Annotated in this window: 106 protein-coding genes (2 of these 106 running past the window's edge); 67 read left to right on the forward strand and 39 right to left on the reverse strand. The window is 72.2% G+C overall.

The window, feature by feature from the left end; translation table 11 throughout:
* On the reverse strand, positions 1-333 hold the 5' end (the start) of the coding sequence (locus tag ACZ7LK_RS07810; RefSeq protein ID WP_392272343.1) for a hypothetical protein. The gene continues 777 nt to the left of window position 1, outside the view; the window shows 333 of its 1,110 coding nt (coding positions 1-333); its start codon is at positions 331-333; its stop codon lies off the left edge, out of view.
* A 60-nt stretch (positions 334-393) separates the two neighbouring features.
* On the opposite strand from ACZ7LK_RS07810, the gene ACZ7LK_RS07815 reads away from it, so the two are divergent.
* On the forward strand, positions 394-1,548 hold the full coding sequence (locus ACZ7LK_RS07815; protein WP_392272342.1) for a cystathionine gamma-synthase: 1,155 nt from the start codon (positions 394-396) through the stop codon (positions 1,546-1,548).
* An 83-nt stretch (positions 1,549-1,631) separates the two neighbouring features.
* Here ACZ7LK_RS07815 and ACZ7LK_RS07820 read toward each other — a convergent pair whose 3' ends face one another.
* The 3 genes from ACZ7LK_RS07820 to ACZ7LK_RS07830 all read right to left on the reverse strand — a co-directional run bounded on the left by ACZ7LK_RS07820 (position 1,632) and on the right by ACZ7LK_RS07830 (position 3,060).
* Complete coding sequence (locus ACZ7LK_RS07820; protein WP_392272341.1) at positions 1,632-1,886, reverse strand: hypothetical protein; 255 nt, start codon at positions 1,884-1,886, stop codon at positions 1,632-1,634.
* Complete coding sequence (locus tag ACZ7LK_RS07825) at positions 1,883-2,386, reverse strand: sigma factor-like helix-turn-helix DNA-binding protein (RefSeq protein ID WP_471139565.1); 504 nt, start codon at positions 2,384-2,386, stop codon at positions 1,883-1,885. The genes ACZ7LK_RS07820 and ACZ7LK_RS07825 overlap by 4 nt, the downstream gene beginning before the upstream one ends.
* A gap of 113 nt (positions 2,387-2,499) precedes the next feature.
* The gene (locus ACZ7LK_RS07830) at positions 2,500-3,060 is read right to left on the reverse strand and encodes a MarR family winged helix-turn-helix transcriptional regulator (RefSeq protein WP_392272340.1); all 561 of its coding nucleotides are present in this window, start codon (positions 3,058-3,060) and stop codon (positions 2,500-2,502) included.
* A 132-nt stretch (positions 3,061-3,192) separates the two neighbouring features.
* Between ACZ7LK_RS07830 and ilvA the strand changes: the two genes are divergently transcribed.
* From ilvA to ACZ7LK_RS07845, 3 genes are all read left to right on the forward strand, one after another.
* Positions 3,193-4,422: a threonine ammonia-lyase gene (gene ilvA, locus ACZ7LK_RS07835; protein ID WP_471138974.1), complete on the forward strand. Its 1,230-nt coding sequence runs from the start codon at positions 3,193-3,195 to the stop codon at positions 4,420-4,422.
* Positions 4,423-4,585: 163 nt separating this feature from the next.
* Positions 4,586-5,566 carry an ATP-binding cassette domain-containing protein gene (locus ACZ7LK_RS07840; protein WP_392272338.1) on the forward strand — a complete coding sequence of 327 codons (981 nt, stop codon included), beginning with the start codon at positions 4,586-4,588 and terminating at the stop codon, positions 5,564-5,566.
* Entirely contained in the window at positions 5,563-6,414 is an 852-nt protein-coding gene (locus tag ACZ7LK_RS07845; protein WP_392272337.1) for an ABC transporter permease, read from the forward strand. Before ACZ7LK_RS07840 ends, ACZ7LK_RS07845 begins: the two co-directional genes overlap by 4 nt.
* 99 nt (positions 6,415-6,513) lie before the next feature.
* Here the strand turns inward: ACZ7LK_RS07845 and greA are convergent, their stop codons facing one another.
* Together greA and ACZ7LK_RS07855 are read right to left on the reverse strand one after the other, a co-directional pair.
* A complete protein-coding gene (gene greA / locus ACZ7LK_RS07850; RefSeq protein ID WP_392272336.1) occupies positions 6,514-7,011 on the reverse strand; it encodes a transcription elongation factor GreA in 498 nt (165 codons plus the stop codon).
* 178 nt (positions 7,012-7,189) lie between these two features.
* Positions 7,190-7,591 (reverse strand): DUF4307 domain-containing protein, encoded by a 402-nt coding sequence (locus ACZ7LK_RS07855; protein ID WP_392272335.1) that lies wholly within the window; start codon positions 7,589-7,591, stop codon positions 7,190-7,192.
* A gap of 97 nt (positions 7,592-7,688) precedes the next feature.
* Between ACZ7LK_RS07855 and mca the strand changes: the two genes are divergently transcribed.
* From mca to ACZ7LK_RS07890, 7 genes are all read left to right on the forward strand, one after another.
* Positions 7,689-8,570 carry a mycothiol conjugate amidase Mca gene (mca, locus tag ACZ7LK_RS07860; RefSeq protein ID WP_392272334.1) on the forward strand — a complete coding sequence of 294 codons (882 nt, stop codon included), beginning with the start codon at positions 7,689-7,691 and terminating at the stop codon, positions 8,568-8,570.
* Positions 8,563-8,808, forward strand: coding sequence for a hypothetical protein (locus tag ACZ7LK_RS07865; RefSeq protein WP_392272333.1), 246 nt, complete (start codon positions 8,563-8,565; stop codon positions 8,806-8,808). The genes mca and ACZ7LK_RS07865 overlap by 8 nt, the downstream gene beginning before the upstream one ends.
* Before the next feature lie 202 nt (positions 8,809-9,010).
* The gene (locus ACZ7LK_RS07870; protein ID WP_471138979.1) at positions 9,011-11,044 is read left to right on the forward strand and encodes a thioredoxin domain-containing protein; all 2,034 of its coding nucleotides are present in this window, start codon (positions 9,011-9,013) and stop codon (positions 11,042-11,044) included.
* Positions 11,045-11,316: 272 nt separating this feature from the next.
* Positions 11,317-12,573, forward strand: coding sequence for a glycosyltransferase (locus ACZ7LK_RS07875; RefSeq protein WP_471138982.1), 1,257 nt, complete (start codon positions 11,317-11,319; stop codon positions 12,571-12,573).
* Positions 12,570-14,201 (forward strand): ArnT family glycosyltransferase, encoded by a 1,632-nt coding sequence (locus ACZ7LK_RS07880; RefSeq protein WP_469464703.1) that lies wholly within the window; start codon positions 12,570-12,572, stop codon positions 14,199-14,201. The genes ACZ7LK_RS07875 and ACZ7LK_RS07880 overlap by 4 nt, the downstream gene beginning before the upstream one ends.
* Positions 14,198-15,391: a glycosyltransferase family 2 protein gene (locus ACZ7LK_RS07885; RefSeq protein ID WP_392272329.1), complete on the forward strand. Its 1,194-nt coding sequence runs from the start codon at positions 14,198-14,200 to the stop codon at positions 15,389-15,391. The genes ACZ7LK_RS07880 and ACZ7LK_RS07885 overlap by 4 nt, the downstream gene beginning before the upstream one ends.
* Positions 15,388-17,847, forward strand: a complete 2,460-nt coding sequence (locus tag ACZ7LK_RS07890) for a galactose oxidase-like domain-containing protein (protein ID WP_392272328.1) — start codon at positions 15,388-15,390, stop codon at positions 17,845-17,847. The genes ACZ7LK_RS07885 and ACZ7LK_RS07890 overlap by 4 nt, the downstream gene beginning before the upstream one ends.
* 81 nt (positions 17,848-17,928) lie before the next feature.
* Here ACZ7LK_RS07890 and trhA read toward each other — a convergent pair whose 3' ends face one another.
* Positions 17,929-18,606 (reverse strand): PAQR family membrane homeostasis protein TrhA, encoded by a 678-nt coding sequence (gene trhA, locus ACZ7LK_RS07895; protein ID WP_392272327.1) that lies wholly within the window; start codon positions 18,604-18,606, stop codon positions 17,929-17,931.
* Positions 18,607-18,811: 205 nt separating this feature from the next.
* Between trhA and ACZ7LK_RS07900 the strand changes: the two genes are divergently transcribed.
* Positions 18,812-20,638 (forward strand): phosphoenolpyruvate carboxykinase (GTP), encoded by a 1,827-nt coding sequence (locus tag ACZ7LK_RS07900; RefSeq protein ID WP_392272326.1) that lies wholly within the window; start codon positions 18,812-18,814, stop codon positions 20,636-20,638.
* Positions 20,639-20,820: 182 nt separating this feature from the next.
* On the opposite strand, the gene ACZ7LK_RS07905 is transcribed toward ACZ7LK_RS07900, so the two are convergent.
* Both ACZ7LK_RS07905 and ACZ7LK_RS07910 read right to left on the reverse strand, forming a co-directional pair.
* On the reverse strand, positions 20,821-21,213 hold the full coding sequence (locus tag ACZ7LK_RS07905; RefSeq protein WP_469464699.1) for an SCO4983 family protein: 393 nt from the start codon (positions 21,211-21,213) through the stop codon (positions 20,821-20,823).
* 68 nt (positions 21,214-21,281) lie between these two features.
* Positions 21,282-22,493 carry a pyridoxal phosphate-dependent aminotransferase gene (locus ACZ7LK_RS07910; RefSeq protein WP_392272324.1) on the reverse strand — a complete coding sequence of 404 codons (1,212 nt, stop codon included), beginning with the start codon at positions 22,491-22,493 and terminating at the stop codon, positions 21,282-21,284.
* A gap of 108 nt (positions 22,494-22,601) precedes the next feature.
* Here ACZ7LK_RS07910 and ACZ7LK_RS07915 point away from each other — a divergent pair, with 108 nt between their 5' ends.
* From ACZ7LK_RS07915 to mptB, 3 genes are all read left to right on the forward strand, one after another.
* Positions 22,602-23,381, forward strand: coding sequence for an SDR family NAD(P)-dependent oxidoreductase (locus tag ACZ7LK_RS07915; protein WP_471138989.1), 780 nt, complete (start codon positions 22,602-22,604; stop codon positions 23,379-23,381).
* Between the two features lie 151 nt (positions 23,382-23,532).
* Positions 23,533-24,387, forward strand: coding sequence for a trypsin-like serine peptidase (locus tag ACZ7LK_RS07920; RefSeq protein WP_392272322.1), 855 nt, complete (start codon positions 23,533-23,535; stop codon positions 24,385-24,387).
* A 37-nt stretch (positions 24,388-24,424) separates the two neighbouring features.
* Positions 24,425-25,912 (forward strand): polyprenol phosphomannose-dependent alpha 1,6 mannosyltransferase MptB, encoded by a 1,488-nt coding sequence (mptB, locus tag ACZ7LK_RS07925; protein ID WP_392272321.1) that lies wholly within the window; start codon positions 24,425-24,427, stop codon positions 25,910-25,912.
* A 23-nt stretch (positions 25,913-25,935) separates the two neighbouring features.
* Here mptB and ACZ7LK_RS07930 read toward each other — a convergent pair whose 3' ends face one another.
* The 5 genes from ACZ7LK_RS07930 to ACZ7LK_RS07950 form a co-directional block, all read right to left on the reverse strand.
* Positions 25,936-26,178 carry a hypothetical protein gene (locus ACZ7LK_RS07930; RefSeq protein WP_392272320.1) on the reverse strand — a complete coding sequence of 81 codons (243 nt, stop codon included), beginning with the start codon at positions 26,176-26,178 and terminating at the stop codon, positions 25,936-25,938.
* A gap of 100 nt (positions 26,179-26,278) precedes the next feature.
* The gene (locus tag ACZ7LK_RS07935; protein WP_392272319.1) at positions 26,279-27,088 is read right to left on the reverse strand and encodes a DUF2637 domain-containing protein; all 810 of its coding nucleotides are present in this window, start codon (positions 27,086-27,088) and stop codon (positions 26,279-26,281) included.
* Positions 27,081-27,305 (reverse strand): hypothetical protein, encoded by a 225-nt coding sequence (locus ACZ7LK_RS07940; protein ID WP_392272318.1) that lies wholly within the window; start codon positions 27,303-27,305, stop codon positions 27,081-27,083. Before ACZ7LK_RS07940 ends, ACZ7LK_RS07935 begins: the two co-directional genes overlap by 8 nt.
* A gap of 307 nt (positions 27,306-27,612) precedes the next feature.
* Positions 27,613-29,202 (reverse strand): N-acyl-D-amino-acid deacylase family protein, encoded by a 1,590-nt coding sequence (locus tag ACZ7LK_RS07945; RefSeq protein WP_471138994.1) that lies wholly within the window; start codon positions 29,200-29,202, stop codon positions 27,613-27,615.
* 11 nt (positions 29,203-29,213) lie between these two features.
* Positions 29,214-30,494, reverse strand: a complete 1,281-nt coding sequence (locus ACZ7LK_RS07950; protein ID WP_471138996.1) for an alanine racemase — start codon at positions 30,492-30,494, stop codon at positions 29,214-29,216.
* Between the two features lie 159 nt (positions 30,495-30,653).
* Here ACZ7LK_RS07950 and ACZ7LK_RS07955 point away from each other — a divergent pair, with 159 nt between their 5' ends.
* From ACZ7LK_RS07955 to ACZ7LK_RS07965, 3 genes are read left to right on the forward strand one after another with little or no spacing between them, the layout of a single operon-like run.
* Positions 30,654-31,625 (forward strand): sugar kinase, encoded by a 972-nt coding sequence (locus ACZ7LK_RS07955; RefSeq protein ID WP_471139567.1) that lies wholly within the window; start codon positions 30,654-30,656, stop codon positions 31,623-31,625.
* Positions 31,622-32,386 carry an IclR family transcriptional regulator gene (locus ACZ7LK_RS07960; RefSeq protein ID WP_392272314.1) on the forward strand — a complete coding sequence of 255 codons (765 nt, stop codon included), beginning with the start codon at positions 31,622-31,624 and terminating at the stop codon, positions 32,384-32,386. Before ACZ7LK_RS07955 ends, ACZ7LK_RS07960 begins: the two co-directional genes overlap by 4 nt.
* Positions 32,383-32,787, forward strand: a complete 405-nt coding sequence (locus ACZ7LK_RS07965) for a RidA family protein (protein ID WP_392272313.1) — start codon at positions 32,383-32,385, stop codon at positions 32,785-32,787. Before ACZ7LK_RS07960 ends, ACZ7LK_RS07965 begins: the two co-directional genes overlap by 4 nt.
* Positions 32,788-32,876: 89 nt before the next feature.
* Here ACZ7LK_RS07965 and ACZ7LK_RS07970 read toward each other — a convergent pair whose 3' ends face one another.
* Positions 32,877-34,214, reverse strand: a complete 1,338-nt coding sequence (locus ACZ7LK_RS07970; protein WP_392272312.1) for a M14 family metallopeptidase — start codon at positions 34,212-34,214, stop codon at positions 32,877-32,879.
* A 177-nt stretch (positions 34,215-34,391) separates the two neighbouring features.
* Here ACZ7LK_RS07970 and ACZ7LK_RS07975 point away from each other — a divergent pair, with 177 nt between their 5' ends.
* Entirely contained in the window at positions 34,392-35,684 is a 1,293-nt protein-coding gene (locus tag ACZ7LK_RS07975; protein WP_471138999.1) for an Nramp family divalent metal transporter, read from the forward strand.
* 45 nt (positions 35,685-35,729) lie between these two features.
* Positions 35,730-36,260, forward strand: coding sequence for a hypothetical protein (locus tag ACZ7LK_RS07980; RefSeq protein WP_392272310.1), 531 nt, complete (start codon positions 35,730-35,732; stop codon positions 36,258-36,260).
* Positions 36,261-36,263: 3 nt separating this feature from the next.
* Here the strand turns inward: ACZ7LK_RS07980 and ACZ7LK_RS07985 are convergent, their stop codons facing one another.
* Positions 36,264-37,982, reverse strand: a complete 1,719-nt coding sequence (locus ACZ7LK_RS07985; protein ID WP_471139003.1) for a chitinase — start codon at positions 37,980-37,982, stop codon at positions 36,264-36,266.
* Positions 37,983-38,299: 317 nt separating this feature from the next.
* Here ACZ7LK_RS07985 and ACZ7LK_RS07990 point away from each other — a divergent pair, with 317 nt between their 5' ends.
* The 14 genes from ACZ7LK_RS07990 (at position 38,300) to ACZ7LK_RS08055 (ending at position 49,730) form a co-directional block, all read left to right on the forward strand.
* The gene (locus tag ACZ7LK_RS07990; RefSeq protein WP_471139005.1) at positions 38,300-39,142 is read left to right on the forward strand and encodes a hypothetical protein; all 843 of its coding nucleotides are present in this window, start codon (positions 38,300-38,302) and stop codon (positions 39,140-39,142) included.
* A gap of 211 nt (positions 39,143-39,353) precedes the next feature.
* Positions 39,354-40,076, forward strand: coding sequence for a Flp pilus assembly protein CpaB (gene cpaB / locus ACZ7LK_RS07995; protein WP_392272307.1), 723 nt, complete (start codon positions 39,354-39,356; stop codon positions 40,074-40,076).
* 7 nt (positions 40,077-40,083) lie between these two features.
* Positions 40,084-41,337 carry a CpaE/TadZ family protein gene (locus ACZ7LK_RS08000; RefSeq protein ID WP_392272306.1) on the forward strand — a complete coding sequence of 418 codons (1,254 nt, stop codon included), beginning with the start codon at positions 40,084-40,086 and terminating at the stop codon, positions 41,335-41,337.
* Between the two features lie 28 nt (positions 41,338-41,365).
* Positions 41,366-41,728, forward strand: coding sequence for a TadE family protein (locus ACZ7LK_RS08005; RefSeq protein WP_392272305.1), 363 nt, complete (start codon positions 41,366-41,368; stop codon positions 41,726-41,728).
* Entirely contained in the window at positions 41,725-42,105 is a 381-nt protein-coding gene (locus ACZ7LK_RS08010; RefSeq protein ID WP_392272304.1) for a TadE family protein, read from the forward strand. Before ACZ7LK_RS08005 ends, ACZ7LK_RS08010 begins: the two co-directional genes overlap by 4 nt.
* Positions 42,106-42,120: 15 nt before the next feature.
* Positions 42,121-43,464, forward strand: a complete 1,344-nt coding sequence (locus ACZ7LK_RS08015; RefSeq protein ID WP_392272303.1) for a CpaF family protein — start codon at positions 42,121-42,123, stop codon at positions 43,462-43,464.
* 125 nt (positions 43,465-43,589) lie between these two features.
* The gene (locus tag ACZ7LK_RS08020; protein ID WP_469464689.1) at positions 43,590-44,528 is read left to right on the forward strand and encodes a type II secretion system F family protein; all 939 of its coding nucleotides are present in this window, start codon (positions 43,590-43,592) and stop codon (positions 44,526-44,528) included.
* A 21-nt stretch (positions 44,529-44,549) separates the two neighbouring features.
* Positions 44,550-45,437 (forward strand): DUF5936 domain-containing protein, encoded by an 888-nt coding sequence (locus ACZ7LK_RS08025; protein WP_392272301.1) that lies wholly within the window; start codon positions 44,550-44,552, stop codon positions 45,435-45,437.
* Between the two features lie 14 nt (positions 45,438-45,451).
* Positions 45,452-46,813: a sensor histidine kinase gene (locus tag ACZ7LK_RS08030; RefSeq protein WP_471139010.1), complete on the forward strand. Its 1,362-nt coding sequence runs from the start codon at positions 45,452-45,454 to the stop codon at positions 46,811-46,813.
* Complete coding sequence (locus ACZ7LK_RS08035; protein ID WP_471139013.1) at positions 46,792-47,520, forward strand: response regulator; 729 nt, start codon at positions 46,792-46,794, stop codon at positions 47,518-47,520. The genes ACZ7LK_RS08030 and ACZ7LK_RS08035 overlap by 22 nt, the downstream gene beginning before the upstream one ends.
* A gap of 113 nt (positions 47,521-47,633) precedes the next feature.
* Positions 47,634-47,870 (forward strand): hypothetical protein, encoded by a 237-nt coding sequence (locus tag ACZ7LK_RS08040; RefSeq protein ID WP_471139015.1) that lies wholly within the window; start codon positions 47,634-47,636, stop codon positions 47,868-47,870.
* Between the two features lie 8 nt (positions 47,871-47,878).
* Positions 47,879-48,445, forward strand: coding sequence for a pilus assembly protein TadG-related protein (locus ACZ7LK_RS08045; protein WP_471139018.1), 567 nt, complete (start codon positions 47,879-47,881; stop codon positions 48,443-48,445).
* 29 nt (positions 48,446-48,474) lie between these two features.
* Entirely contained in the window at positions 48,475-49,077 is a 603-nt protein-coding gene (locus tag ACZ7LK_RS08050; protein ID WP_471139020.1) for a hypothetical protein, read from the forward strand.
* The gene (locus tag ACZ7LK_RS08055; RefSeq protein ID WP_392272296.1) at positions 49,077-49,730 is read left to right on the forward strand and encodes an OmpA family protein; all 654 of its coding nucleotides are present in this window, start codon (positions 49,077-49,079) and stop codon (positions 49,728-49,730) included. Before ACZ7LK_RS08050 ends, ACZ7LK_RS08055 begins: the two co-directional genes overlap by 1 nt.
* Before the next feature lie 90 nt (positions 49,731-49,820).
* On the opposite strand, the gene ACZ7LK_RS08060 is transcribed toward ACZ7LK_RS08055, so the two are convergent.
* On the reverse strand, positions 49,821-50,435 hold the full coding sequence (locus ACZ7LK_RS08060) for a hypothetical protein (RefSeq protein WP_392272295.1): 615 nt from the start codon (positions 50,433-50,435) through the stop codon (positions 49,821-49,823).
* A gap of 109 nt (positions 50,436-50,544) precedes the next feature.
* On the opposite strand from ACZ7LK_RS08060, the gene ACZ7LK_RS08065 reads away from it, so the two are divergent.
* The 4 genes from ACZ7LK_RS08065 to ACZ7LK_RS08080 all read left to right on the forward strand — a co-directional run bounded on the left by ACZ7LK_RS08065 (position 50,545) and on the right by ACZ7LK_RS08080 (position 55,392).
* Positions 50,545-52,797: a Tox-REase-5 domain-containing protein gene (locus tag ACZ7LK_RS08065; protein ID WP_471139022.1), complete on the forward strand. Its 2,253-nt coding sequence runs from the start codon at positions 50,545-50,547 to the stop codon at positions 52,795-52,797.
* A 103-nt stretch (positions 52,798-52,900) separates the two neighbouring features.
* Complete coding sequence (locus ACZ7LK_RS08070; protein WP_469464683.1) at positions 52,901-53,587, forward strand: hypothetical protein; 687 nt, start codon at positions 52,901-52,903, stop codon at positions 53,585-53,587.
* A 23-nt stretch (positions 53,588-53,610) separates the two neighbouring features.
* Complete coding sequence (locus ACZ7LK_RS08075; protein WP_469464682.1) at positions 53,611-54,099, forward strand: hypothetical protein; 489 nt, start codon at positions 53,611-53,613, stop codon at positions 54,097-54,099.
* Between the two features lie 177 nt (positions 54,100-54,276).
* Positions 54,277-55,392 carry a hypothetical protein gene (locus tag ACZ7LK_RS08080; RefSeq protein WP_471139026.1) on the forward strand — a complete coding sequence of 372 codons (1,116 nt, stop codon included), beginning with the start codon at positions 54,277-54,279 and terminating at the stop codon, positions 55,390-55,392.
* Here ACZ7LK_RS08080 and ACZ7LK_RS08085 read toward each other — a convergent pair.
* A complete protein-coding gene (locus ACZ7LK_RS08085; RefSeq protein WP_392272290.1) occupies positions 55,364-55,750 on the reverse strand; it encodes a DUF192 domain-containing protein in 387 nt (128 codons plus the stop codon). The two genes, ACZ7LK_RS08080 and ACZ7LK_RS08085, sit on opposite strands and share 29 nt — an antisense overlap.
* Positions 55,751-55,839: 89 nt before the next feature.
* Here ACZ7LK_RS08085 and ACZ7LK_RS08090 point away from each other — a divergent pair, with 89 nt between their 5' ends.
* The 3 genes from ACZ7LK_RS08090 to ACZ7LK_RS08100 all read left to right on the forward strand — a co-directional run bounded on the left by ACZ7LK_RS08090 (position 55,840) and on the right by ACZ7LK_RS08100 (position 59,052).
* Positions 55,840-56,832 (forward strand): prepilin peptidase, encoded by a 993-nt coding sequence (locus ACZ7LK_RS08090; protein WP_471139029.1) that lies wholly within the window; start codon positions 55,840-55,842, stop codon positions 56,830-56,832.
* A gap of 77 nt (positions 56,833-56,909) precedes the next feature.
* Entirely contained in the window at positions 56,910-57,308 is a 399-nt protein-coding gene (locus tag ACZ7LK_RS08095) for a cupin domain-containing protein (RefSeq protein ID WP_469464679.1), read from the forward strand.
* A gap of 31 nt (positions 57,309-57,339) precedes the next feature.
* Complete coding sequence (locus ACZ7LK_RS08100; RefSeq protein ID WP_471139033.1) at positions 57,340-59,052, forward strand: DUF2079 domain-containing protein; 1,713 nt, start codon at positions 57,340-57,342, stop codon at positions 59,050-59,052.
* A 382-nt stretch (positions 59,053-59,434) separates the two neighbouring features.
* On the opposite strand, the gene mgrA is transcribed toward ACZ7LK_RS08100, so the two are convergent.
* Entirely contained in the window at positions 59,435-60,472 is a 1,038-nt protein-coding gene (gene mgrA / locus ACZ7LK_RS08105) for an L-glyceraldehyde 3-phosphate reductase (RefSeq protein ID WP_392272286.1), read from the reverse strand.
* Between the two features lie 176 nt (positions 60,473-60,648).
* Between mgrA and ACZ7LK_RS08110 the strand changes: the two genes are divergently transcribed.
* The 5 genes from ACZ7LK_RS08110 to ACZ7LK_RS08130 all read left to right on the forward strand — a co-directional run bounded on the left by ACZ7LK_RS08110 (position 60,649) and on the right by ACZ7LK_RS08130 (position 66,338).
* The gene (locus ACZ7LK_RS08110) at positions 60,649-61,410 is read left to right on the forward strand and encodes an isoprenyl transferase (protein ID WP_126883717.1); all 762 of its coding nucleotides are present in this window, start codon (positions 60,649-60,651) and stop codon (positions 61,408-61,410) included.
* Between the two features lie 335 nt (positions 61,411-61,745).
* Positions 61,746-63,068, forward strand: coding sequence for a PhoH family protein (locus ACZ7LK_RS08115; protein ID WP_392272285.1), 1,323 nt, complete (start codon positions 61,746-61,748; stop codon positions 63,066-63,068).
* Positions 63,069-63,451: 383 nt separating this feature from the next.
* Positions 63,452-64,168 carry an aggregation-promoting factor C-terminal-like domain-containing protein gene (locus tag ACZ7LK_RS08120; RefSeq protein ID WP_392272284.1) on the forward strand — a complete coding sequence of 239 codons (717 nt, stop codon included), beginning with the start codon at positions 63,452-63,454 and terminating at the stop codon, positions 64,166-64,168.
* Between the two features lie 122 nt (positions 64,169-64,290).
* Complete coding sequence (locus ACZ7LK_RS08125; protein ID WP_392272283.1) at positions 64,291-65,613, forward strand: AI-2E family transporter; 1,323 nt, start codon at positions 64,291-64,293, stop codon at positions 65,611-65,613.
* Positions 65,610-66,338 (forward strand): hypothetical protein, encoded by a 729-nt coding sequence (locus ACZ7LK_RS08130; RefSeq protein WP_469462407.1) that lies wholly within the window; start codon positions 65,610-65,612, stop codon positions 66,336-66,338. Before ACZ7LK_RS08125 ends, ACZ7LK_RS08130 begins: the two co-directional genes overlap by 4 nt.
* Positions 66,339-66,448: 110 nt before the next feature.
* Here ACZ7LK_RS08130 and ACZ7LK_RS08135 read toward each other — a convergent pair whose 3' ends face one another.
* Both ACZ7LK_RS08135 and ACZ7LK_RS08140 read right to left on the reverse strand, forming a co-directional pair.
* Positions 66,449-66,982, reverse strand: coding sequence for an alkyl hydroperoxide reductase (locus ACZ7LK_RS08135; protein WP_126883712.1), 534 nt, complete (start codon positions 66,980-66,982; stop codon positions 66,449-66,451).
* Positions 66,983-66,999: 17 nt separating this feature from the next.
* A complete protein-coding gene (locus tag ACZ7LK_RS08140; RefSeq protein ID WP_392272281.1) occupies positions 67,000-67,554 on the reverse strand; it encodes a peroxiredoxin in 555 nt (184 codons plus the stop codon).
* Positions 67,555-67,688: 134 nt separating this feature from the next.
* Between ACZ7LK_RS08140 and ACZ7LK_RS08145 the strand changes: the two genes are divergently transcribed.
* A complete protein-coding gene (locus ACZ7LK_RS08145; protein WP_392272280.1) occupies positions 67,689-68,639 on the forward strand; it encodes a hydrogen peroxide-inducible genes activator in 951 nt (316 codons plus the stop codon).
* A 43-nt stretch (positions 68,640-68,682) separates the two neighbouring features.
* Here ACZ7LK_RS08145 and ACZ7LK_RS08150 read toward each other — a convergent pair whose 3' ends face one another.
* From ACZ7LK_RS08150 to ACZ7LK_RS08170, 5 genes are all read right to left on the reverse strand, one after another.
* Entirely contained in the window at positions 68,683-71,004 is a 2,322-nt protein-coding gene (locus ACZ7LK_RS08150) for an FtsX-like permease family protein (protein WP_392272279.1), read from the reverse strand.
* Positions 71,001-71,678, reverse strand: a complete 678-nt coding sequence (locus tag ACZ7LK_RS08155; protein WP_392272278.1) for an ABC transporter ATP-binding protein — start codon at positions 71,676-71,678, stop codon at positions 71,001-71,003. Before ACZ7LK_RS08155 ends, ACZ7LK_RS08150 begins: the two co-directional genes overlap by 4 nt.
* Complete coding sequence (locus ACZ7LK_RS08160; RefSeq protein WP_392272277.1) at positions 71,675-72,208, reverse strand: PadR family transcriptional regulator; 534 nt, start codon at positions 72,206-72,208, stop codon at positions 71,675-71,677. The genes ACZ7LK_RS08155 and ACZ7LK_RS08160 overlap by 4 nt, the downstream gene beginning before the upstream one ends.
* Positions 72,209-72,288: 80 nt before the next feature.
* Positions 72,289-72,534, reverse strand: coding sequence for a type II toxin-antitoxin system antitoxin (locus ACZ7LK_RS08165; protein ID WP_469462414.1), 246 nt, complete (start codon positions 72,532-72,534; stop codon positions 72,289-72,291).
* Positions 72,531-73,463, reverse strand: coding sequence for an SPFH domain-containing protein (locus ACZ7LK_RS08170; RefSeq protein ID WP_392272678.1), 933 nt, complete (start codon positions 73,461-73,463; stop codon positions 72,531-72,533). The genes ACZ7LK_RS08165 and ACZ7LK_RS08170 overlap by 4 nt, the downstream gene beginning before the upstream one ends.
* 217 nt (positions 73,464-73,680) lie before the next feature.
* Between ACZ7LK_RS08170 and ACZ7LK_RS08175 the strand changes: the two genes are divergently transcribed.
* Positions 73,681-75,954: a transglycosylase domain-containing protein gene (locus ACZ7LK_RS08175; protein WP_471139043.1), complete on the forward strand. Its 2,274-nt coding sequence runs from the start codon at positions 73,681-73,683 to the stop codon at positions 75,952-75,954.
* 82 nt (positions 75,955-76,036) lie between these two features.
* On the opposite strand, the gene ACZ7LK_RS08180 is transcribed toward ACZ7LK_RS08175, so the two are convergent.
* The 3 genes from ACZ7LK_RS08180 to ACZ7LK_RS08190 all read right to left on the reverse strand — a co-directional run bounded on the left by ACZ7LK_RS08180 (position 76,037) and on the right by ACZ7LK_RS08190 (position 80,678).
* The gene (locus ACZ7LK_RS08180; protein ID WP_471139045.1) at positions 76,037-78,256 is read right to left on the reverse strand and encodes a SpoIIE family protein phosphatase; all 2,220 of its coding nucleotides are present in this window, start codon (positions 78,254-78,256) and stop codon (positions 76,037-76,039) included.
* A gap of 235 nt (positions 78,257-78,491) precedes the next feature.
* A complete protein-coding gene (gene fomD, locus ACZ7LK_RS08185) occupies positions 78,492-79,181 on the reverse strand; it encodes a cytidylyl-2-hydroxypropylphosphonate hydrolase (protein WP_392272274.1) in 690 nt (229 codons plus the stop codon).
* A gap of 93 nt (positions 79,182-79,274) precedes the next feature.
* Positions 79,275-80,678, reverse strand: coding sequence for a class II fumarate hydratase (locus ACZ7LK_RS08190; protein ID WP_392272273.1), 1,404 nt, complete (start codon positions 80,676-80,678; stop codon positions 79,275-79,277).
* Between the two features lie 105 nt (positions 80,679-80,783).
* Here ACZ7LK_RS08190 and ACZ7LK_RS08195 point away from each other — a divergent pair, with 105 nt between their 5' ends.
* Positions 80,784-82,337, forward strand: coding sequence for a ricin-type beta-trefoil lectin domain protein (locus ACZ7LK_RS08195; RefSeq protein ID WP_392272272.1), 1,554 nt, complete (start codon positions 80,784-80,786; stop codon positions 82,335-82,337).
* Positions 82,338-82,443: 106 nt separating this feature from the next.
* Here the strand turns inward: ACZ7LK_RS08195 and ACZ7LK_RS08200 are convergent, their stop codons facing one another.
* Positions 82,444-84,111 carry a fumarate hydratase gene (locus ACZ7LK_RS08200; protein ID WP_471139049.1) on the reverse strand — a complete coding sequence of 556 codons (1,668 nt, stop codon included), beginning with the start codon at positions 84,109-84,111 and terminating at the stop codon, positions 82,444-82,446.
* 157 nt (positions 84,112-84,268) lie between these two features.
* Here ACZ7LK_RS08200 and ACZ7LK_RS08205 point away from each other — a divergent pair, with 157 nt between their 5' ends.
* Both ACZ7LK_RS08205 and ACZ7LK_RS08210 read left to right on the forward strand, forming a co-directional pair.
* Positions 84,269-84,961 carry a DUF1707 SHOCT-like domain-containing protein gene (locus ACZ7LK_RS08205; protein WP_471139052.1) on the forward strand — a complete coding sequence of 231 codons (693 nt, stop codon included), beginning with the start codon at positions 84,269-84,271 and terminating at the stop codon, positions 84,959-84,961.
* Between the two features lie 134 nt (positions 84,962-85,095).
* On the forward strand, positions 85,096-85,476 hold the full coding sequence (locus ACZ7LK_RS08210) for a WhiB family transcriptional regulator (RefSeq protein WP_469462425.1): 381 nt from the start codon (positions 85,096-85,098) through the stop codon (positions 85,474-85,476).
* A 160-nt stretch (positions 85,477-85,636) separates the two neighbouring features.
* Here ACZ7LK_RS08210 and glpX read toward each other — a convergent pair whose 3' ends face one another.
* Positions 85,637-86,668 (reverse strand): class II fructose-bisphosphatase, encoded by a 1,032-nt coding sequence (gene glpX, locus ACZ7LK_RS08215; RefSeq protein ID WP_064068324.1) that lies wholly within the window; start codon positions 86,666-86,668, stop codon positions 85,637-85,639.
* Between the two features lie 129 nt (positions 86,669-86,797).
* On the opposite strand from glpX, the gene ACZ7LK_RS08220 reads away from it, so the two are divergent.
* Positions 86,798-87,355 carry a DUF4245 domain-containing protein gene (locus ACZ7LK_RS08220; RefSeq protein WP_469462427.1) on the forward strand — a complete coding sequence of 186 codons (558 nt, stop codon included), beginning with the start codon at positions 86,798-86,800 and terminating at the stop codon, positions 87,353-87,355.
* Positions 87,356-87,486: 131 nt separating this feature from the next.
* Here ACZ7LK_RS08220 and ACZ7LK_RS08225 read toward each other — a convergent pair whose 3' ends face one another.
* The 3 genes from ACZ7LK_RS08225 to xseA all read right to left on the reverse strand — a co-directional run bounded on the left by ACZ7LK_RS08225 (position 87,487) and on the right by xseA (position 89,684).
* On the reverse strand, positions 87,487-88,077 hold the full coding sequence (locus tag ACZ7LK_RS08225; RefSeq protein WP_392272267.1) for a malonic semialdehyde reductase: 591 nt from the start codon (positions 88,075-88,077) through the stop codon (positions 87,487-87,489).
* A 127-nt stretch (positions 88,078-88,204) separates the two neighbouring features.
* Positions 88,205-88,444: an exodeoxyribonuclease VII small subunit gene (locus tag ACZ7LK_RS08230; RefSeq protein ID WP_392272266.1), complete on the reverse strand. Its 240-nt coding sequence runs from the start codon at positions 88,442-88,444 to the stop codon at positions 88,205-88,207.
* A 10-nt stretch (positions 88,445-88,454) separates the two neighbouring features.
* Positions 88,455-89,684 carry an exodeoxyribonuclease VII large subunit gene (gene xseA / locus ACZ7LK_RS08235; protein WP_392272265.1) on the reverse strand — a complete coding sequence of 410 codons (1,230 nt, stop codon included), beginning with the start codon at positions 89,682-89,684 and terminating at the stop codon, positions 88,455-88,457.
* Between the two features lie 220 nt (positions 89,685-89,904).
* Between xseA and ACZ7LK_RS08240 the strand changes: the two genes are divergently transcribed.
* Both ACZ7LK_RS08240 and ppgK read left to right on the forward strand, forming a co-directional pair.
* Positions 89,905-90,903, forward strand: a complete 999-nt coding sequence (locus ACZ7LK_RS08240; protein WP_392272264.1) for a 4-hydroxy-3-methylbut-2-enyl diphosphate reductase — start codon at positions 89,905-89,907, stop codon at positions 90,901-90,903.
* A 44-nt stretch (positions 90,904-90,947) separates the two neighbouring features.
* Positions 90,948-91,688, forward strand: coding sequence for a polyphosphate--glucose phosphotransferase (gene ppgK / locus ACZ7LK_RS08245; RefSeq protein WP_392272263.1), 741 nt, complete (start codon positions 90,948-90,950; stop codon positions 91,686-91,688).
* Between the two features lie 15 nt (positions 91,689-91,703).
* Here ppgK and ACZ7LK_RS08250 read toward each other — a convergent pair whose 3' ends face one another.
* Positions 91,704-92,138, reverse strand: coding sequence for a DUF6542 domain-containing protein (locus ACZ7LK_RS08250; RefSeq protein WP_392272262.1), 435 nt, complete (start codon positions 92,136-92,138; stop codon positions 91,704-91,706).
* 502 nt (positions 92,139-92,640) lie between these two features.
* On the opposite strand from ACZ7LK_RS08250, the gene ychF reads away from it, so the two are divergent.
* The 4 genes from ychF to ACZ7LK_RS08270 all read left to right on the forward strand — a co-directional run bounded on the left by ychF (position 92,641) and on the right by ACZ7LK_RS08270 (position 100,241).
* Positions 92,641-93,729, forward strand: a complete 1,089-nt coding sequence (gene ychF, locus ACZ7LK_RS08255; RefSeq protein ID WP_392272261.1) for a redox-regulated ATPase YchF — start codon at positions 92,641-92,643, stop codon at positions 93,727-93,729.
* A 379-nt stretch (positions 93,730-94,108) separates the two neighbouring features.
* A complete protein-coding gene (locus ACZ7LK_RS08260; RefSeq protein WP_471139060.1) occupies positions 94,109-95,854 on the forward strand; it encodes a type I restriction-modification system subunit M in 1,746 nt (581 codons plus the stop codon).
* Between the two features lie 80 nt (positions 95,855-95,934).
* Positions 95,935-97,095 (forward strand): restriction endonuclease subunit S, encoded by a 1,161-nt coding sequence (locus ACZ7LK_RS08265; RefSeq protein WP_471139063.1) that lies wholly within the window; start codon positions 95,935-95,937, stop codon positions 97,093-97,095.
* Positions 97,095-100,241, forward strand: coding sequence for a type I restriction endonuclease subunit R (locus ACZ7LK_RS08270; RefSeq protein ID WP_471139065.1), 3,147 nt, complete (start codon positions 97,095-97,097; stop codon positions 100,239-100,241). The genes ACZ7LK_RS08265 and ACZ7LK_RS08270 overlap by 1 nt, the downstream gene beginning before the upstream one ends.
* Positions 100,242-100,254: 13 nt before the next feature.
* Here ACZ7LK_RS08270 and ACZ7LK_RS08275 read toward each other — a convergent pair whose 3' ends face one another.
* Both ACZ7LK_RS08275 and ACZ7LK_RS08280 read right to left on the reverse strand, forming a co-directional pair.
* Entirely contained in the window at positions 100,255-100,662 is a 408-nt protein-coding gene (locus tag ACZ7LK_RS08275; protein ID WP_121787123.1) for a PIN domain-containing protein, read from the reverse strand.
* A complete protein-coding gene (locus ACZ7LK_RS08280; protein ID WP_014048106.1) occupies positions 100,659-100,934 on the reverse strand; it encodes a hypothetical protein in 276 nt (91 codons plus the stop codon). The genes ACZ7LK_RS08275 and ACZ7LK_RS08280 overlap by 4 nt, the downstream gene beginning before the upstream one ends.
* Before the next feature lie 400 nt (positions 100,935-101,334).
* Between ACZ7LK_RS08280 and ACZ7LK_RS08285 the strand changes: the two genes are divergently transcribed.
* Both ACZ7LK_RS08285 and ACZ7LK_RS08290 read left to right on the forward strand, forming a co-directional pair.
* The gene (locus ACZ7LK_RS08285) at positions 101,335-104,013 is read left to right on the forward strand and encodes an AfsR/SARP family transcriptional regulator (RefSeq protein WP_471139068.1); all 2,679 of its coding nucleotides are present in this window, start codon (positions 101,335-101,337) and stop codon (positions 104,011-104,013) included.
* Positions 104,014-104,103: 90 nt separating this feature from the next.
* The gene (locus ACZ7LK_RS08290) at positions 104,104-104,862 is read left to right on the forward strand and encodes a DUF4232 domain-containing protein (protein ID WP_471139071.1); all 759 of its coding nucleotides are present in this window, start codon (positions 104,104-104,106) and stop codon (positions 104,860-104,862) included.
* Between the two features lie 63 nt (positions 104,863-104,925).
* On the opposite strand, the gene ACZ7LK_RS08295 is transcribed toward ACZ7LK_RS08290, so the two are convergent.
* Positions 104,926-105,174: an SCO4226 family nickel-binding protein gene (locus ACZ7LK_RS08295; RefSeq protein WP_392272256.1), complete on the reverse strand. Its 249-nt coding sequence runs from the start codon at positions 105,172-105,174 to the stop codon at positions 104,926-104,928.
* 106 nt (positions 105,175-105,280) lie between these two features.
* Complete coding sequence (locus ACZ7LK_RS08300; protein WP_471139074.1) at positions 105,281-106,384, reverse strand: threonine synthase; 1,104 nt, start codon at positions 106,382-106,384, stop codon at positions 105,281-105,283.
* A 192-nt stretch (positions 106,385-106,576) separates the two neighbouring features.
* Between ACZ7LK_RS08300 and ACZ7LK_RS08305 the strand changes: the two genes are divergently transcribed.
* The 7 genes from ACZ7LK_RS08305 to ACZ7LK_RS08335 all read left to right on the forward strand — a co-directional run.
* Complete coding sequence (locus tag ACZ7LK_RS08305) at positions 106,577-108,151, forward strand: S8 family peptidase (protein ID WP_392272254.1); 1,575 nt, start codon at positions 106,577-106,579, stop codon at positions 108,149-108,151.
* Between the two features lie 353 nt (positions 108,152-108,504).
* Positions 108,505-109,548 (forward strand): DUF4190 domain-containing protein, encoded by a 1,044-nt coding sequence (locus ACZ7LK_RS08310; protein ID WP_471139076.1) that lies wholly within the window; start codon positions 108,505-108,507, stop codon positions 109,546-109,548.
* A gap of 182 nt (positions 109,549-109,730) precedes the next feature.
* Positions 109,731-110,483 (forward strand): GntR family transcriptional regulator, encoded by a 753-nt coding sequence (locus ACZ7LK_RS08315; RefSeq protein WP_392272252.1) that lies wholly within the window; start codon positions 109,731-109,733, stop codon positions 110,481-110,483.
* 221 nt (positions 110,484-110,704) lie between these two features.
* A complete protein-coding gene (locus ACZ7LK_RS08320; protein ID WP_392272251.1) occupies positions 110,705-110,884 on the forward strand; it encodes an SPOR domain-containing protein in 180 nt (59 codons plus the stop codon).
* A gap of 43 nt (positions 110,885-110,927) precedes the next feature.
* Entirely contained in the window at positions 110,928-111,410 is a 483-nt protein-coding gene (locus ACZ7LK_RS08325) for a (deoxy)nucleoside triphosphate pyrophosphohydrolase (RefSeq protein ID WP_471139080.1), read from the forward strand.
* A 192-nt stretch (positions 111,411-111,602) separates the two neighbouring features.
* Positions 111,603-112,031, forward strand: a complete 429-nt coding sequence (locus ACZ7LK_RS08330; RefSeq protein WP_392272249.1) for an ATP-binding protein — start codon at positions 111,603-111,605, stop codon at positions 112,029-112,031.
* A gap of 148 nt (positions 112,032-112,179) precedes the next feature.
* Positions 112,180-112,516, forward strand: partial view of a SpoIIE family protein phosphatase gene (locus ACZ7LK_RS08335; protein WP_471139083.1) — the 5' end (the start) only. The gene runs 2,201 nt beyond the window's last position; 337 of the gene's 2,538 nt are visible here — the first part of the coding sequence; it begins with the start codon at positions 112,180-112,182; the stop codon falls past the right edge of the window.

Consider the following 112,516-nt stretch of genomic DNA (forward strand, 5'->3'; position numbering starts at 1 on the left):
CGCCAGCTCCAGCGCCGCGGCGCCCGCGAACGCCTGCACCCGCTGCCACCGCTCCTCGTCGTCCTTGTCGGTACCGGCCAGAAGCTGGGACGCCGCACGCCAGTCCTGGGTGCGCTGCACCACGTCCAGCACGGCCAGGAGGTCCTCGTCCGGTCCCGGCATGCGTACGTCGAGGTGCTCCTGGCGCACGAAGCCGTACGCACCGGGATCGGCGGCGTCCGGCGCACCGGGCTCCACCAGGCGGATGCCGCCGCCGGCGCGACGGCGCATCAGCCACGGCACGAGCACGACGCCGATGATGCCCACCGTGAACAGGAACCAGAGAATCTCCATACGCACATTGTCCCGGACGCGTCCGGTGCGAACGGCCGCCCGCGACTACGCTCGGACCTCATGAGCGACGAGCACACCCACCAGAACTTCGAGACCCGCGCCATCCATGCGGGCAACACCGCCGACCCGCTGACCGGCGCGGTCGTCCCGCCCATCTACCAGGTGTCCACCTACAAGCAGGACGGTGTGGGCGGCCTGCGCGGCGGCTACGAGTACAGCCGCAGCGCCAACCCGACGCGTACGGCGCTGGAGGAGAACCTCGCGGCGCTGGAGGGCGGCCGGCGCGGCCTGGCCTTCGCCTCCGGCCTCGCGGCCGAGGACTGCCTGCTGCGGACGCTCCTGGCCCCCGGCGACCACGTGGTCATCCCGAACGACGCCTACGGCGGCACGTTCCGGCTGTTCGCGAAGGTCGTCGCCCGGTGGGGCGTGGAGTGGTCGGTCGCCGACACCTCCGACCCGGCGGCGGTACGGGACGCGATCACCGACCGTACGAAGGCGATCTGGGTCGAGACGCCGTCGAACCCGCTGCTCGGCATCACCGACATCGCGGCGCTCGCGGACGTGGCCCGCTCGGCGGGCGTCAAGCTCGTCGTGGACAACACCTTCGCCAGCCCCTACCTCCAGCAGCCGCTGGCGCTCGGCGCGGACGTCGTCGTGCACTCGCTGACCAAGTACATGGGCGGCCACTCCGACGTCGTGGGCGGCGCGCTGGTGACGGCCGACGAGACGCTCGGCGAGGAACTGGCGTACCACCAGAACGCGATGGGCGCGGTCGCCGGCCCGTTCGACTCCTGGATCGTGCTGCGCGGCATCAAGACGCTGGCCGTCCGCATGGACCGGCACAGCGAGAACGCCACCCGGGTCGCCGAGATGCTGACCCGCCACCCCAAGGTCACCAGCGTCCTCTACCCGGGCCTGCCCGAGCACCCCGGCCACGAGGTCGCCGCCAAGCAGATGCGCGCCTTCGGCGGCATGATCTCCTTCCGTGTCCAGGGCGGCGAAGAGGCGGCGGTCGAGGTCTGCAACCGCGCCAGGCTCTTCACGCTGGGCGAGTCGCTGGGCGGCGTCGAGTCGCTGATCGAGCACCCGGGCCGGATGACGCACGCGAGCGTCGCGGGCTCGCTGCTGGAGGTCCCGGGCGACCTGGTGCGCCTGTCGGTCGGCATCGAGAACGCCGACGACCTGCTGGCGGACCTCCGCCAGGCGCTGGGCTAGCCGGCACGGAACGGCACGGATCCGCACGGAACGGCCCGGGAAGGGCCGGTGGCGGCCGGGTCGCCGGGACGGTGGCGGCCGCGTCACCAGCCCTCGAAGGGCGGGGTGACCCGCGACGGGGGTACGTGCCACGGCTCGGCGACCGAGGCCCACACCGCGAACGCCACCGCCGCCGCGGTCAGCAGCACCCACAGGACGCGGCGCAGCACCCGTGCCCGGCGCCGCACGCGGGTGCCGCGGCCGATCGCGCGGGGCAGCAGGTCCGGCGGGACGGGGACGTGGGCCGGGGCGTCGAGCAGCCGCCGGACCTCGTCCTCCTTGCGGTCGTAGCCGCTCACGGGGCACCCCGCGGCGGACCGGGCGCGCCTGCGCCCGGCGCGCCCGGCGCGGAGGCGCCCGCCCCGTGCGGTGTGCCGGATCCGCGCGGTGCGTGCCGCAGGACGGCCACCGAACGGGCGCAGGTCGCCCGGACCCGTTCCTCCGGGAGCCCGAGCAGCGCCGCCGTCTGCTCCTCGGCGACGCCCTCGTACAGGCGCAGCACCACGACGAGCCGCTCCAGCGGGGTGAGCCGCGACAGGAGCCCGCCGTACGGGCGGTGGAAGCGCCAGGCGGCACGGGCGAAACGGGTGGCCAGTTCGCGGCGGGTGAGGTCGTACGGGTCCTCGCCGCGCAGCCGGTCCCAGCGGGCGTAGGTGGCCGCGAGGGCGGCGGTCAGCAGGGCCCCGGCGCGCGGGGCGCGGCCGGGCGGCTCGGCGGTCAGCAGTGTGGCGGCGTGCAGCAGCCGGCCCGCCGCGCCCGCCACGAACGCCTCGAAGTCCCGGTCCCGGGTGTCGGGCACCGGGGCGTCCCGGAGCCGGGCGTCCCGGCCGCGGGCGCGGTGGAGCTGCGCCGTGGCCTGATGACGCCGCTGCTCTCGCACGTCCTCATATCAGGCCAGGCGCCCGGCCCGGGTCAAGAGGCGGGAGGGTTCTCCGTGTCCCGCTCCGGCTCCCGCTCCGCCTCGCGCTCGGCCGGGGGCAGCCCGGCCTGCCGGGCGGAGAGCGCGGAGTTGAAGCGGGTGAGCAGGGTGCAGAACGACGCGCGTTCCGTCTCGGTCCAGCCGTCGGTCACCTGCGCCATCAGCTCGCGCCGGGAGGAGCGGACCTCCTCCAGGCGGGCCTGCCCGCGCGGCGAGAGCTGGAGCACGACGGCACGGCCGTCCTCCGGGTGCGAGGTCCGCTTGACCAGGCCGGTGTCGACCAGCGGCGCGACCTGGCGGGTCACCGTGGACGAGTCGATGCCCATCCCGGCCGCCAGCGCCTTCACGCCCATCGGGCCCTCCTGGTCCAGGCGGTTCAGGAGGAGGTAGGCGGCGCGGTCCATCGAGTTGCGGAGCTGGCCGGTGCCGCCGAGCCGGGTCTGCTCGGCCCGGCGGGCGAAGACGGCCACCTGGTGCTGGAGGGCATCGAGGAGACCGTGGTCACCCGGGGCTTCGGGGGCGGTCCCCCGGGAGACAGGCGCAGGAGTCGTCATGTCCTGAGATGTGGGCATGGCTGCGGGGCTCTCTCGTGCGGTGGTGGTCGGTTGGTGGGGGACAGAGTACGCGGCTCCGTGCGCCTTTATACCGGCGCTGCACGAACGTGATGAGCTGCGAGACTGGGCGTCATGAGCTTCGGTAGGCCACGCCCCTCACACCCGGTCATCCTCGACGACGTCCGCGGGGCGCAGAAGATGCTGTCCGGGGTGGCCAGGACCACCCCGATGGAGGGCAGCCGCCATCTGTCGCGGCTGGTCGGCTCGCCGGTCCACTTCAAGTGCGAGAACCTCCAGCGCACCGGTTCGTTCAAGCTGCGGGGCGCGTACGTGCGGATCTCGGGGCTGCGTCCGGAGGAGCGGGCGGCCGGGGTGGTCGCGGCGTCGGCCGGCAACCACGCGCAGGGCGTCGCGCTGGCGTCGTCCCTGCTGGGTGTGCGGTCCACGGTGTTCATGCCGGTGGGTGCCCCGCTGCCGAAGGTGGCGGCGACGCGGGAGTACGGGGCGGAGGTGCGGCTGCACGGCCACGTGGTCGACGAGACGCTGGCGGCGGCGCAGGAGTACGCGCACGACACGGGCGCCGTGTTCATCCACCCCTTCGACCACCGGGACGTCATCGCGGGGCAGGGCACGGTGGGGCTGGAGGTCCTCGAACAGTGCCCCGAGGTGCGGACCGTGGTCGTCGGGATCGGCGGCGGCGGGCTGGCGGCGGGCATCGCGGTGGCGGTGAAGGCCCTGCGGCCGGACGTCAAGGTGATCGGCGTACAGGCGGAGGCGGCGGCCGCGTACCCGCCCTCGCTGGCGGCGGGTCACCCGCTGGTGATCGACACCGCCCCCACGATGGCGGACGGCATCCATGTCGGGCGGCCCGGGGACGTGCCGTTCGGGATCGTCGAGGAGTTCGTCGACGAGGTGCGCACGGTGTCGGAGGACCAGCTCTCGTCGGCGCTGCTGCTCTGCCTGGAGCGGGCCAAGCTGGTGGTGGAACCGGCCGGGGCGAGTCCGGTGGCGGCCCTGCTGGCCGCGCCCGACACGTTCACCGGGCCGGTGGTGGCGGTGCTGTCGGGCGGGAACGTGGACCCGCTGCTGATGCAGCGGATCCTCCGCCACGGCATGGCGGCGGCGGGCCGGTACCTGAGCCTCCGCCTGCGTCTGACGGACCGCCCGGGCGCCCTGGCGACGCTACTGGGCGTGCTGTCGGTCGCCGACGCCAACGTCCTGGACGTGGGCCATGTCCGCACCGACCCGCGGCTGGGCCTGACGGAGGTCGAGGTGGAGCTGCACCTGGAGACCAAGGGGCCCGAGCACTGCCGGGAGGTGGCCTCGGCCCTGCGGGACGCGGGCTACACCGTGATGCCCTGAGGCTCCCGGAACCGGCACGAGGCTCCCGCATACCGGGGCCGGACCCGTTGTGGGACGCGAGTATCGCGTTAGGGTGTGGCGTCAGTCACACAATTGCCGGGCGGTGGGCGTCCGGCGTCCCTACGCTTTGGGTAGCGACTCACCCCATCAACGGGAGACCCACATGCCAGGCGCAATCCACGCCGAGGGTCTGGTCAAGACCTTCGGCGACGTACGGGCTCTGGACGGAGTGGACCTCGACGTCCCGGAAGGGACCGTCCTGGGGCTGCTCGGCCCCAACGGGGCCGGCAAGACCACCGCGGTGCGCGTACTGACCACGCTGCTCCGGCCCGACAGCGGCAGGGCGGTCGTCGCGGGCATCGACGTCCTCAAGCACCCCAACGAGGTCCGGCGGGCCATCGGCCTCTCCGGGCAGTTCGCCGCCGTGGACGAGTACCTCACCGGCCGCGAGAACCTCCACATGGTCGGCCAGCTCTACCAGATGCGGAGCAAGGCCGCGAAGGCGCGCGCGGGCGAGCTGCTGGAGCGGTTCCACCTCGCCGACGCCGCGGACCGGCCCGCCAAGACGTACTCCGGCGGCATGCGCCGCCGCCTCGACCTCGCCGCCGCGCTGGTGGTGTCGCCACCCGTGATGTTCATGGACGAGCCGACCACCGGGCTCGACCCCCGCAACCGGCAGCAGCTCTGGGACGTCATCCAGGAACTGGTCGCCGGCGGTACGACCCTGCTGCTGACCACCCAGTACCTGGAGGAGGCCGACCACCTGGCCGACGACATCTGCGTCGTCGACCACGGCAAGGTCATCGCCCGCGGCACCTCCGACCAGCTCAAGCTCCGCACCGGCGGCGAGCGCGTCGAGGTCGTCGTGCACCAGCCCGACCAGATCGACCCCGCCCGCGCCGTCCTCACCGGCTTCGGCAAGGGCGAGGTCGCCGTCGAGGCCCACACCCGCAAGCTCACCGTCCCGGTCACCGGCGGCGCCAAGCTGCTCGCCGAGGTCATTCGCGAGCTGGACACCCGGGGCGTCGAGATCGACGACATCGGCCTGCGCCGTCCCACCCTCGACGACGTGTTCATCTCACTGACCGGCCACGTCGCCGAGCGGACGGACGAGGACGGCGACCGCAAGGAGGCCGCGAAGTGAGCGCCGTGTCCGACACCACCCCCCGGCTCGCCGCGCCCAGGCCGCGCGGCGGCATCGCGCAGTCGGTCGCCGACTCCCTCGTCGTCGCCCGCCGCAATCTGATCCGCATGTCCCGGATCCCCGAGATGATCATCTTCGGGCTGATCCAGCCGATCATGTTCGTGGTGCTGTTCAGCTACGTCTTCGGCGGCTCCATGAACATCGGCGGCACCACCGACCCCAGCGTCTACCGCAACTTCCTGATGGCCGGCATCTTCGCGCAGACCGTCACCTTCGCCACCGCCGGAGCCGGCGCGGGCATCGCCGACGACATGCACAAGGGCCTGATCGACCGGTTCCGGTCCCTGCCCATGGCCCGCGGGGCCGTCCTCACCGGGCGGACGCTCGCCGATCTCGTCCAGACCGCGCTCACCGTCGTCGTCCTCGCGATCGTCGCGCTGCTCGTCGGCTGGCGCATCCACGAGGGCGTGCCGAAGGCGCTCGGCGCGTTCGCGCTGCTGCTGTTCCTCGGGTACGCGTTCTCCTGGATCGGCGCGCTGATCGGCCTGTCCGTGCGTACGCCCGAGGCCGCCACGTCCGGCGGGCTGATCTGGCTCTTCCCGGTGACGTTCGTGTCCAACGCGTTCGTGGACTCGTCCCAGATGACGCCCTGGCTCCGGCACGTCGCCGAGTGGAACCCCTTCAGCGCGACGGTGCAGGCCTGCCGGGAGCTGTTCGGCAACCCCGGCGTCTCCACCTCCAGCGCCTGGCCCATGCAGCACCCGGTGTGGGCCTCGGTCATCTGGTCGGTGGTGATCATCGCGCTGTTCCGCACGCTCGCGGTGCGCAAGTACCGCTCGGCCGCCTGAGGCCGGTCAGCGGGAAGGGCCGGGCCGCGCGTGGTGCGCGGCCCGGCCCTTCTCCGTCGGTCCCGCCGGCCGTACCGGTGGGACCGCGTGCCGGTCGTGTCAGCCCGAGTACGGCTTCGCGTCGAGGATCGTCACCGACGCCTTCTTGCCGTTCGGCAGCTCGTACTCCGCGTCCTCGCCGACCTTCTTGCCGTTGACGCCCGAGCCGAGCGGCGACTGCGGGGAGTACGTCTCGATGTCGGAGCTCGCGTACTCGCGCGAGGCGAGCAGGAAGGTCAGGGTGTCGTCCTCGTCGCCGTCGAAGGCGATCGTGACCACCATGCCGGGCGCGACGACCCCGCTCTCCGTGGGAGCCTCGCCCACCTTCGCGTGCTCCAGGAGCTGGGTGAGCTGGCGCACGCGCAGCTCCTGCTTGCCCTGCTCCTCCTTGGCCGCGTGGTACCCGCCGTTCTCGCGCAGGTCGCCCTCCTCGCGCGCCGCCGCGATCTTGGCGGCGATCTCGGTTCGCGCGGGACCAGACAGGTACTCCAGCTCGGCCCTGAGCTGGTTGTACGCCTCCTGGGTGAGCCAGGTGACGTTTTCGCTGGTCTGGGTCACAGGTGCTCCTCGTCGGTACTGGGAATACAAAGCATCGCCCTACCCAGAAGGATTGTGCCTTCCTGGATGGGCGAAACCACGAGCCTAACAATTTCGCGGGGCGAGGGGGAGGACGAATGCCACGGAATCTGTGTCCGCGCTGGTCACGACGGGGACACGGAACGGGCGTGGGGCGCGTCTACCCCTCGGTGCAGCCGAGCAGCTCGGCGCTGGTCGCCCGGGCCGTCGTCCGCACGGTGACGACCTCGTCGATCCGGTCGTCGGCCCGGTCGAAGCGGGCGTCCTTGTGGCCGACCTCGGCACCGTCCCGGGAGAGGGCGCGCAGGGTGCAGGAGCCCTTGGCGTCCCTGTCCTTGCGCACCTCCAGGTGCACCAGGACCCGGTCGTCGTCCGGGACGTCGAACTTGATCAGCTCCGCGCTGATCCTCTGGCCGGCGACGTAGTCGTACCCGAACCAGCCGACCACGGCCAGCAGCACCACGCCGAGCACGGAGCCGACGACCTTGAGCTTGCGGTCGGCACGCTCGTCCGCCGAGCGGCCGTACCGGCCCTCGGGCAGTCCTTCCCGTACCGCGCTCATGATCGTTCCTCTCCTCGGCCGAACGGCGGAATTTTCCGCCTGCCGATTCCGTCACTATAGAAGCCGGCCGATGTGACAAATCATTGAGGATCGAGTCTTGACTGAGCAGCTGCGACTGATGGCCGTTCACGCCCACCCCGACGACGAGTCGAGCAAGGGCGCGGCGACGATGGCCAAGTATGTGTCCGAGGGGGTGGACGTGCTGGTCGTGACCTGCACCGGTGGCGAGCGCGGCTCCATCCTCAACCCGAAGCTCCAGGGTGACGCGTACATCGAGGAGAACATCCACGAGGTACGCCGCAAGGAGATGGACGAGGCCCGCGAGATCCTCGGCGTACGGCAGGAGTGGCTCGGTTTCGTCGACTCCGGCCTGCCCGAGGGCGACCCGCTGCCGCCGCTGCCGCAGGGCTGCTTCGCCCTGGAGGACGTCGACAAGGCCGCCGGCCGACTGGTGCGGTCGATCCGCGCCTTCCGGCCGCAGGTCATCACCACGTACGACGAGAACGGCGGCTACCCGCACCCCGACCACATCATGACCCACAAGATCACGATGGTGGCCTTCGAGGGGGCGACGGACGCCGAGAAGTACCCGGAGTCGGAGTTCGGACCCGTCTGGCAGCCGTCCAAGGTCTACTACAACCAGGGCTTCAACCGGCCGCGCACCGTCGCCCTGCACGAGGCGCTGCTGGCCCGTGGCCTGGAGTCCCCGTACGGCGAGTGGCTGGAGCGCTGGAAGGAGTTCCAGCGCGCCGAGCGGACGCTGACCACGCACGTGCCGTGCGCCGACTTCTTCGAGATCCGCGACAAGGCGCTGATCGCCCACGCCACGCAGATCGACCCGGACGGCGGCTGGTTCCACGTGCCGATGGAGATCCAGAAGGAGGTCTGGCCGACGGAGGACTACGAGCTGGCCAAGTCCGTGGTGGACACCTCCCTCCCCGAGGACGACCTCTTCGCGGGCATCCGCGACAATGCCTGACATGAGCGCACACCAGGCACTGACCCAGCTCGTCCCGCTCGCGGCCCAGGAGCTCGACGAGAACAAGGTGACCCCCGGCGTCCTCGGTTTCCTCGTCTTCGCGGTCATGGCCGCGGGCGTATGGCTGCTGATGAAGTCGATGAACCGCCACATGGGCAAGGTCGACTTCGAGGAAGCCCCCGAGGCCCCGGCCCCCGCCGCGGGCGCCGACCCGGCCCCGGGCCAGGCCGCCCGCTAGGCGCGCCGGCCGCCGCGGGCCGGCCCCGCCAGCCCCGGCTCCCTGACCGCCCCAGGCGCTCGGGGAGCCGCGGCGCGCCCGGCAGGTGCCGTTACCGTGCGGGCGCCGGGGCCCGCCCGCCCCGGCGGCCCGCCGGCGGCCCCGGCGCCCCGGCCCCGGACGCCCGAGGCGCCGGGTACGCGCATCCGGCAGGATGGGTGGTATGGCGAACCGACTGGCCCATGAGACGTCCCCCTACCTCCTCCAGCACGCCGACAACCCGGTCGACTGGTGGCCCTGGTCGGGCGAGGCGTTCGAGGAGGCCCGGCGCCGCGACGTGCCGGTGCTGCTGAGCGTCGGGTACAGCTCCTGCCACTGGTGCCACGTCATGGCCCACGAGTCGTTCGAGGACGCCACCACCGCCGAGTACGTCAACGAGCACTTCGTCCCGGTCAAGGTCGACCGCGAGGAGCGGCCCGACGTCGACGCCGTCTACATGGAGGCCGTCCAGGCGGCCACCGGCCACGGCGGCTGGCCCATGACGGTGTTCCTGACGCCCGACGCCGAGCCGTTCTACTTCGGTACGTACTTCCCGCCCGCGCCCCGCCACGGCATGCCGTCCTTCCCCCAGGTCCTCCAGGGCGTCGCGGTCGCCTGGGCCGACCGGCGCGAGGAGGTCGACGAGGTCGCGGGGAACATCGTGCGGGAGCTCGCGGGACGCTCCCTGGCCCTCGGCGGGTCCGGCGCGCCCGGCGAGCAGGAGCTCGCGCAGGCCCTCCTCGGACTCACCCGCGACTACGACGACCGGCACGGGGGATTCGGCGGCGCGCCGAAGTTCCCGCCGTCCATGGTCATCGAGTTCCTGCTGCGCCACTACGCCCGCACCGGCGCCGAGGGCGCCCTCCAGATGGCCGCCGACACGTGCGAGGCGATGGCCAGGGGCGGCATCTACGACCAGCTCGGCGGCGGCTTCGCCCGCTACTCGGTGGACCGCGAGTGGGTCGTGCCGCACTTCGAGAAGATGCTGTACGACAACGCCCTGCTGTGCCGGGTGTACGCCCACCTGTGGCGGGTCACCGGCAGCGACCTGGCCCGCCGGGTGGCCCTGGAGACCGCCGACTTCATGGTGCGGGAGCTGCGCACCGCCGAGGGCGGTTTCGCCTCCGCGCTCGACGCCGACTCGGACGACGGCACCGGCCGGCATGTGGAGGGCGCCTTCTACGTGTGGACGCCCGGGCAGCTCCGCGCCGTGCTCGGCGAGGAGGACGCCGCGTACGCCGCCCGGCACTACGGGGTCACCCAGGAGGGCAAATTCGAGGAGGGGGCCTCGGTGCTGCGACTGCCGCAGGACGCCGGGGTGGCCGACGCCGAACGGCTGGAGGGGATCCGGCGGCGGCTGCTCGCCGCCCGCGAGGAGCGCCCCCGCCCCGGCCGGGACGACAAGATCGTCGCCGCCTGGAACGGGCTGGCGATCGCCGCGCTCGCCGAGACCGGCGCCTACTTCGACCGCCCCGACCTGGTCGACCGGGCCACGGAGGCCGCCGACCTGCTGGTCCGGCTGCACATGGACCCCGGGGCGCGGCTCACCCGCACGTCCCGGGAGGGGCGGGCCGGGGCCAACGCCGGGGTGCTGGAGGACTACGCGGACGTCGCCGAGGGGTTCCTGGCGCTGGCGTCCGTCACCGGCGAGGGCGTGTGGCTGGAGTTCGCCGGATTCCTCCTGGACCTGGTGCTCGACCGGTTCACCGGCGAGGACGGGGCGCTGTACGACACCGCGCACGACGCCGAACAGCTCATCCGCCGCCCCCAGGACCCCACCGACAACGCCGCCCCCTCCGGGTGGACCGCCGCCGCCGGGGCCCTGCTGTCGTACGCCGCCCACACCGGCTCCGAGGCCCACCGCACCGCGGCCGAGGCGGCCCTGGGCGTGGTCAAGGCCCTCGGGCCGCGCGCGCCCCGCTTCATCGGGTGGGGCCTCGCCGTCGCCGAGGCGCTCCTCGACGGGCCGCGCGAGGTCGCCGTGACCGGCCGCCCGGACGACGCGGCCGCCCGCGCCCTGCACCGGGCGGCCCTGCTGGGCACCGCGCCCGGTGCCGTCGTCGCCTTCGGCGGACCGGACGTCGAGGACGGGGAGTTCCCGCTGCTCAGGGACCGCCCCCTGGTCGACGGGCGGCCCGCCGCGTACGTCTGCCGCCACTTCACCTGCGACGCGCCTACCACGGACCCCGCCGATTTGACCCGCAAGCTCACCAACTGAGCCTGGAAACACAGTTTTTCGCCGGACGGCTCCTGACTGTCACCCTCTGCCTCTATCCTCGTCGGACATAAGGAGTGGAGACGGCGCACACGTTCTGGGGAGGACGCGTGCGGACGTCGTACGAGGGCGTCGACGGCCAGGGGGGTCCTGCCGCGACTCGCCCCTGACATGTCTCTTGGGGAACGACCGTACTGCGGCGGCGCACGACCGGTGGGGTCACCGGAGCGCGCACCTGCGGCCGTCGCGGCGTGGTCGGAGGGGGGAACCTTTCCGTGCTCATTTCCGTGTCCGTCGCCGCCATATCGATGGCGCTCTTCTGGATGGCCGCCTTCACGCTGTGGTGGCAGATGCACGCCTGGCGCACGCCCGAGACGCTCGCGGCCACCCGCTTCGAGCGTCCGGACGGGCTGCAGGGCCTGTCGTTCTCGCTGCTGCTGCCGGCCCGCCACGAACAGCTCGTCCTGGAACACACCATCGACCGGCTGCTGGAGTCCGGCCACCGGGACTTCGAGATCATCGTGATCGTCGGCCACGACGACCCGGAGACCACCGAGGTCGCCGAGCGGGCCGCGGCCCGCGACCCCGGCCGCGTACGCGTCGTCGTCGACACGCACGAGGCGAAGAACAAGCCCAAGGCGCTCAACACCGCGCTGCCGCACTGCCGGGGCGACGTCGTCGGGGTCTTCGACGCCGAGGACCAGGTCCACCCCGAGCTGCTGGCCCACGTGGACCACGCCTTCACCGCCACCGGCGCCGACGTCGTCCAGGGCGGCGTCCAGCTCATCAACTTCCATTCGAGCTGGTACTCCCTGCGCAACTGCCTGGAGTACTTCTTCTGGTTCCGCTCCCGCCTCCACCTGCACGCCGCCAAGGGCTTCATCCCGCTGGGCGGCAACACCGTCTTCGTCCGTACGGACGTCCTGCGCGAAGCCGGCGGCTGGGACCCCGACTGCCTTGCCGAGGACTGCGACCTGGGGGTCCGGCTGTCCAGCACGGGCAAGAAGGTCGTCGTCGCGTACGACGCCGACATGGTCACCCGCGAGGAGACCCCCGGCACCCTGATGAGCCTGCTCAAGCAGCGCACCCGCTGGAACCAGGGCTTCCTCCAGGTCTACCGCAAGAAGGACTGGCGGCAACTGCCCACGCTCGGACAGCGGATGCTCGCCCGGTACACCCTCATGACCCCGTTCATGCAGGCCTTCACCGGCGTCGTCATCCCGCTCAACGTGGCCGTCGCGCTCTTCCTCGACGTCCCCATCGGCGTCGCCGTCATCACCTTCCTCCCCCTGCTGACGGCCATGGTGACCTTCGTCTTCGAGATCGTCGGGCTGCACGACTTCGGCCGGCAGTACGGGCTGCGGGTCGGGTTCGTCCACTACCTGAAGCTCATCGTCGGCGGGCCCTTCTACCAGGTGCTGCTCGCGGGCGCGGCGGTCCGCGCGGTCTGGCGCGAGCAGCGCGGGCGCACCGAGTGGGAGCTCACCAGCCACGTGGGCGCCCACCTCGTCCGCGAGGGGGCCGCCCGATGACCGCCACCCTGCCCGCGGCACCCGCGGTCCCCGAGCCGGCCACCACGGCGGCCCCGCACGACAAGAGACGGCTCGTCACCCGGCCCGTCGTCCGCTTCCGCGGCTCCCGCCCCGACCTGGTCCTGTGCGGTGCGCTGCTCGTGGTGATCCTGCTCGTCCAGGGCTGGAACATCCAGCAGTACCCCACCCTCAGCGACGACGAGGGCACCTACCTCGCCCAGGCCTGGGCCGTGCAGAACGGCCGGGGCCTCGCCCACTACACGTACTGGTACGACCATCCGCCGCTCGGCTGGATGCAGCTCGCCGCCCTCACCTGGATCCCGTCGCTGATCGCGCCCGAGTCGATGACCGTCGCCTCCATGCGGCTTGCGATGCTGCTGATCGGCGCCGCCTCCGCGGTCATGCTGTACGTCCTCGCCCGCCGGCTGTGGCTGCCGCGCTGGGCCGCCGGCCTGGCCATGGCGCTGTTCGGGCTCTCCCCGCTGTCCGTGGTCCTCCAGCGGGAGATCTTCCTCGACAACCTGGCCGTGATGTGGACGCTGCTGGCGTTCTGCCTCGCCGCCTCGCCCAGCAGACACCTGTGGCACCACTTCGGGGCCGGCGTCGCCGCCGCCACCGCTGTCCTGACCAAGGAGACGATGCTCGTCGTCCTGCCGGCGCTGCTGATGACCATGTGGCGCCACAGCCACCGCGACACCCGCAAGTTCGCCGTCACCGGCGCCGTCACCGCCTGCGCCCTGATCGGCCTCTCCTACCCGCTGTTCGCGCTCCTCAAGGGCGAACTGCTGCCGGGCGACGGACACGTCTCCCTGTGGGACGGCATCACCTACCAGATGAGCCGCCCCGGCTCCGGCTTCATCCTGACCGACGGCACCGGCTCCAACGGGGTCCTCGACTCCTGGCTCTACTACGACCGCGTCCTGCCGCTCGGCGGCCTCGCCGGCGCCGCCCTGCTGCTGCTCACCCTCCGGTGGTCGGTCACCGCCCGGGCACTCGCCGGACCCGCGCTGGCCGTCGCCGTCCTCGCACTCGTCGCGATGCGCCCCTCCGGATACCTGCCGGCCATGTACGTCATCCAGGCGCTGCCCTTCCTGGCCCTGGTCCTGGCCGGCGGCGCCGCCAGTGTCGCCCACGCCGTACTGCGCAAGGGCCGCCGCACCCCCGCGCTGCTGCCGGCCCGCCGGGCGGCCGCCGTCCTCCTGGCGGCCGCCGCCGCCGCGGTCGTCCTCCCGCGCTGGTACGACGGCGACCGCACCGCCATGACCGCCGACGCCAACGCCCCCTACCGGGCCGCCGCCGCCTGGCTGGGCCGCGAGGTCCCCGACCCCGCGCACGCGCGCGTGCTGGCCGACGACGCGCTCTGGCTCGACCTGGTCCACGCCGGGTACCGGCCGGGGCTCGGGGCCATCTGGTTCTACAAGGCGGACCTCGACCCGGCGGTGACGAAGACCCTGCCCCGCGGCTGGCGGGACCTGGACTACGTCGTCGCCTCCCCGACCGTACGGCGCGACGCGCGCGACCTGCCCACCGTCAGGGCCGCGCTGGAGCACTCGGCCCCCGTCGCCACCTTCGGCGAGGGCGAGGAACGGATCGAGATCCGGAAGATCACCACAGCGGAGGCCCCGTGACCGTCCAGCCCACCGGCGCCGAGCACGTCGCCCCGGTCACCGGTGACATCCCCGAACCGGGAGCCGTCACCGTCGTCGTCCCCACCTTCAACGAGTCGGCGAACGTCCGCGAGCTGCTGCGCCGCATCGCCGCGTCCGTACCCGGCCGGCTGCCCTGCGAGGTGGTCTTCGTGGACGACTCCACCGACGACACCCCCGCCGTGATCGCCGACGCCGCCCGCGACTGCCCCTTCCCCGTCTCCGTCATCCACCGCGACACCCCCGACGGCGGCCTCGGCGGTGCCGTCGTCGCCGGACTGAAGGCCGCCGGCTCCGACTGGATCGTCGTCATGGACGCCGACCTCCAACACCCGCCCGCCCTCGTCCCCGACCTCGTCGCCACCGGCGAGAAGGAGGACGCCGACCTCGTCGTCGCCAGCCGCTACCTGCCCGGCGGGAGCCGCGCCGGACTCGCCGGCGGGTACCGCGTCGCCGTCTCGCGCGGGGCGACCCTGCTCACCAAGGGGCTCTTCCCGCGCGCTCTGCGCGGCATCAGCGACCCCATGAGCGGGTTCTTCGCCGTCCGGCGCGGCGCGGTGACCGCCCGGACGCTGCGCCCGCTCGGCTACAAGATCCTGCTGGAGCTGGCCGTGCGGTGCCGCCCGGCCCGTGTCGCCGAGGTGCCGTTCGTCTTCGAGGAGCGGTTCGCCGGCGTCTCCAAGTCCACCGCCCGGGAGGGGCTGCGGTTCCTGCGCCACCTCGTCGGACTGCGCACCGCGTCCCCGCTCGCCCGCATGGCCGCCTTCGGACTGATCGGCCTGAGCGGCTTCGTCCCCAACCTGGCCGCCCTGCACGTCCTCACCGGTGCCGGGACGCACTACCTGACCGCCGAGGTCCTCGCCAACCAGCTCGGCGTCGCCTGGAACTTCCTCCTCATCGAGGCGCTGCTGTTCCGCGGCCGCCGCCACCACCGGCACTGGGCCGACCGCCTCGGGCGCTTCGCGCTCCTCGCCAACGCCGACCTCGTGCTGCGCCTGCCCCTGATCGCCCTGTTCGTCGGGCAGCTCCACATGGCCGCCCTGCCCGCCACCGCCCTCGCGCTGCTGACCACCTTCGTTCTGCGGTTCGCCGGCACCGAGGCCCTGGTCTACCTGCCCCGCGGGGCGCGTACGGCCGCCCGTACCGCCCGTACAGGAAGGAAACCCCGGTGAAACGGACCCCGCGCCGGCGCCGCCCGGCGGCCCTGCCGGCCATCGGCGCCCTCACCGCAGGGCTGCTCCTGGCCGCCCAGCCCCCGGCCGCCGCCGGGACCAACCTCATCAGGAATCCCGGCTTCGAGACCCCCGGCACCGGCCACGACGGCATGCCCGACTGCTGGTCCCGGTCCGGGTGGGGCGACAACGACTTCACGTTCACCACCACCGGCGACGCCCACTCCGGCACCGCCGCCATGAAGGTCGAGCTGACCCGCCGGGTCGACGGCGACCGCAAGGCGCTCATCACCGAGTCGGCCGCCTGCGCCCCCACCGTCGCCGCGGAGCGGCAGTACGACCTGTCCCTCTGGTACCGGTCGACCACGCCCGACGCGGCGATCACGCTGTTCCGGCACGACACGGCCGCCGGCTGGCAGTACTGGACCGACCTCAAGACCCTGCCGCTCGCCGCCGCCTACACCCGCGCCGAGGTGCGCACCCCCGCCGTACCGCCCGGCACCGACCGGATCGCCTGGGGCGTGTCCGTCTTCGGCACCGGCAGCGTCACCACCGACGACTACGTGATGGAGGAGGTCGCCGCGCCCGCGCCCGACCCGGTGTGCACCGGCACCGCCGAGGAGTGCGCCAAGGGCCGGTGGGACGTGCTGCCGACCAGGAACCCGGTCCGGTCCATGCACTCCGTCGTGCTGCACAACGGCAAGGTGCTGCTGATCGCCGGCTCCGGCAACGACCCGGAGCTGTTCAAGGCCGGCACGTTCACCTCCGCCGTGTACGACCCGGCGAACGGCTCCTTCCGCACCGTCCCCACGCCCGCCGACATGTTCTGCGCCGGCCACGTCCAGCTCTCCGACGGCCGGGTGCTGGTCATGAGCGGCAACAAGGGCTACCCGTCCGCCGACGGGAGGATCGGCTACCAGGGCCTGAAGGACTCGTACGTCTTCGACCCGGCGACCGAGACGTACACCAGGACCAACGACATGCACGACGGGCACTGGTACCCGTCGGCGACGATCCTCGGCAACGGTGACGTGATCTCCTTCGGCGGTCTGAAGGAGGACTCCACCGGCAATGTGACGGCGGAGAAGTTCTCCGCCGCGCAGCACAAGTGGCTGCCGATGAACGAGGTCAACCAGACCTGGTCCTACTGGGGCCTGTACCCGTCGATGATCCTGATGCAGGACGGGCGGCTGTTCTACTCCGGCAGTCACACCTTCGGCAACGGCACCCCGGGCACGGGCGCCTCGATCTACGACTACGACGCCAACACCGTCACCGACGTACCGGGCCTGCGGAACAAGGACGAGCGGGACGAGTCGGCGAGCGTCCTGCTGCCGCCCGCCCAGGACCAGCGGGTGCTGACCATCGGCGGCGGCAACAACGAGCGCAACCCCGCCGCCAACCGCCTCACCGACATCATCGACCTCAAGCAGCCGAACCCGGGGTACGTGGCGGGCCCGCCGCTCCCGCAGGGCCTGGTCGACCAGGGGCAGGGCAAGCGGCCGCAGACCGGCGACGAGGGCAAGATGTTCGTCTCGGCGGTGCTGCTGCCGGACGGCAAGGTCCTGGAGACCGGCGGCGGCCTGCACGACCGGGCCGACCCGGTGTACGAGGCGTCGTTCTTCGACCCGGTCACCAACACCTACGAGCCGGGTCTGGCCGCCGACCCGGTGCCGCGCACCTACCACTCCTCCGCGTTCCTGCTGCCCGACGGCCGGGTCATGGCGGTCGGCGACAACCCGGGCAACGGCACCTACAACCACGACGTGTCGGTCTACACGCCCCCGTACCTGCTCAAGGGCCCCCGCCCGAGGATCACTTCCGTGATCGACGGGAGGTGGAACTACGGCGACACCCAGCGCGTCACCGTCGACCGGCCGATCGCCAGGGCCGAGCTGATCCGCCCGGCCGCCGTCACCCACTCCTCCGACCCCAACCAGCGGTTCGTGGACCTGCCGCTGTCGGTGGTCGACGACCGGACGGTCGACCTGAACGTCACCGCCAACCCCAACCTGGCCCCGCCCGGCTGGTACATGCTGTTCGCGGTGGACGCCCACGGCATCCCGTCCGTCGCCGCATGGGTGCACCTGGGCGGGCCGGCCGCGATGGCGGCCGAGGCGGAGCGCTCGGCGCACGTGCACGACTTCGCCGGCAGCCTCGCCGCCGCCCCGCGGAAGCCGCTGAAGAAGCGGGACTCCGTCCCGGTCAGCCCGCGGATCGCCGGGTGCGACCGGCACTACGGCGCGGCCGGGGTGTGCGTGCCGACGGTGTTCCCGAAGGAGGTGAAGGCGACGACCGGGGCCCGCTGCGCCTGGCTGGCGGACCACGACTACGGACGGCTGCGGCTCAACGGCGCGGACGATCCGCTGCGGCTCGACCCCGACCGGGACGGCACCGCCTGCGGGCCGGGGGACACGCGCGCCGGGGCCGCGCCCAGGGACCGGAGCCGTCCCTGACGGTGCCTCACGTGCGGTGCGCACGGAGCACGACCGACGGCCGTGGCGCGGGGCGTCACGGCCGTTTTGGTGCCGGGCGGGTCAGGCGTGCCGGTAGGCGACCAGGGAGATGCCCACGTAGTGGGCGATGAACGCCGCGAGGGTGAGGGAGTGGAAGACCTCGTGGAAGCCGAACCAGCGCGGCGACGGGTCCGGGCGCTTGAGCCCGTACACCACGCCGCCCAGGCTGTAGAGGACTCCGCCGACGACCACCAGGACCAGCACGGCGACGCCGCCCGCCCGCATGAAGTCGGGCAGGAAGAACACGGCCGCCCAGCCCATCGCGATGTAGCACGGGGTGTAGAGCCAGCGCGGGGCGCCGACCCAGAACACCCGGAAGGCGATCCCCGCCACCGCGGCGGCCCAGACCGCCCACAGGAGCACCCGCCCGGTGGAGTCGGGGAGCAGGAGCAGGGTCAGCGGGGTATAGGTGCCCGCGATGATGAGGAAGATATTGGCGTGGTCGAGCCGGCGCAGCACCGCCGTGGCGCGCGGACCCCAGTCGCCGCGGTGGTAGAGGGCGCTCACCCCGAAGAGCAGGCAGGCGGTGAAGGCGTAGACGCCGCAGGCGACGCGGGCCCGGGTGGAATCGGCGAGCGCGGTGAGAACGATGCCGGCGACGAGGGCCGGGGGGAACATGCCCGCGTGCAGCCAGCCGCGCAGCCTCGGTTTCACCGGCGGAGGTTCGATCTCGGTCACTTCGGGGGGGCCTGCAGTCATGTCCGGAATGCTACCGACGCGTTCGCGGGTTCCGGCGGTGAGTGGCCATGCTCACGTGAGAGACCCTCTGGACATATGCGCACAAGGCACGGATGATCAGATGAGTGCGGTCGGCACCGGATGAGCGCCAAGAGATCCATGTGAAGCATCCGGGTCGCAGCCCCCACGGGGCAGACAACCCAAAACCCCTCGACAAGGAGCAATCGTGGCGCGCGGTAATGCGGCTCCCACCACCGTCCCCACCAACCACCAGGAGCTGATCTCCTGGGTCGACGAGATCGCAGCCATCACGCAGCCGGACGCCGTGGTCTGGTGCGACGGTTCAGAGGCGGAGTACGAGCGCCTGTGCGAGGAGCTCGTCGCCAAGGGCACGTTCCGCAAGCTCGACCCGGTCAAGCGTCCGAACTCGTACTACGCCGCCTCCGACCCGACCGACGTCGCGCGCGTCGAGGACCGCACCTTCATCTGCTCCGAGAAGGAGGAGGACGCCGGGCCGACCAACCACTGGAAGGCCCCGGCGGAGATGAAGGAGATCTTCGCCGGTGAGAAGGGCATCTTCCGCGGCTCCATGAAGGGCCGCACGATGTACGTCGTGCCCTTCTGCATGGGCCCCGTCGGGTCGCCGCTCTCCGCCATCGGCGTCGAGATCACCGACTCCGCGTACGTCGCCGTCTCCATGCGCACCATGACCCGCATGGGCCAGGCCGTCCTGGACGAGCTGGGCACCGACGGGTTCTTCGTCAAGGCCGTGCACACCCTCGGCGCTCCGCTCGCCGAGGGCGAGCAGGACGTCCCGTGGCCCTGCAACTCCACCAAGTACATCTCGCACTTCCCCGAGACCCGCGAGATCTGGTCCTACGGCTCCGGGTACGGCGGCAACGCCCTTCTCGGCAAGAAGTGCTACGCCCTGCGCATCGCGTCCGTCATGGCCCGCGACGAGGGCTGGCTCGCCGAGCACATGCTGATCCTCAAGCTCACCCCGCCGCAGGGCGAGTCGACGTACGTGGCCGCCGCCTTCCCGTCCGCGTGCGGCAAGACCAACCTCGCGATGCTGGAGCCCACGATCTCCGGCTGGACCGTCGAGACGATCGGCGACGACATCGCCTGGATGCGGTTCGGCGAGGACGGCCGGCTGTACGCGATCAACCCCGAGGCGGGCTTCTTCGGCGTCGCGCCCGGCACCGGTGAGCACACCAACGCCAACGCGATGAAGACGCTGTGGGGCAACTCGGTCTTCACCAACGTCGCCCTCACCGACGACAACGACGTCTGGTGGGAGGGCATGACGGAGGAGACCCCGGCCCACCTCACCGACTGGAAGGGCAACGACTGGACGCCGGAGTCCGGGACCCCGGCCGCCCACCCCAACGCCCGCTTCACCGTGCCCGCCTCGCAGTGCCCGATCATCGCGCCCGAGTGGGAGGACCCCAAGGGCGTGCCGATCTCCGCGATCCTCTTCGGTGGCCGCCGCGCCAGCGCCGTCCCGCTGGTCACCGAGTCCTTCGACTGGCAGCACGGCGTCTTCCTCGGCGCCAACGTCGCCTCCGAGAAGACCGCCGCCGCCGAGGGCAAGGTCGGCGAGCTGCGCCGCGACCCGTTCGCCATGCTGCCGTTCTGCGGCTACAACATGGGCGACTACATGGCTCACTGGATCAAGGTCGGCAAGAACGCGCCGGACCAGTCCAAGCTGCCGAAGATCTACTACGTCAACTGGTTCCGCAAGAACGACGAGGGCGCGTTCGTCTGGCCCGGCTTCGGCGAGAACAGCCGTGTCCTGAAGTGGATCGTGGAGCGCCTGGAGGGCAAGGCCGAGGGCGTCGAGACCCCCATCGGCATCCTGCCGACGCGCGAGGCGCTGGACACCGAGGGCCTGGACCTGCCCGACGAGGACCTGGACTTCCTGCTGAAGGTCGACACGGAGATCTGGCGCGAGGAGGCCGCCCTGGTCCCCGAGCACCTCAACACCTTCGGTGACCACACGCCCAAGGAGCTGTGGGACGAGCACCGCGCGCTGGTCGAGCGCCTGGGCTGACCCCGATGGACGTCGTGGCGGGTCAGCCCGACATCCGCCCTGACCTGTGGGTTCACGAATGACCCGGCACGATGCGATCGGCCCCCGAAGTCCCCTCAGGCTTCGGGGGCCGACCCATGTGGACCCTCGCGGTGGTGGGTGGCACCCGGTCCGCTCCCTCCCCGGGCGCGGACCGGGGCCGTTCAGGGGGCGCCGACCGGGCGGAACCGCGCCAGTGCGGCGGTGTGGGCGTCCATGCGCTCGGCGGCCAGGATCGCGGCGGCCGTGTCGGCCCGGGAGGCGGCGACGACCAGGGCGCGGCCCGCGAGGGCGTGGGCGCGGCGGTGCAGGTCCGCCGGGGCGGAGCCGGTGAGGCCCGCGTGCCGGGCGGGCGGCGCGCCGCGCAGCCGGGCGACCTGCTGGGCGATGCGGTCCGCCGCCACGTCGTCGCCGATCTCGTCGGTGACGGCGAGCAGCGCGGCGAGGTGCCCGGCGAGCTGGATGTCCAGCTCCTCCTCGCGGGAGCGGTGCGGGATGCGGTCCGGGGCGTCGTCGGCCATCCGGTGGACCGACTTGGCGCGGATCGGTTCGTACATGGTGGACGGCCTCCTGCTCTCGGACAGGAGACCATCCTACCTTGGATCCAGTCTAAAGTTGAGCTGGGTCAGTGCTGGCCGTACCCGTCCAGGAAATTCCCGATCCGCGTCACCGCGTCCGCCAGATCGGCGGCGTTGGGCAGCGTGACGATCCGGAAGTGGTCCGGCTCGTGCCAGTTGAAGCCCGTCCCGTGCACCACCATGATCTTCTCGGCCCGCAGCAGGTCCAGCACCATCTGCCGGTCGTCCTTGATCTTGTAGACGTCCGGGTCGAGCCGCGGGAACAGGTACAGGGCGCCCTTCGGCTTCACGCACGTCACGCCGGGGATCTGCACCAGCAGCTCGTACGCCACGTCCCGCTGCTCCAGCAGCCGGCCGCCCGGCTGCACCAGCGCCTCTATCGACTGGCGCCCCTGGAGCGCGGCGGCGATCGCGTGCTGGGCCGGCATGTTGGCGCACAGCCGCATGTTGGCGAGGATCGTCAGCCCCTCGATGTACGACGAGGCGTGCGCCTTCGGACCGCACACCGCCAGCCAGCCGCTGCGGTACCCGGCGACCCGGTAGTTCTTCGACATGCCGTTGAAGGTCAGCACCAGCAGGTCGGGGGCGATCGCGGCGGTCGGGGTGTGCGTGGCGCCGTCGTAGAGGATCTTGTCGTAGATCTCGTCGGAGCAGACCACCAGGTCGTGCCGCCGGGCGATCTCGGTCAGCCCGCGCAGCATCTCGTCGTCGTACACCGCACCCGTCGGATTGTTCGGGTTGATGATGACGATGGCCTTGGTGCGGTCGGTGATCTTCCGCTCGATGTCGGCGAGGTCCGGCATCCAGTCGGCCTGCTCGTCGCAGCGGTAGTGCACCGCCGTACCGCCCGCCAGGGACACCGACGCCGTCCACAGCGGGTAGTCCGGCGCCGGTACGAGGACCTCGTCGCCGTCGTCGAGCAGCGCCTGCATCGCCATCTGGATCAGCTCGGAGACGCCGTTGCCCAGATAGATGTCCTCGACCGAGAGCGGAATGCCCCGGGTCTCGTAGTGGCTCATCACCGCCCGCCGCGCGGACAGCAGCCCCTTCGCGTCGCCGTAGCCGTGCGACTCGCCGAGGTTGCGGAGCATGTCCTCCAGGATCGCGGGCGGGCACTCGAAGCCGAAGGCGGCGGGGTTGCCGGTGTTCAGCTTCAGGATCCGGTGACCCGCAGCCTCCAGCCGCATCGCCTCCTCGAGCACCGGGCCCCGGATTTCGTAACAGACGTTGGCGAGCTTCGTGGACTGGATCACCTGCATGTCGCGAGCTTACGGCGGTGGCGGGTGGGGCGCCTCGTGTTTTGTGCCACTTCGCCCCCGGCGGAGGGCGTCCTTGATCGCCCCCCGCCCGGGCGGGATCATCGCCGGATGGACGTGCGGGGACGTTTCGACGGGTACGGCGTACTGATCACCGGGGCGGCGCGCGGGATCGGCGCGGCCACCGCGCGCCGGTTCGGCGCCGAGGGCGCCCGGGTGCTGGTCGTGGACCTCGACGAGGAACCCGCCCGCGAGGTGGCCGGGACGATCCCCGGGGCGGTGGCGCACGGGTGCGACGTGGCCGACCGCGCGGCCGTCGAGGCGGCGGTGGCGCACGCCGTCGAGGCGTTCGGCCGGCTGGACGTGCTGGTCAACAACGCCTTCGCCCGCACCCCGGACGCGCCCCGCTTCGAGGACGAGGCCGACGAGACCTGGCGGCGGTCCCTGGACGTCACCCTCGTCGGCGCGCTCCGGTGCGCCCGGGCGGCGCTGGGGCCGCTGGCGGCGTCCGGGCGCGGCGCGATCGTGAACATCGGCTCGGTCAACGCCGAGCAGGCCTTCGGCGGCCACGCGTACAGCGCCGCGAAGGCCGCCCTGACCTCGCTCACCCGTACGCTCGCCGCCGACGCCGCGCCGCGGGGCGTCCGCGTCAACCAGGTCAACCCCGGCACGATCCGCACCCGCGCCTGGGAAGGCCGCGAGCGCGAGCTGGCCGCGCTGGCGGACCGGGTCTACCCGTTGGGCCGGGTGGGTGAGCCGGAGGACGTCGCGGCGGCGGTCGCCTTCCTGGCCTCGACCGACGCGGCGTGGATCACGGGGACGACGCTGCGGGTGGACGGGGGGCTGATGGCGGTCAACAGCGCGTTCCTGGACACCCTCGCGGACGACTGACCGCGCCCCGCGCACCGGTGCGGCGCACCGCCCCGGCGGAACGATCGCCCGCGACGGGCTGGGGGCGCGGCTGGAAAGGGTCTCCTGCCGGCGGCGGACCGGGGCTCAGAATGCGCATGACAAACGTCATCCCCGGAGAGGAACCCCCCACATGCGCAAGCCTCTCGTCGGTGCGCTGCTCGCGCTCGCGCTCCTCGGAGCCGGCGCCACCTCCGCCGCCGCAGCCCCGACAGCCCCGGCGCCTACGGCGGTCCCGGCGCCCGTCAAGGCCGCCGCCGTCGACTTCGCCGGCACCGTCGCGCTCAGCAACTGTTCCGGATCCCTGGTCCGCGTGCCGGGCTCGCAGGCCACCGACCCCGCGCTCGTGCTGTCGAACGGGCACTGCCTGGAGAGCGGGATGCCCGGACCCGGCACGGTCGTCGTCGACAAGCCCTCCACCCGGTCGTTCGGCCTGCTCAACTCCGCCGGCACCCGCGTCGCCACCCTGCGCGCCACCAGGATCGCGTACGCGACCATGACCGACACCGACGTCTCGCTGTACGAGCTGAGCAGCACGTACGCCCAGATCCAGGGCCGCTACGGCATCAGGGCGCTGGAGCTGAACGCGACCAGGCCCGCGCAGGGCACGGCCATCAAGGTCGTCTCGGGCTACTGGAAGCGGATCTACAGCTGCTCCATCGACGGCTTCGCGTACCGGCTGAAGGAGGCCGGCTGGACGATGAAGGACTCCGTCCGGTACACCGCCGCCTGCGACACGATCGGCGGCACCTCCGGGTCGCCCGTGATCGACTCCGCCACCGGCAAGGTCGTCGCGGTGAACAACACCGGGAACGAGGACGGGCAGCGCTGCACCATGAACAACCCGTGCGAGGTGGACGAGAACGGCACCGTCACCGTCCGCCCGGGCATCAACTACGCCCAGCAGACGTACGGGATCGTGGCCTGCGTCGGCATCGGCAACAAGATCGACCTCGGCCGGCCGGGGTGCGTCCTGCCGAAGCCGTAGCGGGGCGCCCCGGACCCGCCCGATAGGTTGACGGGTCATGTGGGCAATGAGCGCTGACGGGTACCGCCGGCTGGGCGCGGCCGGGTCGGCCGCGGTGGCCGCGGGCGGCTGGGCCGCCGGAACGCTGCCGACCCGCGACCCGTGGGGGATCTGGGTCCCCCACGGGCCCGGGGTCACGGTGGCGGCCTCCGTCCTGGCCTACCTCGGCCTGACGCTGCTCGTCGCCGCCTGGTGGGGCTACGGCAGGGCCGGGGCGTCCGTACGCCACACCCTGGTGACGCTCGGCTGGTGGACCGCCCCGATGCTCCTCGCCCCGCCCCTGTACAGCGCCGACGTGTACAGCTACGTCGCGCAGGGCGCCATGGTGCTGGAGGGCCACGACGTGTACGGCGCCGGGCCCTCCGTCCTGGATCCGCACGGTCCCGGCGGGGACGCGGCCGCGAGCGTCGGCCGGCACTGGACGGACACGCCGGCTCCGTACGGGCCGGTCTTCCTGGTGCTGGCGCAGGCGGTGACCCGGCTGACGGGCGGCGGGACGATCGTGCCGGCCGTGCTCGGGATGCGGCTGATCGCCGTGGTCGCGCTGGTCCTGATCGTCCGGGCGCTGCGCCGTCTCGGACGGGAGCGCGGGGAGGGCGCCGGGAGCGCGGCGGACGGCGAGCGCGGGGCCCTGTGGCTGGGGGCGCTCAACCCGCTGCTGCTGATGCACGTGGTCGGCGGCATGCACAACGACGGGCTGATGATCGCCCTCATGCTGACGGGCGTGGTCCTGGCCCGGCGCGGACGGTGGATCGCGGGCAGCGCGGTCGTCGGGCTCGCGGTGATGGTCAAGTCCCCGGCCGCCGTGGCGCTGCTGTTCATCGGTGTCATGGCGGGCCGTGCGGCGACCCGCCACCGGATCGTCACGGGCCTGCTGGGGCCGGGGCTGGTCGCCGGGGCGGTGGCCGTGGGGGCGACGCTGGCCGCGGGCACCGGCTTCGGCTGGCTGCGGACGCAGAGCGTCGCCGGGACGATCCACACCGCGCTGTCGGTCACCAGCGACCTCGGGCTCGGTCTCGGCGAGCTGCTGCGCCCGCTGCTGGGCGGCGATCCCGACCCGGTCAAGGCGGCCGTCCAGCGCCTCGGCCTGGCGGTGGCCCTGGCGCTCATCGTCCACCTGGCGTGGCGGGCCGTCCGCGGCCGCGTCGACCCGGTGCACGCGCTGGGTCTGTCCCTCGTCGCCCTGGTGGCGCTGTCGCCGATGGTCCAGCCCTGGTACCTGCTGTGGGGCACCACCGTGGTGGCGGCGAGCGCCTGGGAGGGACGGGCGGGCCGGATCCTGGCGGTGCTGTCCGCCGCGCTGGTGTACGAGACGGCGCCCTCGGGCCGCACGCCGGCGTACGGCTTCGCCCTGGCGGCCGTCGCCTGCCTGGTCACCGCCCTGGCGCTCCGCCGGGAGGCGGCCGCCGCGCCGGGCGGGAGCCGGACGCCGGTGTCCCGCGCGGCGGAGCCGGACCGGGCGGGCGCCCAGGGAGGCACCCCCTAGGACGAGCGCCCACGGAGGCACGCCTAGGGCGTACGCCGGACCGCGCCGCCCGCCGCCGGCACGCCGGGCTCGCCCGGGGCTCCGAAGGCGTCCGTACCGGCGGCCCCGGCGCGCTGCCGGGTCTGGAGGACGCGGATGAGGAGCTGACGGCGGCGCAGTTCCCGGGCGTCGAGCCGGGACATCCCGGTCCGCATCGACACGGCGAACGCCGGAGCGGTGGAACAGACCGAGGCACAGGCCAGGACCAGCCAGAAGACCGCGTTCATGGGGCATGCGCCCTTTCAGGTGATGAGATGACTTTCCGGGTGGTGTTCATCCGCAAGGGTGAGGAATCTTGCACAGTGGATCTTGTCGCTGGAAAAGTGATCACCGGGGAGCGGGACGTGTCCGGTCGAGGATCCGGTGCCGCGGCTTCGTCTTGCGGGGTGGGCGGGTGAGGGTGATGAAACGCACCAGTTGGTGGAAGCACGCCAGGGACGCCACGGTCGGCAGCGCCGCCGCGGCCATGCCCGTGTAGTTCCCGGGGGCCTGGGCCACGCACAGCAGCATCCCCATGAAGGAGAAGAGCAGGACGACCGACCAGGAATGCGCGGCGCGGCGCCGGTGCAGGGCGGCGCGCAGCACGGACAGGGACGCCACCGCCCACGGGCCGTAGACGAGGAGGGGCCACCAGTTGACCGTCCTGGCGGGCGAGTGGGCTTCGGCGATGTGCCGCAGCGGGTCGTAGGCGATGATGCCGCTGAACACGCTGACCATGGACACCAGCCCCACCGACAGCACGGCGAGCAGGAAACTGCCGACGCGGGCCCAGGTGAGGGACGGCGGCCGGGTCCTGCGCCGCCCGTGGTGGCCGGGGGAGCGCACCGGCGGCAGGTCGGCGGTCATGTTCGCGAGGGTCGTCAGGCCGTCGTGGTCGAGGGGGAAGTCCGTCGCGTCCGGCGGGAGCTGTTGCTCCGGTACCGGGCCCCGGTCCGCCTCCATGGCCTCCTGGAGGAGGAAGGCGAGCTCCTCGGCCGGGTCCCACGCCCCGTGCTGCACGTCCGCCGAGGGGTCCAGCCCGAGCGGATCGTGCCCGAGCGGATGCAGCCCGAGCGGATCGTGCCCGAGCGGGTCGTGCGCGGGGACGTAGGCGGGCGGGCGGGGGCCGAGCATGTCCTCGATGCCGTATTCACGCATGTTCGTGGAACCCCGCTCGTCCTTTGCCCGCTCCGGTGGGCAGTCCCGCTCGTCTCCACGCCGCCCGGAACGCCGTCTCCAGGTCGTTGATCGTGGTGGCGAGTTCCTGGAGCACGGGCGCGGACCAGGTGAGGGCGATCACCGCGCCGCGTCCGCGCAGCGTCCCGTTGATGCCCTCGACGGGGGACGACGCCGGGATGAACAGGAAGTCGCCCATGGCGACGGAACTGTTCGCCCATGACGGGACATCGGTATGCCGGGACGAGTGACCATCGGTGAGTGTCGCTGTCATAACCCAGCTAACGGGAGCGTGAAACGTCCCGGGTCTGAGCCATCCGAGTGGCCGGGATTCCCGTACGGGCGACCTCTTGACCGCTCATCGTTTCTGCAAGTGGATCCATAGACGACATAAGCAGACCAACGGAGCGACAACCCCCGGCAAATCGACCACGCGGAAGCAACTGAAAGGATTGTCGGGAAGATTGCGGAGAAAGGGTCCTCCCGGGGCCGGCTGTGGACGCCCCCTAAGCCGTGCGCCGGACGGCGCGGCCCGCCAGGACGTCCGTGCGGCGGCCGTCCTCGATCACGAAACGCCCGTCGACCAGGACGTGCGGGATGCCGTGGGGGAGGGTGCGCGGGGCGTCGAAGGTGGAGCCCGCCGCCACCGTGTCCGGGTCGAAGAGGACCAGGTCGGCGCGGTAGCCCTCGCGGACCAGGCCCCGGTCGGGGAGGCGGAGCCGGGCGGCGGGGCGGGAGGTGAGGTGGGCGACCGCCTCCTCCAGCGACAGGACGCCCAGCTCGCGCGCGTACCGCCCCAGGTAGTGGGGGAAGGTGCCGTAGGCGCGCGGGTGCGGCTTGGTGCCCTGGAGGATGCCGTCCGAGCCGCCGGTGTGGACGCGGTGGCGCATGATGGCCCGTACGTTCTTCTCGTGGCCGACGTGCTGGAGGACCGTCGTGCCGAGCCGGTCGTCGAGCAGCAGGCGCCGCGCGGTGGCCCAGCCGTCCAGCCGGCGGCCGACGTGGGCGGCGAGGTCCGGGGCGCGGACGCCGGAGACCTCGACGGTGCCCCAGTCGACGGGGACGCCGTGGCAGCCGTCCGAGCCGGTCACCTCCAGGTGGTGGCGTATCCGCTCGGCGGTCGCGTCGTCCCGCAGACGGGCCAGGACCGCCTCCGGGCCGCCCTCGCCCGCCCAGCTCGGCAGCAGCGCGACCAGCGTCGTGCAGCCGGGCGTGTACGGGTAGGTGTCGAGCGAGACGTCGGCCCCGGCGTCCAGCGCCTCGTCCAGCAGTGCGAGCAGCTCGGGCGCCCTGCCCTCGTTCACCCCGAAGTTCAGGGTGGCGTGGGCCAAGTGCAGCGCGCAGCCCGCGTCGCGGGTGAGGGCGAGCATCTCTCGGTAGGCGTCCAGGGCGCCCGCGCCGTAACTGCGGTGGTGCGGGCAGTAGTAGCCGTCGTACGCGGCCACCACCCGGCACAGCACGGTCAGTTCGGCGTCCCGGGCGTACATGCCGGGCGTGTAGGTGAGGCCGGACGACATGCCCACCGCGCCCTGCTCCAGGCCCTGGGCCACCAGCCGCTTCATCCGGTCCAGTTCGGCGCCGGTCGGCGGCCGGTCCTCCCAGCCCATGACGTACGCGCGGACCGTGCCCTGCGGGACCAGGTAGGCGGCGTTGACCGCGATGCCCCGGCCGCCGAAATTGCGGTCCAGGCGGTCCAGGTACTCGCCGACGGTCCGCCAGTCGAAGTCGACGGTCGTGTCCCCGGGCGCGCCGCCGTTCCAGCCGGCGACGGCCCGGCGGACCTCGTCCAGGGTGCGGTCGTCGACCGGCGCGTACGACAGGCCGTCCTGGCCCAGCACTTCGAGGGTCACGCCCTGCGCGGCCTTGGCGCTGTGGTCCGGGTCCCGGAGCAGCGCGAGGTCGCTGTGGGCGTGCATGTCGATGAAGCCGGGGGAGAGGACCAGCCCGTGCGCGTCCAGGACGCGCCGGCCGGACGGCGCCGGTTCCCCCTCGCGGCGGATCGCGGTGATCCGGCCGCCGGTGACGCCGACGTCGGCGCGGTACGAGGGGCCACCGGTGCCGTCGACGACGCGGACGTCCCGTACGACGAGGTCCATTGCGGACGCCCCTAGAAGAAGGTGCGGACGAAGTCGACGACCGTGCCGTCCGCCTCGACCACCGGGATGAGCTGCCACTTGTCGAACGAGGTGCACGGGTGCGACAGGCCCATGCCGACCCAGTCGCCCACCTCCAGGCGCGCGCCCGCCGCCGTGTCCAGCCAGGCGTGCTGGTCCGACAGCCGGCTCACCGTGATGCCGTCCGCCGGGCGGAAGGACCCGTCCCGCGCGGAGCGGACGACCTGCGCCTCGGGCAGGTGGAGGTCGTACGCGGCGTCCCGCTTGCCCGCGTTGACGAATGCCTGCTCCGGCGTCGGGCGGGACACCACCTGGGACCACAGCCGGAAGGCGGGCTTCAGGGCGCCCTCCTCCGGAACCCGGTTGAAGGGGGTGAGATCGCGGTACTGGCCGTCGTCGTGGGACACGTACGCCCCCGATCGCAGCAGCTTCAGCACCGGGCGGGACAGCGGCGGCAGCTCCGCGAACACCTCCGCGACCGTGTCGAACCAGGCGCTGCCGCCCGCGCTGACGACGATCTCGTCCGGAGCGGCCGCGAACCTGCCCGCCTTGTCGAACGCGACGGCGATGGCGGTGAGCCGGAGCAGCCAGGCCCGGACGGCGCCGGGCGTCGCGTCGGGCACCTCGCCCTCGTAGCCCGCGACGCCCACCAGCCGCAGCGTGCTCGTGGCGGCGACCGCGTCCGCCACGGCATCGCAGTCCGCCTCCGTCCGCACCCCGGTGCGCGCGCCGTCGCCCGCGCCGAGCTCCACCACGACGTCCACGGGGCGGGCGCAGCCCTCCAGCGCCCGGTCCATCAGCTCGACGCCGCGCACCGAGTCGACGTAACAGATGAAGCGGAAGTCCGGGTCCCGCTCCAGCTCGGCGGCGACCCAGCGCAGCGCCGCGGCGTCGACGAGCTCGTTGGCGAGGAAGATCCGACGGACGCCGAACGTCCGGTAGACCCGCGCCTGGTGCGGCACGGCCGCCGTGATGCCCCAGGCGCCGTGGGCGACCTGCCGGTCGAAGAGCTGCGGTGCCATGGAGGTCTTGCCGTGCGGGGCGAAGGCCAGGCCGTGCCGCTCGGCGTAGGTCTCCAGCAGCGCCAGGTTGTGCTCCAGCGCCTCGGCGGACAGGGCGAGGACGGGGGTGGTGAAGCCGCCGGTGAAGAGGTCGCGGCGCTGGGCCGCCAGCTCGCCGACCGTCAGGCCCTCGGCGTCCACGGGGAGGCCCTTGAAGCGGTGATCGACGCGCTCGTCCCTGAGGTCCTCGGCCCTGAGGTGTGCGGCGGCCATGCGACCCCTCCCCATCTGTTGCATTCCCTGCAACCGTCATTGCGTATATTGCTCGTTGGTGTCTAACATCCGGCGCAACGCCGGGTCAACGGGTCCCGGGAGACCCGGTGAGGAGCCCCCAGCGTGACGGCAACCGACGTCGTCTGTCTCGGCGAGTCCATGGTCACCTTCCTGCCCTCCCGCCCCGGACGCCTCGCCGACGTGCCCTCCTTCACCCGCGCCATCGGGGGCGCGGAGTCCAACGTGGCCTGCGCGCTGGCCTCGGCGGGCCACCGGGTCAGGTGGGTCAGCCGGGTCGGCACCGACGGCTTCGGCGACCACCTGGTCGAGGCCGTCGCCGCCCACGGCGTCGACACCGGCTTCGTACGCCGCGACCCCCACCGCCCGACCGGTGTCTACTTCCGCACCGCCACCGACCGGGCCGGCGACGCCCACGAGGTCGTCTACTACCGGTCCGGCTCCGCCGCCTCGGCGATGTCCCCGCGGACCGTCCCGCCCGAGGACCTCGCCGGCGCCCGCGTCCTGCACCTCACCGGCATCACCGCCGCGCTGTCCCCCGGGTGCCTGGCCCTCACGCGCGACCTCACCACCCGCCGCCCGGGCCGTCCCCTGGTGTCGTTCGACGTCAATCACCGCCCCGGGCTGTGGCGCGGCGCCGACCCCGCCGTCCTGCGGGACCTGGCGCGGGGCGCCGACCTCGTCTTCGTCGGCGAGGACGAGGCGGAGGCGGCGTGGGGCCTCCCCGGCGCCGCCGCGGTCCGGGAAGCGCTGCCGGAACCGGCGGTGCTGGTGGTCAAGCACGGCGCGCGGGGCGCGACGGCGTACACCGGCGACACCGCGACCTTCGTGCCCGCCCCCCGGGTGGACGTCGTCGCGCCCGTCGGCGCAGGCGACGCCTTCGCCGCCGGGTTCCTCTCCGCCACCCTCCGGGGCCTGCCCGTCCGGCACCGCCTCCGGCACGGGCACCTCATGGCCGCGGCCGCGCTCACCGTCCCCGGCGACCTCGGCACCCCGCCCGCCCCGGCACACGCCGACCGCCTCGCCGACCTGGACGACACCGCCTGGGGGAGACTGCACCTCGGCCCCGGCTGGACGCGGACCGGGGAGGACCAGGAGGTACGTACGCCATGAGCCAGACCGTCGACCGCGCGCTCAGCATCCTGCCGCTGCTCGCGCGCGGCCCCGCCGACCTCGGGCAGGTCGCCGACGCGCTCGGCGTGCACAAGTCCACCGCCCTGCGGCTGCTGCGCACCCTGCACGAGCACGGCCTGGTCTACCGCCAGGAGGACCAGCGATACCGCCTCGGCGCCCGGCTCTTCGCCCTCGCCCAGGAAGCCGTCGAGAACCTCGACGTCCGCGAGATCGCCCACCCGCACCTCGCCGCCCTCAACGAGGAGACCGGGCACACCGTCCACCTCGCCGTGTACGAGGAGGGCGAGGTGCTCTACATCGACAAGGTCGACAGCCGCTACCCCGTGCGCATGTACTCGCGCATCGGCAAGCCCGTCGCCATCACCGTCGCCGCCGTGGCGAAGCTGCTGCTGGCCGACCTGCCCGAGCCCGAGCGGCGCGCGCTGGCCGCCCGGCTCGACTACCCCATGTACACGCCCCGTTCGGTCCCGAACGCCGCCGCGTTCCTCAAGGAGCTCGCGACCGTGCGCGAACAGGGCTGGGCCACCGACCTCGGTGGCCACGAGGAGTCCATCAACTGCGTCGCGGCCCCGGTCCGCGGCGCGGACGGCCGGGTCGTCGCCGCCATGTCGGTGTCCGCGCCCAACGTCGTCGTCACGGCCGGGGAACTCCTCACCCTCCTCCCGCTGGTGCGGCGCACCGCCGACGCCATCAGCCGGGAGTACTCCGGCAGCACCCCACCCGAGGAAGCGCGACGATGACCGAGAAGACCGCGATCACCCCCGCCACCCACACGGCCCCGCCCGCCCGGTTCTCCCACGGCGTCCGCAAGGGCAACATCCTCCAGGTCGCCGGCCAGGTCGGCTTCCTCCCGGCCGCCGAGGGCCGTGCCCCGACCCCCGCCGGCCCCACCCTGCGCGAGCAGACCCTCCAGACCCTCGCCAACGTCGAGGCGGTCCTGGAGGCGGGCGGCGCGAGCTGGGACGACGTCATGATGCTGCGCGTCTACCTCACGGACACGGCGCACTTCGCCGAGATGAACGAGATCTACGACGCGTACTTCGCCTCCCTCACCGTGCCCCCCGCCGCCCGCACGACGGTGTACGTGGGCCTGCCCGCCGGTCTGCTCATCGAGATCGACGCCATGGCGGTCCTGGGCTGACCCCCGGGCGGCGCCCCACGCGTACCGGCGCGGTACGGCCCCGGAGGGAGCCGCACCGCACCGTCCGCACGCCGATGCTTTCCGGACCCCTAGGCGCAGTACTGCTGTTCCTTGCCGATGGACCGGTACATGCAGTCGCCGTTCTCGATGAGCTGGAGCACCGCGTCGCGGTTGCGGGCGGTCTCGCGTTCGATCACCTCGTCGGGCGGGTAGAAGCCGCCGCCGGAGGAGGAGCGCGGGTACATCTCGAAGGTGTAGGCGAAGATCTTGTGCGCGCCCCACAGGTAGTCGTCGATGGACCCGTCGGTGATGTACAGGTCGCTGGACTGCTCGGGGGTGTAGCCGTTGCTGGCGGCCATCTTGCGGCCGACCGCGGCGAACGCGTCACGGTCGTCCTGGGTCAGCCCGGGGGCGGTGTCGCTGTAGGTGTAGCCGTACGGCCAGAGCACCAGCTCGCTGTACGTGTGGAAGTCGATGCCCGCCGTGATCTGCTGCTTGCCGCCGACGACCCGGGAGCGGACGAAGTCGGAGACGACCTTCACCTCGGGCGCGGACTCGGCGGCCGGGCCGCGGTAGGTCTCGGAGCCGGTGGAGCCGGAGGAGCCGCCGCAGCAGCCCCACTTGAAGTTCCAGTTGCGGTTCATGTCCGTTCCGACGTAGGACGAGCCGGAGTTGGGCTGGCGGTTCTTGCGCCAGCTCCGGTAGGAGCCGGAGGCGATGTCGTACTCGCCGCCGTCCGGGTTGAGGTCCGGCACGATCCAGATCTCGCGGTTGTTCACGGCGCTGGTGACGCGGGGGTCGGAGCCGTATCCGGCGCCGAACTCGCGCAGCAGGTACAGCGCCATCTCGACCGTGAGGTGCTCGCGGGCGTGCTGGTGGTGGGTGAAGAGGATCTCCGGCTCGTTCTCGTCCGTGGCCACGTTGTCGCTGATCTTGATGGCGACGATGTCGCGGCCCTGGTACGACTTGCCGATCACGCGGCGGCTCATGATGTTCGGGTACTGCTGGAGCCGCTGGGAGATCTCCGCGTTCATCTCGGCGTAGTTGTGGTACCGGGCGTCGGCCGAGGGGAAGTCCATGGCGCCGACGGCCTTGCCGCCGGTCCGGTCGGGCGGGGCGGGCAGCGCCTCCAGCCGGTGGCCGAGGGCCCGCAGGGCGCGCGCCTGGGCGGCGTTGGCGCTGACGACGACCTCGTGGTCGCCGGCCTCGTCGATCGAGACGCCGGTGGCGAGCAGGGCGGTGCGCTCGGCGGGGGTGGACGGGCCGTGGATCGCGTACTGCCGGACGACCTCCTCGGCGGTGGCGGCGGAGGCGGCGGGCAGCCGGGTGGGCGGTGCGGTCGCGGTGGCGGCGAACGGCGCCGCGACGGCGAGCGCCAGGAGGGCCGTGAGGGTGGCGGACCTTCTGCCGCGTATGCGCATGCGCATGGTCACTCCTGCGGTGGGGGGTACGGGGCGGGTCTCCCCGTGCGTCGCATCGTGGGCCCGTGGCATGACCGCGTCAAGACCACCTCCGGCCACCCTGCCACGGCCGCGCCCCCTTGCGCGATCACGTGCCCCGCGCTTTGGTGACGTGACGTCGGGTGAACGGAAGGCGGTCCACGCATGGCAGACACGGCGCGGCAGGGAGAGACCGAGGGGACGGAGCCTCCGCTCCGCACGGCGAGCTGGCGCCACATCGGCCCGGGCATCGTCGTGGCCGCGACGGGCGTCGGCGCCGGCGACCTCGTCGCCACGCTCATCGCGGGCAGCAAGTTCGGCTACACCCTCCTGTGGGCGGCCGTCGCCGGCTGCCTCGTCAAGATCTCGCTCGCCGAGGCCGCCGGCCGCTGGCACCTGGCCACCGGACGCACCCTCTTCGACGGCTGGCGCAGCCTCGGCACCTGGACGACCGTCTACTTCGCGGGCTACGTCGCCGTCTGGGGCTTCGTGTACGGCGCGGCCGCCATGTCCTCCAGCGCCCTGCCGCTCCAGGCGCTCTTCCCCGGCGTCATGGACCTGAAGTGGTGGGCGGTCCTGTGCGGGGTGGGCGGGCTGGTGTTCGTCTGGTTCAACCGGTACGCCGTGTTCGAGAAGGTCATGACCCTGCTGGTCGGCGTGATGTTCGTCGTCACCGTGTATTTGGCCGTCCGGGTGACCCCGCACCTGGGGGACGCGGTCGCCGGCCTCGCGCCCGTCCTGCCGGACGGCTCGCTGATCTACACCCTCGGCCTGATCGGCGGCGTCGGCGGCACGATCACGCTCGCCGCGTACGGCTACTGGGTCAACGCCAAGGGCTGGACCGACACCTCGTGGATGCGGGTGATGCGGCTGGACAACCGCGTCGCCTACGTCACCACCGGGATCTTCGTCGTCGCCATGCTCTTCGTCGGCGCCGAACTGCTGCACTCCGCCGGCGTGGCGCTCGCCAAGGGCGACAAGGGGCTGCTGGACCTCGGTGACGTCCTGGCGGACCAGTACGGGACCGTCACGTCGAAGCTGTTCCTGGTGGGCTTCTTCGCCACCTCCATCACCTCCCTCATCGGTGTCTGGCACGGCGTCAGCCTGATGTTCGCCGACTTCGTCGCCCACTTCCGCGCCCGGGGCACCACCACCGGCGAGGAGGTGGCCTCGGGCGCCCGGGAGAAGTCGCTGCCGTTCCGGGCGTACCTGCTGTGGCTGACGTTCCCGCCGATGAGCCTGCTGTTCCTGGACCAGCCGTTCGGCCTGGTCATCGTGTACGGCGTGATCGGCGCCTTCTTCATGCCGTTCCTCGCCCTGACGCTGGTGTGGCTCCTCAACTCCTCCCGCACGCCCCGCGCGTGGCGCAACGGGATGCTGAGCAACGGTGTCCTGGCGGCGGCCGGCGTGCTGTTCCTGGTGCTGTGCGTGCAGCAGGTGCGCGAGCTGCCCTGGTGACGCCCTGACGTGGGGCCGGCGGGGCCGGTTGGCCATACTGGGGGCATGACGACGCCCCCGGGTTTCGGCCCGCCGGTCCCGATACCGCCGCCGTACGGCCCCCCGCCCGTCCCGCCCGGCGGCCCCGCCCCGTACCCGGCGCAGGGTCCGTACGGCGCTCCGGCGCAGGCCCCTCACGGCGCTCCCGCCCCCGTTCCGTACCCGGGTCCGTACGGCGCCCCGGCGCAGGGTCCGTACGGCGCCCCGGCCCCCGCTCCCCACGGTCCGCCGCCGCCCGGCGACGGGCCGGAGTTCGTGGCGCACGACCGGCGCAACTCGGTGATCGTGGACCCGACCGGGGTGTCGCTGGAGATCAACGGCCACACCCTGGACTTCCCGTGGTCCGCCGTCGCCACCGTGCACCACGCGCCCTCCCCGCATGGCGGGGCGGTTCTCATGGTGGCCGTCGCCCACCCCGGCGGCATGCTCTACGAGTGCCGGGTCGACGCGCGCCGCAAGGCCCAGCTCCACCAGTGGCTGGCGGAACTGGGCCCCGTGCTGCACCACTACCTGGCGAACCGGCCGCCGCTCGGCTGAGTGCTACGGCAGGGCGTGGACGTGCGGTCCCACCGCGTTCGACCAGGCGTTGCCGGCCGTGGCGTCCCAGTTGGTCGACCAGGTCATGGCGCCTCGCAGCGCCGGGTAGGTCTTCGACGGCTTGAAGGTGCCGCAGCCGGTGCCGCGCGTCAGGCAGTCCAGCGCGTTCCGCACGACCTGCGGGTCGACGTAGCCGCTGCCGGCGCCGCGCGGTGAGGCGGGCACCCCGAGCCCGACCTGGGAGGCGTCCAGGCCGCCCTCCAGCTGGGTGCAGGCCAGGGCCGTGAGGAAGTCGACCGACCCCTGCGAGTAGACCTTGCCGTCGCAGCCGAGCATGGACCCGCTGTTGTAGTACTGCATGTTGACCACGGTGAGGATGTCCTTCACGGCGAGGGCCGTCTTGAAGTACTCCGTCCCGGTGCTCTGCATGTCGATGGTCTGCGGCGCCATGGTCAGCACCAGACCGGGCCCGGCCTTCGCCGAAAGCTGGCGCAGCGCCTTGGTCAGGTACGTGGAGTTGATGCCGTGCTCCAGGTCGATGTCGACCCCGCTGAAGCCGTACTCCTGCATCAGGGCGTAGGCGCTGTTCGCGAAGGCCGTAGCCGACGCGTCGCTGTTGATGGTGACGTTGCCCTTCTCACCCCCCACCGAGATGATCACGGACTTGCCGGCGGCCTTCTTCGCTGCGATGTCGGCCTTGAAGTCGGCGACCGAGGCGTAGCCGACGCCCGGGTCGAGGGTGAAGGTGATCTGGCCGGGCGTGGCGGTCGAGTCGGCGAACGACACGGCGATGATGTCGTACTGCGCCTGCACGTCCCGCAGCTTCTGCACGGCGGCGCCGTTGTCGAAGTTCTGCCAGTAGCCGGTCAGCGCGTGCTTCGGCACGGCCGGGACGGGGTTCGGCCCGGTGGTGGAGGTCCGGGCGGTGACCGCCGTGGACTTCGCCGACTCGCCGGCCGCGTTGCTCGCGCTGACCTGGAAGCCGTACGAGGTGTTCGCCGCCAGACCGGTCACGGTCGCCGACGTCCCGGTCACCGACTGGACCTTGGTGCCGTCCCGGTAGACGTGGTAGCCGGTGGCGCCGGAGACGGGGCTCCAGCTCAGCGCGACGGACGACGAGGTCACGGCGCCGGCGGTGAGCCCGGCGGGCGGGGCGGGCACCACCGGGTCGGGGTCGCCGCCGCCCCCGCCGTCGGGCCCGAAGACCGAGACGTCGTCGACGTGGTAGGCGGCCTGCCCGTACCAGCCGTGCGTGTAGACGGTCACGGACGTGGTGGCGGCGCCGGTGGTGAAGCGGGTGGTGAGCTGCTTCCAGCCGGCCGAGTCGGGCGTCCAGGTCGAGACGTCGGTCGTCCCGGTGCCGGTCGCGCCGAGGTACGCGTACCCGCCCTGCACCCAGGCGCTGAGCGTGTACGTGGAGTTGGGCCGGACCGCCACGGTCTGCGCGCACCGGGCGTTGTCCTGCCCGCCGGGCGTCGCCTTCAGCGCGGCGGTGCCGCCGTGCACGGGTGAGGAGACGGTGGCGCCGCTGCCGGCCGAACAGGTCCAGTCGGCGAGACCGGACTCGAAGCCGGCGTTCCTGGCGACGTTGACGTCGGCGGCGTACGCGGTGCCGGCCGCCGCTCCGGTCAGGGCCAGCCCGGCGCCCAGGGCCAGGGCCAGGCCTCCACCGAGCAGGCGGTCATGACGTCTGCGGGCGCGGTCGCGGTGCGAGGGGTCCACGTGCTGCCTCCGTGGGGGAGTGGGGAGTCGAGGGAGGTGCTGGGGAACGGTGGCCACCGCTGTTTTCCGTAAAACTGGTCCAGACCAATCGACTTGTCAAGGCCTGTGGAAAGAAACGGGAGTTAACCACTGACGCCTTCGTCCTGATTGGTCACCCGGGGGTCGGCCACGCTTCGCTACCGAGCGGTCGGAAAGCTGTTCTCTGCCCCCTGAGACGTGGCTAAAGTGCGGGCAGGAGTGAGCGTGGAGGAGCAGGCAGAGCAGGTGTCTGCGGCTCGCCGGAAGTCGCCGGCGGCCGGAGCCGAACGGGGAACAGCGTGCCGACCGCAATTGCCGTCACCAGCGCCGATCTGGTGTTGCCACCGACCGACCACCAGACCCCCACAGCGGCCCTGCTGCCGTCCCCCGACGCGCAGCCGCTGGACGCCGCCGTCGCCGACATGCAGGTCATGGTCGAGCAGCACGGCTACGTCATCGCCCTCTACCCCGCCTCCCTCCCCGCCCGCCACCGGCGCCGGCTGCACACCGTCCGCTCCGTCCTGGAGAGCGACCGCATCGCGCTGCTGGAGGTGGACCTCCCGCCGCTCGGCGTCGCCGTCCTCGTACGCCAGCTCCGCCAGCTCTCCGTCTGCGACTTCAGCGCCGGTGTCATCGCCTCGGCCGCCCGGCTGCTGGCCCACTACATCTACGCGGGCGCCCTGCTCAACTCCGTCGCCCGGCTCGACCGCGTCCCCGTCGGCCTCACGTCGCACGCCACGTCCTGGTTACCCGGATCCCAGTTCGGCGTCCTGGCCAATCCGGCGCCCCAGCTCGTCAAACCGGGCACCGGCGACCAGCTCGCCGGCCCCGCCTTCGCCACCCACCTGATGCTGGCCCGGGGCCAGCTCGCGTCCGACTGGGTCACCGAGTCCCTCGCCCCCGACTGGCACGTCCAGGGCGTCGCGGAATGCCCGCTGCCCGCCGAGTCGGCGGCCTGGTGGGGGACGGCGAAGCTCGTCGAATTCGCCGCCTTCCTCCCCGACGTCTCGGTCCTCTACCAGCTCGTCGCGTCCGTGCGGCGGGAGGTCTGCTCCTGGTGCGGAACGGACCTCATAGGGGACCGCTGCGGATTCTGCTCCGCCCCGCTCGTGCCGCCCGAGCACAGCCGGGGCACGGCATGAGCACCCCTCCGACCGCGCGCCCGGCCGCCCGTCCGCGCCCGGCCGCCCGTCCGCTCCCGGCCGCCGGGCCGTGTCCGGGAAGGGCTCCCGGTCCGCTCCAGGCCGCCGCCCCGCGCCCGCGCCCGGCCGCCCGGCCGCCTCCGGGAAGGGCCCCGCGCCCGCGTCCCCGCACGGTCCCACGCCTATGTCTTCCCACGAGGTCGCCCCGCCCATGAATTCCCGTCAGCGCCGCGGTGTCATCCTGCTGCTCCTCTCCATCCTGTGCGCCTTCGGCGCGTTCGCCGGTGTGGTCACGGTGATCAGCGACGTGAATTCCAAGGTCGGCCCGGAAGTCGACGCGTACGAACTGAAAGCCGACGTGGCGGCCTATTCGCCGCTCCAGCCGGGCCAGTTCCGGAGGATAAGGATGCCCGAGCGCTGGCTCTCCGGTAACGCCGTCACCGACCTCTCCCTCGTCAAGGACAGGATCGCCGTCACGGACCTCAAGAAGGGCTCGCTGCTCCAGGAGGACATGATCGCCAGACGGCCCGCGCTGGAGAGCGGCCAGCAGGAGATCGCCATCATGATCGACGCGGCCACCGGGGTGGCCGGGAAGATCACCGCCGGGTCCCTGGTGAACATCTTCGCCACCTTCGACGACGACAACCGGGAGAAGGGCGCCGTCGCCGAGTCCCGCGTCATCGTCGCCAACGCCCGCGTCCTCGACGTCGGCAAGCTCACCCCGCTCGACGGGAAGCGGGACGACAACCGGGGCGTCGGCATCCGCGAGGCGGTGCCGATCACCTTCGCGCTCAGCACCACCGACGCCCAGCGCGTGGCCTACGCCGAGTCGTTCGCCGAGCACGTACGGCTGGCGCTGCTGCCCAGGAACAGCCCCACCGTCCTCCGGCCCGGCGAGGGCAGCTACACGCTCGACGAAGACAAGAACAAGTGAGGGCCGGATGACCACACGCATCCTCCCGGCCGTCGGGGACGCCGACGCCGCCCGATCCATCACCACCCTCCTCGGCCAGCTCCCCGACTCCGAACCGGCTGCCCCGGTCGGCGACTCGACCTCGCTGATCGACACCCTCGCGCGCCTCGCCGCCGAGTCCCTGGACGAACTGCCCGAGGTCGTGCTGGTCCACGAAAGGATCGGGCCCGTCCCGGCGCTCGAACTCATCCGGGAAGTGGCCCTCCGCTTCCCGGCGGTGGGCGTCGTCCTCATCACCGCGGACACCGGTCCCGGCCTCTACTCCGCCGCCATGGACTCCGGCGCCCGCGGGCTGGTCGGCATGCCGCTGTCGTACGAGGAACTCGTCCAGCGCGTCCAGTCCGCGGCCGCCTGGTCCGTGGGGGTCCGGCGCCACCTCGGGCACGCCGGTGCCGGCGACGTGTTCACCGGACCGGGCGGCCGGGTCGTCACGGTGAGCGGCGCCAAGGGCGGGGTGGGCACCACCCTCACCGCGGTGCAGCTCGCCCTCGCCGCCCGGGCCTCCGGCCTGAGCGTCGCGCTGGCCGACCTGGACCTCCAGTCCGGGGACGTCGCCTCCTACCTGGACGTGCAGTTCCGGCGGTCCGTCGTGGACCTCGCGGCCATTCAGGACATATCTCCCCGGGTGCTCCAGGACGCCCTGTACGCCCACCAGTCCGGCATCGCCCTGCTGCTGGCGCCGGGGGAGGGGGAGCGGGGCGAGGACGTCACCGACCGGTCGGTGCGCCAGATCGTCAGCGCGCTGCGCAACCGCTACGAGGTGGTCGTCATCGACTGCGGCACCCAGCTCACCGGCGCCAACGCCGCCGCCATCGAGATGGCCGACACCACGCTGCTGCTCGTCACGCCCGACGTGGTGGCCGTGCGCGCCGCCAGGCGGACGGTACGGATGTGGGACCGGCTCCAGATCCGCAAGGCCGAGGAGACGGTGACGGTGGTCAACCGGCACATCCGCAACAGCGAGATCCAGCCGCCGCTCGTCGAGAAGATCACCGGCACCCGGGTGGCGAGGACCGCCGTACCCGCCAACTTCCGGGAACTCCAGTCGGTCGTCGACGCCGGCCGGATGCAGGACCTGGAGGCCAAGTCGTCCGTCAAGCGGGCGCTGTGGGCACTGGCCGGCGAACTGGGGATCGTCAAGGCACCGGAAGGGGAAGGCAGGCAGGGGAAGCTCCGCGGCGACCGGGGGTCGGTGGGCCTCCGGCGGTCACGCGGCAAGTAGCGGGTCGGATCAGGGGGCGGAGTGGGACATGGAACGCCGTTACGCAGGTGACCGAGGTCAGGTCGCGGTCGAGTTCACCGGCATGGTCCCGGTGGTGCTCGGCACGATCGTCCTGCTCTGGCAGGCCGCGCTCGTCGGGTACGCCTGGTCCCTGGCCGGCAACGCCGCGGACGAGGCGGCCCGGGCCGGGACCGTGGGCGGCGCCGGCGCGTGCGCGGCGGCGGCGCAGGACAGCGTGTCGGGGGCGTGGACGGTCGCGGCGGACTGCGGCGGCGCCGGGGACCTCTACACGGCCTCGGTGAGCGTGAACGTGCCCGTGCTGTTCCCGGGGTTCGACGTCCCCGTACCGGTGAAGGGCAGGGCGGCGGTGGCGAGGGAGGGCGACGGATGAGCGCGTACGCGGGCCCGGGGCGCCGCTCCAGGGACGCCGGCCAGTCCGCCGTCGAGTTCGTCGGCTGGGTCACCGTGCTGCTGATCGCCGCCCTGGCCGCCGTCCAGCTCGGCTTCGTCGCGTACGCCGTGCAGCAGGCGGGCACGGCGTCGAGGGCGGCCGCGCGGGTGGCGTCGCAGGACCCGGCGGCGGACGCGCCGGGCGCGGGACAGGACGCCACCAGCGCGTGGCTCGGCGCGGACGTCACCGTCGGCGGTGGCGGCGACCAGGTCACCGCCACCGCGACCGTCCCCATCCCCTCCGTCATCCCCCTCTTCACCCTCCCCAGCGCGCGGAGGTCCACGACCATGCCCGTCACCACGCCCGCCACCGACTGAGGAGAAGAGAACGACATGAGCTTGCGGGCGCGCATCACCACTCCCGAACCGGCCAACGGCAAGGGCGAGGACAACCACCTCGTCGGCGTCTACCGCGTCAAGCTCCTGGAGGAGATCGACCTCGCGGAGATGTCCGCCCTGGCGGCCGCCGAGCGCCGCGCCCGCCTGGAACGGGTGCTCGGCCACATCATCAGCCGCGAGGGCCCCGTCCTGTCCTCCACCGAGCGCTCCCAGCTCATCCGGCGGGTCGTCGACGAGGCCCTCGGGCTGGGCATCCTGGAACCGCTCCTGGAGGACGCCTCCATCAGCGAGATCATGGTCAACGGCCCCGAGCAGGTCTTCGTCGAGCGGCGCGGCCGCCTGGAGAAGCTGCCGATGCGGTTCTCCTCCACCGAGCAGCTCATGCAGACCATCGAGCGGATCGTCTCCACCGTCAACCGCCGTGTCGACGAGTCCAACCCCATGGTCGACGCCCGCCTCCCGTCGGGCGAACGCGTCAACGTCGTCATCCCGCCGCTGTCCCTCTCCGGCCCCGTCCTCACCATCCGCCGCTTCCCCCGCGCCTTCACGCTCCAGGAGATGGTGGCCCTCGGATCGCTCGACGAGCACATGGTGATGCTGCTCGCCGGGCTGGTGCGCGCCAAGTTCAACGTGATCGTCTCCGGCGCCACCGGCACGGGCAAGACCACCCTCCTCAACGCGCTGTCCGGCCTCATCCCCGAGGGCGAGCGCATCGTCACCATCGAGGACTCCGCCGAACTCCAGCTCCAGCAGTCCCACGTCATCACCCTCGAAGCGCGGCCGCCCAACGTCGAGGGCAAGGGCCGGGTCACCATCCGCGACCTCGTCCGCAACTCGCTGCGCATGCGCCCCGACCGGATCATCGTCGGCGAGGTCCGCGGCGGCGAGACGCTCGACATGCTCCAGGCCATGTCCACCGGCCACGACGGCTCCCTCGCCACCGTCCACGCCAACAGCGCCGAGGACGCGCTGATGCGCCTCCAGACCCTCGGCTCCATGTCGGAGGTCGAGGTCCCGTTCGTCGCCATCAAGGACCAGATCAACAGCGCGGTCGACGTCATCGTCCAGCTCACCCGGCACGCGGACGGCGCCCGCAAGATCACCGAGATCGCCGTCGTCGACTCCCACGGCCGCGAGGAGTACCGGATCGCGACCGTCTGCCGCTTCGCCGCCCAGCCGATGGCCGCCGACGGAAGGGTGTACGGCCGGTTCGAGTACTTCCCGCTCCCGCGCCGGGTCGCCGAACGCCTCTACCTGAAGAGCGAGGCCATACCGGCCGCGTTCGGCGTGGCCCACACCGACGACCAGCTCGCCCTCCGCCGCGCCACGACCGGCTGACCGCGCCCCACCGGCCCCGGACCGCCCTGCCCGCCCCTGTCCACCCCGACCGCTCCTGCCGCCCCCGCCCGCCTCGACCACCCCCTGCCGCCCCGTCCCCGCCCCCGACTGGACCGATGGACCCCATGGACAACCTTCCGCTCCTGACGCTCGGCGTCACGCTCCTCGCCTGCGTGCTGGGCGTCGTCGGCGTGCACGTCTACGCGTCCGGCAAGGCACAGCGCCAGGCCCTCGTCGCCCGGATGACCCAGACGGGACAGATCGCCCTCCCCGGCCGGCGCCGCCGCTTCGTCCGCGTCGACCGGCGCCTGCGCACCACGCGACTGGGCCGTCGCCTCGACCGCGGGATCGCCGCCACCGGCCTGGACGTCACACCCGGCGAGTACGCCGTGTACGCGGTGGCCGCCCTGCTCGGGATCCACTTCACCATCGGCGCCGTCTTCGCCCCGTTCTTCGGCGTCCTCGGCGCGCTCGCCGGACTGTGGGGCGCCGCCGCGTTCCTCAACTGGCAGCGCCAGAAGCGCACCGAGGCGTTCATCAACCAGCTCCCCGAGCTCACCCGCGTCCTCGCCAACGCCACCCAGGCCGGCCTGGCGCTCCGTACCGCCATCGCCATGGCCGCCGAGGAGCTCGACGACCCGGCCGGCGAGGAGCTCCGCAAGGTCGCCGACCAGCTCGCCGTCGGCCACAGCCTCGACGACGCGCTCGGCGACCTCGCCGACCGCCTGCCCTCCCGCGAACTGGTCGTCCTCGTCTCCACCCTCGTCCTGTCCAACCGCGCCGGCGGCCAGGTCGTCACCTCGCTGCGCAACCTCACCAGCACCCTGGAGGAGCGCAAGGAGACCCGCCGCGAAGTCATCACCCTGCTCTCCCAGGTCAAGGTGACCGCTTTCGCCCTGCCCCTGCTGGGCCTCGGCTTCCTGCTGATGATCAACGGCATGGCCCCCGGCGCCCTCGACAGGATGACCGGATCCGCCGTCGGCCAGATCGGCTCCGTCCTCGCCTTCGGCCTGTACACCGCCGGCTTCGTCCTCATCCGCCGCCTCTCCCGCATCCGGGTCTGACCGCACACGAAAGGAGGAGACGTGGGCCTGTTGTACGCGGCCGTCATCGGCCTGTCCGTGTACGGCGTCTTCCACGGCGTCCGCATGTACCGGGCCGACGCCAAGCTCCCCGGCGACCTCGTCCTCGCCCTCGAGGTCGGCGCCACCCGCACCACCGCCGTCGGCTCCGGCATCGACCGGCTCGGCATGCGCTGGGCCCCCGCCGTGCTCGGGATGATGGGCCCCAAGCGCGTCGACGCGCTGCGCCGCCGCCTCGACATGGCCGGCAACCCCGGCGGCATGACCGTCGACCGGTACGCCGCGCGCCGCGCCGTCTACGGCACCCTCGGCGTCCTCGCCGCCCTCGCCATGCTGGCGCGCGGCCAGACCGTCGTCGCCGTGGTCATCCTGGTGTACGGGCTGACCTGGACCGACGTCCTGCTCCGGCTCGCCATCCGGCGCCGCAAGGACGACATCGAGCGCACCCTGCCGGACTTCCTCGACGTGCTCGCCGTCGTCGTCTCCGCCGGCCTCGGCTTCCGCCAGGCCCTGGAGCGCGTCGCCGAGAAGTACTCCGGGCCCTGGGCCGACGAACTGCGCATCACCCTGCGCCAGATGGACATGGGCGTCAGCCGCCGCGACGCCTTCGACCAACTGCGCAAGCGCAACGCCTCCGAGCAGGTCTCCATGTTCGTCACCGCCCTTCAGCAGGGCGAGGAGCTGGGCGCGCCGATCGTCGACACCCTCATCCAGATCGCCAACGACATGCGGCGCACGGACGCGCAGAACGCCCGCCGCACCGCCGCCAAGGCCGTACCCAAGACCACGCTCGTCGTGACGATGGTGATGCTGCCCGCCACCATGATCCTGATCGCCCTGAGCTTCTACTACGGATCCGGCGTCGACTTCGCGGACATCATCGGTGGCTAGGGGCGGGTGACAGGATGCGCGTGAACGAGCCGGAGCCGCCGTCCGGGCCGGAGCCGCCGTCCGGGCGGGAGTCGCTGTCCGGGCGGGAGCCGCTGTCCGGGCCGGAGCCGCCGTCCGGGCGGGTGCGGGAGCCTTCCCTCCCGCTCCAGATCAACGCCCTCCAGGCGCTGTGCCGCCAGGTGTTCGGCTTCCGCATGGCGATGATCGTCCTGGCGTCCCCGTTCGCCCTCGACGGCGCCGCGCCGGGCGTCGGCACCTGGCTCGTCGGCGCCGCCGTCCTCATCACCTTCATGGTCTCGTACGTCGTGCTGCGCGACTGGGAGCGGTTCGGCCGCGTCCTGCTGCGCCACCCCGTCGTCCTGGCGGGCGACACGCTGTTCGGCGCGCTGCTGCTGGCCACCGCGTCCCCCGAGTCGACCCTCGCGTACGTCACCATCTGCACGCCGCTGCTCGCCGGGCTGCTCTACGGCTGGCGCGGCGCCGCGTTCTTCGCCGTGCTCCAGTCGCTGCTGCTGCTCCTGTCGTACGGCGTGAACAGGGAGGTGGCGGTGGAACCCTCCTCCCTGCTGTTCCCCGGCCTGTGCGTGATCGTCGGGGCGGCCGGGTCGACGCTCCGGGGCCTCGTCCTCGACTTCGGCACCGCGAGCCAGGCACTCACCGAGGCGCGGGCCCGCCTCGCCGTCAACGGCGCCGTGGAGGCGGAACGGGCACGGCTGGCCCGGGAGATGCACGACTCGGTCGCCAAGACCCTGCATGGACTGGCCCTCGCGGCCGACGGACTGGCCGCCGGCGCCGGCCACCGGGACCCGGCCACCGTCCGGCTCCAGGCCGAACTCGTCGCCCGCTCGGCCCGCCGCGCCGCCGCCGAGTCCCGGGAACTGCTGGCCGACCTGCGGAGGGAGACGGGCCTCGACGGGGGCGTGGACCTCACCGCCGAGCTGGCCGCCCGCACCGCGGACTTCGCCCGCCGGCAGGGCGTCCGCGCCGCGTACCGCCCCCTGGACGGCCCGCCGGCGCCGCGCGTCCCGCACGCGGTGGCCCGCCAGCTCCTGGCCGTCGCCTCGGAGGCCATGGACAACGCCCACCGGCACGGGATGCCCACGGTCATCGAGGTGACGTCGGGCGTGACCGGCGACGTACTGGTCCTGAGCGTCCACGACGACGGCCGCGGCCTCCCCGCCGGCACGACGCTCGACGCCCTGAAGCGGGCCGGCCACTTCGGCCTCGTCGGCATGGTCGAGCGCGCCGCGTCGATAGGCGCCCGCATCCGCATCGGCCGGGGCGGGGCGGCCAAGGGCACGGAGGTCCGCCTGGAACTGCCGGTACGGGCACTGGAAAAGGAGGGCGCACCACCATGCATGAGCACCTGCGAGTGATCGTCGCCGACGACAACCCCGTCGTCCGGGCGGGCCTGGCCGTCCTGCTGTCCGGCCGCGAGGACATCGAGGTCGCCGCCCAGGCCGCGGACGGCCGCGAGGCCTACGAGGCCGCCGTCCGCCACCGCCCGGACGTCATCCTCCTCGACGTCCGCATGCCCGGCGTCGACGGCATCACGGCCCTGCCCCACCTGGTCCGGCTCGCCCCGGTCCTGATGACCACCTACAGCCGCGAGAGCGACATCGTCCACGAGGCCCTCCGCCTCGGCGCGTGCGGCTACCTCGTCCACGGCGAGTTCACCGCCGACCAGCTCGTCGACGCGGTCCGCGACGCCCGCCTGGGCCGGGCGCACTTCACCCACACGGCCTCGGGAGCCCTGCTGGCGACGGTGCGGGCGCAGTATGCTCCTGCAACGTCGATGCCCTCGGCGCCTCCGTTCGTACGTACGGGATTTGACGAAACGCCTTCGCAGCAGCAAGCGGGTGTGGCACATTCATTACTGAGCCAACGGGAGGTGGAGGTGATGGACCTGATCGCGTCGGGCATGACCAATCAGCAGATCGCCGCCACGTGCTTCATCAGCCAGAAGACGGTCAAGAACCACATCAACCGCATCTTCGCCAAGCTCAACGCCGACAACCGGGGCCAGGCCATCGCCATCTGGCACGGCCTGTCCCACTCCCAGGGGGGACCCACCCATGGCTGACCGCCCCCGTCCCCGCGTTTGGGCCCCCACTTGGGCCCCCAGGCCCATGCCCACCCCACTCCCCCCGCCGTACGTTCGCCCCAACGACCTGTACGAGCCCGGAGGAGACCCTCATGCCGAACCCCATGCTCAAGGCCACGACCAAGGCCAAGGTGTACGTGGGCACCTGGGCCAACACCACCGCCACCGCCCTCAAACGCCGCGGCGACCGGGGCCAGGGGGCGGTGGAGTACGTCGGGATCATCATCCTGGTGGGCGTGATCATCGCGGCGGTGGTGGGGTCGGGTGCCGGGGCCGCCATCGCCAATGGCCTCGTCACGCAGATCACCAAGATCGTCGGTGGCGGCTGACGGCAGTAGTGCGCGCAGCGCGCGAGTCAGGGCAGGCCTCGCCCCTCTACATCTTCGTAGTGGCGAGCCTGCTCTTTCTCGCGCTCGCGTTCTTCGCGGTGGGTCAGGCGGGGGCGACGCGGAACGGCACCCAATCCGCAGCAGACGCCGCAGCGCTCGCGGCGGCACGGGAGCAGCGGGACACCTTCGAGCTCACCCTCGATGACCTCGGTGACCTGCTGGACGGCGAGTTGATCCCCACGCTCGACGGGTGCGGTGCCAGCCACTCCTACGCCGGACAGAACGGGGCGAATGTCGAGGCTTGCGCGCCTCTGGCCGATGGCCGTTGGGGGGCGACGGTGAACGTGCGGTCACAGAAGCCGGTCGGGGACACGATTCTTCCCGGCACCGACGACCTGACCGCCGAAGCGACGGCCACGGCGATCGTCGTGCCCCGGTGCAGCTTCGACCCCTCCGAGGACGGCGATTCGCCGTCCCCGGGGTCGCTGAACTGCGAGGGTGACGTCCTGGACCTGGACCCGACTGATCTCCCGGACATGTCCGACCTCTTCGAAGTCCGGCTCGCCGAGGACTGACCGCGAAGGAACGCAAAGGAATGGCACTCATGAGTATTCGGTACGGCATGACAGCGCGCAGAGCGGCGGCCGGAGGAGCCGCCGCGGCACTGGCCGTGCTCCTGTCGGCCTGTGGCGGCGATGGGGGAGGGGCCGACGACGGGGGGAAGGAACCCGGCAAGGCAGGCAGCGCCAGCTCCGTTCCCACGCAACAGCCGACCGAAGTGGACAGCGGGCCCACGGTGCCGGACACCAGCAAGACGCTGGCCACTATCAACGGCGCCGACGGATTCCAGTTCATTGTGCACAGCGCGGTTCGGGACGAAGGCGGTTTCCTCACGGTTTCCGGCTCGCTCAAGAACACCACGTCCAAACTGCTGATCGCGAAGTCCCAATGGAGCGGCACGGAAGTCAACGTCACCCGTACCGGGCCCTCGTTCGCGGGCGTCACGCTCGTCGAGAAGAGTGAGAAGAAGCGCTACTACGTCCTGCGCGACACCGAGGGGTACCCACTTACCACGACCGGCATCACCAGCGTCAAAGCCGGGGAGTCGGTTGCCGTCTTCGCTCAGTTCCCCGCACCTCCGGCGAACGTGTCCCAAGTGGACATCCAGATTCCACTCATGCCCAGCGCAACGATCGAGCTCTCCTGATGCGCACCACCACCCCCTGCACACGCAGGACCCCCGTACGCCGCCGGCCGGCCGCCGCCGTGGTGGCCGCTGTGGTGTTGTTCGCCGGAGCGCAGCTCACCGGGGCTTCCGGGGCGTGGGCCGACGACATTCCGAGTACGCCGCCGGGGACCGAGTCGACCCTGCCGCCGCCCGAGGTGGACGGGAACTCGCCGAACCTGAAGATGCGGGACGGGGCGACGCTCGCGGCGGCGAAGGTGCTGCCGCTGATCTCGATCGTCGAGTCCGAGGGCGGCGAGGAGCGGCGCGAGGAGACGAGCACGAACCTGAAGTTCGCGCTCCAGGCCGAGGTCCTGTTCGGCAAGGACAGCGCCAAGCTGACGCCCGAGGCCCACTCCCGTATCGCGGCCATCGCCGAGGAGATCAAGAAGCAGAACGCCACCAAGGTGCGGATCTTCGGGTTCACCGACAACCTCGGCTCCTCCGCCCACGGCGACGTGCTGTCCAAGCAGCGTGCGGACGCGGTGCACACGGTGCTGGCCCCGCTCCTCGCCTCCGGCGGGATCACGTACGAGATCCGGGGCTACGGCGAGCAGTACCCGATCGCGGACAACAGCAGCGAGGAGGGCCGCAAGAAGAACCGGCGCGTGGAGGTCTCCTTCCCGCGCGGCTGAAGGGCGGGTGTGCCGACGTGCCGTCCGCCGGCCGGGGACGGGAGATCACCTCCCCGGCCGGTGGCCGACGGCCGTCGGACGACCGGTAGGTCAGTTCTTGACCGGCCACTCCAGCGGCTCCTTGTAGAAGCCCTGGGTGAGTTCCACCGCGGCGGCCTTCTGGCCCTCCGGGATGAGGAACGCGGTGCAGATCTTCTCCGACTGGCCGGCCTTCAGCGTCTTGTCGTCGTCCGTCGGCGGGCAGTCGGGCCACGTGGCGTCACCCATCAGGACCAGCAGGGCCCGGGTGCGGACGCCCTTGTCGGTCCGGACGACCAGGTCGTCGTCCATGTCGCCGACCTGCATGGGCTTACCGCTCTTGTGCGTGAGCGTCGACCACACGTAGACGGGTATCCGCGGGCCGTCCTTCCCGTCGTCCTTCAGGCCGGAGTTGGCCATGTCGGCCTTGGTACCGGTCTGCGCCTTGGTCGGCGTGACCGTGTACTTGGCGCCCGAGGACGCCTTCATGTCGCTTTCCTTCTCCGGGCTCGCCTCACCCAGCCGGAAGGTCCGCTTGCCGTCCTCCGCCGGGCTGGACGCGGCCGAACCCGACCCCGAACCCGACCCCGAACCGGACCCCTTCTTCCCGCCGTTGCAGCCGGACAGGGCCAACGCCAGTGCCAGGGCGCCCACCGTCGCCGGCACGGCGCGAGTCCACGTACGCATGTCTTGCTCACTTCCCCGTTGCATGGTGCTTCCGTTCCGTCACCCCGACCGGTCATGTTGGGCCCTGGGGCCCAAGACCTGGGGCGGGGGATCACCCTAGCGTCGGTCCATGGCCGCGACCGGAGCAAGCTGTGAGGGAGTTGTGCCGCCCCGGCGGCCGATGCCACGGGCGCTGGTGCTCGTACTGGCCCTGGTTTGGGCCGTGTTCGCGGTCACGGTGCTCGGCGCCCTCGGGGTGCTCCTGCTGGCCGCGTCGCTGGACGGCGTGGACGGTGAGCTGATCGGCTGGGTGCTGTACGGGGCCCTGCCCGGTACGGCCGGGTTCCTGGCCGGCCGGCGGGTGCGGACGGGCGGGGTGTGGGTACGGCGCGGGCTGCTCGCCGTCCAGGGCTGGTTCATCGCCGGCGCCCTGGGCAACCTCGCGGACGGCGACGGCCGGGGCGTACCGCAACTGGTCGTCCCCGTCCTCGTCACCGTCCTGCTGTGCCGGGGCCCGTCGCGTTCCTGGTTCCTGCTGCCGGTCCGGGAGCGTGCGGCGCACCGGCCGTTCCGGTGGGCCCGGATGCTCACCTGGCGTACCGAGGGCGGGCAGACGACCACCGAGTACGTCGGGCTCGTGCTGATCGTCGCGGCGATCGTGGGGGCGCTGGTGGTCTCCGGGGTCGGGGCTCAGGTCGCCGGTGGCCTGCGGACGGCGGTGTGCGCGGTCGTCGGCGCCGGCTGCGAGGCGGGCGGCGGCGAGGGCTCGGGGACCGAGGGGTCCGGGACCGAGGGCTCCGGGGCCGGGGAGTCCGGCGTCGAGGCCGGGAGCAGGCCCGGCCCGGGGGACGTGAACGCGGACGGGGCCGGCAGCGAGGGCGGGAACGACGGTGAGAGCTGCACCTCCGGGATCGGGGCCTTCCTCTCCTGCGGCGCGCACCAGGTCGGCGGTTTCGTCGAGGGCGTGGCCAAGGACGGTCTCTGGGGGGACGTCACCGGCACGTTCGACACGGTCCTCCACCCGGTCAAGGCCTGGGAGGGCATCAAGGAGTACGGCAGGGGACTCGGCGAGCAGTGGCTGAAGGACACCGGGGACGCGGCCGCCAAGTGGGCGGAGGGCGACCACCTGGGTGCCGTCCTCGACTGGGGCGGGGCGTCCCTGGGGACGGGAGTGACGGTCCTCGACGACGTGTTCCTCGGGGACGACGTCCGGAACATGTGGGGCCGCGGCGATCAAGGGCAGGCCGCCGGCACCGTGCTGTGGAACGTGGGGTCCCTGTTCATCCCCGGCTACGGCGAGGCCAAGCTCGTCGGGAAGCTCGGCAAACTGGGCAAGCTCGGCAAGCTGGGGGTCGTCGGGGACCTGGCCCGCAAGGCGTCCGAGGCGGCTGCCAAGGCCCGCAAGGCCGCCGCGGCCGGGGACGTCGACGCCGCGGAGGCGGCCGCCCGCGAGGCGCGCCGGCATGCCGACGAGGCCGCGGAGGAGGCGGGCCTCACGGGCTGCACGTTCAGCCGGGGTGGCCGCCCCCGTGTCCCGTACTCCGCCGGGACCCCCGGCAGCGACGTCCCCGGCACGACCGCCGGCACCACCGGCACGACCGCCGGCATCCCCGGCATCGCCGACACCCCCGGCACCCCCGGCACGGGCACCGCACTCCTCGCCGCCGGCCCGCGCCGCGCCACCGTCCCCGTACGGCTGCTCGCCGAGCCGTGCGGCGAGGGCGACGACCCGGCGAGGACGGAGGCCGCCCGGCAGGCCGACCGCGACGCGGACGCGGCCGAACGGGCCGCGCAGGACGCCGGGAAGAAGAGGAACGGGCCCAAGGAGTGGCCGCCGCCCACGCCCGGCGACCGGAACGACCCGCGCAACTACGGCCCGCCGGAGTGGGCCGCCGGTCTCGACGACCCGGTGCTCGGGGACGCCGACCAGGGGAACGGCGCCTGGCGCAGCCGCGACCGCAACCCCGAACCGACCTGGGCCAACGAGGCGTGGCTGCGCTACCAGGAGCAGATCAGCGGCAGCGTGCGCGGCAAGGAGTACGTCGTACCGCACCCCGAGGCGGGCAGGCGCCCGGTCGAGTTCGACGGCTGGGACGCCGGCCGGCAGACGTTCCTGGAGGCGAAGCTCGGCTACACCGGCTACCTGGCACGGAAGGACGGGAAGCCGGTGGCGCGGCTCACGGAGTCCGGGAAGGCGAGGTTCCTGGAGGAGGCGCGGGGCCAGGTGGCCGCGGCCGGGGGCCGTACCGTCGAATGGCACTTCTCGGACCCGCTGGTCGCCCGGGCGGCCCGGCTGGCGTTCCTCGACGAGGACCTGCCGGTCAAGGTGGTCCACACACCGCAGCAGCGCCCCCTCTCGGGCCCGATGCGTCCCGGCGGGTGACGGCCCGTCCGCCGGGACCGGTCCCTAGGATGCGGATCGGGAGACGGATACGGATAGGGATGCCGATGCGGAAGAGGGGGGCCACCACGGAGGAGGACGGATCATGAGGCGCGTCGTACGGGGCTTCTGGGGGCCCAGGCCCGAGTCGGAACAGGAGCTGGCGGTCCGCTGGAGCACGTTCCTCGCGCGGCTGCGCGAGACCGACCCGGCCGTCTTCGGCGGCTGGGAGCCGATCGGGGACGCGACCGGCCCCGACGCCCTCGCCGCACACCTCCGGGAACGCAACGCCGGTGACGACTGGTCGGACCGCAAGGGGTACGCCATGGCGCTGTCGACGCCCGCCGCGCAGCCGGTAGGGGTCACCGTCAGCGGCACCGGGGGAGGGTCCTCCGGCCACCTCGCCATGAGCGTGGTGGTCACCGTCACCGCCCCGGACGACCACCCGCCCCTCCCGTACGCCGCCATCCTCCGCGCCCTCGCCGAGACGTGGGACGTCGACTGGGGCGAGGTGACGGAGACGGAACTCCAGCTCGCCCTGGAGGACGACGGGCGCGAGCCCGGCCAGGCGTGCGTCGGCTGGGCGGCCTACCTGTCCGCGGGGCGTGCCGCGCTCCTCGCACCACCCGGGGGCCTGCCGGGAACGGCGGAGCCGGCCGGGAACGGCGGCCTGCTGCTGGACCTGTCCGGAAGCGTCACGTCCGTCGACGACCTCGTCGCCGTCAACCGGGACGTGCGCGCCACCGGCGCCCTGGAGGCGCTGCCCCGGCCCATGGACAGGGCCAAGCTGTGAAGGCCACGGGTACCCCGTTCGACGTGACCGGGACCGCCGCCGCCGTCGGCGCGCTGCTCGACCTGCCCGTACCGGAGGACGGCCCCACCCGCTGGGAGCCGTCCCGGGCGGAGGGCTGGAGCGGCAGCCTGGGCGCGGGTTTCCGGCTGCGGCTCCTGTGGGAGAGCCGCGCCTACTTCGGTGTCCCCGGCCCGGAGTGGGACGCCGCCCAGGAGGAGGCGGAGGCGTACCTCGGCGCCCTGACGAGCGTCCTGGACGAGCGGTGGGGACCGCACCGGGTGGTGAGCATGGGCGCCTTCGTGCGCGGCGGGGCCGGCGACGGGCCGGTGCTCCCGCTCTTCGCGGAGCTGTGCGCCTTCGACCTGTACGGGGACCTCATGGTCTGGGGCCCGGTCGGGTCGCCGCACGGGCCGCGCTGGGTGGCGGTGAGCGTCGGGCAGTGCGACGAGGACGCCCCGCACCTGATGGTCGCGGCGGTCAGCGACGTCCCGGTCGAGGAACCGCCCGGCTGACGCCCCCGACGCCCACGGCCGGCCTCCGACGCCCGCCCCGACCCCCGCCCGCCGACCTCCGACACCCGAGCCCCGGCACCCGCCGCCGCCGGCGGCCGGCCGACCCCCTGGCCCGCCGGCCGACCTCCTCGCCGCCCGGCGGCATCCCGGCCGGGACCGGCCGGGATAATCGGGCGCATGTCCCGGCAACCGGATCGTCCCGCCTCCGCAGCGCCCGCCCTGTGGGGCTACGCCGCGGTGCGCGCGGTGGGGCTGGCGGTCCTCGCGGTCGCCGCCGCGGCGGCCGGCCAGGACGCCCTGCACCGGCTGAAGGGTCGCTGGGACTCCGTCTGGTACGTGCGGATCGCCGAGCACGGGTACGGCCACGAGGTCACGCTCCCGGACGGCAGCGTCCACTCCGACCTGGCCTTCTTCCCCCTGCTGCCCGCCCTGGAACGAGGCCTGTCGGAGGTCCTGCGGACCGACGCGGCGACGGCCGGACTGGTGGTCGCCTGGACGGCGTCGCTCGCCGCCGCGTGGGGGATCTACGCCGTGGGGGAGCGGGTCGCCGGACGGCGGGCCGGGGTGGTGCTGGCGGTGCTGTGGGGCGTGTACCCGACGGCGTTCGTCCAGTCGATGGCGTACACGGAGACGCTGTTCACCGCCTTCGCCGCCTGGTCGCTGTACGCGGTGCTGCGCGACCGGTGGGTCTGGGCGGGTGCGCTGTGCGCGTGCGCGGGGCTGACCCGGCCGTCGGCGGCCGCGCTCGTGGCGGCGCTCGGGATCACCGCGCTGGTGACCGTCGTACGGGAGCGGCGGCTGACGGCCCGGATGGCGGCGGGCGTGCTGCTCGCACCGCTGGGCTGGCTCGGGTACGTGGTCTTCGTCGCCGTCCGCGAGGGCAGCGCGACCGCGTACTTCGAGGTGCAGGCGGCGTGGGGCAACAGCATCGACGGCGGTGCGGCACTGGCCCGGTTCGTGTGGCGGAACCTGACGGGCCCGGTGCCGCTCGCCGGGGTGGGGCTGTGCGCGGCGCTCGCGCTGGTGGGCTGGGTGGTGTGGCTGTGCGTCAGGCAGCGGCAGCCGCTGCCGGTGCTGGTGTACACCCTCGGGGTCGTCGTCGTCTCGCTGGTCGGCGCCGCGTATTTCGGCTCCCGGCCGCGCCTGATGATGCCGGCGTTCCCGCTGCTGCTCCCGGCGGCGGTGGCCCTGGCGCGGCTGCGGGACCGGACGGTGGTGCTGGTCCTGGGCGTGCTGGCGGCGGCCTCGGCGGCGTACGGGGCGTTCACCCTGCTGGGGCCGGGCCCACCGTGACGGCCAGCCGGGTGCCGGTCCGGACGCCCCACCGTTCCATGGCCCCGGCCTCCGCCTCCAGGACGTGACGGGCACGGAGGCGGGGCAGCCCCAGACGGCCGGGCGGCATCGTGGCCACGTCGACGACCCGCAGGTCCCGGTCCAGGTACGCCACGTCGATCGCGAACCGCATCCGGAAGGTGTGGACGCTGTTGCAGGGGCTGAGGAGCAGCGCGCCCGCGATGCCGTCCCGGCCCAGCAGACCGCGCCTCCGGGTGCCGAAGGAGGCGGCTATCCCGACGGGGACGGGCGCCTGGGCGGGCCGGTCCAGGAAGGTCAGCAGCCCGTCGCCGTCGCGCCACTCGCGTAGGTTCGCCATGGGCGACGACCGTAGCGTGGGCCCGTGAGCGGCGGCAGTGGGTCCGTGGGCCCATGACCGGCGGCCGGGCGGGCCCTAGGGTCGGGCGCGTGTACGCCACGCTGATCGCCGTCGCCGCCCTGTGGGGCGCCGCCGCCGGCCTGCTCGTGCCGCGCGCCGCGTACCGCCTGTCCGTGGAGCCGGACGAACCGTGGCGGGACGCCTGTCCCGCCGGGCACCCGTTCACGGGCCCCGCGCGCGGCTGGCTCGGCCCGCCGCGCTGCGGGGTGTGCGCGGTGGCCGTCCCGGCGGGCACCACCCTGCCCGACGCCACCCTGCCCGACGCCACCCTGCCCGACGGCCCCCTGCCCGACGGCCCCCTGCCCCACAGCGCCCGGCCCCACTGCCCCCAGCCCGACGCCCCCCGGCCCGACGGCGCCCCGCCCGCGCCGCCGCCCCGGCCATCCCCTTCCCGGCCGTCCCCGCCCCCTTCCCGATCCCCTTCCCCGCTCCCCTCCCCTTCTCCTGTGCGGCCGTCCGCCTCCCCGAGGCCCGCCCCGGCCGTCACCGTCCCGGTCGTCACCGCCCTCGTCTGCGCCGCGCTCGCCGCCGCGACGGGCCCCCGCCCCGAACTGGCGGTGTGGCTGTCGGCCGCGCCGGTCGCGGTGCTGCTGGCCCTGGTCGACCGGGCGGTGCACCGGCTGCCGGACCGGCTGACCCTGCCGCTCGCCGCCGGAACGGCCGTGCTGCTGGGGGCCGCCGCGCTGCTGCCGTGGCACGCGGGGGCGTGGTTCTCCGCGCTGCTGGGCGGTCTCGCGATGGGCACCGGCTACCTGATGCTGTTCCTGGTGCACCCGAGCGGCATGGGCTTCGGCGACGTGAAGCTCGCCCTCGCGCTGGGCGTGGCCCTCGGCTGGTACGGCTGGGGCGTGCTGTTCGTGGGGGCCTTCGCCGGGTTCCTGTTCGGCGCGGTGTACGGGTTCGGGCTGGTGGCGCTGCGGCGGGCGACCCGCAAGAGCGCCATCCCGTTCGGGCCGTTCATGATCGGCGGGGCGCTGGTGGGCGTCCTGCTGGGCGCGTTCGCGGCGGTCCCGCCCGCCTGAGCGGCGGCCGCCGCCCGACGGTCCGCGCGGGAAAAAGGACGGGACTGCGGGCGGGGGAGCGGCGCAGTATGGGCCGCATGGATACCGAGCCGGTCAACCTCACCGAAGCCCTCGCCACCTTCGACGACGTCTACAGCCCCCGCATCGTGGCCCGTATGAACGACTACGACGTACGGATCGCGCACGCCGCCGGCGACCACGTGTGGCACGTCCACGCCGACACGGACGAGTTCTTCCTGGTCCTGGACGGCCGGTTCGACATCGCGCTGCGCGCGGCCGACGGCACCGAGCGGACGGTCGAACTGCGGCGGGGCGACACCTTCGTCGTCCCGAAGGGCACGGAGCACAAGCCGTCCTCGCCGGACGGGGCGTCCATTCTGATGTTCGAGCCCTCGGGAACGCTGTCGACGGGTGACCGCCATGAGGGGGAGATTCCGCACCACGTCGACAGCACCACGGGCCACGACCTGCGCTGAGCCGCCCACCCGCGTCCTAGCATGCGGGCACATGCGGACATTCCCTGACAATCAGCCCCCGTCCGGCCGCCAGGCCCAGCAGACGGCCGCCCCCGGGGCCACGGGCGCCCCACGGACCTCCGCGCCCCCCGGCACCACCACCGGCCCCCCGGGGGCCACGGCACCTCCCTCCACCCCCGCGGCCGACCCGGCCCCCTCCGACACCGACACGGACGCCGACGCCGCCCCCACCCGCCCCACGCCCACCTCCACCACCCACCCCCACCCCCACCTCCCCCGCCACCGCAGCCGGTTCCGCCGCCCCCGCCTCCCGGCCGGCGGGCTGCTCCCCTGGGGGTGGGCCGCGGCGCTCTGCGCGCTGTACGCGACCGTCGCCGTGCGCCGGCACCTCCTCCTCCGCACCACCGGCTACGACCTCGGCATCTTCGAGCAGGCGGTACGCGCCTACGCCGAACTCCGCGCCCCGCTCGTCCCGTTGCGCGGCGAGGACTTCAACCTCCTCGGGGACCACTTCCACCCCCTCCTGGCCGTCCTCGCCCCGCTCTACCGGATCTGGCCCTCCCCGCTCTGCCTGCTCGTCGCCCAGTCCGCGCTGCTCGCCCTCGCCGTCGTGCCGCTCGCCCGCTGGGCCCGGCGGGCGCTCGGCCGCCGCTCCGCCCACGCCGTCGCCGCCGCGTACGGGCTGAGCTGGGGCATCGCGTCGGCCGCCGCCTTCGACTTCCACGAGGTCTCCCTCGCCGTACCGCTGCTCGCCTGCTCGCTCGAAGCCCTGGCCCACCGGCGCTGGCGCCCGGCCGTCGCCTGGGCCGCCCCCCTCCTCCTGGTCAAGGAGGACCTCGGCCTCACCCTCGCCGCCGTCGGCGCGTACATCGCGCTGAAGGGGCCGCGCCGGCTCGGCCTCGTCACCGCGGCGGCCGGGCTCGTCGGTTCGGCGGCCGAGATCAAGCTGCTGATGCCCGCCTTCCACCCGGCCGGCGGGTACGCGCACGGCGGCAACCTCGCCGAGGGGTACGGCTCACTCCTCAGCACCCTCGCGCACGCCCCGCTCGACGCGCTGCGCCCCGACGTCAAGGCCATGACGCTGGTCCTGGTCTTCGCCCCGTCCGCGCTGCTCGCGCTGCGCTCGCCGCTCGCGCTGATCGCCGTTCCCACGCTGGCCTGGCGGATGATGTCGGACAACGGCTTCCACTGGGGTACGGCGTTCCATTACAGCGCCGTGCTGATGCCGGTCGTCCTCGCCGGGCTGATCGACGCGCTGACCGTCTGGCGCCGCGGCGGGCACCCGCTCGCCGCCCGCCACGTCCGCGCCTCGCTCGCCACCGTCCTCGCCGTCACGCTGGTGATGCTGCCGTCGTTCCCGCTCGCCCAACTGGCCCAGCGCGCCACCTGGCGGACGACCGGACACATCGAAGCCGCCCGCGCGCTGCTCGCGAGGATCCCGGACGGCGCCACCGTCGCGGCCTCCAACCGGCTGGTCCCGCAGCTCACCTCGCGCTGCACGGTCGTCGTCTTCCCGACCTTCCCGGTGGAGGGGAGGCTGTACGAGTACGACCGCAAGCGCCTCCCGCCGCCCACCGCCGAGTGGATCATCCACGACCGGCGGGCCCCCGAGGCCTGGCCGTACCCGACGGGCCACTGGCCCTACCCGCTCGAACAGCAGGAGGCCGAGCTGGCCGCCGCCCAGCAGCGGTACGGGTACCGCGAGGTCGCCGTGCGCGACGGCATCACCCTGCTGCGCCGCTGAACCCCGCCCCCCGCACTCCTCCGCCGGAGCGTTTCTTCAGGCGCCGCCCGGGGCGTCAACCCGACGCCCTTCCGGTGGGGTCCCCCCTGGGGAGGACACGGAACCGGGGCGCGGGGACGGGAAAACCGGCTGGATCCCGTGGTTCCGGCGGGGTCCCCCATTTTCGGAGCGTAGTCGCGGCCTGTCGTGGCGCGCGCCATCACTTACGAAGGGTTATGGTGGAAACCCCCCCTCGGGCCGGTCCGTATCCCCCCCACGGACCGGCCCGTTTTTTCGTCCGGCGTCAAGAGCGCCCTTCGGCCAGACCCGGCCGCCCCCCTCGCAGCCCGGCCTCCCGACGCCCCCGCCCTCGGGCCCGGCCGAGCCCCGGCCGCCACCGCCGTCAGCTCCGGGCCGCCCAGATGTTGGTGCCGGCGGTGTCGACCGCGTACGAGTCGATCTCCTTCAGCTCCTCGTCCGTCAGCGGTGCACCGGCCAGCGCGGCGATGTTCTCCTCCAGCTGCGCCACGCTGGACGCGCCGATCAGCGCCGACGTCATCCGCTCGTCCCGCAGCACCCACGTCAGCGCGAGCTGCGCGAGGGACTGGCCCCGGCGGCGGGCGATCTCGTGCAGGCCGCGCAGCCGGCGGACGACCTCCTCGGAGAGCAGGTTCGGGTCCAGGGACTTGCCCTGGGTGGCCCGCGAACCCTCCGGGATGCCCTTGAGGTACTTGTCGGTGAGCAGGCCCTGGGCGAGCGGCGCGAAGGAGATGCAGCCCATGCCGGCCGCCTCCAGGGTGTCCAGGAGCGCGTCGTCCTCGGTCCAGCGATTGATCATCGAATAGGACGGCTGGTGGATCAGGGCCGGGACACCCATCTCCTTCAGCAGCCGTGCCGCCTCGGCGGTCTGCGCGCTGCTGTACGAGGAGACGCCGACGTACAGCGCCTTGCCCTGCTGGACGGCGGAGGCGAGGGCGCCCATCGTCTCCTCCAGCGGGGTCTCCTTGTCGAAGCGGTGCGAGTAGAAGATGTCGACGTACTCGACGCCCATCCGCCTCAGCGAGGCGTCCAGCGAGGACAGCAGGTACTTGCGGGAGCCCCACTCGCCGTACGGCCCGGGGTGCATGAGGTAACCCGCCTTGGTGGAGAGCACGAGCTCGTCGCGGTGACGGGCGAAGTCCTCGGCGAAGATCTTGCCGAAATTGGTCTCGGCGGATCCGGGCGGCGGCCCGTAGTTGTTCGCCAGGTCGAAGTGCGTCACGCCCAGGTCGAAGGCGCGGCGGAGGATCGCGCGCTGCGAGGCGAGGGTGCGGTCGTCGCCGAAGTTGTGCCAGAGGCCGAGCGAGATGGCGGGCAGCTTGAGCCCGCTGCGGCCGGTGCGGCGGTACTCCATGGAGTCGTAGCGGCCGTCGGCGGGGCGGTATGCGGGGGTATCAGTCACGCCCTCCTCCTTATCACGTACTTGTGACAGACCGGGTTGGGCCGCCGTGACCCCCGCGCAGTAATGTGGCGGCCTCGGGGACAGCCGCGGTGCGCCGGGATCGAGCGGTGCCGCTTCCCCCTGTCTCCCTGGGCCGACGCCGTGGCGGGCCCGTACGCAATCGAGAGGTGAGATCGGTGAACTTGCGCGACCTGGTGTACAGGCTCTACGCACGCCGGGTGGAGGGCCGCCTCGACCACGCCCAGGTGCCCAAGCACATCGGTGTCATCCTCGACGGCAACCGCCGCTGGGCGAAGGCGTCCGGCGGCACCCCGGAGCAGGGTCACAAGGCCGGCGCGAGCAAGATCCAGGAACTGCTGGGCTGGTGCGACGAGACGGACGTCGAGGTCGTCACGCTCTGGATGCTGTCCACCGACAACCTCAACCGGCCGGAGGAGCAGCTCGTGCCGCTCCTCGGCATCATCGAGAACGCGGTGCGCGACCTCGCGGCCGACGGCCGCTGGCGCGTCCACCACGTCGGCACGCTGGACCTGCTGCCCGCCCGGACGCAGGCGGTGCTGAAGGAGGCCGAGGAGGCCACCCGCGACCGCACCGGAATACTCGTGAACGTCGCCGTGGGCTACGGCGGTCGGCAGGAGATCGCCGACGCGGTCCGCTCGCTGCTGCTGGAGCACGCGGAGAAGGGCACGAGCTTCGAGGAGCTCGCCGAGATCGTGGACGTCGAGCACATCTCGGAGCACCTCTACACGCGCGGCCAGCCGGACCCCGACCTGGTGATCCGCACCAGCGGCGAACAGCGCCTGTCGGGCTTCATGCTCTGGCAGAGCGCCCACTCGGAGTACTACTTCTGCGAGGTCCACTGGCCGGCCTTCCGCAAGGTCGACTTCCTCCGCGCGCTGCGCGACTACGCCGCCCGCCATCGCCGTTACGGCACCTGAGGGGCCGTTCCCCCGGGACACCGGACGCCCGGCGGAAGGGGCGTCCCCGGCGGGGCGCGGCCGCCCGGCGGCCCCCCGTCACCACCCGTTCACCGACCCGTCGTCATATGCCATGGCATGGCGCCGGTCGTTCGAGGGAATACCCACCCCAGTGTGAGCGGCACGCCAGCCCGCTCACCCGGGAGGCCCTTTGCACCAGGACGACCGTGCAGCTCGTGCACGGACGACGCGGAGGGCCGGAGCTCGGCCCGCGCATCGCGGCCAGAGCCCGGCCCCATCCCCCCGCGACGCCGTCGAAGTCGCACCCGACCTCACCTGAGGGGGTAGGTCCTTCCGTGGTGAACAGCACAAAGCGCCGCCTCAACGACAGGCGCACCTACGTTCTCGACACCAGCGTCCTGCTGGCCGATCCCGGTGCCATGGCCCGCTTCGAGGAGCACGAGGTCGTGCTCCCCATCGTGGTGGTCACGGAACTGGAGGCCAAGAGGCACCACCCGGAGCTCGGGTACTTCGCCCGGCAGGCGCTGCGCCTGCTGGACGACTTCCGGATCCGGTACGGCCGCCTCGACGCCCCGCTCCCGATCGGGGAGTTCGGCGGGACCCTGCGTGTGGAGCTCAACCACTCGGATCCCGCCGTCCTCCCGGCCGGCTACCGCCTCGGCGACAACGACTCACGGATCCTGGCCGTCGCGCGCAACCTCCAGGCCGAGGGGTACGACGTCACCGTCGTGTCCAAGGACCTGCCGCTGCGCATCAAGGCGTCGTCGGTCGGACTCCTCGCCGAGGAGTACCGGGCGGAGCTCGCCATCACCGACTCCGGCTGGACCGGTATGTCCGAACTGCCGCTCTCCGCCGAGCAGGTCGACCTGCTGTACACGGAGGAGAGACTGTACGTCCCCGAGGCGGCCGGCCTGCCGGTGCACACCGGACTGGTCCTCCAGTCCGAGCGCGGCAAGGCGCTCGGCCGGGTCACCGCCGAGGGGAACGTGCGCCTGGTCCGGGGCGATCGGGAGGCGTTCGGCATCCGGGGCCGCAGCGCGGAGCAGCGGATCGCGCTGGACCTGCTGTTGGACCCGGACGTCGGCATCGTGTCCATGGGCGGCCGGGCGGGCACCGGCAAGTCGGCGCTCGCGCTGTGCGCCGGGCTGGAGGCGGTCCTGGAGCGCCGTCAGCACCAGAAGGTGATGGTCTTCCGGCCGCTGTACGCGGTCGGCGGCCAGGAGCTCGGCTACCTGCCGGGCACCGAGGCCGAGAAGATGAGCCCCTGGGCGCAGGCGGTGTTCGACACGCTCTCGGCGGTGGCCGGGCGCGAGGTCATCGAGGAGGTGCTGAGCCGGGGCATGCTGGAGGTCCTGCCGCTCACGCACATCCGGGGCCGTTCGCTGCACGACGCGTTCGTCATCGTCGACGAGGCCCAGTCGCTGGAACGCAACGTCCTGCTGACCGTGTTGTCCCGTATCGGGGCGAATTCCCGGGTCGTGCTCACTCATGACGTGGCGCAGCGCGACAACCTCAGGGTCGGCCGGTACGACGGAGTCGTCGCCGTCGTCGAGAAACTGAAGGGGCATCCGCTCTTCGCCCACGTCACCCTGACCCGCTCCGAGCGCTCGCAGATCGCCGCGCTCGTGACCGAAATGCTGGAGGACGGGCAGGTTTAACCCCGCAAATCCGACATGGAATTGGCGCCGCCCGGCAAAGCGCGAGAGCTTAGCCGGGCGGCGCCACGCCGTGCGACGGAATCCGCAAAACTCCTGGGACCACTGGGGTGTGAGCTTTCACACGCGGTGAATAATTGCCTTGCGGTGTCGGCGTCGGGCAGAGTCTTGCTTCCGTCAGGCCCCGCATACGGCACACCTGTCACCGCGTGACACAACTCAACAGTCGTTCGCCGTATGCCGCCCGCAGCACCACGCGGCTCTCCCGCAAGGGAGTTGCCCACCGGGCCCGTGTCCCCCGTGACCCAGCAGTGGGGGGACCAGCGTCAGGGGCAAGATTTTCGCCCGCGAGGTCACCTAAGCGGGCGATGCTGGAAGGAAACCGTGTGAGCCGGATCTCGGTCCGGGGATTCGCGGTGGCTTCGGCCACTGCGGTCACCACAGTCGGCGCCGTCGTCGGCGTTGCCTCGGGCAACACCCAGCCCTCGAACGACAACTTCGAGGCGGCCGCCGCCAACACGACGCTCCTGGCCGACATCCCCGTCGGCGAGCAGGCCCAGGTTCAGGTCTCGTCGCTGACGCAGCAGGCGGAGGCGCAGGCCGCCGCCGCCGACTCGGCCGCGCAGAAGTCCGCCGAGGAAGCCGCCCGCATCCAGGCCGCCAAGGACGCGGAGGCCAAGAAGGCCGCTGCCGACGCGGAGGCCGAGAAGGCGGAGAAGGCCGAGCAGGAGCGCAAGGAGCGCGAGGCCGAGGAGCGCGCCAGCCGCGACGAGGTCCGCAGCGCCACCACCTTCGCGACGCAGTCCTCGTACAGCGTCTCCGACGTGCAGGCGATGGCCCGCCAGATGATCCCCGGCGACCAGTTCCAGTGCTTCAGCAACATCGTGGACCACGAGTCGAGCTGGAACTACCGCGCCACGAACGCCTCGTCCGGCGCGTACGGCCTGGTCCAGGCCCTCCCCGGGTCCAAGATGTCGTCGGCGGGCGCCGACTGGCAGACCAACCCGGCCACCCAGATCAAGTGGGGCCTCAACTACATGAACGAGCGCTACGGCAGCCCCTGCGGCGCGTGGAGCTTCTGGCAGGCCAACCACTGGTACTAGAACGCCCGGCCGCACGGCTCAGCGTCCCGGAGCCCCTCACCGTCCGACGGTGAGGGGCTCCGTGCGTGTACCGTCAGGGCGGTAACTCCCGGGGGGAGTGGTGGGGGGGAAGAGGAAAGATCATGTCGAAAGTGCCAGGGTGGCTCGGCAGACTGGGCGCCGGCCTGACCCGGATGGGACAGCGGTTGGAAGAGCGCCGAGCCGCGGGTGAGCCGGGGGACGAGCCCGGTGAGGAGACCCCGGCCGTACCGGACAGCGTTCCCGCGCCCCCCACGTACGCCCCCGCCGTCGCCGCGCGCCCCGACCCTGTCGCCGCCATCCCCTGGGGCATCCGTGTGGCGGCCGAGGCCGGCTGGCGGCTGCTGGTCCTGGCGGGCACCCTGTGGGTGCTGATGAAGGTCATCAGCGAGGTGCAGCTCGTCGTCCTCGCCTTCGTCGCCGCACTGCTCATCACCGCGCTGCTCCAGCCCACCGTGGCCCGGCTGCGTACCTGGGGCCTGCCGCGCGGACTCGCCACGGCCGTCACCGCCATCACCGGCTTCGTCATCATGGGCCTCGTCGGCTGGTTCGTCGTCTGGCAGGTGATGGACAACCTGGGCGACATCTCCGACCGCGTCCGGGACGGCATCGACGAGCTCAAGGCCTGGCTCCTGGACAGCCCGTTCCACGTCACCGAGCAGCAGATCAACGACATCGCCAAGAACCTCAGCGACACGATCGGGACCAACACCGAAGAGATCACCACCGCCGGTCTCCAGGGCGTGACCGTGATGGTGGAGATCCTCACCGGCATCCTGCTGACGATGTTCTCGACGCTCTTCCTGCTGTACGACGGCAGGAAGGTGTGGAGCTGGTGGCTGAAGCTGGTCCCGGCCCAGGCCCGCCCCGGTGTCGCGGGGGCCGGCCCGCGCGCCTGGCGCACCCTCACCGCCTATGTACGCGGCACGGTGATCGTCGCGCTGATCGACGCCATCTTCATCGGTCTCGGCATCTACTTCCTCGACGTGCCGCTGGCCGTGCCGCTGGGCGTCTTCATCTTCCTCTTCTCCTTCATCCCGCTGGTCGGCGCGGTCGTCTCCGGCGCGCTGGCGGTCATCGTCGCCCTCGTCACCCAGGGCGTGTTCACCGCGCTGATGGTGCTGCTGGTCGTCCTCGCCGTACAGCAGATCGAGGGCCACGTCCTCCAGCCGTTCATCCTGGGACGGGCGGTGCGGGTCCACCCGCTCGCGGTCGTCCTCACCGTCGCGGCCGGCGGCCTGGTCGCCGGGATCGGCGGCGCGGTGGTGGCGGTGCCGCTCGTCGCGGTCACCAACACGGTCGTGGGTTACCTGCGCGCGTACGCCCAGGAGCAGGCGCTGCGCGCCGCGCCCGGCCCGCACGGGGCGACGGTCCACGGCACGGCGCCGACGCCCGCGCCGGGGAACGGCCCCGGGGAGGGCGCGTGATATCCGAACCCGAACTCGTGGGCGGCGACGGCGACGTCCCGATACCGCCGTCGTACGGACCCGTACCGCCGGCGGAGCCCGACGCGGCCGGCGACCCGGGGCGGCGGCCCGGCCAAGGCCGGCGGGCGCGCCGCTCCTGGCTGTGGGCGCTCGGCGGCGCGGTGGCCGCCTCGGCCCTCTGGGCGGGCGGGCTGTACGCGTACCAGGCCAAGGGCCCCGACCTGCGCGGCTACCACACCCCCCGGCAACTGTGCGACGAGGCGCGGCTGACGGCGCTGAGCGGCGAGTACGGCGAGCGCGGCGAGACCACGCAGGGCATGCGCGAGGTCCACGAGGCGCTCGACCAGGTGCAGTGCTCGGTGTCGCTGGGCACCGACGAGTCGACGGTCGGCGTCGACCTCACCTACGCGCTGCACAAGAAGATGGACCCCGGACCGGAGTTCGAGGCCCTCGAAACCGCCCGGGCCTGGGACGACTGGGACTGGAAGCCCCTGCCCGGTCTGGGGGAGCGGGCGTTCTTCGCCCAGGACGACGCGGGCTTCGCGGGGCTGAAGGTGCTGGACGGGCAGGCCGTGCTCACGCTGTTCGTCAGTGCCCAGACGGATTACGACCCGGTGGCGGAGGAGGGCGCGCCGGCGCCGGTGCCCGCGCCCGCCACGACGGCCGGTCTGCGGAACCTCATGGTCGAGGACATGAAGGCGCTGATGACCGCGCTCAGGTCCTGACCCCCGTCCCCGCGCGCGGGGCGGGCCGGCCGGAGGCGCGCGTACGCGGAAGGGGCCCGCCGACAGGGATGTCGGCGGGCCCCTTTTTCGTACGCGGGGGACGCGTGGGACTACTCGGCGAGCACGGCCTCGGCGTCGAGGGTCGCGCCGACCGCCTGGATCACCGAGGCGATCTTGAACGCCTCCTGGATCGTGTCGCGGTCCACACCGGCCTTGCGCAGCACCTGCTCGTGCGAGTCGAGGCACATGCCGCAGCCGTTGATCGCGGAGACGGCGAGCGACCACAGCTCGAAGTCGACCTTCTCCACGCCCGGGTTGCCGATGACGTTCATCCGCAGACCGGCGCGCATCGTCCCGTACTCCGGGTCGGAGAGCAGGTGACGCGTGCGGTAGAAGACGTTGTTCATCGCCATGATGGCGGCGGCCGACTTGGCGGCCTGGTACGCCTCGGGCTTCAGGTTCGCCTTGGCCTCCGGCTCCAGCTCGCGCAGGACCTTCGGCGAGCGCGAGGCGATCGCGCAGGCCAGGACCGTGCCCCAGAGCTGCTGCTGCGGGAGCTCGCTGTTGCCGATGACCGAGCCGAGGTTCAGCTTCAGGTCCTTGGCGTAGTCCGGTATGGCGGACTTCAGTTCATCGAGAGCCATGTCGGTTCAGTTCCTCGTCACTCGCCGGACAGGAGCTTGACCGGGTCGAGGGTGTCCTCGCCCTTGGTCCAGTTGCAGGGGCACAGCTCGTCGGTCTGGAGGGCGTCCAGCACCCGCAGGACCTCCTTGGGGTTACGGCCGACGGAGCCGGCGGTCACCATGCAGAACTGGATCTCGTTGTTCGGGTCCACGATGAAGACGGCGCGCTGCGCGAAGCCGTCCTCGCCCTCGACACCGCAGTCCCGCATCAGCTCGTGCTTGGAGTCGGCCAGCATCGGGAAGGGCAGGTCACGCAGGTCGGCGTGGTCCTTGCGCCAGGCGTGGTGCACGAACTCGGAGTCGCCGGAGACGCCGAGGATCTGGGCGTCGCGGTCGGCGAACTCGTCGTTCAGCTTGCCGAAGGCGGCGATCTCGGTGGGGCAGACGAAGGTGAAGTCCTTCGGCCAGAAGAACACCACGCGCCACTTGCCCTCGTGGGACTTGTGGTCGATCTGCGCGAACTCCTTGCCGCTCTCGAGCGACACGCAGGCGGTCAGGTCGTACGTGGGGAACTGGTCACCGACAGTGAGCACACGCGCTCCTTGCAACTGGGAAGTCCCTTTTGAGGTCTTCCGTGGGGGTTGGACGGAGCCCCAGCATGGCACGGCGTGCATTGATCAGTGAAATAGCTAGACTGGGTCGTGTTGATCGAAGGTGGTTATCAGTGGTGTCCGTATATAAGGGTAAGCAGCCCAGTCTGGCCCAGCTCAGGGCGTTCGTGGCAGTGGCGGAGCACCTGCACTTCCGGGACGCGGCCGCCGCGATCGGTATGAGTCAGCCCGCCCTTTCGGGCGCGGTTTCGGCACTCGAAGAGGCACTCGGTGTCCAGTTGCTGGAGCGTACGACACGGAAGGTGCTCCTTTCCCCCGCGGGGGAACGCCTCGCGGTCCGCGCCCGTGCCGTGCTGGACGCCGTCGCGGAGCTGATGGAGGAGGCGGAGGCGGCGCACGCGCCGTTCACCGGGGTGCTGCGGCTGGGGGTGATCCCCACGGTGGCGCCCTACCTGCTGCCGACCGTGCTGCGGCTGGTCCACGAGCGGTATCCGGAGCTGGACCTCCAGGTCCACGAGGAGCAGACCTCCTCCCTGCTGGAGGGGCTGGCGGCCGGTCGGCTGGACCTGCTGCTGCTGGCCGTGCCGCTGGGCGTGCCGGGCGTCACCGAACTGCCGCTGTTCGACGAGGACTTCGTGCTGGTCACGCCCGAGGACCATTGGCTGGGCGGGCGCACCGACATCCCGCGCGACGCGCTGCGCGAGCTGCGGCTGCTGCTGCTGGACGAGGGGCACTGCCTGCGCGACCAGGCGCTGGACATCTGCCGCGAGGCGGGCCGGGAGGACGGTGCCGCGGTCACCACCACCGCGGCCGGCCTGTCCACGCTGGTCCAGCTCGTCGCGGGCGGCCTCGGCGTGACCCTGCTGCCGCGCACCGCCGTCACGGTGGAGACCGGGCGCAACGACCGCCTGGTGACGGGCTGGTTCGCCGACCCGGCCCCCTCCCGGCGCATCGCGCTGGCCATGCGCACGGGCGCGGCCCGCCAGGCCGAGTTCGAGGAGCTGGCGGGCGCCCTCCGCGGGGCGATGCGGACCCTCCCGGTCCGCGTCCTCGGCCCGGCGGCCTGACGCCCCGGGAGCGGGCCGGGCGGCACCCGGGGAGCGCCGCGCGTCACTCCGTACGCAGGCCGTCCGGGCGCATCAGGCGCCACAGGGGCGGCAGGCTCAGCAGGGTCACCGCCAGGACCAGGCCCGCGCCCACGCCCACCACGGGCAGGAACACCCACGGGTCGGCCACGCCCTTGCCGATCATCCGCAGCAGCAGCGTCCCGAGGCCGAACCCGCCCGCCACCGCCAGGGCCATGCCGAGCGCGATCGGCACGGCGGTCTGCCACAGGACCGACCAGGCGAGCGTCGAGCGCGGCGTACCGAACGCGACCAGCGTGGACAGCAGCCGCCGCCGTTCGCGCAGCCGCTCCACCGTCGACACCAGCAGGGACACGGCGACCAGAGCCATGGTGAGCGTCGCGGCGGCGAACACGCCCCGGCGGACACTGGTGAACCGCTGGTCCCGCTCCATGTCCTGGACCGTGTCCACCCGCATCAGCGGGCTGATCCGCGCGGCGGCGTTCCGGGCGTGCTCGGCGGCGTCCGGCACGGCCGGGTCCAGCCGGACCCAGGCGGTCAGGACGGGGTCGTCGAGCACCGAGGCGTCGATCGCCGAGGGCGTCGCGTAGACGCCGAACGACGTCCACCCCATCGGGTCCCGTCGCCCCTCGACCGTGCGCGCGCCCGGAGGGATGCGCCACAGCAGCGGCGGCGCCTGCCCGTCCCGCAGGTCGACGCGGGCGCCGGGCCGGGCCGTCTCCGCCAGGTAGGCGTCGTCGGGGCCGTCGCCGCCGTGGGCGCGCGCGATGAAGACGTCACCGTCCGCGCAGGAGGGCAGCCGGCCCAGTTCGCGCAGCGAGGGGCAGTCGCCGACCGTGAGGGAGGTGCTCGGGACGAAGCCCTCGCCGGCGCGCCGCGGACCCGCCCGCCACACCGAGGAGGACAGCGTGGCCGCGACACCGGTGACGCCCCGGGCCGCCGACAGTTCGCGGACGAGCGCGCGGGGCGCGCCCGGGTCGGTGGTGGCGGCCCGCAGGCTGAGCTGGGCGCGCGCCGCGTCCATGTTCGTGGGCCGCATGAAGTCGCTCTGCACGGCCCCGAACAGCATCTGGAGCGCGATCGCCCCGGCCGCCGCGACCACGATCCCGCTGACCGCCCGCGCCGCCGTACCACTGCTGAGCTGGAGCCGGCGCACGGCGAGCTGCCACGACGGCGGGCCGCCCCGCAGCCGCCGGACCACGGTCTCGACCAGCCATGGCAGCAGCGTCGTGACCCCCGTCAGCGCCAGCAGGGCCCCCGCGGCGATCGGCGCCGCGTCCAGGGTGGTCTCCGCGAAGGTGACCGGACCGGCCGCCACGAGCAGCGCGAGCCCGGCGGCGACCAGCAGCAGCCGCCACCACACCCGGCGCGGCCGGGACACCGTCCCCCGGGCCACCCCCAGCGGCTCGATCACCACCCCGCGCAGGGCCACCAGCGTCACCAGCACGGCGCACACCGGAACCACCAGCGCCACCAGCACGGCCAGGGCCGGCACGGGCGTGACGTCGGCCGGGAAGGCGTTGACGTCCCACACCGTCACCCGGCCGGCGACGTGCCGGGCGGCGGCGAACAGCCCGGCGCCGGCCAGCAGCCCCAGCAGCGCGCCGGCCAGCGCCTCACCGGCGGCGATCCGGCGGGTCATGGCGATGTCCGCGCCGACCAGCCGCAGCGCGGCCAGCCGGCGGTCGCGCCGCTCGCCGCCGAAGCGGGCCGCGGTGGCGACGAAGGCCAGGACGGGCAGCAGCAGCACCACGCACGCCACCACGATCAGCAGCAGCAGGAAGGCGCTGGAGGGCCGCTCCGCCCCGACGTTGTGGCCGAAGGCGGCCGCCCGGCCGTCGGCGGACCCCTCGGTGAGGGCCGCGCCGTGGGCGTAGTAGACCAGCTCCGCCGGGCCGACCAGCCCCGCGTCACCGATCCGGCCGGTGATCCCGTACGGCAGGCGTTCCCTCAGCAGCGCGCCCTCGGGGGAGGCGAGCAGGCGGCCGAGCGCGGGGGAGACGACCATCGCGCCGGGCCCCGGGAGGGCGCGCACCCCCGGCGGGGCCGGGGGGTGCTTCCCGTCGGGCCGCAGCAGCACCCCGCGGACGGGCCGGTCGTGGAAGAGCGTGGAGGTGGCCGCGTACAGGAAGGAGCGGTCGGAGCGGGGCGCCCCGGACTCGCCGGCGGTGAGGTCGCGGCCCTGGTGGCGGAGGTCCCGCCCCTCCAGGACGTTCGGCACGGACGCCGCGACCAGCAGCAGGGCCACACCGGCGCCCACGCCGAGGGCGGTCAGCAGGGTGCGCGCCCAGCCGGGCCGGCCGCCGGTGACGGCGAACCGGGCGCCCAGGAGCAGGTCGCGTATCACCGGGCGCCCGTCAGGTCGCGCACCCGGCCGTCCCGCAGCACGACCTCGCGGTCCGAGTAGGCCGCCACCCGCGTCTCGTGGGTGACCAGCACCACCGCGGCGCCGGTGTCCCGGGCCGCGTCGCCGAGCAGCCCCATCACGCGCTCGCCGTTGAGCGAGTCCAGGGCGCCGGTCGGCTCGTCGGCGAACACCACGCGCGGCGCGGTGACGAGCGCGCGGGCCACCGCGACGCGCTGTGCCTGGCCGCCGGAGACCTCACCGGGACGCTTCCCGGCGACGTCGGAGGCCTCCAGCCGCTCCAGCCATTCCAGGGCCGTGCGCTCGGCGGGCTTGCGGCGCCCGCCGGCCAGCCGCAGCGGCAGGGCGACGTTCTCGGCGCAGGTCAGCTCCGGGACGAGCTGCCCGAACTGGAACACGAAGCCGAAGTCGCCGCGCCGCAGCGCGCTGCGCCGGGAGTCGGACAGGGTGGTCAGCTCACGGCCGTCGTACGTGATGGTCCCGGTGTCGGGCCGGACGATGCCGGCCAGGCAGTGCAGCAGGGTCGACTTCCCCGACCCGGAGGGGCCCATGACGGCGACGATCTCGCCGGGGCGCACCGCCAGATCGACGCCGACGAGCGCCGGAGTGGGCCCGTAGGCCTTGCCGACCCCCGTGGCCTCCAGCAGCGGGGTCACCGCGCCGTCCCCCCGACCGCCTCGGCGAGCTGCCCGAGCCGGGCGGCGGTCAGCTCCAGCCAGCGGAGGTCGGCCTCCAGGTGGAACAGGGCGTGGTCGCAGATGAGCTGGTCGGCGAGGTCGCCGTCCTTCTTGCGCCGGGTCAGGTCGCGCATCAGCCGGAGGTGCTCGGCGCGCTGCGTGTCGAGCAGCTCGGCGGCGCTGCGGCCGGTGAGCAGGGCGAGCACGACCTTGGTGTAGAGCGTCGACTGGAGGTACGGCTCGGGCTTCTCCGGCTGCGCCAGCCAGCGCGCGACATCGGTGACGCCCGCCTCGGTGATCGCGTACCGCTTGCGCTCGGGCCCCTCGCCGGGCTCGATCCCCTCCACCTCGACGAGCCCGTTCCGCAGCAGCCGGGACATGGTCGAGTAGACCTGCCCGTAGTGCAGCGGGCGGTCGTGGCCGAACTTCTCGTCGAAGGCGCGCTTGAGGTCGTAGCCGTGGCGCGGTCCGGACTCCAGGAGCCCCAGGAGGGTGTGACCGATGGACATGCGCCGACTATACAGCGGACGTATACACGCGATGTATAGCGCAGGTGTACGGCACGGGCCGCCCCCCGCCCCCGGCTGGGTCAGGCCGGGGGCGGGGACGGGGGCGTGGGCGGGGGCGCCTTCGGGGGCCGGCCGCGGCGGGGCAGGGGCCCGGGCGCGGACGGCAGGCGGCCCGCCTCGGCGAGGGCCTTGCGCAGCAGGAACTCGATCTGGGAGTTGGCGCTGCGCAGCTCGTCCGACGCCCAGCGCGCCAGCGCCTCGTACACGCCCGGGTCGAGGCGCAGCAGCACCTGCTTGCGCTGGCGGCCTTCCGGCGGCGGCGTCACTGGTACAGCGTGCCCGTGTTCAGCACCGGCTGGGCCGCCCGGTCGCCGCACAGCACGACCATGAGGTTGGACACCATGGCGGCCTTGCGCTCCGGGTCCAGCTCCACGATGTCCCGCTCCTCCAGCCGGTCCAGCGCCGCCTCGACCATGCCGACCGCCCCGTCCACGATCTGCCGGCGCGCCGCCACCACGGCACCGGCCTGCTGGCGCTGGAGCATCGCGGACGCGATCTCCGGCGCGTACGCGAGGTGCGTGAACCGCGACTCGATGATGCGGACCCCGGCCGCCTCCACGCGCGCGTGCAGTTCGGCGGCCAGCTTCTCGGTGATCTCCTCGGCGTTGCCGCGCAGCGACAGCCCGTCCTCGTCGTGCGCGTCGTAGGGGTACTCGATCGCGATGTGCCGCACCGCCGCCTCCGTCTGGGTGGAGACGAACACGGGGAAGCTGTCGACCTCGAACATCGCCTGCGCGGTGTCCTCGACCTTCCAGACGACCACCGCGGCCAGCTCGATCGGGTTGCCGTAGGCGTCGTTGACCTTCAGGACGGCCGTCTCGTGGTTGCGCACCCGGGTGGAGACCTTCGCCCGCGACGTGAACGGGTTGACCCACCGCAGGCCGTCCTCCCGGATCGTCCCCCGGTACCGCCCGAAGAGCTGCACCACCCGCGCCTCGCCGGGCGCCACCATGTTCAGCCCGCCCATGGCGAGCGCCGAGCCGGCCGCCACCAGTACGCCGAGCACGATCAGGGCGACCTTCACCGCTGCCGGGCCGGCCGTCGCGCCGCCCGCCACCAGGCCGACACCGGCCGCCAGGCCGGCCAGGCCCAGCAGCAGGGCGAGACCGCCGCCGATGCTGCGGGCCGCGAACTCGCGGACGCGTGGCTCCGGCATCTCGGGCAGGTCCTCGGCCAGGCCGCTGCGATCGGTCATCGTCATGTTCGTCCCCGTTCGTCGTCCATTCGGTCTAGCAAAGTGATATCACTTTAACCGCCGTGGCAACCCTTCGCGCCCCTGAGGAGTCGGTTCCCTTGTGACGGGTGCTCATTGTCACGTCCGGAAAAGACCGGATCCGTTGAGCTTTGTCAGTACCCGTGGTGTTAGTTTGCTGAGCTGATTTCCGTACACAGCAGAGCGGAGCGACGGAGCGATGGGTCGAGCGGGTGCGCGACAGGCGCGGGAACGCGGGGCGCGCGGGGCGAAGACCGAAGGCGGCGGCATGCGCCGCTTCTTCACCTGGAGGAGGCTGCTGGGCACCTTCTTCACGCTCTGCCTGCTCACCATGGGCGCGTTCTACGTGATCTACCTGCTGGTCCCGGTGCCGTCGGCCAACGCCCAGGCGACGATGCAGAGCAACGTCTACCGGTACAGCAACGGCAAGATCCTCGCCCGCACCGGCGAGATCAACCGCGAGATCGTCGGCCTGGAGAAGATCCCGGACCCGGTGGAGAAGGCGTTCGTCGCGGCCGAGAACAAGAGCTTCTACCAGGACTCCGGCGTCGACTTCATGGGCACCGCCCGCGGTGTGCTCAACACCGTGACCGGCAAGGGCAAGCAGGGCGGCTCGACCATCACCCAGCAGTACGTCAAGAACTACTACCTGGACCAGGACCAGACGGTCACCCGCAAGCTCAAGGAGCTGGTGATCTCCCTCAAGGTCGACCAGAACATGAAGAAGCCGGAGATCCTCGCCGGCTACATGAACACCAGCTACTACGGCCGCGGCGCGTACGGCATCCAGGCCGCCGCCCAGGCCTACTACGGCGTCGACGCCGAGAAGCTGACCGTCTCCCAGGGCGCCTACCTCGCGGCGCTCCTCCAGGCCCCCAACCAGTACGACTGGGCCATCGCGAGCTCCACCGGCCGCAAGCTGGCCAAGGAGCGCTGGAACTACGTCCTCGACAACATGGTCGAGGAGGGCTGGCTGAGCCGCTCCGAGCGCACCGTCCAGAAGTTCCAGGTGCCGCAGGCGCCGAAGGCCGCCCCCGGCATGGAGGGCCAGACCGGCTACATCGTGGCCGCCGCCAAGCAGGAGATGATGAACCAGGGCCTCAGCGAGGAGGCCATCGACGCCGGCGGCTGGGACATCACCCTCAACATCGACGAGAAGCGGCAGAAGAAGCTCGTCAAGGCGGTCGACGAGCAGCTCGAGGACCACCTCGACCGCAAGGAGAACAAGGTCGACGCGACGGTCCAGGCCGGCGCCACCTCGGTCGACCCCAAGACGGGCAGCGTCGTCGCGCTGTACGGCGGCGTCGGCGCCACCGAGCACTGGATGTCCAACGCCACCCGCCGCGACTTCCAGCCCGCCTCCACCTTCAAGCCCCTGGTCTTCGCCTCCGCCCTGGAGAACGGCGCCGAGACCCAGGACGGCGCCGAGATCGGCCTCAACACGACCTACGACGGCACCAGCCGCCGCCCGGTCGAGGGCAGCGAGACGCCCTTCGCCCCGCAGAACGAGGACGACCGCAGCTACGGCCCGGTCACCGTCCAGGAGGCGATGAACAAGTCCATCAACTCCGTCTTCGCCCAGATGATCGTGGACGCCGAGCCCGCCGAGGTGAAGAAGACCGCGCTGTCGCTCGGCATGAAGGACGGCGACGGCTTCGTCGAGCAGCCCGCGATGTCCCTCGGCACCATGGGCGCCTCGACCTGGGACATGGCGGGGGTGTACGCCACCCTCGACAACCACGGCAAGAAGGTCACCCCGACCATCGTGAAGTCCGCCGAGCACAAGGACCGGACCTTCGAGCGCCGGATCGCGCCGGTGGGCGACCGGGTGATCAGCCGGCAGACCGCCGACACCGTCACCTCCGCCCTCACCGGCGTGGTGCGCAACGGTTCCGGCCACGAGGCGAACACCTCCGCGTACCAGGCGGCCGGCAAGACGGGCACCTCGGAGAACAACAAGTCGGCCTGGTTCGCCGGCTACACACCCGAACTGACCACCGTCGTGGCCCTCTTCGGCGAGGACGCCGACAAGGGCAAGCAGGTCACCCTGACCGGCACCGCCAACTCCGGACGCGCCAACGGCGGTGGCTTCCCCGCCCGCATCTGGGCCGACTACACGCTGGGCGCCCTGGACGGCGGCTCGGACGCCCGCTTCGACCTGGACGTCGCCGAGTCGGCGCCCTCCCTGCCGGACCCGACGGCCACGCCCACGGAGGAGCCGACCGAGACGGAGTCGCCCACCGAGGAGCCGGACGAGACCGAGTCGCCCACCGAGGACCCGGCCCCGACGCGCACGCCCTCCACCCCCACCCGCACGCCGACGGTGCCCACCCCCACGCAGACCCCCACGGGCGAGCCGACCGACGGTGGCGAGCTGGGCGGCGCCACGGGCGGTGACGACGGCGGCGGCGACCCGACCGGTGACCCGGCCGACGGCGGCACCGAGGGCGACCTCAAGCCGCCCAAGCCGTGACGCGCGGCTGACGGAGCACGACGAAGGCGGCCGGGTCCCTCGCGGAGGGAGCCCGGCCGCCTTCGTACCGTACGGGGGCCGCTCAGATCCTGGTCGGCAGCTCGAACCAGACCACCTTGCCGGTCGACAGCCGGGTCGCACCCCACCGCCGGGCCAGCCGGTTCACCAGGAACAGGCCGCGACCGCCCTCGTCGGTGTCCCGCGCCCGCCGCTGGCGCGGGAGCTGCGGGGAGTCGTCCCCGACCTCGCAGCGCAGCACGTCCGTCCGCAGCAGCCGCAGCGTCACCGGCCGCTCCGCGTACCGCACCGCGTTGGTGACCACCTCGCTCACCAGCAGCTCCACGCTGTCCGACAGCTCCTCCAGGTCCCAGCGGGCCAGCGCGCGCCGGGCCAGGCGCCGCGCCCGGCCGGGGGCCTGCTCCTCCGGCTCCAGGAACCAGTAGGCGACGTCGCTCGGCGCGATCCCGTCGAAGCGGGCGGCGAGCAGCGCGATGTCGTCGTCCCGGTCGCCGGGCCCGAGCATGTCGAGCACGTCGTCGCAGAGCGCCTCCAGCGGCGGGGAGTGGTCCGGGCCGGTCAACTGGGCGGTGGCGGCCAGCCGTTCGCGGAGCTGCTCTATGCCCGTCCACACGTCGCGCAGCCGTGACTCCACGAGCCCGTCGGTGTAGAGGAGCAGGGTCGCCCCGGCGGGGGCGTCCAGCTCGACCGCCTCGAAGTCCACGCCGCCCACGCCGATGGGCGCGCCCGGCGGGACGCGCAGCACCTCCGCCCGGCCGCCGAGGTGGAGCAGTATCGGCGGCGGGTGGCCCGCGTTGGCGATGGTGATGCGGTGCGCGACCGGGTCGTACACCGCGTACAGGCAGGTCGCCATGCGGTTCTCGCCGAGCCGCTGGGCCTGCTCGTCGAGGTGGTGCAGCACCTCCTGCGGCGGCAGGTCGAGCCCGGCGAGGGTCTGCGCGGTGGTGCGTAGCTGGCCCATGATCGCGGCGGACGTCATGGAGTGGCCCATGACGTCACCCACGACCAGGGCGACCCGGCTGCCGGGCAGCGGGATGGCGTCGTACCAGTCGCCGCCGACCCGGGCGGTCTCGGCCGCCGGGAGGTAGCGGGAGGCCAGCTTCACCCCGGTCGGCTGCGGCAGGTTCTCCGGCAGCATGGTCCGCTGGAGCTCGTCGGCGATGTACGCCTCGCGCCCGTACAGCACCGCCTTGTCGATGCCGAGCGCCGTGTGCGTCGCCAGCTGGGCGGCGACCAGCAGGTCGTTCTGCTCGAACGGCGGCCGGTCCGGGCGGCGCAGGAAGACGGCGGCGCCGATCACCCGCCGCCGGCCGCGCAGCGGCGCCAGGATCGCCCGGTGCCCGGACGGTACGCAGCGCCCGTCGCCGAGCAGTTCGGGCAGGGCGGCCCGGGCGGCCGCCGAGTCGCCGAAGACCGGGCGTACGCCACGGAGCACCTCGGCGAGCGCGCCGCCGGCCTGGACCTCGCACAGCTCGGCCGCCGGGCCGAGGTCGAGGTCGGTGTCCTGGTCGGCCGCGGAGAGGCCGAAGTCGGAGTCGTCCTCCGTTAAACGCAGCCGGTCGGTACGGCGGAGCCGGAGGACGAACGGGTCGACCGGCCGCTCGTCGCCGACCGGGAGCGGGTCGCGCAGGTAGACGAGGATGGCGTCGGAGAACGTCGGCACGGTGGCCCGGCACAGGCCCAGCACGATCTCGTCCAGGTCGATGCCGCGGGCGATCCGGCGCGTGGCCGCGCCCACGAAGCGCAGCCGGTCGCCCTCGCGCCGGGTGGCCGCCACCGGCTCCGGGCCGGTGCCCGGCACCGTCCCGCCTTGGGCGGGCAGCCCGGCGGGCGGGCCCGCGGGTCCGGCGGGCGCGCCGCCCTGGCCGGCCGCCGGTACGCGTCCGTCCGGTCCGGCGCCCGGGCCCGCCCCGGATCCCGCGCCCGGCGCCGCACCGGGACCCGCGGCCTGGGCGGCGGCCCCCGCGGTGTGCCCGGGGGTGCCGGTGCCGTGCCCGGGGGCGCCCGCCGTGTGCCGGGCCGTGCCGGTGCCGGGCGCGCCGTGGCCCGGGGCCCCTCCGGTGTGCCCGGACGGTCCGCGTCCCGGTCCGCCGTGGCCGGCCGGTGCGGGCCCGGCGGGTGCGGCGGCTATCGGGGACGACGGGACCGGGGCGGTACCCGCGCGGGGCGCGGACACGGGCGGCGCGGCGGGGGACGGAGGCGTCTCCTGCCGCGGCCGGGTGCGTTCCTGCGGCCGGGCAGCCAGCGGCTGTCGGCCTTCGTGGGAGGTGGGATGCTCCGTCACGCGTGGGGTTCCGTCCGTCCGGGCCGGTAGTGCGATGAGATCGCTCTGTCAGGCGCTATACCCGCTCTGAGGGCGGCGTCGACAAGGGGGGACGTATCCGGGCACGGATCAGGCACGGCTCCACCCCCTCACTGGATGACTTACGGTCAGTTCCTGTTCTCTGCTCAGTCGTTACTGCTCCGCGAATGTGCGGAGGACGATCCTACGTTTGCACCCCAGGGGCGCATCAAGGGTCTCACGGAGCCGTGTGCGCCGGGGTGCGATCCCAGTCGGCGGGCAATTCCGGAACCGTCCAGTCCGGGTTCGGGCGCCAATCCTCCCAGCCGTCCGCGAACGGCGTGCCCCAGGCGCGGATCACCTCGACCGCCGCCCGCCCGGCCGCCCGCACCCGCCGGGCCTGCGCCGGGCCCATCAGGCCGCTCCGCTGCGCCTGGGCGAACTCGTCCTCGTCGCGCCACAGCCAACTACGATCGGGGTACACCGAGATGTCCAGGTAGTGGTCCTCGGAGTCCACGCCGTCCGCCCATCGGGTGCGTGGTTCCTCCAGGTTGACGTACCAGCTCCGGAAGTGCCATCCGTGGTCCCAGAACAGCCACACCGACCACGGCTCGTCCGGCCGGGCCAGCTTCAGCACCCCGGCGCCCTCCCAGCGGGTGCGCGCCGTGGTGCGCGGCGCGGTGTACCGGGTGGCGAGCGGCTCCTCGTGGACGGGGCTGCCGTCGGCGAGCACCGGCTTGACGCACTCGGTGCCCGGTGCCATCCACACGGCGAGCAGGTCGTCGGTGTCCTGGACGACGGTCACGGGCCGGCAGATGTGGATGTGCCCGTCCCCGTTGTCGCGGTAGCGCCACAGGATCCGCGCACCCGGTGCCCAGCGCGCGTCGCCGGAGCGCGCCCCTCTCCCTGTCGTCGTCTCGGCTGTCATGCGCAGATCCTAGAGGGGCGCCGCCGGCCCCGCCGCGATCCGGATCACGGCCGGGGGGCCCGGCGGCCGGCGGCCCGGCCGGCCGGGGCGCGGTCAGGGCCGGGTCATCCGCAGGACGTCGAGCGCCTCGTCGAGCTGCTGGAGCGTCAGGTCGCCGCGCTCCACGTACCCCGACGCGATGACGACCTCGCGGATCGTCCGGCGTTCGGCGAGGGCCTTCTTGGCGACCTTCGCCGCCTCCTCGTATCCGATGTACTTGTTGAGCGGGGTCACCACCGACGGGGACGACTCGGCGTACTCGCGCGCCCGCTCGGCGTTGGCGGTGACGCCGTCGACGGTACGGTCCGCCAGCAGGCGCGCGGCGTTGGCCAGCAGCCGGATCGACTCCAGCAGGTTCTTGGCGATGACCGGCAGCATGACGTTCAGCTCGAAGTTCCCGGCCGCGCCGGCCGCCGCGACCGTGGCGTCGTTGCCCGTCACCTGGGCGGCCACCATCAGGACCGCCTCCGGGATCACCGGATTGACCTTCCCGGGCATGATCGACGAGCCGGGCTGGAGGTCGGGCAGGTTGATCTCCGCGAGACCGGTGCGGGGCCCGGACGCCATCCACCGCAGGTCGTTGCAGATCTTGGTGAGCGAGACCGCGATCGTACGGAGCTGTCCCGACGTCTCCACGAGCCCGTCGCGCGCGCCCTGCGCCTCGAAGTGGTCGCGGGCCTCGGTCAGCGGCAGCCCGGTCGCGGCGGCGACCTCGGCGATGACGGCGGCGGAGAAACCGGGCGGCGTGTTGATGCCGGTGCCGACCGCCGTACCGCCCAGCGGCAGCTCGGCCAGGCGGGGCAGCGAGGCGCGCAGCCGCTCGACCCCGTACCGGACCTGGGCGGCGTAACCGCCGAACTCCTGTCCGAGGGTGACCGGGGTCGCGTCCATCAGGTGCGTACGCCCGGACTTGACGACGTCGGCGAACTCGGCCGATTTCCGCTCCAGCGCGCCCGCCAGGTGCTCCAGCGCCGGGATCAGGTCCCTGGTCACGGCGGCGGTGGCGGCGATGTGGATGGAGGAGGGGAAGACGTCGTTGGACGACTGGGACGCGTTGACGTGGTCGTTGGGGTGGACGGCGTCCGGCCGGCCGAGGCGCTCACCGGCGAGGGTGGCCAGCACCTCGTTGGTGTTCATGTTGGACGACGTGCCCGAACCGGTCTGGAAGACGTCCACGGGAAAGTGCTCGTCCCAGCGGCCCTCGGCCACCTCGGCGGCGGCCGCGACGATGGCCCCGGCGACCTTCTCGTCCAGGACGCCCAGCTCCGCGTTCACCTTCGCGGCGGCGGCCTTGATGCGGGCCAGCGCCTCGATGTGCGCGCGCTCCAGGCGCTGCCCGGAAACGGGGAAGTTCTCCACCGCCCGCTGCGTCTGGGCACGCCACTTGGCGTGCGCGGGGACGCGGATCTCACCCATGGAGTCGTGTTCGATCCGGTGGTCCTGCTGGTCGTCACTCATCACGTCAACCTCCTGTGAAAGTTGAGCACTTGTCTGGTTCTGCGTATTCCCAAGCTCCGTACCGGCCAGTAAAAACCGTGGGTAACCCCACTTCCAGGAGGCGCAATGACGCGCACCGGTACCAGAGCCGGGTTCGGACTCCGATGCACGGTCGCGGCCGCGGCCGCGTTCGCCGCCGCTCTCGGCGGGACGACCGCGGCGACCGCGGCGGACGCGGTGCCGGCGGCGGACGCGGCGACCGCTCCCCGTACCACCGCATCCGTACCACTGTCGCCCGAGCTGGAGGCGATCCGCGCCGCCGAGGCCACCAAGCTGTACGGCAGTCCCGCCGAACGGCCGCTCGCCGACCGGAAGACCGGACTGGTCTCGCTCGGCGACAGCGAGATATCCGGCGAGGGCGTCGGCACCTACGAGCCCCCGACCAACGGCCCCGACAACTGGTGCCACCGCTCGCCCGGCGCGGCCATCCACCGCACCGGAATCCCCGCCGACGTCACCTACAACGTCTCCTGCTCCGGCGCCGCCACGCCCAACATCCGCATCGGCGGCGGCAAGCAGTACGCCGACGAACTCGTCCAGAGCGACAATCTCGCCATCAAGGCCAGGAACACCCGCGTCAAGATGGTGCTCCTGGTGGCCGGCGCCAACGACGACCTCCAGTTCGGTCCCGTGATGACCGACTGCGTCACCCGCTACCTCACCCTCCAGGGCCCGTGCGAGCCCAAGTACGCCCCCGGGTGGCAGGCCCGCGTCGACGCCCTCGTCCCCAAGGTCGAGCAGACGATCCGGGACCTGCGCACCGTGATGCGCGACGCCGGGTACGCCGACGGCGACTACAAGCTCGTCGTCATGGGCTACCCCAGCCCCATCGGCCCCGACTTCCGCGACAACCCCGGCTTCCCCGGCAAGCTCGCCTGCGGCGGCCTCGGGTACGACTCCGACACCGTCTGGGGCCGCGACACCGCCGTACCCGCCTTCGAGCGCGGCATGCGGCGCGCCGCCGCGAACACCGGGGCGTTCTTCCTGGACAACTCACGGCTCTTCCACGGGCACGAGGTGTGCATGGAGGACACCTGGGCCCGCGGCCTCTACATCGACCTGTCCAAGCCCGGGCTGCCGGACGAGAACTCCGTGCGGCAGTCCTTCCACCCCAACGCGGCCGGTCACGCCGCCTTCGCCTCCTGCCTGACCCAGTTCTACGCGGCGGGCGTCCGTGAGGCCGGCTGCGCCGACCCCGCGTCGACCGGCAAGCCCGTCCTGGTGCCGGGGGCGTGGGACGACGGGTTCGTCCCGCTGCGGGGCGAGGCCACCGGCACCTGCGTCGACGTCACCGGGGCGGTCACCCGCAACGGCACGGCGGTCGGCGGCTGGGACTGCCACGGGGGCCGCAACCAGGACTGGTGGTACGACCCGGCGCGCGGGTCCGTCCACACGGCGCTGACCCACGACCGGTGCCTGGACGTCCCCGGCGCCGTGTACCAGGCGGGCAGGGCGCTGGTCCTGTGGAACTGCTCGGGCGCGGCCAATCAGCGCTTCGTCCGCGAGGGCGCGACCCTGCGCCCGGCGGCGGCGCCGTCCCTGTGCCTCACCCTCGCCGCGCCCCGGGACCCGCTGCGGCTCCAGGCGTGCGACGGGACGGCGAAGCAGCGGTTCGTCTAGCCCGGACACGCGGACGGGCCCGGCCACCGTGCTGGTGGCCGGGCCCGTACCCGTACCCGTACGCACGCGCACGCGTGCCCGGACCCGACCGGACCCGGGGACCGCGCTACGCGAGGCCGGGACCGCGCACCGGGATGGTCGTGAACGTCGGGGCGGGCGCCGGGTCCTGGAAGAAGTCGTTGCCCTTGTCGTCGACCACGATGAACGCCGGGAAGTCCTCGACCTCGATCTTCCAGACCGCCTCCATGCCGAGCTCCTCGTACTCGACGACCTCGACCTTCTTGATGCAGTCCTGGGCGAGGCGGGCCGCCGGGCCGCCGATCGAGCCCAGGTAGAAGCCGCCGTGCGTGCCGCACGCGTCGGTGACCTTCTGGGAGCGGTTGCCCTTGGCCAGCATGACCTTGGAGCCGCCCGCCGCCTGGAACTGCTCCACGTAGGAGTCCATGCGGCCGGCCGTCGTCGGGCCGAAGGAACCGGAGGCGTAGCCCTCCGGGGTCTTGGCGGGACCGGCGTAGTACACCGGGTGGTCCTTCAGGTACTGCGGCATCTCCTCGCCCGCGTCCAGCCGCTCCTTGATCTTGGCGTGCGCGATGTCGCGCGCCACGACCAGCGGACCGGTCAGCGACAGCCGGGTCTTGACCGGGTACTTGGTCAGCTCGGCGAGGATGTCGTCCATCGGCTGGTTGAGGTCGATCTCGACGACGTCCCCGGACTCGTCCAGGTGCTCGTCGGTGGTGTCCGGCAGGAAGCGCGCCGGGTCGGTCTCCAGCTGCTCCAGGAAGACGCCCTCCGCGGTGATCTTCGCGACGGCCTGGCGGTCGGCCGAGCAGGAGACGGCGATGGCGACCGGGCAGGACGCGCCGTGCCGGGGCAGGCGGACCACGCGGACGTCGTGGCAGAAGTACTTGCCGCCGAACTGCGCGCCGATGCCGATCTTCTGCGTCAGCTCGAAGACCTTCTCCTCCAGCTCCTTGTCACGGAAGCCGTGGCCGAGGATCGAGCCCTCCTCCGGCAGCTCGTCCAGGTAGTGCGCGGAGGCGTACTTCGCGGTCTTCAGCGCGAACTCGGCGGAGGTGCCGCCGACGACGATCGCCAGGTGGTACGGCGGGCAGGCGGCCGTACCGAGGGAGCGGATCTTCTCCTCCAGGAACGTCATCATGGACGCCTCGTTGAGGACCGCCTTGGTCTCCTGGTACAGGAACGACTTGTTGGCCGAGCCGCCGCCCTTCGCCATGAACAGGAACTTGTACGCGCCGCCGTCGGTCGCGTACAGCTCGATCTGCGCGGGGAGGTTGGAGCCGGTGTTCTTCTCCTCCCACATGGTGAGCGGAGCCATCTGCGAGTAGCGCAGGTTGAGGTTCTTGTACGCGTCGTAGACGCCGCGCGACAGCGCCTTCTCGTCCTCGCCCGCGGTCAGGACGTTCTGCCCGCGCTTGCCCATGACGATCGCCGTACCGGTGTCCTGGCACATGGGCAGGACGCCGGCGGCCGCGATGTTGGCGTTCTTGAGCAGGTCGAGCGCGACGAACTTGTCGTTGCTCGACGCCTCCGGGTCGTCGATGATCTTGCGGAGCTGCGCGAGGTGCGCCGGGCGGAGGTAGTGCTGGATGTCGTGGATCGCCTCCTCGGCGAGCTTGCGCAGCGCCTCGGGCTCGACCTTGAGGAACGTACGGCCGTCGGCCTCGAAGGTGGAGACACCCTCGGCGGTCACCAGCCGGTAGGGCGTGGTGTCCTCTCCCAGCGGGAGCAGATCGGAGTACTGAAACTCTGGCATTGCGGCCATTCCTCACTCGGCAGACGGCGACGCGGCCTCCGTTGGCAGCGCGCCCACAAGCGTAGAACGCCCCGGGGCGCCCGGACCTGTGAGGTAAGGCTCAGTTCCGGGCGCGGACCCCTAGTCGCGATGTATCGCGTTTCGCTAGGCTGGATCCGTGGACCTCGAGAAGCAGCCCCAGAAGCCGGCCGCGCCCGCCGCACCGGCCACCCCGGCCGAGCCCGCCGAGCCCGCACTCCGCGCCTCGGACGCCGACCGGGACCGGATCGCGGACATCCTGCGGGAGGCCCTGGCCGAGGGCCGGCTCGACGCGGAGGAGCACGCCGAGCGCGTCGACGCCGTGTACCGCGCCAAGACGGTCGGGGAGCTCCAGCCCCTGGTCCGGGACCTGCCGGCCGCCCGCCCCGCGCCGGAGGCGCCGGCCCAGGAGGCGTACGCGTACGACGGCGACGGCCCGGCGGTGCCGGCCGACAGGCTGGTCGCCGTCCTCTCCAGCACCACGCGCCGGGGGCGCTGGCGCGTCGGGCGGCGGACCACCGCGTTCGCCCTCTTCGGCAGCGTCGAGATCGACCTCAGCGAGGCGGTCTTCACCCAGCGCCTGACCACGATCGACGCCGTCTCCGTCTTCGGCAGCGTCGAGGTCCGTGTCCCCGAGAACGTCACGCTGCGGGGCGGCGGCACCGGAGTCCTCGGCAACTTCGAGGTGGCCGGGCTGGAGGCCGGCGACCCCGAGGCGCCGGTCGTCGTGATCAACGGGTACGCGGTCCTGGGCAACGTGGAGGCGCGGCCCCGGCGCGGTGCGTTCCTCGCCGACCTGCACCACAAACTCCGTAAGCACATGGGGGGTTGAGCCGCGCGGCCGGTTCGCGGCGGTGGGAATCCCGCCACTCGGAACGGAGCGCCACGCAGTGCATAGGCGCGCGCACAGCGGGTAGGGCTTGCTGCATCGTCTCTCGCTCGCGAAGCCGTCGTCAGGAGTAGACCGTGCTGCAACTGCCGCCCCAGCCCCTCCAGGTCGCCGCCGCCGCCTCCTCCTCCCAGCGTCTTCCGGCGCGGGAGGACCAGGCCGGTCCGTGGCACTCGGAGGCGGTGTGCCGCCGGGACGAAGCAGGCCTGTTCTTCGCCCCTTCCAAGGAGCCGACGGCCGCCCGGCTGGCGCGTGAGGAGGCCGCGAAGCGGGTCTGCGCCCGCTGCCCGGTCATGGTCGAGTGCAGGGAGCACGCGCTGCTCCAGCCCGAGCCGTACGGCGTCTGGGGCGGCCTGACGGCGGCCGAGCGGCGCGTGGTGCTGGCCCGCCGCCGGCGCCGCGAGGTGGAGCTGAAGAAGGCCGCCTCGACCGGCCCCCGTATCGCCGCCGCCGGCTGACGCCGCGGTCCGGGCCCGGCACCGGGAGGCCCGGCACCCGCCGCCGGGCGTCCCGCCCGTGGCGGTGGCGCGAACGGAGAGGGGCGCTTCCCCCGCACAGGGGAGCGCCCCGTTTTCCGTTGCCCGCGCGGACCGCCCGGACTGCTTCGCGCCGCGCGGACTACTTCGCGCGGTCGAAGTCGATCTGGCTGTACGCGCGCAGCTTGGACAGCCGGTGCGTCGAGTCGATCTGCCGGATCGTGCCCGACTTCGAGCGCATGACCAGCGACGACGTGGTCGCCGTCTCCGCGCGGTAGCGCACGCCGCGCAGCAGCTCGCCGTCCGTGATGCCGGTCGCGACGAAGAACACGTTGTCCCCGCTGACCAGGTCGTTGGTGGACAGCACACGGTCCAGGTCGTGACCCGCGTCGAGGGCGCGCTGCCGCTCCTCGTCGTCCTTGGGCCACAGCTTGCCCTGGATCACACCGCCCAGGCACTTGATCGCACAGGCGCTGATGATGCCCTCGGGCGTACCGCCGATGCCCATCAGCAGGTCCACGCCCGTTCCCTCGCGCACCGCCATGATCGAACCGGCCACGTCGCCGTCCGAGATGAACTTGATGCGCGCGCCGGTCTCGCGGATCTCCTTGACGATGCCCTCGTGGCGCGGGCGGTCCAGGATGACGACCGTGACGTCCTCGGGGGAGGAGTGCTTCGCCTTGGCGACCCGGCGGATGTTCACGGACACCGGGGCGTTGATGTCGACGTAGTCGGCGGCCTCCGGGCCGGTGACGAGCTTGTCCATGTAGAAGACCGCGGACGGGTCGAACATGGTGCCGCGGTCGGCGGCCGCCAGCACGGCGATCGCGTTCGGCATGCCCTTCGCGGTGAGCGTGGTGCCGTCGATCGGGTCCACGGCGATGTCGCACTCGGCGCCGGTCCCGTCGCCGACGCGCTCGCCGTTGAACAGCATCGGGGCTTCGTCCTTCTCGCCCTCACCGATCACGACGACACCGTTCATCGACACGGTGGAGACCAGGGTCCGCATGGCCCGTACCGCCGCGCCGTCGGCGCCGTTCTTGTCGCCCCGGCCCACCCAGCGGCCGGCGGCCATGGCGGCGGCCTCGGTCACCCGGACCAGCTCGAGGGCCAGGTTGCGGTCCGGAGCCTCGGGCGAGACCTCGAGCTCGGACGGCAGATGATTGTCGGTCATCGGAACGCACCTTTCTGTACGGCGACGGCCGCAAGGGAGAAGAGGGTGCTGCGACTCTATCGGTAGGTCGACATATTGAGCAGAGGGGCCCACGTATGAGCAGGCCACCCTGATGCGACCATAGGGGGCGTGGCAGGTATGCGTGGCAAGCAGACAGTGCGCGGGATGTTCCAGTCGATGGCGGTCATCCTCGCCGCCGGGGGCGTGATGTACCTCTTCATCCCCCACGACGACAAGGCGGACCCGATCAAGCCGGTCGACTACCGGATCGAGCTGGTGACGGCCCAGCGCGCGGCGCCGTACCCGGTGCTGGCGCCCGAGGGGCTGGGCGGGGACTGGACGCCGACCTCGGTGGCGTACGACCGCGAGGACGGCGACGCCTGGCACCTCGGCTTCCTGACGCCCGACCGGCAGTACGTGGCGGTCGAGCAGTCGACGGCCGGTGCGGAGAAGTACATCGCCGAGGTGACCCACGAGGCGCGCGACACGGGCCGGACGCAGACGGTGGCGGGCCGGGTCTGGCAGCGCTGGGAGGGCCCGAAGTACGACGCGCTGGTGCTGCGCGACAAGGGCGTCACGACCGTGGTGACCGGCACGGCGGCCCCGGAGCAGCTCGCCCGGGTGGCGACGGCGCTCCGGCCGGCGGAGAAGGCCCCGGCGGAGAAGGCCCCGGCGGAGAAGGCGTAGGGGGCGTACGGCGACGGCCCCGGGCACCAGGGGGGATGGTGCGCGGGGCCGTCGGTCCGTGGGCCGCCGTCCGCGGTGCGCGATGACACGGCGGTGGTGCGGCCGGAGGCGATGCCTCCGGGGGCCTGGTCTCAGACGGTGGTGATGACCTCGTCGTACGCCAGTCGCGGGCTGCGCGGGAACGAGGCGCCCTCGCCCGGCTTGCCGATGTTGACGATCATCAGCGGGGTGTGGTCGTCGTCCAGGAACTCCTTCTGCACGCCCGCGAAGTCGAAGCCCGTCATCGGGCCGGCGGCGAGACCGGCGGCGCGCACGCCGACGATGAAGTACGCGGCCTGGAGCGCGGCGTTCAGACCGGCGGCCTGCTCACGGGCCGGGCGCTCCGAGAAGAACACGTCCTTCGCCTGCGGGAAGTGCGGGAACAGGTTCGGGAGCTCCTCGTGGAACTCGTTGTCCGCGGCGAGGATCGCGACGAGGGGGGCCGACGCGGTCTTGGGCTGGTTGCCCTCCGCCATGAGCGGGACCAGGCGCTCGCGGGCCTCGGCGGAGCGGACGAGGACGATGCGCAGCGGCGACTGGTTGAAGGCCGTGGGCCCGAACTTGACCAGGTCGTAGATCGCCTGGACCTGCTCCTCGGTGACCGGCTCGTCGGTGAAGGTGTTCGCGGTACGGGCCTCGCGGAAGAGGAGGTCCTGGGCGGCGGGGTCGAGAACGAGGGACATGCGGCGTGCCTTTCGGAGGAGCAAAGGATCAAGCGATGCGCACCACCGTACGCCCGAGATAGGTTAAGTTTCAACTAAACGAGTCGACGGAGGGGCATGACGTCTCTCACACGCCGCTTCCGGAGGCTCACTCCTCCTGCTCGGCCGCCCGCTCCCCGTCCTCTTCCCCGGCCAGCGCCGCGTCGAGCCGGGCCCGCGCCCCCTCCAGCCAGCGGCGGCACACCTTGGCCAGCTCCTCGCCCCGCTCCCACAGGGCGAGCGACTCCTCCAGCGTCGTGCCGCCCGCCTCCAGTCGGCGCACGACCTCGATCAACTCGTCGCGCGCCTGCTCGTACCCGATCGCCGTTTCCGTCGTGTTGGCTGCCATGCGCTCCAGCCTAAGGGCGGGGTACGACACCCTCGGCGGCCACGCGCACCGGGAAGTCGCCCCCCGCCACCCGGGCCCGCAGCTCCTCGTCCGCCGCGACCTCCTCCGGGGCCCTGACCACCGAGCCGTCCGCCCGCTGGAGCACGGCGTATCCCCGCCGGAGCGTCGCCGCCGGCGAAAGCCCCACCACGCGCGCGTGCGTGTGCGCCAGTTCGGAGTCCGCCCGGTCCAGCAGGTGCCCGAACACCCGGCGGCCGCGCGCCAGCAGCGCGTCGACCTCCGCCCCGCGCTCCTCGACCATCCGCCGCGGGTGCTCCATCACCGGCCGGGCCAGCGCATGCGCCAGGCCCCGCTCCTCGCGGTCGATCAGCCCCCGGACCGTGCGCAGCGCCCGGTCGCGCAGTGCCTGCACCCGGTCCAGCTCCTCGCCCACGTCCGGGACCACCTTCTTGGCCGCGTCGGTGGGGGTGGACGCCCGCAGGTCCGCCACCAGGTCCAGCAGCGGGGAGTCCGGTTCGTGCCCGATCGCCGACACCACCGGCGTACGGCACTCGCCGACCGCCCGGACGAGCTGCTCGTCCGAGAACGGCAGCAGGTCCTCCACGCTGCCGCCCCCGCGCGCGACGATGATCACGTCCACGTCCGGCAGCGCGTCCAGCTCCTTGACCGCCCGCACGACCTGCGGCACGGCGTGGACGCCCTGCACCGCCACGTTCCGCACCTCGAAGCGGACCGCGGGCCAGCGCCGCCGCGCGTTCTCCAGCACGTCCCGCTCGGCGGCCGAGGCGCGGCCGCACACCAGGCCGACGAGCTGCGGCAGGAACGGCAGTGGCTTCTTGCGGTCGAGCGCGAACAGCCCCTCGGCGCCCAGCGACCGCTTCAGCATCTCCAGCCGGGCCAGCAGCTCCCCGATCCCGACCGGCTTCATCTCGGCCGCCCGCAGCGACAACTGCCCGCGCGGGGCGTACCACTCCGGCTTGGCGTGCACCACGACCCGGGCGCCCTCGGACACCACGTCCGCGACCGCGTCGAACACCTGCCGGTAGCAGGTGACGCTCACGGAGATGTCGTACGACGGGTCGCGCAGCGTCATGAACACGACCCCCGCCCCGGGGCGCCGCGACAACTGGGTGATCTGCCCCTCCACCCAGACGGCACCCAGCCGGTCGATCCATCCACCGATGAGCCGCGAGACCTCACCGACGGGCAGGGGAGCTTCGGCAGACGTATGCAGAGCCATGCGGCCGAGCGTACGCGCCGCCTACGACAGCCCCCCGGCGCCGCGTCGCCCGCCTCGGCCCGCGCGGATCGTCACGCGTCCGCTCCGGCCGGGTGAGCCCCGCCGCCACGCCCCGGCCCGTCCGGGCGTGGCCCCACAGGGTGAACCCCACCGCCGTCCCGCCCCGTCCCGCCGCCCGGCGGATCTCCCGCCCTCCGTACCCGCCCTTACGATGGGGGACATGACTGCTACGCCTGCCAGCCCGTCGTCCGACAAGCGCGTCCTCCTCGCCGCTCCGCGTGGTTACTGCGCCGGCGTGGACCGTGCCGTGATCGCCGTGGAGAAGGCTCTGGAGCAGTACGGCTCGCCGATCTACGTCCGCCACGAGATCGTGCACAACAAGTACGTCGTGCAGACCCTGGAGAAGAAGGGCGCCATCTTCGTCGACGAGACGGCGGAGGTCCCCGAGGGGTCCATCGTGATGTTCTCCGCGCACGGCGTGGCGCCGACCGTCCACCAAGAGGCCGCCGAGCGCAAGCTCGCGACCATCGACGCGACCTGCCCCCTGGTGACCAAGGTCCACAAGGAGGCGGTCCGGTTCGCGAACGAGGACTTCGACATCCTCCTGATCGGCCACGAGGGCCACGAGGAGGTCATCGGCACCTCCGGCGAGGCCCCCGACCACATCACCCTGGTCGACGGCCCGGACGACGTCGAGAACGTCACCGTGCGGGACGAGTCCAAGGTCGTCTGGCTCTCCCAGACCACCCTCTCGGTCGACGAGACCATGGAGACGGTCGACAAGCTGAAGGAGAAGTTCCCGCAGCTCATCTCCCCGCCCAGCGACGACATCTGCTACGCCACGCAGAACCGCCAGACGGCCGTGAAGCAGATGGGTGCCGAGGCGGACCTCGTCATCGTCGTCGGCTCCAAGAACTCGTCCAACTCCGTCCGGCTGGTCGAGGTCGCCCTCGGTGCCGGTGCCAGGGACGCCCACCTGGTCGACTTCGCGGACGAGATCGACGAGGCCTGGCTGGACGGCGTGTCCACGGTCGGCGTCACCTCCGGCGCCTCCGTGCCCGAGGTGCTGGTCGAGGGCGTCCTGGAGTGGCTGGCGGCGCGCGGCTTCGAGGACGTGGAGATCGTGAAGGCCGCCGAGGAGTCGATCACCTTCTCGCTGCCGAAGGAGCTGCGCCGCGACCTGCGGGCCGAGGCCGCCGCCCTCAGCGAGGAGCGCTGACCGAAACCCGGTGACCGACGGCCGCTCCCCGTAACGTTGGGTCCATGAACGTCTTCGGAGTGGACATCGGCGGGTCGGGGATCAAGGGCGCTCCCGTGGACCTGGAGCGTGGAGATCTGGCCGAGCCCCGCCACAAGGTACTGACACCGCACCCCGCGACGCCGGACGACGTCGCGGGGTGCGTTGCCGAGGTAGTCGCCCATTTCAACTGGTCGGGACCCATCGGCGTCACCTTCCCCGGTGTCGTCACGGACTCCACCATCCGCACGGCGGCGAATGTCGACAAGAGCTGGGTGGGCGTGGACGCGGCCGCGCTGCTGGGCGACCGGCTGAGCGGGATGCCGATCACGGTCCTCAACGACGCCGACGCGGCCGGGATCGCCGAGATGACCTTCGGCGCGGGACGCGGCCGCAAGGGCACGGTGATCACCCTGACCTTCGGTACGGGCATCGGCAGCGCGCTGTTCGTCGACGGCCGGCTCGTGCCCAACACCGAGCTGGGCCATCTGGAGCTCGACGGTCACGAGGCGGAGAAGCGGGCGTCGACGAAGGTCAAGGACGACAAGGACCTGAGCTGGGAGGACTGGGCCCACCGGGTGCAGAAGTACCTGGCGCACGTCGAGATGCTGTTCTCGCCGGAGCTCCTCATCGTCGGCGGCGGCGTCAGTCGCAAGGCGGAGAAGTTCCTGCCGCTGATCAAGGACGTGCGTGCCGAGATCGTCCCGGCGGAGCTCCAGAACAACGCCGGCATCGTGGGCGCGGCGATGGCCGCCGCGGCCCGCTGAGGGACCGGCCGGCCGTCAGCGCTGGCCGGCCCGGGCGGCGGCGGCGGTCCGCTGCCGCCGCCCCATCTGCCGTACCTTCCGTACGGAGGTGATGACGCCCGCCACCAGGGTGCCGCCGTACAGCCAGCCCGCGTGCACGGCGAGCGCGGTCACCACGGCCATGGTCCGGCCGCCGAAGCCGCCGGGGCCTCCGGCGATCGGGACGACACCGGCGGCGAAGGCGATCGGGACGCTGATCGGCGCGGTCACCAGGTCGGCGTCCCGCACCCACAGCGCGGTCAGGGCGCTGACGGGCAGGAAGAGCATCCCGTACACCAGCGGGGAGCCACCGAAGAGCAGCCGGTCCAGACAGCCGAGCAGGAACATCGTCGCGGCCGCGAACAGCCCGGCGCCCAGCCCGGTCAGGCGCGGCGAGGGCAGCCGGCGCAGCGCGAGCACCACGGGTGGCACGGCCCGCCGTCCCGGCCGCCCGGTACCGCCGGGCCTGCCGGCGCCGGGCCCGCCGGCACCGCCGGTCCGGCCACCGCCCGGGCCGCCGGCCGCGCGCCCCGGCCGGTCACCGGCACCGGGCCCCGCCGCGGGGCCCGCCCGGCCGCCCGGCCTCGCGGGCGGCCGTGTGGGGCGCGTCCCGGCGGGGCGGGTGCCCGCGCCGTCGATGAGCCCGCCCGGGGGCAGGGGGCCGGGCGCCGGCGGGGCCGCCGACGCCGCGGGGGCCGCCGGGCCCGCCGGCCCGCCCGGGGACTGCGCCCGCCGGGGGCGCTGAGGGGGACTGTTCCTGTGCTGCTCCACCTGACCAACGTAGGTCGCGGGGGCCCGGGAATCAGGCATGGGACACGCCCTTTGGGTGACCTTGGCCAAGAGTTCGCCCTACGGCCGCCGTCGCTCCCCGCTCCGCCACGCCCGTAAACTGGGGGGTCGGCCCACCATCCTCACTTCTAGGGAAGTCGCCAACGTGTCGCTCACGATCGGAATCGTCGGCCTGCCGAATGTCGGCAAGTCGACCCTGTTCAACGCCCTGACCAAGAACGACGTGCTGGCGGCCAACTACCCGTTCGCCACCATCGAGCCGAACGTCGGCGTCGTCGGCGTCCCCGACGCCCGGCTCACCAAGCTGGCCGAGATCTTCTCCTCGCAGCGCGTGCTTCCGGCCACGGTCGACTTCGTCGACATCGCCGGCATCGTGCGCGGCGCGAGCGAGGGCGAGGGCCTGGGCAACAAGTTCCTGGCGAACATCCGCGAGTCGGACGCGATCTGCCAGGTCATCCGTGCCTTCAAGGACGAGAACGTCGTCCACGTCGACGGCAAGGTCTCGCCGAAGGACGACATCGAGACGATCAACACCGAGCTGATCCTCGCCGACCTCCAGACCATCGAGAAGGTCCTCCCGCGCCTCCAGAAGGAGTCCCGGATCAAGAAGGACGTCGCGCCGAAGGTCGCGGCGGTCGAGGCGGCCAAGGAGATCCTGGAGCGGGGCGACACCCTCTTCTCCCAGGGCATCCTCCAGGGCTCCGAGAAGGCCGAGCTCCTGCACGACCTGCACCTGCTCACCACCAAGCCGTTCCTCTACGTCTTCAACGTCGACGAGGACGAGCTGACGGACGAGACCTTCAAGAACGAGCAGCGTGCCCTCGTCGCCCCGGCCGAGGCGATCTTCCTCAACGCCAAGCTGGAGGCGGACCTCGCCGAGCTGGACGAGGAGGACGCCATGGAGCTCCTCCAGTCCGTCGGCGCCGAGGAGCCCGGCCTCGCCACCCTCGCCCGCGTCGGCTTCGACACCCTGGGCCTCCAGACCTACCTGACGGCCGGCCCCAAGGAATCCCGCGCCTGGACCATCAAGAAGGGCGCGACCGCCCCCGAGGCGGCCGGTGTCATCCACACCGACTTCCAGAAGGGCTTCATCAAGGCCGAGGTCATCTCCTTCGCCGACCTCGTCGAAACCGGCTCGGTCGCCGAAGCCCGCGCGGCCGGCAAGGCCCGCATGGAGGGCAAGGAATACGTCATGCAGGACGGCGACGTGGTGGAGTTCCGCTTCAACGTGTAGCGGGTGACATACCACCACGTCGCTGATCTGGCAAACATGCAGGTCGGAAGGGGTTCGACTTTCTGGAGTCGGACCCCTTGGTTTTCCCCGTGCTGGGATGGTGCTGGGATGGCTGACCCCTCGTCACCTGTCATCATCCCTGCTCATCCCTACCGTGCTGGGATTGCGCTGGGATGTGGATCGGCTGTGGTGCTGGGCTCCGCCCTGATCCCCTCGTGACCCCGATTCGATCGCTGAGGGGAACGCCGACTGCTGCACCCGGTACCTACCCAGGCCGACCGGTAAGAGCAGGTCGAGGAGGCGTGGCTGAACCGTGGGACGGTGGCTGCTGTCTCTGGCAAAGTGATCGGCACGGCTAGACGAATTTCGTGAGGAACCTGTGAGCACGCTCGGTAGCTTCATTTGGTCAATCGCTGACCAGCTTCGGGGCCCGTACCGCCCCAACCAGTACGGGACAGTGGTCCTTCCGTTCACGATCCTGAGACGGCTTGACTGCGTACTCGAGCCGGACCGCGCGGTTGTACGGGATCTGGCAGCGAGGTATGAGAACCCGAACCGGCTCAAGGTCGAGGTCAAGAAGGCCACGGGGCGGACGTTCTACAACACCTCCAACTACACGTTCGCGAACCTGTTGGCCGATGCAGACGGGTTGGCGGACAACCTCGCTGAGTACATCGACCTGTTCTCCGCCGACGTGGATGTGTTCGAGTACTTCGACTTCAAGAATGAGATTCTGGCCCTGGAGAAGGCCGGGCTCTTGCGCGAGATCGTCAAGTCCTTCGGCGCCGTCGATCTGCATCCCAACGTGGTGTCCAACGCAGACATGGGGGATGCGTTCGAGTACATCATCCGCAAGTTCAATGAGGCCGCGAACGAGACCTCCGGAGACCACTACACGCCGCGCGACGCGATCCGGCTGCTGGTTGACCTCCTCTTCGCGGAGAAGGGCGTCGAGTTCCCCGGAGAAGAGATCATCCGGACGCTGTACGACCCCACGGCCGGCACCGGTGGCATGCTCTCCCTGGCAGAGGAGCACCTCCTCAAGCAGAAACCTGACGCGAGGCTGACCCTGTATGGCCAGGAGTACAACCCGCAGTCATATGCCATCTGCAAGTCTGACCTGCTCGCCAAGGGTCACGACACGACCAACATCGCCTTCGGTAACACGCTCACCGATGACGCCTTCAAAGGTCGCCAGTTCGACTACTGCATGTCCAACCCGCCCTACGGGGTGGAGTGGAAGCAGTACGCCAAGGCAGTCAAGGCGGAGCGTGACTCCGCCGGCCCCTACGGCCGCTTCGCGCCGGGACTCCCCGGGACCTCGGATGGCCAGATGCTCTTCTTGCTCCACCTGGCCCACAAGATGCGCGCACCCGAGGACGGCGGCGGACGCGTCGGCATTGTTATGAACGGCTCGCCGCTCTTCACCGGCGCCGCCGAAAGCGGCCCCTCCAACATCCGGCGATGGATGCTGGAGAACGATCTCGTCGAGGCGATCGTCGCCCTGCCGATCAACATGTTCTTCAACACGGGCATCCCCACCTACATCTGGATCCTGGACAACAACAAGCACTCCGACCGCCAGGGCAAGGTCCAACTCATCGACGGCACGTCGTTTTGGACCAGGATGCGCAAGAATCTAGGTTCGAAAAATCGCGAGATCCGCGACGGTGATCGGGCCCAAGTCCTGCAGTTGTACGCCGATTTCGAAGACGCTGATCCGGACCTCTCCAAGGTGCTGCGAAACGACGAGTTCGGCTACTGGACCATCACCATCGAACGTCCGCTGATGGACGACCACGGCAAACCGATCGTTGACCGCAAGGGCAACCCGAAGCCGGACTCGAAGAAGCGCGACACCGAGAACGTGCCCTTTACCTACGCCGACTCGACAGCTGGCGTGTCTGCAGAGCGCGAGGTTATTCAGGCATACTTCGACGCCGAGGTGAAGCCACACGCCCCCGATGCCTGGATTGACTGGGCAAAGACCAAGGTTGGCTACGAAATCCCCTTTACCCGCCAGTTCTACAAGTACCTCCCGCCCCGGCCACTCGCCGAGATCGACGCCGATTTGGACAAGCAGGTTGCCAAGATCATTGACCTGCTGCGAGAGGTGGAACAGTGACGGGACCTCTCTGGGGGGCCGTGCCCGACGGATGGTTGGCAGGCCAAGTCAAGAACGCTGCTACGGTCACACTCGGCAAGATGTTGCAGAGTAAGAACTCGGGTAGTGACGCACGTGCACCCTACATGCGCGCTGCGAATGTGCAACCTGATGGCGTATTGGCCATCGATGACGTGAAGGAGATGTGGTTCGGCGAGGGTGAACTGGAGCATTTGAGCATTCGCGCGGGCGATGTTGTCGTTGTTGAGGGTGGTCAGGGCGGGTTCGGTCGTGCTGCTTTTATCGACAAGGACCTTCCCGGCTGGGGCTTCCAGAACTCGATCAATCGGCTTCGACCAATTGGTGACTTTGACGGCCGTTACATCGCGTACTACCTTATCGCGCTGCGGGCTAGCGGCTTCATTCGCGCCTATTCCAACGTTGTCTCAATGCCGCACCTCACGGCAGAAAAGCTCGCCAGGATTCCGATCCTGATTCCGCCGGTGGAGCTGCAGCGTGATATTGCAGACTACCTCGACCGAGAGACGGCCCGCATCGACACCCTTATCGAAGAGCAGCAGCAACTGATTGAGATGCTCCGCGAGCGCCGTGCAGCCGCTATCTCGAATGCCGTGCTAGAGGCGACATCTGTGCGGATTCAACTTCGCAGAGTCGTCGACGTTATCGATTGCGCCCATGTGACCGCGGAGTTTGTCGACGACGATAAACGCTATCCGGTGGCGAGCATCCGTGAGTGTCAGGGCGCCACGGTAGATCTCTCAGGATGCAACTATACGACAGAGGAGTTCTTCGAGCACCTCCGGGCTTCGGGACGGGCTCCCCGTCCGGGTGACCTGCTCTTCATTCGAAACGTCTCCGTGGGGTTGGTTTCAGTCGTGACTTCGGACTTGCCCGAGTTCGCGGTTGGGCAGGAGACCGTCCTTCTGCGTCGAAACAGGGACATCGATCCATCATTCTTGCGCTACGCGTTGATCGGGGCCGAGGTTAGGCATGCGATTGAGAGCGCCATGATCGGGAGCACGTTCCGCCGAATCAATGTGTCTGCCATTCGCGCCCTGCCGGTGCCGATTCCTTCGCTTGATGAACAGAGGCGCATCGCTGTTCAACTGGACGAGCAGACTGCGAAGACCGACACGCTCATCGAGGAGACCGAGCGGTTTATCGAGCTCTCCAGAGAGCGGCGGTCGGCGTTGATCACGGCGGCGGTGACGGGGCAGATCGACGTACAGGGGGCGGCGTGATGGCCGATCATAACGAGCACGTCTTCGAGACGGAGATCTGCGAGTACCTGAAGAAAAACGACTGGCTGTACTCGAAGAATGACCGTGACGGCGGTGAGTACGACCGGGAGCGGGCACTGTTTCCGGACGACCTGTTCGAATGGCTGAAGGATACGCAGAGACCGGCGTACGAGAAAGCGTTGAAAGCGGCGGGCTCGAAGGAGAAGTTCCTCAATGTGCTGACCGCAGCGCTCGACCGACCGCTGGAACATGGCGGTGGGACGCTGAACATCCTGCGCAATGGAGTGCAGTACATCGGTGGCGGCCGGTTGAAGATGGCGCAGTTCCGACCCGAGACGTCGCTCAACGAGACCACCACGGCGCACTATGAGGCGATGCGGGTGCGGGTGGTACGGCAGGTGTACTTCTCGACCTCCGACCAGCGCAAGATTGATCTGGTGTTCTTCGTCAATGGGCTCCCAGTGGCCACGGTGGAGCTGAAGACCGACTTCACCCAGTCGCTGGATGAGGCGATCAACCAGTACAAGCAGGACCGCAACCCGTTGACGAACGGGCGGCCGGAGCCGTTGCTGTCGTTCGGTCACAGGGCTCTGGTGCACTTCGCAGTCTCGAACGACCTGGCGGCGATGACCACGAAGCTGGAGGGGGCGAAGACTCACTTCTTGCCCTTCAACGCTGGCTTCGACAGCGGTGCCGGTAATCCGCCCGGCGCGGACGGACGGTCGGCCACGGCGTACCTGTGGGAACGGGTCTGGGAGAAGCACGCCTGGCTGAACATCATCGGGCGGCTGATGATCGTGCAGACCAAGGAGGAGTGGGACGTCACCACCGGCACATCGGTGCGGCGTACGAGCATGCTCTTCCCGCGGTTCCATCAGTGGGAGGCCGTCACGAGGCTCGTCGAGGCGGTGAAGGAGGAGGGGGTTGGGCAGCGGTACCTGATCGAGCACTCGGCTGGGTCGGGAAAGACGAACACCATCGCCTGGACGGCACACCGGCTGGCGCGGCTGCATGTCGAGGACAAGAAGGTCTTCGACTCGGTCATCGTGGTTGTGGACCGCACCGTGCTCGACTCACAGCTACAGGATGCGATCCGACAGATCGACGGCACCGGCAAGATCGTCGCGACGATCAGCCCCGAAGACGTCCGCAAGGCCGGTGCGAAGTCGAAGTCGGGTCTGCTGGCGCAGGCGTTGAAAAACGGTGAACTGATCATCGCGGTGACGGTGCAGACCTTCCCGCATGCGTTGGACGAGATACGCACCGACGCCGGCCTGAAGGGCAAGCGGTTCGCCGTCATCGCCGATGAGGCGCACTCCTCCCAGTCGGGTCAGATCTCCTCGAAGCTGAAGCAGGTGCTGACGGCCGAAGAGATCAAGGAGATCGAGGAGGGCGGCGAGGTCGATGTGGAGGCGGTGCTGGCCTCGGAGATGACCGAGCGGGCCGAGTCGGAGAACATCTCCTACTTCGCCTTCACCGCGACGCCGAAGAACAAGACGCTGGAGCTCTTCGGTCGCAAGGGGGTCGACGGCAAGCCGCGCGAGTTCCACCCGTACTCGATGAAGCAGGCGATCGAGGAGGGCTACATCCTCGACGTGCTCAAGGGCTATCAGTCCTACGACACCGCACTGAAGATCGCCGGCAAGGCCGAGAGCGGTGACGGAGGAGAGGTCGAGGAGGGTGCCGCCCGCAAGGGTCTGATGCGGTGGGTGCAGCTCCACCCGACGAACATCGGCCAGAAGGTGCAGATCATCGTCGAGCACTTCCACGCCAACGTCGCCTATCTCCTCGAAGGCAAGGCGAAGGCGATGGTCGTGACCGACTCGCGCAAGTCCGCGGTGAAGTACAAGCTGGCCATCGACGCCTACATCGCCAAGCGTCGCGCCGAGGACGCCTCGTACAATTACCGCACCCTGGTGGCCTTCTCCTCCGGGGTGGCGATGGCAGAGGACGAGACCTGGCACAGCGACTGGGGCCCGAGGCCGTCGAAGGACGACGAGTTCACCGAGGCCAACATGAACCCCGGCTCCGGGGCCGATCTGGCGGCTGCGTTCAAGGGCGATACGTACAAGATCATGCTGGTCGCCAACAAGTTCCAGACCGGCTTTGATCAGCCCCTGCTTTCGGCGATGTACGTAGACAAAAAGCTGTCAGGGGTCGCCGCGGTGCAGACGCTCTCGCGGCTCAACCGCACGCACCGTACCGCCGGTGGGGAGCAGAAGCGCAAGACGTTCGTCATCGACTTCGCCAACAAGCCCGAGGACATCAAGGCGGCCTTCGAGCCGTACTTCAAGAACGCGACCCTGGAGACCGAGACCGATCCGTACGTCGTCGTCCACCTGGCCAACAAGCTTGCTCAGGCCGGAATCTACACCGAGGACGAAGTGCGTAAGGTCGCCGAGCTGTGGGTGACTCGGAAGGGTAACAACGCGCTCTCGGCGGCGATCAGCCCGGCGCAGCACGACTTCCGGCGCCGCTACACGCGAGCGATCCAAGATGAGGACAAGGTCACGCTCCAAGCACTCGACCTGTTCCGTAAGGACGTCGCCACCTACGTACGTCTCTATGACTTCATGTCCCAGATCGTCGACTACGGCGATCCCTACATGGAGATGCTCTCGATCTTCCTACGCCTGCTGGAGAAGGTAATCGCCGAGTCTGCTTGGGCAGCTGACATCGACCTCTCCGACGTCGTGCTGGTCGGGGTCAAGCACAACAAGGCGATCGCGGTCGACATCTCACTCGTGGGCGACGGGCAACTGAAGGGCATCAGTGCCGCCGGCACGGGTACGAAGAAGGATCCGAAGTACGTCGCGCTCCAGGTCGTCATAGACAAGATGAACGACCTCTTCGGCGCCGAGTCGTTCACCGCATCGCAGATCAGGGAGTTCGTGCAGGGTCTCGTCGAGCGGTTGCTCGATGACCCAAACCTGGTCAAGCAGACCAAGGCGAACTCCAAGAAGCAGTTCCTGGAGTCACCAGACTTCCAAGCGGCCGTCACGGAGGCAGTCGCAGACAACCAGGACGCCCACAACACGATGGCCGACTACTTCTTCACCGACGGGCCAGCCATCAACGCGATCATCATCGCCCTCGCGGATGCCTTCTACGAAGCAGCAGTCGATCAGCAGGTGGATTCAAGCTGAGTAAACGCCGAGGTCAGACGTCCTTGATCTGCACTTGGTCGCCGCACAGCTTCGACCAGTCGTCGCGATCCGAGGTCAGTACGAGGACGGGTGCCGGGGAGCGGAGCGCCATCGCGGCGACGAGGGCGTCGATGGCGTACTTGTGGCCGTGCAGGCCGCCGGCGTCGCTCAGCAGCTGCACCGCGGTGAGACTGTCCGCCTGGGTGACGTCCTGGACCTGAAGGCGGGAGAGCAGCCAGCGCAGCCGGGCGGTATCTGTCTTCCCGTAGACGGCTTCTACCACCGTCAGGGCCGACACGAGGACGGGTACGCCCACGCGCCGAGCGGCCTCGATCCGGGTGATCATCTGGCGATCGTTGCGCAGCAGCAGCGACAGCGCCTGGGAGTCGAGCACCAGGGACCTGGCCGCGGGCTCCTTCATGCGGCGCTGTCGTTCGACGCGTACGGCGCCGGTGCGTCACCGAACAGTTCGCTCTGCGCGGCCTGGACTTCGGCCTCGCTCAGCGGCTCGTGCTCGGCTTCGTAGGCGGCCACGATCTCGGCGAGGCCGTCCATGGCGAGCTGATGCCGGACCGCCGCCGTCACGTACGCGGACACACCGCGCTTCCCGGTACGCGTGCGCAGAGCGCCGAGGAGTTCCGAGGGCATCGAGACGGAGATGTTCTCCGTGCCGCCGGGGCGAGGTGACTTCATGGTCGCAAGTCTAGTACAGAAACTATTACAGCGTCGGAGTGCTGTGCGGTCTGTATCCGGGGCGGGCGTCGATGCGTAGTCTTGGCGCTTCTGGATCTTCTTGTGCTTTGCAGTGAACCCCGTGCTGGGATGGTGCTGGGATGCGCCCGCATACCTGCAGGTCAGAGCCTTGTGGTGGAGTTCCGCTTCAACGCGTGAGCGCAGACATGCAGGTAAGAAGGGGTCGGACTCTGTCGAGTCCGACCCCTTCTTCCTCACGCTCAGCCGCGATCAGGTCTGGGTGAAGTGGTGCAAAGCGGGGGCCCGGTGGGGGGCGTGAACCGTGCGCCGGAACGCGGGCGGTTCGTGGGCCGCGCGTATCCTCGGAAGGTTGGCGGGGCGCGGACGGCGGAGGTGAGAGGTGGAGTTCCGGCTGCTCGGTTCCGTCGCGGTCGTGACGGAGGGCGGGGACGTGGCCCCCGGGCCCGCCAAGCGGTCCGGCCTGCTGGCCATGCTGCTGCTGCGGCCCAACACCGCCGTGAGCGTAGGGCAGCTGACCGAGGCCCTCTGGGAGGACGAACCGCCCACCCACTCCAAGACGGTCCTCCAGGGGCACGTCTCCCGGCTGCGCGCGCTGCTCACCCGGCACGACGCCGAGGCGTACGGGATCGAACTCACCACCCAGGGGGCGGCCTACGCGCTGCGGATGCCGGAAACCCTGGTGGACGCCCACCGTTTCGAGGAGCTCGTCGCCCTCGCCCGCTCGCAGCGCCGGCCCGCCGACACCGTGCGGATGCTCCGCGAGGCCCTGTCCTACTGGCAGGGGCCCGCGCTCACCGGCACCGTGCGGAGCAGGCCCCTGGAGGCGGCGGCCGGCGCCCTGGAGGAGCGGCGGCTGGCCTCGGTGGAGGCGCTCGCGGAGGCGTACGGGCGGCTCGGCGAGCACGACCGGGCCGCCGCCGTCCTCCGTACCGAGGCCGTCGCGCACCCGTTGCGCGAGTCGCTGGCCTCCGCGCTGATGCTGGCCCTCGGCCGCTCGGGGCGCCAGTCCGATGCCATCAACTGGTACCACCGCACCCGGCGGCTGCTCGCCGAGGAGCTCGGTGTGGACCCCGGCGAGACGCTCGGCGAGGCGTACGCGACGCTGCTGCGCGCCACCCCTCCGCCGCCCGCCCGGCCCCGTCCCGCGGCCGGCCCTCCCGCGGCCGCACCCGTCACCGCACCCGCCGGCATCGCGGTCCCGGAGCTGCTGCCCCGCCCGCCGCGCGGGTTCACCGGGCGGGCGGCCGACCTGGCGGCGCTCACCGAGGCGGCCGAGGGCGGGGACGCCCCGGTCTGCCTGGTCACCGGGCCCGCCGGGGTCGGCAAGACGGCGTTCGCCCTGCACTGGGCGTACGGGCACCGCGCCCGCTTCCCCGACGGCCGGCTGTTCGCCGACCTCCGCGGCTTCAGCGACACTCCGGCCCCTGACACCGGCTCCGTCCTGCGCGAGTTCCTCCTCGCCCTCGGCACCCCGCCCGAACGCGTCCCCGAGACCCCCGCCGCCCGGGGCGCGCTGTTCCGCTCGCTCACCGCGGAGCGCCGGATCCTCGTCGTCCTCGACAACGCCCGCTCCTCCGAGCAGGTCAGGCCGCTGCTGCCCGGCGGTGACCACTGCGCCACCCTCGTCACCAGCCGGGACCGGCTCGGTGGCCTCATCGCGTCCGACGCCGCCCGGCCCGTACCGCTCGGGCACCTTCCGCCGGCCGACGCGGCGGCGCTGCTCGCCACCGTGCTGGGCGCCGGGCGGGTCGCCGCGGAGCCCGACGCCGCCCTGACGCTGGCCGGGCTGTGCGACGGGCTGCCGCTCGCGCTGCGGGTCACGGCGGCCCGGCTGGCGGAGCGGCCGCGGTGGACGCTCGACGCGATGGCGGGCGAACTCGCCGACGAGCACGGCCGGCTGGCCCTGCTGAACGTCGAGGACACCGGCGTCGCCGCGGCGCTGCGCCTCACCGTGCAGCAACTGCCCGAGCCCGCGGCCCGGACGTTCCGCGCGCTGGGGCTCCACACCGGGTCCGACCTCGACCGGTTCACGGCCGCGGCGCTCGCCGGGACGTCCCCCGCGCAGGCCTCCGCCGACCTGGACCGGCTGGCCGCGGCCCATCTGCTCACCGAATCCGTCCCCGGCCGCTGGACACCGCACGACCTGGTACGGCTCTACGCCCGCCGACTCGCCGCGGGGGCGGACCCCGAGGGGCTGCGCCGCCTCCTCGACCACTACCTCTACACGGGCCTGGCGGCCGACGCCGCCGCCGAGCCGGGTTCCCAGCCCTGCTACGCCCTGCCCGCCGACGTCCGCCGGCCGGCCGCCACCAGGGAGTTCGAGGACCGGGCGGCCGCGCTGGCCTGGTACGAGGCGGAGCGCCCGGCGCTGGAGGGGGCGGTCGCGGCCGCCGCCGCCCTGGGCCTGTACGACCGGGCCTGGCGGCTCGCCCTGGTGCAGTGGCCGCTGATGCTGTGGCGGATCAGGGACGGCTGGACGCCGCTGCTGCTGGCGGGGCTCGACGCGGCCGAGCGGGAGGGCGACCCCGACGCGCAGTCGCGGACCCGGGCGTTGCTCGGCTGGGTGCTGCACGAGGAGGGCCGGGACGAGGAGGCCCTGGTCCACCTGGAGAAGGCGCCCGCGCTGGCCGCGCTGGCCGGGGACACGATCAGTGAGGCCATCGCGTACGTCAACCTGGGCGCCGTCCTGGACTCCACGGGTGCGTCCCGCCGGGCCGGGGCGCTGATGGCCCGTGCGGTCTCCCTCGCCGCCGCCACCGGGCACCCGCCCACCCAGGTGCTGGCCCTCCAGCACCTGGCCAGGCACTGTCTGACGACGGGCGCCCACGAGGAGGCGCTCGCGCACACCCGGCGGGCGCTGGAGCTGATCTCGCCGGACGCGTTGGTCGGCCGCGCCGAACTGCGGATCGTCCACGGTGAGGCGCTCGCCGGTCTCGGCCGCCGGGAGGAGGCCGCCGAGCAGTTGCGACGGGCGGGCGAGGCGGCCGACGCGGCGGGGTACACCGAGGGCGTGGAGCGGGCCGGCGAGCTGTTGGCGCGGCTGCCGGTGGGGCGTTAGCGGCACGTAAGCGGGACGGCAGCGCGGGACCGGAGGCTGTGTACGGCACCGAACGCGTGCGCCGACCGACCGCAACGGGGGAGAACCACCATGCGTCACCACCGCAGGAACCGCACGAACCGCACGAATACCGTCCTGGCCGCGACGGCCGCCGTCGCCCTCTCGCTGGGGCTGACCGCCTGCGGGGGCGGCGGCGAAACGGGCGCCCAGGACGCCGGGGCCGCGGCCAGCACCACCGGCGCGGCGCGACCGGGCACCGGAACCGGCACCAGTAGCAGCGGCTCGGGCTCCGGAACGGCCACCTCCGCCACGGCCACCGGCGGCGGTACGGGCACGGCGGGCGGGGGCACCGGCGGCCGGGCCGCCTCCACGGGCAAGGGCGCCGCTGCCGGCACCGCCGCGAAGCCCTCCGGGCAGGCCCCCGTCTGCACCTACCAGGACGTGGCCGTCACCATGCGGAAGGCGGACGAGACGCCCACCGAGCACATCGTCCTCACCGCCACCAACACGTCCGGGCGGACCTGCCGCCTCCTGGGGTACCCGCTGATCGCCTTCGGCGAGATCCAGACCGCCCGGAACGTCTCCGCCGTGGCCAAGAGCAAGCCCGCGGCCCCGGTCGTCCTGGAGCCCGGCGCCCCGGCGTACGCGAACGTACGGGTCGCGCTGGGCGGCGTCGACGAGGAGACGAAGGTCGTCACCGGCTTCACCGTGAACCTGTTCGCCGCCGACGGCCCGGCCGAGGGCAGTGACACCGTCGCCGTCCCCGCCGGGGGACTCGCGGTCGACGAGGCCGCCGCCAAGACCGGCTACTGGACGCCCGAGCTGCGCAACGGCGCGGACGACTTCTGAGCCCGGACGCCGCGTCCGCCGGGGGAGCGGCCGCGCCCGGCGCACCCCCGTCGGCCGTGGCCGTCACACCGACAGCGTCACCTCGTGGATCTCGTCGGGGGAGTGGCCGGTGCGCTCGTGGATGCGCTTCACCGCGTCCGCGGAGGGGCCGGTGGACAGGCAGTACACCGTGCCCGACTCCGGATCGGCCCAGGCGTGCTCGAAGTGCACCCCTTCGTCCTTCTCGATGGCGAGATCCGCCCGGTGCGCCTCGTCGAGCTGCTCGGACGTGATGCCCTTCATTCCCCGGTGGACGTCCATGTACGTGGCCATGGCTCCCGCACCTCCGATAGGTGGTCGGTTTCGGCCCCTCTTCCATGCTGCACCCGCCACCGCCGGGCGGCGCGCGGGCCGGGCCGCTGCCGGGGCCGGGTGGTGCTCAGGCGGGGGCGAGCCCCGACTTGGCGCCCGCGCCGCACAGCGGCACCACCACGTCGCCGTCGCGCGGCTCGGCGGTGACCGCCGCCCAGCAGGCCACGCCCGTCGACTCGACGAACAGCCCGCGCGCGGCCAGGTCGAGCTGGGCGGCCCGGATCTGTTCCTCCGTCACCGTGCGGAACGTGCCGCCCGATTCGCGGACCGCGCGGAGGACTTGGCGGGCGCGCGGCGGGTCCGGGATGGCGATGCCCTCGGCGAGGGTGGGCCGCGCCGGGGCGGGCGCGGCCGGCCGGTCGGCACCGGTCCGGAACGCCTCCGCGAGCGGTGCCACCGCCTCCGCCTGAACGGCCACCAGGGCGGGGCGTGAGCGGATCAGGCCGTGCCGATGCAGCTCGGCGACGGCCAGGGCGGCGCCCAGCAGGAGGGTGCCGTTGCCGACGGGGACGACGAGCGTGCCGGGCAGCCGGCCGCCGAGGTCCTCCCAGATCTCGTACACGTAGGTCTTGGTGCCGTGCAGGAAGTACGGGTTGAAGACGTGCGAGGCGTAGAAGGTGCCCGGTTCGCCGGCGGCCTCCCGGGCCGCCCGGGCGGCCGCCTCGCGGTCGCCGGGGACGACGGTGAGCCGGGCCCCGTGGGCGCGGATCTGCTCCAGCTTCTTGGTGGAGGTGCCCTCGGGGACGTACACCGCGCAGTCCAGTCCCGCGCGGGCGCAGTACGCCGCCACGGCGGTGCCCGCGTTGCCGCTGCTGTCGGCGATCACCCGGCGCGGGGCGAGGCGGCGGGCGAGTTCGGCGAGCATGACGGCGCCCCGGTCCTTGAACGACAGGGTGGGCATCAGGAAGTCCAGCTTGGCCGACACCGTGTCCGTGAGGCGGATCAGAGGGGTGCGGCCCTCTCCGAGGGTGCAGTACGGGTCGGACAGCGGCAGGGCCTCCTCGTACCGCCACATCGAACCGGCCCGGCCGGCGAGCGAGGCCCGGGGCACCGGTCCGGCCGTGAAATCCAGGTCCCAGGGGCCCCGGCACCCGGGGCAGCACCAGGTCAGCGCGGATACGGGTGATCGCGTACCGCACACCGGACATACGTAGCCCGCCGACAGGCTCATGAGAGCCAGCATGTCACGCGTATGGCGGCCGTGTTACCGGAGCGTCAGGACCCTTGTGGGATTCCTATGGATCGGTCAACCTTTCGCTCGGCAGACGGATTCGGGCAACGCCGCGTACACGGCGGCGCTGTTTGTCATGCCCCTGCCGAAAACCCCCACAGCAACGCACCACCAATGAGGAGGACCCCTCACATGTCAGTGATGCGTACCCCGCGGCGAAGACTGGCCGCAGCCGGCGCCACCGTCGTCGCCGCCCTCGCGCTCGGCACCCTCTCCACTCTCCCGGCCACCGCGGCCGCGGCCGCCCCGGAGGGCGTGATCGAGAACGCCGGTGCCCCCGGCGCCATCGCGGGCAGCTACATCGTCACCCTCGACGAATCGGCCGCCGACGCCGAGTCCACGGCGGGCAAGGCCGTCGCCGCCCGCTACGGGGCCAAGATCGAGAGGACGTACACCTCCGCCCTCAACGGCTACGCCGTCCAGCTCACCGAGGACCGGGCGAAGAAGCTCGCCGCCGACCCGGCCGTGGACTCCGTCGTCCAGAACCGCGTCTTCACGGTCACCGGCACCCAGCCGTCCCCGCCGTCCTGGGGCCTGGACCGGATCGACCAGCGCGCCCTGCCGCTCAACCAGAGCTACACCTACCCCGAGCCGGCGGGCGAGGGCGTCACCGCGTACATCATCGACACCGGCGTACGCATCACGCACGGCGACTTCGGCGGGCGGGCCTCCTACGGCTACGACGCCATCGACAACGACAACACGGCGCAGGACGGCCACGGTCACGGCACGCACGTCGCCGGCACCGTCGCCGGGTCCTCCTACGGCGTGGCCAAGAAGGCCCGGATCGTCGGCGTGCGCGTGCTCAACAACTCCGGCTCCGGGACCACCGCGCAGGTCGTCGCCGGCATCGACTGGGTGACCCGCAACGCCGTCAAGCCGGCGGTCGCCAACATGAGCCTGGGCGGTGGCGTGGACTCCGCCCTCGACACCGCCGTCCGCAACTCCATAGCCTCCGGCGTCACGTACGCCATCGCCGCCGGCAACGACGGCCGTGACGCGTCCAACTCCTCGCCGGCCCGCGTCGCCGAGGCCATCACGGTCGGCTCGACGACCAACACGGACGCCCGCTCCAGCTTCTCCAACTACGGCAGCCTGGTGGACCTGTTCGCACCCGGCTCCTCCATCACCTCGTCCTGGAACACCAGCGACACCGCCACCAACACCATCTCCGGTACGTCGATGGCGACCCCGCACGTCGCGGGCGCCGCGGCGCTCTACCTGGCGAACAACCGGACGGCCACCCCGTCGCAGGTCGCCACCGCGCTCACCTCCGCCGCGACCACCGGCGTCGTGGGCAACCCGGGCACCGGCTCCCCGAACCGCCTGCTGTACGTGGGCGACGGCGGCACCACGCCGCCCGGGAAGCGCTTCGAGAACACCGCCGACTACGCGATCAACGACAACGCGACCGCCGAATCGCCGATCACCGTCAGCGGCGTCACCGGCAATGCCCCGTCCGCCCTTCAGGTGCCCGTGAACATCGTTCACACGTACATCGGTGACCTCCAGGTGCAGCTCATCGCGCCCGACGGCACCGCGTACACGCTCAAGGGGTACGGCACCGGCGGCAGCGCCGACAACATCAACACCACGTACACGGTCAACGCCTCCTCCGAGGTCGCGGACGGCACGTGGAAGCTGCGCGTGAGCGACAACGCGAACTACGACACCGGGAGGATCGACTCCTGGGCCCTCCAGTTCTGAGGGAGGGAGCGAGCGCGGACGAGCGAGCGCGCGTGAGCGAGCGCGCGTGAGCGTGTGACGAGGAGCGGTCATCCCCGCGGTGACCGCTCCTCCCGTTCCGGCCCCGTACGGCGTTCCGGCCCGTACCCCGTTCCGCCTCCGTACGGCGTTCCGCCTCCTGTCGCGCACCGCGTACGATGCGCCAGCCGCGCGCGCATTCGATTCGTCCCGCCCCCCCGACAGGAGCACCGAGAACCGTGGAACCGTCCTCCCAGGGGCCCCAGGGCCCGCCCCAGGGATCCCCCCAGGGGCCTCCGCAGGGGTGGCCCCCGCCCCAGGCGCCGTACCCCCAGGCGCCCGCCCCGTTCTACGGCGTGCCCGCCGCGCAGCCGCCCCGAGCGAGCGTCAACGGGCTCGCCATCGCCTCCCTGGTCACCGGGATCGTGTGCCTGGTGCCCCCGCTCGGCATGGTCCTGGGCGGGTTCGCGCTGGGACGGATCCGCGGGCGGGGCGAGCGGGGCACCGGGCTGGCCGTCACCGGCATGGCCCTCTCGCTGGTCAGCACCCTCCTGGTGGTGGTCGGACTCACCACCGGGGCGTTCCGTGACGTCTACGACGGCGTGCGGGACGCCGCCGACGAGGTGTCGCGCTCGCGATCCGCCTTCGACCTCCACAAGGGGCAGTGCTTCGACAGCCCGGGCGGTGCCGTCGAGGCGGAGGCCGTCGACGTCACGATCGTCGACTGCGCCGAGCCGCACGACGGGGAGATAACCGGCGGCTTCAAGATCACGGAGTTCCGTGCCTGGCCGGGCGACAAGCCCATCGAGCCGATCGCCGAGAAGCGCTGCGACCGGCTCAACACGGCGTACGCCCTCGACACCTGGGCCGTTCCCGACCACGCGTGGATGTACTACTACCAGCCGAGCAAGGAGAGCTGGGCGATCGGCGACCGCACCGTGACGTGCGCCTTCGCGGCCGAGAAGGGCAAGCTCACCGGCTCGGTCCGCGGCGACGAGAAGACCCTCGACGCGCACCAGCTCGCCTACCTGAAGCCGGTGAACCGGATCGACGCGGCCCTCATGGAGGAGCCGGACGCCGATGTCGAGGAGGACCGGGAGGCCAACGTGGCCTGGGCCCGCAAGGTCTCGTCGACGCTCACGGCGACGGTCGCGGAGCTGCGGGCCCACCCGTGGCCGGCCGCTGCGCGCCGCCCGGTGGCGGACCTGGCCGAGGAGCTGGAGACCGTCCGTGAGCACTGGACGAGGATGGCGGACGCCAAGGACCCGGACACCTTCTGGGAGCACTACGAGCCGGCCTACGACGGGCTCCCCGCCGACCTGGGCGCCACGGCGCGCGGCGCCCTGAAGCTGGACGTCACGCCCCCGGCCGACGCCACGGGAGCCGAGGGCACGGCCTGACGGACCCCCGCAGCGCCCGGCTCGCCTCTCGGGCCCGGGGCGGCGGACCGGGCGGCGATACCCACGGTGAGCTGGGGCTCAAACGGCGGTCATCACTTCGAGTGAAACCTTGGCCCATGCTTGCGGCGGGCAACCGTCGGTTGCCACGCTGTTGCTGTCTGTCAACCTGATGGGAGTGGCCAGTGACCTTCGGTGAGCAGCCCGCCTATCTGCGCGTTGCGAGCGATCTCCGGGAGAAGATCGTCAACGGCTCGCTCCCGCCCCACACCCGGCTGCCCTCCCAGGCCCGTATCCGTCAGGAGTACGGGGTCTCGGACACCGTGGCCCTGGAGGCCCGCAAGGTCCTGATGGCCGAGGGGCTCGTCGAAGGCCGCTCGGGCTCCGGGACGTACGTCCGTGAGCGCCCCGTGCCGCGCCGGATCGCCCGCTCCGGGTACGGCCTGACGGCCGGGGCCAATCCGTTCCGGCAGGAGCAGGCGGCCGAGGGGGCGCGCGGCACCTGGGAGTCTGGCAGCGAGCAGGAGCCGGCGAGCCGTGAGGTCGCCGGGCGCCTGGGCATCGAGCCGGGGGAGCGGGTGATGCGCACGCGGTACGTCTTCCGGGACGGCGGCGAGCCGATGATGCTCTCCACCTCCTGGGAGCCGCTCACCCTCACCGGGCGGACGCCCGTGATGCTGCCCGAGGAGGGCCCGCTGGGCGGCTGCGGGGTCGTGGAGCGGATGGCCGCCATCGACGTCGTGGTGGACAACGTGGTGGAGGAGGTCGGCGCCCGCCCGGGCCTCGCGGAGGAGCTCCTGACGCTCGGCGGTGTGCCCGGCCATGTGGTGATGGTGGTGGAGCGGACCTACTACGCCTCGGGGAGGGCCGTCGAGACCGCCGACGTCGTGGTGCCGGCCGACCGCTACCGAATCGCGTACCACCTGCCGGTGCGCTGAGCGGCGGCGGTTGACGGGTTTTCAGATCGGCGCGGTTCCGTGCAAGGGGGCGCACCCGGCCGGGTGCGCCCCCTTGGCGCACCGGTTCGCTGGCCGGATGCGTACCTCTTCGTGAAAACACGTATCCGCTCAGTAAAGGTCAGGCGTAAGCTCGTGCATATGCGCATTGCGGTTTCGTGGAGAAGCTTAGAAGTGGGCAGGCCGGCGGAGGGTGAGGCGTGATGAGCGAGAGTGGCGCGGTCCTTCCCTGGCTGGTGATTCGGCAGGACGACAACGGCAACCAGTACCGGGTGGGCAGGTACGCGACCCGGGACGAGGCGCAGAAGATCGCCGACAGTCTCGATACGCCCGGACCCGACAAGCTCTACTGGGTGGAGCGCGTCGGTCAGCCCGCGGGCTGACCGACGGCGAGGGTGCCGGCCGGCGCGCGTTACGCTCCGGCGCATGACAGATCGTGTGGTGGTGGCCGGAGCCGTCCTCGACCATGGGCGGCTGCTGGCCGCGCGCCGGAGCGCCCCTCCGGAGCTGGCCGGCCGCTGGGAGCTGCCCGGCGGCAAGCTGGAGCCGGGCGAGACGGGACCGGAGGCCCTCGTGCGCGAGCTCCGCGAGGAGCTGGGCGTGGAGACGGAGCCGGGTGAGCGGATCCCCGGCGAATGGCCGCTGGCGCCCGGTTACGTCCTGCGGGTGTGGACGGCCCGGCTGGTCTCCGGTGAGCCGCTCCCGCTGGAGGACCACGACGAGCTGCGCTGGCTGTTCCGCCACGAACTGGACACCGTCGACTGGCTGGATCAGGACCGTCCCGCCGTGGCGGAGGTGGCCCGTCTACTGCCCCCCGCTCAGCCCGCCCCCGCCGAGCCGGCCACCGACCCGGCCTCCGGTCACGCCGACCCGGCCACCGACCCGGCCACCGGTCGCGCCGCCGGCTGAGCGCGCCCGCCGCGTACGCCGGAAGCGCCTCGGCGCGCTCGGGAGGCGGGATCTCGAAAAGGGGTGCGCGGTCGCGGTGTACGCCGTTCGTGCCACGATGCGCCCACTCCCGCGATAGCCCGCCCCAAATATCGGGTATGTGCTGATTAACCCACCGAAATTGGACGTGGGGTCAGCCGCTGGGTCTGGGAAGTGGTCGGCGTGATCGACACCGAGGGCGAGTGCGCCGAGTGGACCTTTCCGGCTGAACTCGACGCTGTACGCGCGGCCCGCCACGCGGTCCGCGACACCCTGCGCGCCTGGCGGCTGGACGCGATGGTCGGCGATGTGACGGTGCTGCTCGTGAGCGAGCTGGTGACCAATTCCCTTCGGTACGCCTTCGGTCCCATCGGGGTCCGGCTGGTCCTGGTGCACCCCGGTGACGAGCCCTTCCCCCTGTACCCCGCGCTCCTCGTCGAGGTCTCCGACCCGCTCCCCGACCCGCCCCTGGAGCGCCCCGCCGGCCCGGACGACGAAGGCGGCCGGGGGCTGCAACTGGTCGCGTGCTCCGCCCGCCGCTGGGGGACCCGAAAGGGCAGGTCGGGCAAGACCGTGTGGTTCGAGCTGGCCCTGCCTGGTTAGAAGAGTGAAGGGACAACGATCACCTTCGGGCTCGGCTCAAAACGAACGAGACCACCCTGTGATCGTGAACGGCGTGCCGACGGGGGCCGTAGTGCTGAATACTGCGGGAATGGCCGGTCCGGTGCGGTGAGCTGGAGGGGACGGTCGCGTGAGCGAGATATCCGAGACGGCGAACAGCGTCGTGTGGCAGAGCAGTCCGCCTGGCTCGATCTACGACTACATACGGGTCGCCTCCTTCTCGATCGGCCCCGACGGGCTGGTCGACCAGTGGAGCCTTCGCGCCGCCGACCTGTTCGGCATTCCCGCCGAGGAGGTCAGGGGCAAGGACCCGGTCGAGGCGTTCATGCCCGCCGAGCTGCGGCCGCGCGGTCACCGCAAGGTCTCCGAGATCCTGGACGGCAAGGAGTGGACGGGACTCGTCCCGTTCCGGCTGCCGGGTGAGCGCAGGCCGCGCGGCATCGCCGAGGTCTATGTGATGCCCAGTG

The organism is Streptomyces sp. NPDC039423, from assembly GCF_055598725.1.

Excerpts from the sequence above, each read along its gene's own strand:
- ACZ7LK_RS08175 (WP_471139043.1), top strand. The coding sequence starts at position 73,681 with ATGGGTCGAGCGGGTGCGCGACAGGCGCGGGAACGCGGGGCGCGCGGG.
- ACZ7LK_RS08160 (WP_392272277.1), bottom strand. The coding sequence starts at position 72,208 with ATGTCCATCGGTCACACCCTCCTGGGGCTCCTGGAGTCCGGACCGCGC.
- ACZ7LK_RS08030 (WP_471139010.1), top strand. The coding sequence starts at position 45,452 with ATGCGCGTGAACGAGCCGGAGCCGCCGTCCGGGCCGGAGCCGCCGTCC.
- ACZ7LK_RS08325 (WP_471139080.1), top strand. The coding sequence starts at position 110,928 with ATGACAGATCGTGTGGTGGTGGCCGGAGCCGTCCTCGACCATGGGCGG.
- ACZ7LK_RS07945 (WP_471138994.1), bottom strand. The coding sequence starts at position 29,202 with ATGGACCTCGTCGTACGGGACGTCCGCGTCGTCGACGGCACCGGTGGC.
- ACZ7LK_RS07905 (WP_469464699.1), bottom strand. The coding sequence starts at position 21,213 with ATGTACGAACCGATCCGCGCCAAGTCGGTCCACCGGATGGCCGACGAC.
- ACZ7LK_RS07980 (WP_392272310.1), top strand. The coding sequence starts at position 35,730 with ATGACGACGCCCCCGGGTTTCGGCCCGCCGGTCCCGATACCGCCGCCG.
- ACZ7LK_RS08005 (WP_392272305.1), top strand. The coding sequence starts at position 41,366 with ATGGAACGCCGTTACGCAGGTGACCGAGGTCAGGTCGCGGTCGAGTTC.
- ACZ7LK_RS08200 (WP_471139049.1), bottom strand. The coding sequence starts at position 84,111 with ATGCCAGAGTTTCAGTACTCCGATCTGCTCCCGCTGGGAGAGGACACC.
- glpX (WP_064068324.1), bottom strand. The coding sequence starts at position 86,668 with ATGACCGACAATCATCTGCCGTCCGAGCTCGAGGTCTCGCCCGAGGCT.
- ACZ7LK_RS08035 (WP_471139013.1), top strand. The coding sequence starts at position 46,792 with ATGCATGAGCACCTGCGAGTGATCGTCGCCGACGACAACCCCGTCGTC.
- ACZ7LK_RS07935 (WP_392272319.1), bottom strand. The coding sequence starts at position 27,088 with ATGCGTGAATACGGCATCGAGGACATGCTCGGCCCCCGCCCGCCCGCC.
- ACZ7LK_RS08305 (WP_392272254.1), top strand. The coding sequence starts at position 106,577 with ATGTCAGTGATGCGTACCCCGCGGCGAAGACTGGCCGCAGCCGGCGCC.
- fomD (WP_392272274.1), bottom strand. The coding sequence starts at position 79,181 with ATGACAGCCGAGACGACGACAGGGAGAGGGGCGCGCTCCGGCGACGCG.
- ACZ7LK_RS08060 (WP_392272295.1), bottom strand. The coding sequence starts at position 50,435 with ATGCGTACGTGGACTCGCGCCGTGCCGGCGACGGTGGGCGCCCTGGCA.
- ACZ7LK_RS07965 (WP_392272313.1), top strand. The coding sequence starts at position 32,383 with ATGACCGAGAAGACCGCGATCACCCCCGCCACCCACACGGCCCCGCCC.
- ACZ7LK_RS07920 (WP_392272322.1), top strand. The coding sequence starts at position 23,533 with ATGCGCAAGCCTCTCGTCGGTGCGCTGCTCGCGCTCGCGCTCCTCGGA.
- ACZ7LK_RS08050 (WP_471139020.1), top strand. The coding sequence starts at position 48,475 with ATGAGTATTCGGTACGGCATGACAGCGCGCAGAGCGGCGGCCGGAGGA.
- ACZ7LK_RS08280 (WP_014048106.1), bottom strand. The coding sequence starts at position 100,934 with ATGAAGTCACCTCGCCCCGGCGGCACGGAGAACATCTCCGTCTCGATG.
- ACZ7LK_RS08225 (WP_392272267.1), bottom strand. The coding sequence starts at position 88,077 with ATGTCCCTCGTTCTCGACCCCGCCGCCCAGGACCTCCTCTTCCGCGAG.
- ACZ7LK_RS08230 (WP_392272266.1), bottom strand. The coding sequence starts at position 88,444 with ATGGCAGCCAACACGACGGAAACGGCGATCGGGTACGAGCAGGCGCGC.
- ACZ7LK_RS07940 (WP_392272318.1), bottom strand. The coding sequence starts at position 27,305 with ATGGGCGACTTCCTGTTCATCCCGGCGTCGTCCCCCGTCGAGGGCATC.
- ACZ7LK_RS07975 (WP_471138999.1), top strand. The coding sequence starts at position 34,392 with ATGGCAGACACGGCGCGGCAGGGAGAGACCGAGGGGACGGAGCCTCCG.
- ACZ7LK_RS08270 (WP_471139065.1), top strand. The coding sequence starts at position 97,095 with ATGGCCGATCATAACGAGCACGTCTTCGAGACGGAGATCTGCGAGTAC.
- ACZ7LK_RS08320 (WP_392272251.1), top strand. The coding sequence starts at position 110,705 with ATGAGCGAGAGTGGCGCGGTCCTTCCCTGGCTGGTGATTCGGCAGGAC.
- ACZ7LK_RS07930 (WP_392272320.1), bottom strand. The coding sequence starts at position 26,178 with ATGAACGCGGTCTTCTGGCTGGTCCTGGCCTGTGCCTCGGTCTGTTCC.
- ACZ7LK_RS08095 (WP_469464679.1), top strand. The coding sequence starts at position 56,910 with ATGGATACCGAGCCGGTCAACCTCACCGAAGCCCTCGCCACCTTCGAC.
- ACZ7LK_RS07880 (WP_469464703.1), top strand. The coding sequence starts at position 12,570 with ATGACCGCCACCCTGCCCGCGGCACCCGCGGTCCCCGAGCCGGCCACC.
- ppgK (WP_392272263.1), top strand. The coding sequence starts at position 90,948 with ATGAACGTCTTCGGAGTGGACATCGGCGGGTCGGGGATCAAGGGCGCT.
- ACZ7LK_RS08080 (WP_471139026.1), top strand. The coding sequence starts at position 54,277 with ATGTCCCGGCAACCGGATCGTCCCGCCTCCGCAGCGCCCGCCCTGTGG.
- ACZ7LK_RS07865 (WP_392272333.1), top strand. The coding sequence starts at position 8,563 with ATGCCTGACATGAGCGCACACCAGGCACTGACCCAGCTCGTCCCGCTC.
- ACZ7LK_RS07950 (WP_471138996.1), bottom strand. The coding sequence starts at position 30,494 with ATGGCCGCCGCACACCTCAGGGCCGAGGACCTCAGGGACGAGCGCGTC.
- ACZ7LK_RS07960 (WP_392272314.1), top strand. The coding sequence starts at position 31,622 with ATGAGCCAGACCGTCGACCGCGCGCTCAGCATCCTGCCGCTGCTCGCG.
- ACZ7LK_RS08275 (WP_121787123.1), bottom strand. The coding sequence starts at position 100,662 with ATGAAGGAGCCCGCGGCCAGGTCCCTGGTGCTCGACTCCCAGGCGCTG.
- ACZ7LK_RS08015 (WP_392272303.1), top strand. The coding sequence starts at position 42,121 with ATGAGCTTGCGGGCGCGCATCACCACTCCCGAACCGGCCAACGGCAAG.
- ACZ7LK_RS08070 (WP_469464683.1), top strand. The coding sequence starts at position 52,901 with ATGAGGCGCGTCGTACGGGGCTTCTGGGGGCCCAGGCCCGAGTCGGAA.
- ACZ7LK_RS07840 (WP_392272338.1), top strand. The coding sequence starts at position 4,586 with ATGCCAGGCGCAATCCACGCCGAGGGTCTGGTCAAGACCTTCGGCGAC.
- ACZ7LK_RS08290 (WP_471139071.1), top strand. The coding sequence starts at position 104,104 with ATGCGTCACCACCGCAGGAACCGCACGAACCGCACGAATACCGTCCTG.
- ACZ7LK_RS08125 (WP_392272283.1), top strand. The coding sequence starts at position 64,291 with ATGTCGAAAGTGCCAGGGTGGCTCGGCAGACTGGGCGCCGGCCTGACC.
- cpaB (WP_392272307.1), top strand. The coding sequence starts at position 39,354 with ATGAATTCCCGTCAGCGCCGCGGTGTCATCCTGCTGCTCCTCTCCATC.
- ACZ7LK_RS08295 (WP_392272256.1), bottom strand. The coding sequence starts at position 105,174 with ATGGCCACGTACATGGACGTCCACCGGGGAATGAAGGGCATCACGTCC.
- xseA (WP_392272265.1), bottom strand. The coding sequence starts at position 89,684 with ATGGCTCTGCATACGTCTGCCGAAGCTCCCCTGCCCGTCGGTGAGGTC.
- ACZ7LK_RS07915 (WP_471138989.1), top strand. The coding sequence starts at position 22,602 with ATGGACGTGCGGGGACGTTTCGACGGGTACGGCGTACTGATCACCGGG.
- ACZ7LK_RS08000 (WP_392272306.1), top strand. The coding sequence starts at position 40,084 with ATGACCACACGCATCCTCCCGGCCGTCGGGGACGCCGACGCCGCCCGA.
- ACZ7LK_RS08085 (WP_392272290.1), bottom strand. The coding sequence starts at position 55,750 with ATGGCGAACCTACGCGAGTGGCGCGACGGCGACGGGCTGCTGACCTTC.
- ACZ7LK_RS08010 (WP_392272304.1), top strand. The coding sequence starts at position 41,725 with ATGAGCGCGTACGCGGGCCCGGGGCGCCGCTCCAGGGACGCCGGCCAG.
- ACZ7LK_RS07870 (WP_471138979.1), top strand. The coding sequence starts at position 9,011 with ATGGCGAACCGACTGGCCCATGAGACGTCCCCCTACCTCCTCCAGCAC.
- ACZ7LK_RS08265 (WP_471139063.1), top strand. The coding sequence starts at position 95,935 with ATGTTGCAGAGTAAGAACTCGGGTAGTGACGCACGTGCACCCTACATG.
- ACZ7LK_RS07830 (WP_392272340.1), bottom strand. The coding sequence starts at position 3,060 with ATGACGACTCCTGCGCCTGTCTCCCGGGGGACCGCCCCCGAAGCCCCG.
- ACZ7LK_RS07910 (WP_392272324.1), bottom strand. The coding sequence starts at position 22,493 with ATGCAGGTGATCCAGTCCACGAAGCTCGCCAACGTCTGTTACGAAATC.
- ACZ7LK_RS08300 (WP_471139074.1), bottom strand. The coding sequence starts at position 106,384 with ATGAGCCTGTCGGCGGGCTACGTATGTCCGGTGTGCGGTACGCGATCA.
- trhA (WP_392272327.1), bottom strand. The coding sequence starts at position 18,606 with ATGACTGCAGGCCCCCCCGAAGTGACCGAGATCGAACCTCCGCCGGTG.
- ACZ7LK_RS08065 (WP_471139022.1), top strand. The coding sequence starts at position 50,545 with ATGGCCGCGACCGGAGCAAGCTGTGAGGGAGTTGTGCCGCCCCGGCGG.
- ACZ7LK_RS08040 (WP_471139015.1), top strand. The coding sequence starts at position 47,634 with ATGCCGAACCCCATGCTCAAGGCCACGACCAAGGCCAAGGTGTACGTG.
- ACZ7LK_RS08195 (WP_392272272.1), top strand. The coding sequence starts at position 80,784 with ATGACGCGCACCGGTACCAGAGCCGGGTTCGGACTCCGATGCACGGTC.
- ACZ7LK_RS08020 (WP_469464689.1), top strand. The coding sequence starts at position 43,590 with ATGGACAACCTTCCGCTCCTGACGCTCGGCGTCACGCTCCTCGCCTGC.
- ilvA (WP_471138974.1), top strand. The coding sequence starts at position 3,193 with ATGAGCTTCGGTAGGCCACGCCCCTCACACCCGGTCATCCTCGACGAC.
- ACZ7LK_RS08190 (WP_392272273.1), bottom strand. The coding sequence starts at position 80,678 with ATGAGTGACGACCAGCAGGACCACCGGATCGAACACGACTCCATGGGT.
- ACZ7LK_RS07955 (WP_471139567.1), top strand. The coding sequence starts at position 30,654 with ATGGTCACCTTCCTGCCCTCCCGCCCCGGACGCCTCGCCGACGTGCCC.
- ACZ7LK_RS08170 (WP_392272678.1), bottom strand. The coding sequence starts at position 73,463 with ATGACCGATCGCAGCGGCCTGGCCGAGGACCTGCCCGAGATGCCGGAG.
- ACZ7LK_RS08055 (WP_392272296.1), top strand. The coding sequence starts at position 49,077 with ATGCGCACCACCACCCCCTGCACACGCAGGACCCCCGTACGCCGCCGG.
- ACZ7LK_RS08135 (WP_126883712.1), bottom strand. The coding sequence starts at position 66,982 with ATGGCTCTCGATGAACTGAAGTCCGCCATACCGGACTACGCCAAGGAC.
- ACZ7LK_RS07855 (WP_392272335.1), bottom strand. The coding sequence starts at position 7,591 with ATGAGCGCGGTACGGGAAGGACTGCCCGAGGGCCGGTACGGCCGCTCG.
- ACZ7LK_RS08240 (WP_392272264.1), top strand. The coding sequence starts at position 89,905 with ATGACTGCTACGCCTGCCAGCCCGTCGTCCGACAAGCGCGTCCTCCTC.
- mptB (WP_392272321.1), top strand. The coding sequence starts at position 24,425 with ATGTGGGCAATGAGCGCTGACGGGTACCGCCGGCTGGGCGCGGCCGGG.
- ACZ7LK_RS07970 (WP_392272312.1), bottom strand. The coding sequence starts at position 34,214 with ATGCGCATGCGCATACGCGGCAGAAGGTCCGCCACCCTCACGGCCCTC.
- ACZ7LK_RS08100 (WP_471139033.1), top strand. The coding sequence starts at position 57,340 with ATGCGGACATTCCCTGACAATCAGCCCCCGTCCGGCCGCCAGGCCCAG.
- ACZ7LK_RS07815 (WP_392272342.1), top strand. The coding sequence starts at position 394 with ATGAGCGACGAGCACACCCACCAGAACTTCGAGACCCGCGCCATCCAT.